This window comes from uncultured Capnocytophaga sp. (assembly GCF_937936315.1).
Taxonomy (GTDB): Bacteria; Bacteroidota; Bacteroidia; order Flavobacteriales; family Flavobacteriaceae; genus Capnocytophaga.
Genome location: NZ_CALGWU010000002.1, coordinates 1 through 81394, shown reverse-complemented (window position 1 = coordinate 81394; position 81394 = coordinate 1). Strand labels below are relative to the sequence as shown.

Here is an 81394-nt window from a genome sequence, read left to right as displayed (position 1 = left end):
CGGCGGTATTTTGAACAGATTGTTACACAAAAGTCGGTAGTTTTTACATTTTTTTTCTTATCTTTGCCGCACTATGAGTGAAAATAACGGAAATATCATTATTGAAGATAATCTTCACCGTTTGGGTAGTGAGGAGTTGCGGCATTGTATAGCCCACGTGCTGTGCCAGGCGGGCAGGTATACTTTTGAGTACAACGGAGAAAATTTTGTGCTCGAAGCTGGACAAACAATGATTATTCCTTATCAGGAGTTTATAGAGGTTGTTGTGCCCTCACCCTACTTGCAAGCTACTTGTATCTACCTCACCCCTAAATATGCCGAATACTGCACCCCGCGTAGCAATTACGGCATACGGGGGGCTTTGGCACTGTTTGCAAACCCTATTATGCTCCTTACCGAAAAGCAGTTTGCCCAATTGCAATACGATTTCGAGCAAATAAAACGCCGACTGACCGATACCACTCACGCTTTCCAAGAGGAAGTGCTACACAGTGCGGTACAAATGCTTTTTTTAGATTATTTTGATATTCATACCTCGTTGTTTGGTCAGCAGAAAATAACCTTTCAGGACAACGATCTTATGGTGCGTTTTATGGCATTGTTAGAACAAGAAGAGTATGTGCAACATCGCGAAGTGGGCTATTATGCCGATAAGCTTTTTGTCTCGCCTAAGCACCTATCGGAAGTATGCAAGCAGGTGAGCGGGCGCAATGCCCTCTTTTGGATTAACCGCTTTACTATTATACATATACGTAAACTATTGCAACAGAAAACACACTCTATCACCGAGCTCACCGACCTTTTTGGTTTTTCTTCTACCGCCTATTTCTCTCGCTTTGTACAACAGCACTTAGGAGTAAGTCCGAGTGCATTTTATCAGTAATTAGCCAATTACTTCATTGCTTCAATTATATTATCTACTTGTAGTTTTTCGAGGATATTTTGGCGGTGGCGGTTTACGGTATGTATGCTGATGTTCAGTTTTTCAGAGATTTCTTTGCTGAACATTCCTTCTTTGGCAAGGGCGAGTATCTCTCTTTCGCGCGGAGTGAGCAGGACATCGGTAGCACTTTCGATAACAAAAGGTACAATCTCATCGGTAAGGCAGTTTTTTATTTGAAAACGGACAGAAGTATTGGCTGATTGCTCGGGAGCGAGGTCTATGATGCCCATTCCCAAAAAATTATCGTCTTTAAAGGCTAATATACGCATTTGGTAAATCATTCGTACATACTTTCTTCTATCCAAAACTCTCATTTCATAGATGTATTTGTAAGTTAGCTTTTCTTCCTCGGGGAGTGTATCTAAAAACTCCCATACTTTTTTATCAATTCTTCTTACCACCTCTAAATCATCGGGATGTACTAATTTTTCAATATTGAGCTCTTGAGATGCTTCAATATATTCGGTTACATAATAGTAATGCCCGAATTTATCCGATAGAAAAACGGCAAAACTACCTGCTTGTTCCAAGATTTTCATATAAGAAATGTATTCTTGGGCTATTTCCTCTATGCTTTTATCGGTTGTCATCTTAAAAAATGGTTATTATTCAGTATTGTGTAGTGATGTGCACCGGCGTAATTTTGCGCCAAAGATAATTAAATATTTTTAAAAGATGAAGCATCAAGCACGAACTATTAGAAATTTATGTATTTTTATTCTCGTAGCCCTCAGTTGTGGCTGGGTGGGCGTATGGGTGGATGCTCTTACGGGCGAAACAATAGGCGATTTCAGTGATACCAGTAATGGTACTAGCGGAATGGGTATTTTTATAGTGGCTCCCCTGCTTACTTGGCTCTTGTTGCGCACTTTTATGGGTGATGGTTGGCGCGATGCAGGATTGCGTCCGCTTATTAAGAAAAACCTGCGTTGGTATGGGGTGGCAACCCTTATTTACCCTGCGGTGATTGCCGTTACCCTGCTTATAGGCGAGTTGTTAGGCTGGCTGGACGTGCAAATCCGGTGGACAGACTATTTTGCGGGCTTTGGTATTTTTGTAGTAGCCGAATTTGTAAAGAATTTCTTTGAAGAATCGTCGTGGCGGGGGTATCTTACGGCTCGTTTGCTCAGTTTGAAAATTAAAGACGTGTGGCTCTATCTCATTGTGGGGGTAGTGTGGTGCTCGTGGCATTTGCCTTACTTTTTCTACTTCCTAAAACCTGAACAGCTATTTGCCGTATTCCCTTACGATAAGGTTACTTTTTGCGTAATGGCATTAGTGTGCTGCATCTCGTGGACGGTGATGTATACCGAACTTTTCCGTCTTACAAAGTCGATATGGGCTGGGGTGTGGATGCACGCTATTGAGGATACCACTATCAACAGCCTGATATACGACAAGCATATTTTTATAGAAACAGGTAGAGAGATACTCATTTCGCCAGTTTCGGGGATAATCCCTTGTCTGTTGTATCTCGGTGTAGGTTTATGGCTGAGGAAGTTACGAATGACGAGAGACGAATGACGAGAGACGAAAACTCCCCGTGATGCGAGCCGCACAGGCAGTTTGCATTATGGGGAGTTTTATTTATTGTGTGTCGTGCTACGACTTCTTAATTTTAAGGTAGTCTTTTGCTTTTGTAGGCGATATGACACTGCGCCCCAATTGAGCTTCCAATTGCTTGCGCGCTACTTTGGCTACACTACCACCTTCTTTAGCTACCTTTTTCTGTTCTTCTACTCCTTGTGGATCGCGTTGTTTGGAAAGTTCGGTAGCTGAGGCTTCGGCTAATATGTTAAAAGCCATTTCCAAGTTAGTCATATTGTCGCGTAAGTTCTCTTTTTTGAGTCCTTTGTACTGCTTGTATTCTTTGGTAGTAAAGCCACTCCATTGTTGGGTGATAATATCAGTGAGAGTAGCGTACTCTACACCTTCCTTTACTCCCGTACGTTTCCACTCATCGGTAAGCTCTTTTCGTACTTCAATAGATTTGATACGTTGGTTTATCCACGCCTCCGAATATCCCAAGCGGCGATAATCGGCTACGGCTTGTTCTATAGAGCGTTCAGGGTCTTGCAATTGGTCAATACGAGTGCTAGCAACTTCTGCCATCCATAGTTTGAAAGGTTCTGCCTTAGGAGAAGGTATAGACTGTATCAAGCGGAAAAGTTGTTCAGTATCAGCAACATCAGTAAGTCGCATTTTACCATCAGCAGCTTCTAATTTCAACTGGTGACAATTTGACACCGTTTCATTTCCCTCTTTTTTGAGTCGTTCTTTTAGTTTGTTCCAATACTTTCGAGCAGTAAGAAAATCTTTACTATCCGCAAGTATAGCCACTACATCTACAATAGAGAAATACCATTTCTCGTGAGTGTCGTCCCAAATGGTTCGCACCTTGCGTTCTTCAAATAATTTGATAGCTTCTTTTTTCATTTCAGATGATGAAATATTTTCGAGTTACAAAGGTACAAAACAATTAGCAATTAACAATTAATAATTAACAAAAACTCCCCGTGATGCGAGCCGCATAGGCAGTTTGCATTACGGGGAGTTGTTTTATTGAGTGTGGTGCTACGACTTGCGTGTCGTGCTACGACCTAATTTGCTTATTTCCCAATTACTAATTTAATCAGCTGTTGCATGGCGCTATCTATCTTTTCTGCTGTAGCGAAGTTTTGCTTGATATGGTATTTTTCGCCCATAGCAGCAATTTTCTCGTAGCGTATGTTTACTGTTTTATTTTCCTCATAGATGAGGATTTTCAAAGGGAGTTCAATAGCAAAGCGAGGGTTTTCCTGCATTAGGGCAGTCCCTACTTTGGGGTTGCCTACTATAAGCACAGTGGCAGGCGGCATACTTTCGCCTACAGCCTCGGCAGCCTTTTTATGGTCGATAGTAGCAAAAATGGTAATGCCCCTACTATTTAGCTCTTTTTGAAGGGCTACCACAGTCTCTTCAAAAGCCAATGGACTCTGAAAGTCAGCATAAGGTTTTATTACATCAGTACAACTAATAATAGGTTGTGCCGCTGCTAAGAACGGGAATAATAACAAGATAATTAAGTGTTTCATATAGTTTATTATAAGTATTCTTTTAAAGAAAGTAAGGGTAAGTTCGTTTAGTTTGTGGTGGATTTCCAGCTTTCCACTGTTGATACAGATGAGTTATTTTATCCATAATGTATTCTTTTTTGCACTTAAAGGTAGCCACAGGCTACCTTTAAACGGTATAATATGCAAAAGTACATATTATTTTTTACTTAACCTACTAAATTTGTGCCTTTTATAAAAAACTCCTCGTGTAGTACCATACCACACGGGGAGTTTATTACAGCTTGTCGTGCTACGACTTGCTTGTCGTGCTACGACTAAAAACTAACTACTACTTTTCCTTTGGCTCTTCCTTTGCCCATATAGTCAAAGGCTTCAGCTATTTGGTTAAAAGGGAAAACTTTATCAGTTATAGGGCGAAGACTTCCGTTTTCTATTAAGTGACTTATTTGGGTAAGCTGTGCGCCATTGGCTCGCATAAATAGAAAGTCGTATTGCAATTGCTTTTGGGCGCATACTTTTCGCACTTTCCTACTGATGAAGTGCATTACTTGCTGCAGTATCCATCCTAATTTTGCTTCTTTAGCGTATGCTTTGGTAGGAGGTCCTGAAATAGAGATGAGATGACCGCCTGCCTTGAGTATCTTTGTTGATTTGAGCAAAGTAGCCTCGTCTAAACTATTGAGTACCACATCATAGTCGGTTAGTTTTTCAGAAAAATCTTCCTTGCGATAATCGATAACCTCATCGGATCCTAAATCCTTTACAAAGGCGATATTATCGGTACTGGTAGTGGTAGCTACATAGGCTCCCAAATGTTTAGCCAACTGAATAGCGATAGTGCCTACTCCACCTGAACCCGCGTGTATAAACACTTTTTGTCCTTTCTGCACGTTGGCTTTCTCAACCAAGGCTTGCCAAGCAGTAAGGGCTACCAAAGGCACACCAGCGGCTTCTTCCATTGTAATGTTTTTAGGCTTAGGAGCTACATCGGCTTCATAAACGGCTATTTGCTGGGCAAAAGCACCTATATGCCCATCGCGGGGGCGTGCCATTACTTCATCGCCTACTTGGTACTGGGTAACCTTGCTGCCTACTGCGCGCACTACCCCCGATAGGTCGTGCCCTAAGATAAGAGGAAAAGTATTGCGCACTAATAGCTTAAACTCACCGCTTTTGATGCGTAGGTCTAAGTGGTTAAGTCCAGCGGCTTTTACTTCGATAAGCACTTGGTTTTCATTGATAGTAGGGGAGGGTTGCTCGCCAAGAGTAGCGGGCGTTTTCTGATATTTGTTGATAAAATAGGCTTTCATTGTTGTTATTTTAAAAAGTTAAGTACTTCATTAGCAAAAGAGGTATATTCTTGAAAAGCAGCACCGTGTCCTGCATCGGGGTAGATGATGAGCTTGCTATTAGGGATATTTTTAGCGAGTGTGTACGAATGCTCGGTGCGCACCATCACATCATTATCGCCATTGACTACTAAGGTAGGTTGCTTGATAGCTGAAAGGTCGGCTTGAGGAGCTTTGCCCCATAGAGTAATAGCCTTGAGCTGTCGTCTGTAACTTTTCCAGCTAATAGACCTATCTTTGCCTTCTTTGCGCTGTTTGAGGCTTTGCAGGAACTCATTAGCCTTCCGTTTCCCGTTTTCATTCTGATTGAAGAACATATAATACTTAGGGTCTTTGAAGGTGAGAATAGCTTTGAGTGTATGTTTATCGGCTATAGGGGTGATGCGATCGATGTCTTTCCCACCTCTGAGTCCTGTACCTGCTAAAACAATTTTATCAAAACGCTCGGGAGCAAGCGGAATTAGTTCCTGCACTACAAAACCACCCATCGAGAAGCCTAACAAATGCACTTTGTCTAACTGCAAAGCATCGATAAACAGCAAGCTATCTTTAGCCATTTGGGCAATGCTAAGTGATTGTTTGCCTTCTGAAAGCCCTACGCCGCGATAATCAAAAGTGATAATGCGGTGTTTTTCAGCCAAGAGGTCTAATAATTCGGGGCGCCAATTATCTAAGTTGGCAGCCAAATGCACAAAGAGTAGGAGGGTATCGCCATTGGGGTTTCCATAATCGCGATAAGCGATTTGTACGCCATCGGCAGTGGTGATGAATTTATTAGGGATATTGGAGTAACTGTTCATAAAGTTTATTTTTAAATCGGGTGCAAAGGTAGGTTAAAAACTTTAAACACGATAAAAGTTTCCTATAATAAATATTGATAATGGTATATAAAAACCCCGTGATGCGAGCCACATAGACAGTTTGCATCACGGGGAATTTTTTACAGTTTGTCGTGCTACGACTTGCGTGTCGTGCTACGGACCTAATCTGCTACTCGGCAAATTACTTTCTTATCGCCAAACTTCTCAGCGAGCCATTGTTGCAATCGCGCGGCATCTATTTCTTTAACCACTTCTTTGCCCTTTATAGTATCTTTTTTCAGGGTGTAGAGCAGTACAGTAGCCGTTTGTAGAGAATCTTTATTAGACAAGTGGTTCAGCTTGCCAAAATAAAAATCGTCTATGCTTGGGAATAATACCTGCATTTCTTTAGCAAAAATAGCATCAGTAGGCTTGTATTTTTCCAGTTCGTCAGTTAGGTTCTTTATCATCACATCTTTACTAGAGAGCGACGACTTGTTTTTGTTGATTTCCAATAGTATTTCTTTATCAATTTCCGATTCTTTTTGTCGTACAATAAGCTCAGTATTGAGTAGATTGAAGTTTTTAAGGTTGCTTTGCAGCATTTTTAACTCTTCATCGCTAAATTTCTTATCCAAAAACGCTAATTCAATGCTTTTAGGGTTCGTGTTGTAGCGTATTTTCTTATAAATGATAGTATAACCGCTGTTTTCGAACTCGGCAGTGATATAATGAGCTACATTCTCGTGGAATTCCTTTTCTTTCAAAAGGCTATATGCCAAATACAAACTGGGGGTAACAATGAGGATGACCAATGTGGTGATAACAACGCGCAAACGCTTGTTGAGCGCTTCGTTACCCGTGTTTTTAGGAGTGTATTTCAGGTATTTGATGATGAGGAAAGTGGCAATCCCAATGAAGAAACAGTTGATGCTATAGAGGTAGAAAGCTCCTAAAAAAAAACTAATATTGCCCGTAGCCAAGCCAAATCCAGCTGTACAAAGCGGTGGCATCAAAGCGGTAGCAATTGCCACCCCTGGGATAGGGTTCCCTCTGTCTTGACGGGTGAGGGAGATAGCTCCTACCAACCCACCTACAAAGGCGATAAGCACATCGTAAATGGTAGGCGAAGTACGTGCCAGAAGCTCTGACTGTACATCTTTAAACGGACTGATATAGAAGTAGATAAACGATACTGTGAGGCTCACTATCGTAGCGATAAGCAAACTGCGCCCCGTTTTTTTCAATAGGTCGAAATCGTAAGTAGCCAATGCAAATCCTGCCCCTACGATAGGTCCCATCAAAGGTGAAATAAGCATCGCCCCAATGATAACAGCGGTAGAATTGACATTCAGCCCAATAGAAGCAATGAGGATAGCACACGATAAAATCCACAAGTTAGCGCCACGAAAAGAGATATTGCTAAGGATATCTTCAATTACTTTTTCCTTTTTCTCTTCTCCTTGATGTAAATTAAAAAGTTTTTTCAAAAAACTCATAATGTTAAGTATTTATGATGTTAGTTTAAATATTAGGGGCAAAGATAGTAATAATTTGCTAATTAGCAAATTAGCTTTAATGGTAGTGTGTATATTTTCTTATATCTATTTTTTTTAGATTTGGTATTTCTTCCAAAAATGAAATCTTTCCATCAATAATTTTGGTTTGCTCCCAAATGTTGAGGGTGGTTAGATGTTCTAATTTAAAAATCCAGACCAATCATCCTCGGCATTGTCATAGCCTATAATTTTTTCCTTGTACTTACTGCCAAAGATGTATTCGCTTATAAAAGTATTGAAATCAACATCAATCTCCTCAATACCTTCATAGCTATCGGCAGGGAAAATTACGTGTTGGGTATCTTTGTCAAGAAAAAGTGGTTCATACAATAGTTGCCCTATTTCATACCACGAAGTTTGATTGGCGGGGACGCGATATTGGTTATCTAATAGTTCCTCTGTACTCCACAGAATGATATCGCCAAAAGAGCCACCATTGCAAAGTTTTAAAAAAGCACAATGTGCAGGGGCTATGAGTTGTAACACCTCTGAGGAAATATTTTCAGCTCCTTCGGGGATTTCGCCTATAAGTATGGCATCGGGCAATGCCACTAAGCGATTTCTGTAATGGGTAATGATCGTTTCTAAGGTCATTTTCAATTAATTATTCTAACCAAACATTTGGGCATCATTAAAATTCTCACCGTCAAACTCTGAGGCGATAAGCGAGTGCCCTAAGAACATATCGTTGTCATCAAAGAAGACTTCTACGTCTTCGCTGTAAAACAAGAGACTTCGCAAGCTAAGGGCTTCCATAAATTCCTTTTTAGTAAGCTCAGGTTTATCGGGATCATCCTCGTCATCATCGCCAAAACGCCAATTGGTATTGTACAGGTTTAAATATTTCTCGGCAATACATTCTTTGGCTTTGGGCAATAGGGTGTTTATCTCACTGAAAAAAGAGTTCATCTGCTGTTCTATCTTTTCAGTTTCGCCTTCATCTTCAAGGATGATGTCCACACTTAATTCTTTTCCATTGATAACCACCGTCCCTTCATAAGAAGTAGGGTCATCAGTGTGCTGTGTAAAATCTGTAATTTTATATTGTTTCATAGATTCTTGTTTAAAACTATCTCCTAATTATAAGGAATTACTTTTATTTGTGCACTTTCGTATTCAGCTAAAAATACCTCTGACGGACTGTTATAGCCTAATTCTTGTAGCTTCGCAAGCAACCATTCTTCGGTTTTATCTACATCTTCCAATACGCTTTTTTGGATAATACCATCGGTGATGATAGGGTATTTAGGGTTTTCTTCACCTGATAATACAATAATGAGCTCGCCATTCTGTTCAAGTACGGCTCTTTTTACATCCCTGATGTAGTAAACCCCTTCTTTGCGGAGCTTGAAAGCGAGTTCGTGTGCTGTAATTTTAGCTTTTTTGCAAGCCGCAATGTCTATCTTGCCACGATTGATAACAATCACGGGGGTTACCATCTATAAACTTCTTAAAAGCGTGGTTTTTAGTTTTCAGCTGGCGTAACCCTATGATGAGTGATGCCCAAATAATCAATACAATGGCAAACTGAAAAAGCGTAACCGACGGACTGTAAATCACGCCCCCGATGATACCCCCAAGTACGTAGTTTTGTACTTGATCCATAGCTGAAGTGGGCGCTAAATTACCCTTGCCCGATTTGTTGATAATTAAGGCAATAGCCAATAATCCTAAAAGCAGTTTTAGGAATACATCTAAGTAGAAAAACTCCTCAGATTCAATATAAGGAATTGTAAACATAAAGTTGATTTATTGATGAGACAATTTGTTAATTGACAAATTGATAATTAGAATGAAATATTAAGCCCAACTTCAAGTGAATGATAATCTTTTTTTATAGGTACAATAGGGGCAGTGTCGTAGATAAGTCGGTAAGTGCCCACAATACCTATGGTAGGGGTGATGTTATAAGTGAGGTCGAGTGCCCCGCCAAAACGCGCTTCTTTGAAGTAAGTGCTATCAGGTTTCCCTTGATGTATAGCAGTGGTGATAAGTTCCCATTTTTCATTTAATCGAAGTTTGTAGCTGAGCGATAAATGGGTTTTGATACTACGACTATAAGCGTGGTCAGGGGTATTGGCATCAGGGGCTGGGTGTTGCCATTTTTCATACTCAAAGAACAAACCCGCAGCAGCAAACATCAGTGAGGAATTAGTGTTTACTAATCGATAGCGCGACTGCAAACCCGTAGAAATTTTGTGGCTCATCCCCCTGCTCTCTGCCCATTGTGATTCGGCATAAGGGTACACCTCAAAAGCGTGGTCTAACAAGTAGCGATATTCCAAATGTATATATCCACCACTTAAGATTATTTGACTACCATAAGTAGAAAGCTCAAATTTGTTGATTACATTGATAACCCTATTGCGATTGATGAGCAGGTTGAGGTTAGCGGTATTTTTAATTGTGAAAATATTCTCTTTTTCGGTTTTGAAGTTCAAGATAGGCATCAAGCTACCTTGTAAGGTTTTGGTACTGTCTATCGTCATCGTGAGATTTTCCGAAAAAAGCATCTGTGAGTAGGCAGAAGCCGAAGATAACAGTGTTAATAACACATAAAGTAATTTTCTCATTGTACTTAAGTTTTCTTTTCAAGGCGCAAAAGTAAGAATAATTAGATAATTAACAAGTTAGCTAAATAAAAATTTCCCTTGCAGAGTGCCTAGTGCCTGCAAGGGAAATTTTTTAGTTATTGGTTACTTCTGTAGTTACCTCTATATTTCCACGAGTAGAGTTAGAATACGGACAAACTTGATGCGCTTTTGCGGCAAGTTCTTCAGCTTGTTCAAGTGATACCTCGGGTATATTTACTTGTAAGGTTACTGCAAAAATAAACCCGCCATTATCGAGCTTCCCTATAGATACGTGTGCCGTTACAGAGGTCTCGCCAGTGGTTATTTTAGCTTGCCTGATAACCAAATTCAGGGCAGTGTCAAAACAAGCAGCATAGCCCGCTGCGAAAATCTGCTCAGGATTGGTATAATCGTCATTAGCTCCACCTAAGGCTTTAGGAGAGCGTAGTTCAAGGCTTAACACTCCATTATCGGAAGTTACTTTTCTTTTTTGACCACCGGTAGCGGTAGCCACTGCTGTGTACAATGCTTTCATAATAATTCTTATTTATTTTTTTGACTTACTTTCAAAAGACAAAGATACGACAAATATTTTGAATAATGTTTTTTTAAAATAGATTTTGTACTTGCATTACTATGAGAGGGTGTTTGTAGATGTTTTAAAATAAGTTATGTATCATTGTTGTTTTTCATATTTGCCCTCGTGAAAGTATTCATAAGCACTGGCTTCCAATTCCCCACAATCGGAAATAAGGTTGTTGTCTTCATCATATATTTTGTAAGTCTGCTGGATGTTGCCTATGCTATGTTCGCCGTCTAACCCTAATAGAACGCTGTAAAACACATCTGTTAAGAGGGTATCTATTACATCTTTAAGCTGCTCTTGCTGGGAGTTACTAAGTGCCATTTCTTTTATTTTGGCATTTACAGCACTGGGGCATTGGGGCTGCTCTTCAAAGCAGGATTTTAAAAAATTTAGTTTTTCGAGATAAAAGTTCTTTGCAAATTCATCTGAGGTCATAATAATCCGTTTATAAGTTTCTTAAAATTCTCTCGCCTGGTCAAACCACTGAGTTATTTTCTCTTCCTCAATAGCTAAAGGCGCTACTTCAGCTAGCTGACATACAGCCTCGTAGGCGTCCTCTCGCTCAGTGGTTTCTATATTGGGCAACCCGTTGATAACAGCGATAAGCGCTTCTAATAGGCTCCTGACTTCTTTTTCCTCTTTAGCTTTTTTTATGGCTTTTAGGGTTTCCTTATAGGCTTTCATTGCCTCTCTGCCATTCTTGCCTTCCCATGAAGCAAAAGGAATGTTGAACTCTGTAACGAACCAACTCTTAGGATGCAAGTTGGAGACTGAAGCATATTCACTCAACCCTCGCGTTTTCTCCAATTCTTTCAGTTCTTTTCTAAGTACCTTACCTCTTACCTCTTCCACATTCCAGAAAATACAATAGCTGAGGTCTGCCCAAGTACTCAAGGGGGGTAATCCAGTCATATCAGGGCAATAACGCACCTCAATACCGCTAAGGTTTAATTTACTCAAAGCCTCCATATTACACATATTTCCATCCAATCTCACTGTCTTCAGTTTTTTGAACTGCAACAAGCTTCCGCAGTCAAAGGGTTGTCCCCCTACCGGCGTACTTATATTGATAGTGGTAATATCTTTTAGAGCTTCAAATTCAGGCAAGAACACAGGGGTATTATTCTTCTTTTCAGTACTGATACGAAACGAGATATCTTCCAAAGGAACTGCCGATTCAAGCGTTATCTTATGCGGATTTCCTTGCAAACTAAGCCCCTTCAGCCACTTGTTACCGAGTTTAATATCAAGAGGATAATCATTATTATCTACCGATAAATATTCAATCTTTGCTTTAGAGAAATCTACTGTTGCAGGAGCCATTAGTGTCCAGTCAAAGCTCTCCATTTCGCGCTGCTCAGTCCATTTTATAAAGCGGGTGTCATTCCCCATATAGTCCATCACACGCGGCCAGTTGCCTCCTGCGGGTACTTTAAAATCGTTGAAAACTTCCCATTGTATAGGGGTGTCTGCCTCTACATAAGCATCAGCTTTCTCTCCCGAGGCCTTAGGAGCTATAGTAAAGCGTCCTTGTCCTGGGGTAATATTCACTTTATGACTGTCCTTTCCTGTGAGAGATAGTGTAAATTTTCCGTAAGTTTTTGGTATTTGTTTATCTGTATTTAGGGTAATAATAAAGAAATAAAAGCAAAGATAATACTTTCTAATAACAAAAACAAATAGATTCGTAATTCGCCATTAGGTGAAAATTCGTGGAGGTGTGATAATCAATTACTTTTTTAGTATGTTATGTAGGAAAGTCAGCGATAGCTGAATATGTACTGTAAACGCCCATATAAATAAAACTTTTCGGATACCCTCCCCACAAACGCCCCCACAAATGCTCCTCACAAACAAAACATTTTAAACACCTTACATTTTCTTACCTCTTACCTAAAAAAATAACTTTTTTGTGATATTTGTAACAAAATTAAAAATATATAACTCCTTATAATATAATCACTTCTACAAAGAATTGTAGTATAAGGTATTGATAATCAAACACAGTGACTGGCTATTACTTCCTAACCCCTAACCCCTAACCCCTAATCCCTCTTACCTCTTATCTTTCAGATAGTTTTGTAGTTTTAAAAAATAATTGTACTTTTGCACCCGCTTTGAATAATTAAAGCCTAAAACTCAAGTAAACAAATAAATAAATATATAGTATTGTAAATTATGCCAACAATTTCACAATTAGTACGAAAAGGAAGAACCAGAATTACCAAGAAGAGTAAATCGGTTGCTTTGGATTCGTGCCCACAACGCCGCGGTGTATGTACACGTGTGTACACCACTACGCCTAAAAAACCGAACTCTGCTATGCGTAAAGTAGCTCGTGTTCGTTTAACTAATGGCAATGAGGTGAACGCTTACATCCCAGGTGAAGGTCACAACCTCCAAGAGCACTCGATAGTATTGGTACGAGGCGGAAGGGTAAAAGATTTACCAGGTGTTAGATATCACATCGTGCGTGGTGCACTTGATACTGCCGGTGTTGCCGGTAGAACGCAACGTCGCTCTAAATACGGTGCTAAACGCCCTAAACCAGGACAAGCCGCTGCCGCACCAGCTAAAGGTAAGAAAAAGTAATTTAACACACAAAATCTTTTAACTGAAAAGAAATGAGAAAAAGACAGGCTAAAAAACGCCCCCTTTTACCGGATCCTAAGTTCAACGACCAATTGGTTACGCGCTTCGTGAATAACCTTATGTGGGACGGTAAAAAATCAGTGGCTTTTAAAGTATTCTACGACGCTATCGATATCGTAGAACAAAAGAAAAATAACGACGAAAAGTCGGCATTAGAAGTTTGGAAAGACGCTCTTAGCAACGTAATGCCTCACGTAGAAGTTCGCTCTCGCCGTGTAGGGGGTGCTACCTTCCAAATCCCTATGCAAATTCGCCCAGACCGTAAAGTCTCTATGGCTATGAAATGGCTCATCGGGTACGCTCGTAAACGCAACGAGAAATCTATGGCTCAGAAATTGGCTGCCGAAATTATCGCTGCCTCTAAAGAAGAAGGTGCTGCCGTGAAGAAAAAAATGGATACGCACCGTATGGCTGAAGCTAACAAAGCATTCTCACACTTTAGATTTTAATTAACACGATGAGTAGAGATTTAAAATATACAAGAAACATAGGTATTGCCGCTCACATCGATGCTGGTAAAACCACCACTACCGAACGTATACTTTTCTATACCGGTAAAACTCACAAAATCGGTGAAGTTCACGATGGTGCATCTACTATGGACTGGATGGAACAAGAAGCTGAACGCGGTATCACTATCCAATCTGCTGCAACCACTTGTAAATGGAACTTCCCTACCGAAAATGGTAAACCTACTGCCGACGCTAAAGAGTATCACTTCAATATTATCGATACTCCCGGTCACGTGGATTTTACCGTTGAGGTAAACCGCTCTCTCCGTGTACTCGACGGATTAGTATTCCTCTTCTCTGCTGTAGACGGTGTGGAACCTCAATCTGAAACTAACTGGCGCTTGGCTGATAACTACAAAGTACCTCGTATAGGCTTCGTTAATAAAATGGACCGTCAAGGGGCTAACTTCCTCAATGTTTGCAACCAAGTAAAAGATATGCTCAAATCTAACGCTGTGCCTATCGTATTGCCTATCGGTGACGAAGCTGATTTCAAAGGCGTTGTAGATTTGATTAAAAACCGCGCCATCGTATGGCACGAAGAAAACTCAGGTTCTACTTTCGACGTTGTTGAAATCCCTGCAGATATGAAAGAAGATGTAGCCAAATACCGTGCCCAATTGATCGAAGAAGTAGCTGGTTATGACGAAGGTCTTCTTGAAAAATTTATGGAAGATGAACATTCTATCACCGAGGAAGAAATCCACAAAGCATTGCGCGCTGCAGTAATGGATATGGCTATCATCCCTATGGTATGTGGTTCATCATTCAAAAACAAAGGAGTACAATTTATGCTCGACGCTGTTTGCCGTTACTTGCCTTCACCACTTGATAAAGAAGCTATCGAAGGTACTAACCCCGATACCGGTGAAGTAGCACTCCGCAAACCAGCTGTTGATGCTCCTTTCTCAGCCTTGGCATTCAAAATCGCAACCGACCCTTATGTAGGTCGTTTAGCATTCTTCCGTGCTTATTCTGGTCACCTCGATGCAGGTTCTTACGTGTTGAACACCCGTTCAAACAGCAAAGAACGTATCTCTCGTATCTACCAAATGCACGCTAATAAACAAAATCCTATCGAATACATCGAAGCTGGTGATATAGGCGCTGCTGTAGGTTTTAAAGATATCAAAACAGGTGATACTCTTTGCGATGAAAAATATCCTATCGTTCTCGAAAGTATGGTATTCCCCGATCCAGTAATCGGTATCGCTGTAGAACCTAAAACAAAAGCTGACGTTGATAAATTAGGTATGGCTTTAGCTAAACTCGCTGAAGAAGACCCTACCTTCCAAGTAAAAACCGACCAAGCCTCTGGTCAAACTATCATCTCTGGTATGGGTGAGTTACACTTGGATATCATTGTCGATCGTCTCAAACGTGAGTTCAAAGTGGAAGTAAACCAAGGTGAACCTCAAGTTGAATACAAAGAGGCTATCACTGGTAAAGCAGATCACCGCGAAGTCTACAAAAAACAAACAGGTGGTCGTGGTAAGTTTGCCGACATCGTATTCCGTATGGAACCAGCTGAAGAAGGTAAAGTAGGTCTCGAATTTGTAAACGAAATCAAAGGTGGTAACATCCCTAAAGAATATGTACCATCAGTAGAAAAAGGTTTCAAAGAAGCAATGAAAAACGGACCTTTAGCTGGATTCGAAATGGACGCAATGAAAATTACCCTTATCGATGGTTCATTCCACCCTGTCGATTCAGATTCATTGTCATTCGAGTTGGCTGCCAAATTAGGTTACAAAGAAGCTGCTCGTGCCGCAAAAGCCGTATTGATGGAGCCTATTATGAAATTGGAAGTTATTACTCCAGAAGAAAATATGGGTGATATCGTAGGCGACTTGAACCGCCGCCGTGGTCAAGTAAACGATATGAGCGACCGTAATGGTGCTAAAGTAGTAAAAGCATTCGTGCCTCTATCCGAAATGTTCGGTTATGTAACTACCCTTAGAACCCTTTCATCTGGTCGTGCAACTTCTACAATGGAGTTCTCTCACTACGCCGAAGCTCCATCTAACATTGCAGACGAAGTAATTAAAAAAGCCAAAGGCAACTAAATTATTAAGCAAATGAGTAATCAACAAAAAATAAGAATAAAGTTAAAATCTTACGACCACAACTTGGTAGATAAATCTGCTGAGAAAATCGTAAAAACAGTAAAAGCAGCCGGTGCTGTAGTAGTAGGACCTATTCCTCTACCTACCCACAAAAAAATATTTACTGTATTGCGCTCTCCTCACGTAAACAAAAAAGCTCGTGAGCAATTCCAATTGAGCTCTCACAAACGTCTCCTCGACATCTACAGCTCTTCATCTAAAACTATCGACGCTTTGATGAAATTGGAATTACCAAGTGGTGTAGACGTAGATATCAAAGTTTGATAACTTTACTAAAATGTCCCGAAACTGCGGGTTAGGGAAAAACGGATAAAAATGATTCAGGGTTAAAAAGCCTAAGGCATTTTTTGACCCTGAAACATTATAATAATTGGCAAAACTTAATTGTCGATTCAAAAAAAAACTAATAACTAATTTAATATTTAATTTTATGTCTGGGTTAATCGGAAAAAAAGTAGGAATGACCAGCATTTTTGATGAGAACGGAAAAAATATTCCTTGTACCATCATCGAAGCAGGTCCTTGCGTAGTTACCCAAGTCAGAACCAAAGAGGTTGATGGCTATGATGCTCTTCAACTTGGTTTCGATGACAAAGCAGAAAAACGTGCTACCAAAGCAGAGCTTGGTCACTTCAAAAAAGCAGGTACTTCTGTAAAGAAAAAAGTTGTTGAATTCCAAGGTTTTGAAGACAATTACAAATTAGGTGATACTATCACCGTAGATTTCTTCACCGAAGGAGAGTTTGTGGATATCACAGGCGTTTCTAAAGGTAAAGGTTTCCAAGGGGTGGTACGTCGCCACGGTTTTGGCGGAGTAGGTCAAACTACTCACGGTCAGCACAACCGCCTAAGAGCACCAGGTTCAGTAGGTGCTTCGTCTTACCCTTCTCGCGTATTCAAAGGTATGCGTATGGCTGGACGTATGGGAGCTGAAAAGGTAACAGTACAAAACTTGAAAGTATTGAAAGTGGTTGCTGAGAAAAATCTTTTAGTAGTAAAAGGTTGTATTCCAGGTCACAAAAATGCTTACGTAACTATTCACAAATAATGGAAGTAGCAGTATTAAACATACAAGGAAAAGAAACAGGTAGAAAGGTAACCCTTTCTGATGCTGTGTTCGGTATCGAGCCTAACAATCACGTAGTATACTTAGATGTTAAACGCTATTTAGCTAACAAACGTCAAGGTACTCACAAGGCTAAAGAAAGAAACGAAGTGGCTGGAAGTACTCGCAAAATCAAAAAACAAAAAGGTACTGGTACAGCTCGTGCAGGTAGCGTAAAATCTCCTGTATTTGTGGGTGGCGGACGCATATTCGGTCCTCGTCCTAAAGACTATACACAAAAACTTACTAAAAACGTAAAACGCTTGGCTCGCCGTTCTGCCCTCAGCGCTAAAGTGCAAAACCAAGCCCTCGTTGTAGTTGAAGATTTAAATTTCGACGCTCCAAAAACTAAAGATTTCACAGCTGTTGTAAAATCTTTGGGCTTAGAAAATAAAAAATCAATTTTTGTGTTGCCAAATACAAATAATAACGTATATTTGTCCTCTCGTAATGTGCCTACTTCAAGCGTAGTAACTGCTTCAGAATTAAACACTTATCAATTAGTGAACGCTTCAAATGTAGTACTTACTGAGAGCTCAGTAGCAGTTTTAGAGTCAATTTTAACAAAATAAGAAGAAAATGAGCGTATTAATTAAACCTGTAAATACAGAAAAAGCAAACGAAAATAGCGAGTTGAGAAACTGCTATACATTCGTAGTAGCTAAGGACGCTAACAAGATTCAAATCAAAAATGAAGTTGAAGCTACTTATGGCGTTAAAGTAAAATCCGTACGTACTCTTAACTACGGTCCTAAACGATCTACTCGTTATACAAAAACAGGCTTGCAAATCGCTAAAACTAACGCAGTGAAAAAAGCAGTTGTGCAAGTAGAAGATGGAACTATAGATTTTTATAGTAATATATAAGTATTTAACAAATAGACAAAAATGTCAGTTAGAAAATTAAAACCGATTACCCCTGGTCAGCGTTTTAGAGTAGTAAACGAATTCGACACCATTACTACTGATAAGCCGGAAAAGAGCTTGCTCGTTCCGTTGAAAAAGACCGGTGGTAGAAACAATCAAGGAAAAATGACCATGCGTTACATTGGTGGTGGTCATAAGAAAAAGTACCGTATCATCGACTTCAAACGAAACAAATTCGGCGTAGACGCCAAAGTAGTTTCTATCGAGTACGACCCTAACAGAACAGCGTTTATTGCTCTCGTTCAATACACCGACGGTGAAAAGCGTTACATCATCGCTCCCGCTGGTTTGAAAGTAGATCAAGTAATCGTTTCAGGTCAAGAAAATATCGCTCCTGAAATCGGTAACGCAATGCCGCTCTCTCAAATCCCTCTCGGTACTGTAATTTCTTGTATTGAATTGCGCCCTGGACAAGGAGCTAACATCGCTCGTTCTGCAGGAACTTTTGCACAACTAATGGCAAAAGATGGTAAGTATGCTACTGTAAAGCTACCTTCAGGTGAAACCCGTATGATCCTCCTCACTTGCCTCGCAACCATAGGAGCCGTATCAAACTCTGATCACCAATTGGTACTTTCAGGTAAAGCAGGTCGCTCACGCTGGTTAGGACGCCGTCCTCGTACTCGTGCTGTAGTTATGAACCCTGTCGATCACCCAATGGGTGGTGGTGAAGGTCGTGCTACCGGTGGTCACCCACGCTCACGTAAAGGCATTCCAGCGAAAGGTTATAGAACTCGTTCTAAAACCAAAGCAAGTAATAAGTATATTGTAGAACGCAGAAAAAAATAAGAGACTAACAAATGGCACGTTCATTAAAAAAAGGACCTTACGTTCACTATAGCTTGGAAAAGAAAATCCAACAAAATATACAGTCTGGTAAGAAAAACGTTATCAAAACTTGGTCACGCGCTTCTATGATTACTCCAGACTTCGTTGGCCAAACTATTGCAGTTCACAACGGTCGTCAGTTTGTCCCTGTATACATCACTGAAAATATGGTGGGACATAAATTAGGAGAATTTTCACCTACCCGTTCCTTCCGTGGACACGCAGGTGCAAAAAATAAAGGTAAAAAATAATTAAGGCTATGGGAGTTAGAAAAAAATTAAAAGCAGACGAAATAAAAGAAGCTAAAAAAAGCTTGGCTTTCGCGAAGTTAAATAACTGCCCTACTTCTCCCCGAAAAATGCGCCTAGTAGCGGATTTAGTACGTGGACAGCAAGTAGATAAAGCCTTGGCTATTTTGAAATTCAACCAAAAAGAAGCAGCAGCTCGTTTAGAAAAATTGTTGCGTTCAGCTATCGCTAACTGGCAAGCTAAAAACGAGGACGCTAACTTGGAAGAAGCAGGAGTATTCATCAAAGAAATCCGTGTGGATGGTGGCGCTATCCTTAAACGCTTACGCCCAGCTCCACAAGGAAGAGCACACAGAATTAGAAAACGCTCTAACCACATAACTTTGGTGCTTGGAGCTAAAAATTTTAACACAGAAAGCTAAGATAAACTATGGGACAAAAGACAAATCCAATCGGAAATCGCCTAGGAATTATCAGAGGATGGGAGTCTAACTGGTATGGAGGCAATGATTACGGAGATAAACTCGCTGAAGACGATAAAATCAGAAAATATGTTCTCGCTCGTTTATCTAAAGCTAGTGTTGCTCACGTGATTATCGAGCGTACTTTCAAACTTGTAACCGTTACTATCACCACCGCTCGCCCCGGTATCATCATCGGTAAAGGCGGTCAGGAGGTAGACAAGTTGAAAGAAGAACTTAAGAAAATCACCGGTAAAGACATCCAAATTAACATTTTTGAAATCAAACGCCCTGAACTCGACGCAGCTCTCGTTGCAGCAAGCATCGCCCGCCAAATCGAAGGACGTGTTTCTTACAAACGCGCTATCAAAATGGCTATCGCTTCAGCTATGCGTATGAACGCCGAAGGTATCAAGGTAATGATTTCAGGTCGTTTGAATGGAGCCGAAATGGCTCGTTCCGAAAGCTTTAAAGAAGGTCGTATCCCTCTTTCAACCTTTAGAGCTGATATCGATTACGCTATTGACGAAGCTCACACTACTTATGGCCGTATGGGCATCAAAGTGTGGATTATGAAAGGCGAAATCTATGGTAAAAGAGAACTATCACCACTCGTAGGTATGACTAAAAAAGCCACTGGTGGAAACTTCTCTGGTAAATCAACTGACAAGCCTGCTGGTGCACCCAAAAGAGCGCGTCGCAAAAAGTAATTTTTTAAAGAACAAGAAAGATGTTACAGCCAAAAAGAACGAAATATCGTAAACAACAAAAAGGCAGAATGAAAGGCGTAGCTCACCGTGGTGCGCTCCTTTCTAATGGTACTTTCGGAATTAAATCGTTAGATTCAGCATTCATCACTTCACGCCAAATAGAGTCAGCTCGTGTAGCAGCGACTCGTTATATGAAACGTGAAGGTCAACTTTGGATCAAAATCTTCCCAGATAAACCTATTACCAAAAAGCCTTTGGAAGTACGTATGGGTAAAGGTAAAGGTGCCGTAGAATACTGGGCAGCCGTAGTAAAACCAGGAAGAATAATGTTTGAGGTAGGCGGCGTGCCGCTCGACGTAGCAAAAGAAGCGCTACGCCTCGCAGCTCAAAAGCTACCCGTGAAAACAAAATTCGTTGTAGCAAGAGATTATCAAAATTAATTAAAGAACAATGAAACAGTCTGAAATTAACAAATTGACAATAACTGAGCTACAAGAAAAGCTTGGTGAGTTTAAGAAATCGTATGCAGATTTGAAAATGGCACACGCAATTTCGTCATTGGAAAAACCAATTCAATTACGTAACGTAAGAAGAACTATCGCGAGATTGGCTTGTGAGCTAACTAAACGAGAATTACAATAATTCGAACCTGCCTTATGGAAAAAAGAAATTTAAGAAAAGAAAGAATAGGGGTTGTTACAAGCAACAAAATGGATAAATCTATCGTAGTTTCAGAAGTGAAACGTGTAAAACACCCTATGTACGGTAAGTTCGTGTTGCGCACTAAAAAATATGTTGCGCACGACGAAAAAAACGATTGCAACATTGGTGATACTGTGCGTATAATGGAAACACGTCCATTGAGCAAAACCAAATGCTGGAGATTAGTAGAAATCATTGAAAGAGCTAAGTAATTATGGTACAACAAGAATCAAGACTAAAAGTAGCCGATAATACTGGCGCTAAAGAAGTGCTTACTATCCGTGTACTCGGTGGTACCAAGCGCAGATATGCCTCTGTAGGCGATAAGATTGTAGTTACCGTTAAAGAAGCTACTCCTAACGGAAACGTGAAAAAAGGACAAGTTTCTACAGCGGTGGTAGTAAGAACTAAAAAAGAAGTACGCCGTGCCGATGGTTCTTATATCCGATTTGATGAAAACGCTTGCGTTCTCTTGAACGCAGCTGGTGAAATGAGAGGTACCCGTGTATTCGGACCTGTAGCGAGAGAACTTCGTGATAAACAATTTATGAAGATCGTTTCATTAGCACCAGAAGTGCTTTAATTTTTAATAAAGTAAATGATGAAACTAAAAATTAAAACTGGAGATACCGTAAAAATAATTGCTGGAGAAGAAAAAGGTAAAGAAGGCAAAGTATTACGTGTAGATCGCGAGAAGAACAGAGCGATTGTTGAGGGGCTAAACTTGGTGAAAAAACACACCAAACCTAACGCTCAAAACCCTCAAGGTGGAATCGTAGAAAAAGAAGCATCTATTCACATTTCTAACCTCGCACTCATCGACCCTAAAACGAAAAAAACTACTCGTGTAGGTATCGAAGAACGTGACGGTAAAAAAGTGCGAATTTCTAAAAAATCTAATGTAGTAATATAATATGGCTTACGTACCTAGATTAAAACAAGAATACAAAGAGCGCATCGTTGCGGCTCTAAAAGAAGAATTTGGCTATAAAAATGTAATGCAGGTTCCTAAACTTGAAAAAATAGTTGTGAGCCGCGGTGTTGGTTCTGCAGTAGCCGATAAAAAACAAATCGACTATGCTGTAGACGAACTTACCAAAATTACTGGTCAGAAAGCTGTTGCCACTTATTCTAAAAAGGACGTAGCTTCTTTCAAACTCCGTAAAGGTATGGCTATCGGTGCCAAAGTTACCCTTCGTGGAGAAAGAATGTATGAGTTCTTAGACCGCCTTATCACTACAGCTCTTCCACGTGTAAGAGACTTCCAAGGCGTGAAAGCAAATGGCTTCGATGGTAGAGGTAACTACAATTTAGGCGTTACCGAACAAATCATATTCCCTGAAATCGACATTGATAAAATCAACAAGATCGCAGGTATGGATATTACCTTCGTTACTTCAGCTCACACTGATAAAGAAGCTAAATCATTATTAAGCGAATTAGGATTACCTTTTAAAAAGAACTAAGTATATGGCTAAAGAATCAATGAAAGCCCGCGAGGTGAAACGTCAAAAGTTAGTAGCTAAATACGCTGCTAAACGCAAAGCTCTAAAAGAAGCTGGTGATTATGAAGCACTTCAGCTAATCCCTAAAAATGCTTCTCCAGTGCGTCTGCACAACCGTTGCAAACTTACTGGTCGCCCTAAAGGGTATATGCGCACTTTTGGAATTTCACGTGTGTTATTCCGCGAAATGGCAAACAAAGGATTAATTCCTGGTGTAAAAAAAGCAAGTTGGTAATAATTTAAAAGGACAAAATTATGTATACAGATCCTATCGCAGATTATTTAACAAGAATTAGAAATGCGAATAGCGCAGGTCATAGAGTCGTAGAAATCCCTGCATCTAAACTCAAAAAGGAAATTACTAAAATCCTTTTCGACCAAGGTTTCATCCTTAGCTATAAATTTGATGACTCTACCGTACAAGGTACCATCAAAATAGCTTTGAAATACGACAAAGTGACCAAAGAGCCCGTTATTAGGCATATTGAAAGAGCCAGCCGACCAGGTCTGAGAAAGTACGCTGGAGCTGATAACCTACCTCGAGTATTAAACGGATTGGGTATCGCTATTATCTCTACATCACAAGGCGTGATGACAGGTAAAAAAGCTAGAGAACTCAATATCGGTGGAGAGGTAATTTGTTACGTTTACTAATCAATAAAAAGACAATAAACAATGTCAAGAATAGGTAAAGCACCCATCAATATTCCCGCAGGAGTTACCGTTACCATCAAAGATAACGTAGTAACCGTAAAGGGGAAATTAGGCGAATTAACCCAAGAGGTTAAAGACATTGCTGTAAAGCAAGAAGATGGACATTTAGTGTTTGAAACTACAGATACTACCAAAGACCAAAACGCTAAACACGGATTATACCGTGCATTAGTACACAATATGGTCGTAGGTGTCTCTGAAGGTTTCACTAAAGAATTAGAGTTAGTAGGGGTTGGATACCGTGCAGCTAACCAAGGACAAAAGCTAGACTTAGCCCTCGGTTTCTCTCACAATATCATTCTCGAATTGCCAAGCGAAATTAAACTTGAGACAATCAACGAGAAAGGTAAAAACCCTATCATTAAATTAACTTCTCACGACAAACAACTACTCGGTCAAGTAGCGGCTAAAATCCGTAGCTTCCGCAAACCTGAACCTTACAAAGGTAAAGGCGTTAAATTTGTAGGCGAAGTGTTGAGAAGAAAAGCAGGTAAATCAGCTTAATAGTTAGAACAATGGCATTATCAAGAATAGAAAGAAGACAACGTATTAAAAGCAGAATCAGAAAAGTAGTAAAAGGTACTGCTGAACAACCTCGTTTGGCTGTTTTCAGAAGTAATAACGAAATCTATGTACAAATCATAGACGACACTAAAGGAACTACTCTGTTGGCTGCATCTTCACGTGATAAAGAAATTAGTGCCGCCAAAGGTACTAAAACTGAAAAAGCAGCATTGGTCGGTAAAGCTATTGCTGAAAAAGCTTTGAAACAAGGTATCGAAAAAGTATCCTTCGATCGCGGAGGATACCTTTACCACGGACGTGTAAAATCATTAGCCGACGGTGCTAGAGAAGGCGGACTTAAATTCTAATAACTATGTATCAGAAATATAAAAATGTAGAATATGTAAAACCAAGTGGTTTGGAATTGAAAGACCGTTTGGTAGGAGTACAACGTGTTACTAAAGTAACTAAAGGTGGTCGCGCTTTCGGTTTCTCTGCTATCGTTGTAGTAGGCGACGAAAACGGCGTGGTTGGTCACGGTTTAGGAAAATCTAAAGAGGTTTCTGAAGCTATTGCTAAAGCAGTAGAAGACGCTAAGAAAAACTTAGTACGCATCCCTCTTAACGGTACTACCTTGCCCCACGAACAAAAAGGAAAATACGGCGGTGCTCGTGTTTTCTTACAACCAGCTACCGAAGGTACTGGAGTAATCGCAGGGGGTACTGTACGTGCCGTATTGGAATCCGTAGGTATCCACAACGTACTTTCTAAATCTCAAGGTTCTTCTAACCCTCACAACGTGGTAAAAGCTACTTTCGATGCTTTATTGCAGTTGCGTAGCGCTAAAACTGTTGCTGCTCAACGTGGCATCTCTTTAGAAAAATTGTTTAAAGGTTAATTTTTATAGCAATGGCAAAACTTAGAGTAACACAAATTAAAAGTAGCATCAAACGTCCAAAAGACCAAAAACTTACCCTCGAGGCTTTAGGACTTACCAAAATCGGTAGAACCGTGGAACACGAAGCTACACCAAGTATCCTTGGTATGATAAATAAGGTAAAACACTTAATTTCTGTAGAAGAAGTTAAATAATATTTTTATACAAAGTTATGAACTTGAGTAATTTACAACCCGCACAGGGTTCAATTCACAGAGAAGGGAAGCGCGTAGGCCGCGGTCAAGGTTCCGGTAAAGGTGGAACCGCTACCCGTGGTCACAAAGGAGCTAAATCTCGTTCAGGCTTTTCTAATAAGATTGGCTTCGAAGGTGGACAAATGCCCCTCCAAAGACGCGTACCAAAATTCGGTTTCAAAAACTTTAACCGTAAAGAATACGTAGGTATCAACTTGGGTAGACTACAAGAACTCGTTGATAATGGTAAAATTACCGATAAAGTAGACCTTGAAACCTTAGTTCAACTACACCTCGTTAAAAAAACCGACTTGGTGAAAATACTAGGTGGTGGAGAACTAAAATCTAAGCTAAAAATATCTGTTCATAAGTTTACAGCAAGTGCTAAAGCTGCTATCGAAGCTGCTGGTGGTGAAGCTGTAACCTTGTAATATTCAATTTATGAAGAAGTTTATCGAGAACCTGACCAACATTTGGAAAATTGAAGAGTTAAAAAATAGAATCATTTTAACTCTCGGAATTTTGTTAGTTTATCGCTTTGGAGCTCACATCGTCCTCCCTGGTATCGACTCCGCTCAACTCCACGAGTTAGCAACGAAAACATCAGGCGGCGGATTGCTCGACATCCTCAATGCCTTTACAGGGGGCGCTTTCTCTAACGCCTCAGTATTCGCACTAGGGATTATGCCCTACATCTCGGCTTCTATCGTAGTTCAGTTGATGGGAATCGCTATCCCTTATCTCCAAAAACTACAAAAAGAAGGTGAAAGTGGGCGAAGAAAGATAAACCAAATCACTCGATGGCTTACTATTGCAATATGTATTGTTCAAGCACCCGTATACTTATACGGTATCAATAGATTAGGAGTCCCTGATTCTGCCTTCCTTTTAGGTAAGGGACTCAATTTTATTGTTCCAGCAGTGCTTATCTTAGTAACAGGAACTATTTTCGCAATGTGGTTAGGTGAGAAAATCACCGATAAAGGAATAGGTAATGGTATCTCCCTCCTTATTATGGTAGGTATCATCGCCCGCTTGCCTCGCGCATTCTTGTCTGAAACTGCCTCTCGCCTTACTGGTAACGGAGGTCCCCTATTGATTCTTATCGAGATTATCCTCTGGTTCGTAATCATCCTGCTTTGTATCTATCTAATCAAAGCAGTACGTCAAATCCCAGTACAATATGCACGCAGAACAGCCGAAGGCGGAACCGCTAACGAGAGAAACATCTTCGGAGCCCGCCAATACATTCCTTTAAAACTCAACGCTGCAGGGGTAATGCCTATCATCTTCGCACAAGCCTTGATGTTTATCCCAGCCACTGTAGCCGGATTATCACAATCAGAATTTGCAAAAAGCGTTCAAGCAGCCTTCTCAAACGTCTTCGGATTTTGGTACAACCTACTATTTGCAGCTATGATTATACTATTCACGTATTTCTATACTGCAATCACAGTGCCTACAAACAAAATGGCCGATGACCTAAAACGCAGCGGAGGTTTCATCCCAGGCATACGCCCAGGTAAAGAAACAGGCGACTATTTAGATAAAATTATGTCGCTCATCACTCTCCCAGGATCTATATTTATAGCCTTGGTAGCAATATTCCCTTCTCTGCTCAAAATCATCGGAATGCAAGACCAATGGGCATTGTTCTACGGTGGTACATCACTACTCATCTTAGTAGGGGTTGCTATTGATACTATGCAACAAGTAAATTCATATCTGCTCAATCGCCATTATGATGGTTTGATGAAAACAGGTAAAAACAGAAAAGTATCTTAATTAAAATATATGGCTAAACAAGCAGCAATAGAACAAGACGGAACCATTGTAGAAGCACTATCTAATGCAATGTTCAGAGTGGAGTTAGATAATGGTCACGTAGTAATCGCACACATCTCAGGAAAAATGCGTATGCACTACATCAAGCTACTCCCAGGTGATAAAGTAAAACTCGAAATGAGTCCTTACGACCTAAGTAAAGCTCGAATCACCTACCGTTACTAGTTTTAATTAAGAGAATTCTTCCAATATCTTGGTTGATAATTTCTCACAGATATAGCAATTTTTAGTTGTATCTGTGAGAAATTACAATCATAAAATAAGAATTTTTTATTTGTGATATTTTTAGTGTAAAATATTTATATTCAAGCTGTTGAATGTGAATTTTACGCTTAAAAACGAGTGAGCTAAACACAAAATTAAATTTTTGTGCGCTAAAAATGTGGCTATTACAAAAAAAAATTGTAGTTTTGCGCACTCTATTGATATAAACAAAACGAAATGAAAGTTAGAGCATCAATTAAAAAAAGAAGTTCCGAGTGCATCATTGTGCGCAGGAAAGGACGATTGTACGTAATTAACAAGAAAAATCCTAAATTTAAACAACGACAAGGATAATTATGGCACGAATTGCAGGTATTGACTTACCAAAAAACAAAAGAGGGGTTATTGGTTTAACCTACATTTTTGGTATTGGAAAAAGTAGAGCTAAAGAAATCTTAAGTAGAGCTCAAGTAAACGAAGACACAAAAGTAAACGAATGGAATGATGACGAAATCAGCCGCATTCGCGAAATTGTTGCGTCTTATAAAATTGAAGGAGAATTGCGCTCCGAAATCCAATTAAACATCAAACGTTTGATGGACATCGGTTGCTACCGCGGTATCCGCCACCGTAACGGATTACCTTTGCGCGGACAAAAAACTAAAAACAATTCTCGTACAAGAAAAGGTAAAAGAAAAACTGTTGCGAACAAGAAAAAAGCAACTAAATAATAAGTAGTAGAGTATGGCAAAACAAAATGCAAAAAATGCAAAAGTCTCTAAAAAGAGAAAAGTAGTCGTTGAGTCCGTAGGCGAAGCTCACGTTTCAGCTACTTTCAACAACGTTATCATTTCTCTTACCAACAAAAAAGGAGATGTAATTGCTTGGTCGTCAGCAGGTAAAATGGGCTTTAGAGGTTCTAAGAAAAATACTCCTTATGCAGCCCAAGTAGCAGCAGAAGATGCAGCAAAAGTAGCTTTCGACGCAGGTCTTAAAAAAGTAAAAGTATACGTAAAAGGACCAGGTAACGGTAGAGAATCTGCTATCCGCACCATCCATAACGCAGGTATAGAAGTAACCGAAATCATCGACGTTACTCCACTACCTCACAACGGATGCCGCCCTCCTAAAAAACGTAGAGTCTAATTTCAATACTAACAAGTAAGAAAGGTGAGTTGTTATCGAAGGAATGCCTTAATTCATAACTACCTTTCATTTAAACAATTTAAAATGGCAAGATATACAGGACCAAAAACTAAAATAGCTCGTAAATTTGGTGAAGCTATCTTCGGAGATGATAAATCTTTTGAAAGAAAAAACTATCCTCCCGGACAACACGGTTTGGCACGCCGTAGAGCAAAACGCTCTGAATATGCCATCCAGCTACATGAAAAACAAAAAGCTAAATATACTTATGGTATTTTAGAAAAACAATTCCATAATCTATATGAAAAAGCAAAAAGAAGTAAAAGTATTACCGGTGAGGTGCTTCTTCAACTTTGCGAATCTCGTTTGGACAACGTAGTATACCGTATGGGTATCGCTCCTACTCGTAGCGCAGCCCGTCAATTGGTATCTCACCGTCACATCACTATAAATGGAAATATCGTAAATATTCCATCTTACTCCCTTAAACCAGGTGATGTAGTAGGCGTTCGCGAAAAATCAAAATCTTTAAGCGTGATCGAAAATTCATTGGCTGCTCACAGCACCGTATACGAATGGATCACTTGGAACCCTGAAAAATTAGAAGGTACTTTCGTAGCTGTACCTCAACGTATTCAGATTCCTGAAAATATTAAAGAACAGTTAATCGTAGAGTTGTACTCTAAATAATAAATAAAAAAGACAGCAGTCAAAATATGGCATTATTTAACTTTCAAAAACCAGATAAAGTTATAATGATTGAATCATCTGATTTCGAAGGGCGATTTGAATTTCGCCCTTTGGAACCAGGATATGGTTTAACTATAGGTAACGCATTGCGCAGAGTTATGCTCTCTTCCCTCGAAGGGTTCGCTATTACCTCTGTGAAATTTGATAAAGTAGACCACGAATTTTCTACTATACCAGGCGTGAGAGAAGACGTAACCGAAATCATTCTCAACTTGAAACAAGTTCGCTTCAAACGCCAAGTGGAAGACGTAGAAGATGAAACAGCTACCATTACTGTTTCTGGTAAAAAACAATTGACTGCCGGTGATTTTCAAAAAACTCTTTCAGGTTTTCAAGTGCTAAACCCTGATTTGGTAATTTGCAATATGGAAACTTCAGCAGCCTTCACAATGGAAATTACCATTGAAAAAGGACGCGGTTACGTATCTGCCGAAGAAAACGCAAAACCAAACGCCGCTATTGGAGTGATTGCTACCGATTCAATCTTTACTCCTATCAAAAACGTGAAATACGCCGTTGAAAATTATCGTGTTGAACAAAAAACTGACTATGAAAAATTAGTCTTCGAAATTAAAACCGACGGTTCCATACACCCTAAACAAGCACTTACTGAAGCCGCTAAAACACTTATCCACCACTTTATGCTATTCTCCGATGAGAGAATTACTCTCGAAGCCGATGAAGTAGCTCAAACCGATGCTTACGATGAAGAATCATTGCACATGCGTCAGTTACTCAAAACTAAATTGGTAGATATGGACCTTTCAGTGCGCGCTCTCAACTGCTTGAAAGCCGCTGAAGTAGAAACATTAGGCGACTTAGTATCATTCAACAAAGCCGATTTGATGAAATTTAGAAACTTCGGTAAAAAATCTCTCATCGAGCTCGACGAATTAGTAGTTAACAAAGGTTTGGTGTTCGGTATGGATACCTCAAAGTATAAATTGGATAAAGATTAACTCGCTCTTGCGATATTTTAACTAAGGAAAAATGAGACACGGAAATAAAATTAATAATTTAGGAAGAAAATCTGCTCATAGAAATTCAATGCTCGCCAATATGGCTTGCTCTCTTATCGAGCATAAACGCATCAATACTACCTTGGCAAAAGCAAAAGCTCTCAAACTTTTTGTAGAGCCATTGGTAACTAAATCTAAAGAAGATACTACTCACAATCGTCGTATCACTTTTAGTAAATTGCGCAACAAATACGCTGTAACCGAACTCTTCAAAGGAGTAGCAGTGAAAGTAGGCGACCGCCCAGGTGGATATACTCGTATCATCAAATTGGGAAATCGTTTAGGCGATAACGCCGAAATGGCTATGATTGAGTTTGTAGACTACAACACTACTTACAACGTAGCTAAAACAGCTAAAAAGAAAACTACTCGTCGTGGTAGAAAAAAAGCAACTGAAGAAGTAAAAGCAGAGGTTAAAGCTGAAGTAAAATCTGAAGCTAAAGCTGAAGCAGCTGAATAATCACGGTTACTTAGATTTATAAATACAAAGAGGTTTGCACAAAGCAAGCCTCTTTCATTTTGTAAATAAATTTGGCAAACTAAGATATATTTCTTACTTTTGCCCAATTAATAACTTAAAAATGAAAATCACTAATGAAAAAAATCATTTTGAGCTTAGCTGTTATAGCGAGCGTTGCACTTGTGAGTTGCAATAACACAAACACTCAGCAAAATGCTGAAACAACTACCCCTACTACCGAGCAAGCTACAGCTCCTGAAGCTGTTCAAGCTCCTGCTTTTGCTTACTCAGTTAATCCTACTTCAGTAGTAGAATGGGTAGGTAGTAAACCTGCAGGAAAACACAATGGTACTGTAAATGTTACTAAAGGTGGTGTAAATGTAGAGAATGGTGCTATTACCAAAGCCGAATTTGTATTGGATATGAATACCATTACAGTGCTTGACCTTCAAACTGGCAAAGGTAAAGAAGACCTCGAAGCTCACCTTAAAGGTACTGATCCTGAAAAGGTAGACCACTTCTTCAATGTGAAAGATTTCCCTACAGCTTCTTTCGTATTCAAAAAATTTGATGGTAAAAACCTTACTGGCGACCTTACTATCAAAGGTAAAACTAAAGAAGTGTCTTTCCCTGCTACTGTTACTATTACCGATAACGAAGTGAGCATCGTTTCTCAACCCTTCAAAATCAATCGTGTAGATTTTGGAGTAAACTACGGTTCTAAATCAGTGTTTGATGATTTGAAAGATAAATTCATCAATGATGATGTAAAGTTAGTAGTAAAAGCTAAAGCTACCAAGTAAAAATTCTTTTCATAAATAAAAGGCAGTTGGTAGCAACTGCCTTTTTCTATTATTCTTATGGTTGAACCTATTTCTATAATTATTATCCTTACTACGCTGGTACTTTCAGCCTTTTTTTCGGGCTTTGAAATAGCATACGTATCATCTAACAAAGTACACTTAGAAATCCTCAAAAAACAAGAGGGTGTGATAGCCAATGTGCTTACAAAACTCACCCGAAAACCTTCCAAACTATTGGCTACTATGCTCGTGGGTAACAATGTAGCCTTAGTAGTCTACGGGTTTGAGATGGGCAAAGTAATGACTGCTCTGCTGCCCGATTTCTTCCAAAATGTGCTTTGGCATACTATCATTTCCACTCTTATTATCCTCATCACGGCAGAGTTTATGCCTAAAGTATTCTTCCAGATTTACGCCAATCAGTTGTTGAAACTGTTTGCTATTCCTGCTTACTTTTTCTACTTGTTGTTCTACCCGCTTTCAAGTTTGGTGATGTGGATTTCCGATTTTGTATTGCGAGTATTCTTCAAAACAAAAGGGGATTACATGCCTCTTTCGTTCACTAAAGTAGAATTAGTAGACTACATCTCCGAACAGCTCGAAAATGTGCCTAAAAAAGAGGAAATGGATAGTGAAGTGCAGATGTTCCAGAACGCTTTAGAGTTTTCGGGAGTAAAAGCGCGTGAGATAATGATACCACGTACCGAAATAGTAGCTGTAGAACTCAATGAATCTATAGAAAATCTCATTGCTACTTTTGTCTCTTCAGGATTCTCCAAAATATTGATATACAACGAAAATATTGATGATATTTTGGGTTATGTCCACTCATTTGATATGTTCAAGAAACCCAAAAATATCAAAGAGGTGCTTATTCCTATTGTAAATATTCCTGAAACTATTCAAATAAACGAAGTGTTGAATATTCTTACCCGCAAACGCAAAAGTATGGCGGTAGTACTCGATGAGTATGGCGGTACCTCGGGGATTGTAACCTTAGAGGATATTGTAGAAGAACTCTTTGGCGAAATTGAAGACGAACACGACAAAGATAACTTTATAGAAGAACAACTATCAGAAACTGAATACCTATTTTCAGCTCGTTTGGAGGTGGAATACCTCAATGAAACCTATCACTTAGAAATTCCTGAAAGTGAAGAATACGAGACTTTAGGCGGCTTTATAGTACTTCACAACGAGGGTATCCCCACCCAAGGTGAACTCATACAAATTCCCCCATTTTCTTTTGTTATAGAGGCTTGTTCTCAAACTAAAATAGAGACCGTAAGACTTGTAGTGAACAACGAATAATTGTTAATCAATTTGAACCAATTGTACTAATGAAAAAAAGACCCTTCCTTTCGGAAGAGCCTTTTTTCACAATGCATATAAATACTACTACTAACTCCAAAATTAATACTTTTAAGCTTATAAAAAATTTTATGAACTTAAAAGTATTTGTTTTTTTCATAAAATTTTGTCCTATAAATAGCTTAATAAATGATTTTTTCTAGTAATTTAATTTTTTTCAAATTTTACTTTAATGATGATATCTTATAGTGATTTTGATTAGCAATATTTGTTTCTCAAAATCTTGTTTCAATGAAATAATCTTTATCTAACAATGTTTCTTATAGCAATTTTCAGTAATTTGTTTAATTCAGTTTTTTCAAGCAATTTTCAGTATAATCATTTATTATGATTTATGATGCACTTGCAAGTTTTACTAACATCCCGTCTGTTAAACTTACATTAACTATATAGAAAATAGCGTGCCAAAAATAGAATATGAGTGAATTACTTACTTAAGTGTTTAATTATCAGTGATAAATAAAGATTGAATATTTTGTGCTAAAAACTGATTTTAACGTTTTTTGTATATACGCTACACAGAAATTTTGTATAACTTTCTCATTTTACACGTTGTTAGCTCATACTTCTTCTCTTAAAAATCTACGGTTACGCCTAATTTTTCAGCAATAATAGCATTGATATAGGCTGAAAGATCAGGGATTTTTACGCTTTCTAATACAGTATTAGCAAAAGCATAAGTGAGTAGGGCAGCCGCTTCTTTTTTGCCTATCCCACGTGTTTGTAAATAGAATAAGGAGTCTGCACTGAGAGAGCCTACAGTACAACCGTGGGAACACTTCACATCATCGGCGAAGATTTCGAGTTGGGGCTTGGTGTATACTGTTGCCTTATCGGAGAGGAGGATATTGTCATTCTGCTGATAAGCATTCGTTTTCTGGGCGATTTGTTCTACCATTATCTTACCATTGAACACATTGGTAGCTTCATCGCTTACGATACTCTTATAATCCTGATGACTCTCACAGTTAGGATATGCGTGGTTCACCAGCGTATAATGGTCGGTGTGTTGTGAGCCTTTGAGGATACTCAACCCTTTGAGGGTAGATTCTAAATGCTCGCCTTGGTGATAGAAATTGAGGTTGTTGCGAGTGAGTGTGCCCCCAAATGAGAAGGTATGCACGCTGGCGTGGCTATTTGCTTCTTGCGAAATATAGGTGTTATCAATAAGAGAAGCAGTAAGACTATCGTTTTGCAATTTGTAATAGTCGAGGAAAGCTTCTTTGGCTACAAAAGCCTCAGTTACTGCATTGGTAAGGATAGCCGTAGCAGTATCCGATAGGTTTTGGTGTACTTCAATGACTTTGAGCTGTGCATTCTCTCCCACTGCAATAATATTGCGCGGCTGGTAGCAAGTGGTTTCTCTTCTATCATTGAAATACAATAATTGTATAGGTTTTTCTACTACTTTCCCTTTAGGCACTTCTATATATACACCTTCTGAGGCAAAAGCCGTATTGAGGGCTGTGAATATATCGCCTTTTTCGGTATTGGTGTTGAAGTATTTTTTGATAAAGGCTTCTCCGCCCTTGTGTAGTGCCTCTAATAGGGGCGTAATGGTAACGCCTGCTATTTCTTTACTTGACATTTCGGGGCAGTAATAGCCGTTTACAAACACAAGCTGATAGCAATCTGCGATAGCGTACTTGTACAACACTTCGGGAGAGAGGGTTGTTTTATTGTGAATAGGTTGCCACAAACTGTAATCAGTAGCTTGGAGGTTAGAGAGTGAAGTGTATTTCCACGCTTCTACTTTTTTATGTGGGAAACCTTTTTCGGCAAAGAAACTAAGGGCTTCTTTGCGAATGTCATTTAATATATCGTCTTTATGAGGGAATGCCTCGAAGGCAGTAACCCATTTTTCTTTTAAATTCATCTTCTTAATCTTTTAATTCACTTGGTAAGGGTATTGTGTATAACTTCTTGCAATTTGCGGCATAGCTTGCTGTAGGGTCAAGACCGAAAATTGTAAGGATTTCATCTTTGATAGCTTTGTTGAAAGGAGCGCGCAAATCTCTATCACACCAGCATAAGTCCTCGCCACTGAGCATTTGCGCTAAACGATGTTTTCTATACATCTGTGGTGAAATACCATTTCCTCTATTGTTATAATCCAAATTATCGGTGAGGGTTTTGAGTTTTTCGGCTCTTTCATCAAAGGCGGCTTCACTCATTCCTAATTGTATCAATCCCCATTGCAAAAAATATTTAGGACCGCCGTATAACATAAATCCATCGTCTTCAAAGTTGATAGGGAAGTCGTATTCTTCATCGAGGATAGGAACGTTGACTATAATTTCGTATTCGCCATAGAACAAATTGTTGTCCATCATCACGTTAGAGGGCATTGTTTTCTGCTGTTGCAATACTTCTATAGCTACATTTTTAGTATCGGAAGCATATACAAAGAACTGTATCATTACAGGTCGACCAAAAAGAAATCTCCAAAAATGGTTTTTAGGAATCATATTTTCTTTTTGAATCTTATAGATATCTAAAACCACTCTGCCAAATCCGTATTGGGTGCGATTGAGTTTAAAACAGAAAATATCGCCTTTTTTGAATTTTACGTGCTTGCGTTTCTGTTGTTTAAAGTCGGCTATTTCCTCTAAATGATTTGCTGGTGATTGAGCGATAAAATCAGCTATTTGCTGTGGGATAGAGGTTTGCTTTCTATCGGAAGGCTTTTCCCAAAAAGTATCGTAAAAAGTGATTTCGGAAGTGTAGCTCGTTATTGCCAACCGGTCATTTTTGATTTCTACCCACACGCCAATAGGGGTGCGTTTTTCAAAATGATTGGCTTGCAAAGGCACTTCTTTACCTTTTGAGGTTTTAGGTAACAATGTTTTGCGGTTGCGTGTTGCTTCCTCGTACTGTTTTTCAATATAATTTTCCTTTGTGGAGATGATTTGCCTTTTGATGATATCGCCGTCAAAATACAATATGCTCTCTGGGCGGTGTTTGTCGCCTGCCAATAAAACCCTATCCCAATGAGGTAATATAGGGTCTAAGCCTACGTATTTGCGTTGTTCGTTGTTGAGTTCAAACATACCGATTTGTCAATTTCTCGATTTGCCAATGAGCCAATGGTATATGGCGTTACGATCGCTATCTACTTCCATATAGGAGGCTATCAGCTCTCCGTTGTGATAGTGGAGTTCGTCGATATCGCTTACTAAAAACTCTTCTACTTCATCTTGATAAGGTTCAAAACCTTTGAAAATGATTTCGTCTTCCACCGTGAGGGTACTGATATCAAAAATGTAATGTCGATTGCAATACATATCAGTAACCAGTATTTTGTCACCTTTGAAAGGTTGTGCTACGGCTCCCCAATCCTCGGAGAAATGGTGCTTTTTGAGTGTTTTTAGCGATGGATAACTCATTACATAAAGCTCTGCCTCGTAGAAATTGGTGAATACAGCTTCTTTTTCACTGAGCATACAGCAGAAATCTACATCATTAGGCAATTGTTTGGCTACTTTTAGTTTTTCGTTTTCAAAAGATAGCAGATAGCTCATACAACCATCTTGTCCGCCATAGAAAGTGATAACCACCTTGTTGTTAGGCAATGCTTTCAGCTCTATATTAGCATCGTAGATTTCGTCGTCCATAGACATAGAAGCCAATGCCTTCCCTTGCAGGTCATACACCCATACGGTGATATGCTCAGCATCGTGGCGCTGGGCAAGCCAAATTTGCTGGCGATCTATCGCTAATAAAGCCCCAACAATAGGTTTATTGATTTCCCAAAGCAGTTCTTTTTCAAAAGTGTAGAGCGAAAATCCTTCCGACTTATTGCATACGCCTATTTGCTGATGTTCATAGTTGATAGCAAAGATGTCTTTTCTTTTTAAGAACTGAAACGCCTCAGGTAACAAAGGGTTTGTTAAGGTTTCTGTGTATTTTTCAATGAGCATAACCGTAATTAATCATTAATCATTAATAATTAACCATTATCCTTTCAGCCAATCATAACCTTTAGCTTCCAATTCTAAGGCGAGGTTTTTGTCGCCTGTTTTTACGATTTTACCATCGGAAAGCACGTGAACATAATCGGGGACGATGTAGTCTAAGAGGCGTTGGTAGTGGGTGATAACGAGCACTGCGTTGTTTTCGTTTTTGAGTTTGTTCACGCCATTAGCGACAATGCGGAGGGCATCGATATCGAGACCAGAGTCGGTTTCGTCGAGGATAGCGACTTTGGGTTCGAGCATTGCCATTTGGAAGATTTCGTTGCGTTTCTTCTCACCGCCAGAGAATCCTTGGTTGAGGGAGCGAGATAGGAAATCGGGGTTTATTTCTAAAAGGGCTGCTTTTTCGCGTATTTTCTTGAGGAGTTCGGCAGCAGGCATATCGGGGAGTCCTTTTGCTTTGCGACTCTCGTTGATAGCTGTTTTGATGAAGTTTGTTACAGATATACCAGGGATTTCCACTGGGTATTGGAAAGACATAAAGATACCTTTGTGAGCGCGCTCTTCGGGGGCATCTTCTAACAGACTTTCGCCTTCTAAGAGGATATCACCCTCGGTTACCTCGAAGTTTTCGTTGCCTGAAATTACCGAAGAGAGGGTAGATTTTCCGGCTCCGTTAGGTCCCATAATAGCGTGTACTTCACCTGCTTTTATTTCTAAGTCAATCCCCTTGAGGATTTCTTTGCCGTCCACACCTGCGTGGAGATTTTTTATTATTAACATTTTAATTGAGTTTAGCGTTAAGGGCGCAAAGTTCCGATATTATTTTGAATTATGCAAAATTAGGTATTTATTTCTCATTGTGTATTGCGTCACAAAGGCGGAATATCAGTAGTTGTTTTATAGATAGGAATGAAGCTTCGTCTTGCCAAGTTTGGGCGTATTGGCGCAGGCGTTCTGCTCCTTCGTTCCAATCTTCATTGTTTAACAAACACTCGGTTACATATCCGCTTTTTGTACGTGCTACAAAACATTTTAGCGACTGTATACGGTATTCGGTAGTGAATTTTTGAGGCAGAATGTCTATCAAAAGGTTGTAGAAATCTCTTTCATTGCGAGGCGTTTGCCATTTTCCTAACAAATATAGATTGCCTATAGAGGTATGCCAATGATAATTGTCCCGATAAATATCGCAACCTTTATCAAAAAGGCAACCCAAACTATTGATGATGGTTTGGAATGTAGTAGAAAGGTAATTTTCTATGAATGAATCTATCTTTTCCTCATCGGTATCACCAAAACCTGCTATATTATCCAAAATTCCTTGTGGAAAAAAACCGTCCTCTAAATAAGTGCCTATATGCATTGGCAACACACTTTTATGAATATCGGGGGTGATAGGGATAGGATCGAGCTCAATACGCATTTTGTCGCCTATTCGTATCATAAGATTAGGCAAATCGGGAGTGGCGTCATAGCCTTGATCTCTTATCTGTTTAGAAAGTTCTAAAAGTATTATTTCTTCCATAATATATATAATTCATTAGCTTAGTTTCTCTAAAAACTCTAAAAAACTACTTGCTACTTTGCGCCATTTCCACTGACCTGCTCCGTGGGGAGCTTTGTAGATAGGTGCATCGTTGCCATCACTTTTGGAAAGGTCGAGTATATAGGGTTCGGCATCTTTATCGGCGATTACGAGCCAATGGGCTTTCCAATCAGGGAAGAGTTCATCATCGGGACTACTGAAAGCATAACCGCATTGATGCTTTATTAAAGTATTAGCACCATACAGATTGATGCCCTTGAGGAAAGCATCATCGGCAGGCGAAAAACGCTCTAAGAAAGTGAGGTAGACAGTAGGTAGCTGCCAACGCGTTTTAATATTGTCGATAACTTGCTTTTCGGGTACTTCCAAAATAGCGCGGTTGTATTGATATGATTTCACGTGCCAAAAATCTCTCTCTTTTGCTAAAGCCTGCTCTATTTTAGCCATTGCCTTTTCTAAGTCGGTTTGTGGATTTTGTAGCAAAAAAGGAAACTCGCTGTGTGCTTGTTTTCTTGGGTAGCCTTGCGCCTGCCATTCAAGCACTTTTTCCATAGGCAAGGCTTGCCAATAAGCAGGGTCGGAGGGGAGGTCGTTATTAAAAGGCTGTCCGCTATGTTCGGCTAAGGCGATGATAGCGCTCCCTTTATTTTCTTTGCTATCTTCCTTTTGCAAGTAATCTACCAAAAAAGGATAGCACTTGTCTCCCTCTACTTTCAGCAGTCCGCTAAAAGCCCAATAGGGTAAGCCTTTGGTTATCATTTCGTAGAAGAAAGGTGCGAGCGCAGTGTCGTTTTCGGTCACAAGTTCCGAGATACGTGCGATTACAAAGTTGCGAGCGTGGGTAATTTTGCTTTCTTTTACTGCTCGTACTAAGGTTTGTAAGGTTTCTTGACGCATTTTCTCGCCGTACTTCTTCACTATTTTTCTTACCAATTCGTGATACTCACTGCCATCGGTAGTGGTGAGGAGTTTTTGAGAGAGGTCGCTGAAATCTTTTTCTTGTTTACTCATTGTTTGCTTGTTCAAAAGTTACAGTTACATTGGGGAATTGCTTCAGCGCCTCAATACGCTCTTTGAAAGCGCCTAAAATATACTCTTCCCACGGGATACCATACTGGTCGTTGTAGTACAATTGCATTTTCTTGCTGTACTCTAAGCGGTCGGTAACGGCTTTGTTTTGTCGCCAATTCAGCGCTTTGAGGGCATCATACACTTTGTCGTTTTTGGCAGGAATAGGACTTACTCTTACATAGAGCGTTCCGTCTATATATCGCGGAGGGGTGCTTTCTGTCTCATTTTCAGTTGTATATACAAAGGTCTTTTCGCCTGCTATGGGGATATACTGTTGCAGAAGTTGCACCAATTCTTCATCGGATAATAATCCTTGATAGGTTTGGGTAGAACGTGGCAACACACGTGTGAAATCGGTGAGTTTCCGGCTGTAAACATCTTGTATTACTTGCCGTTGCGCCTCGTTGCTTATGTAAGGCAGGTGGCTTTGTAGCAGGCGGGTGATATTTTCGTAGAAATCACCTTCACTGCGTACGAGCGACCCCTCGTATATATCGTTCACTGAGTTGAGCATCTCATAGAAAAAGAAGTCTTCGAGGGTGTTTGCTAATAGTTCAGCCTCGTCAGAATCGTGTTGTAACAAGGCAATAGGAGGTGTGGGTTTAGGGTGATTTTGGTTGTACAAAAAGCAATAATAATCACCGCCGCCCGTTTGTCCGAATGGAATAAAAAGGTAATCGGGGTTGATACTGAACCAACTGTCCTCGCCGTTGAGTTCTTCGATAGTTTCGGCAATATTAGCAAGTGGAATCAACTCAAACTCACCGCTGTACAAAAAGAGTGGTGGGTGGTTTTTCAAGCGGGGATATACTTCTTTACTCCAAAGTGAAGAATATTCGCCTATATCGAGCATTTGCTCAGCATAAAGCCGATGATATAGTTCAGGATATTGAAATTGTTGTTCTAAGGTTTTTAAGATGTTCATTGTTTCTTAAGCTTTATACTTTTATTCTTCTTATTTTCTAAGGTTTTAAATTATATATGTTACTTTTTAACCTTTAAAATTCATCAATAATCTTGCCTTATCAACAAAATTATAAAACTCTTCAATTTGATTTTCTGAAAAACCTTTTCCTTCTAAAGCTCTAGGACAAATAGAAAAAATATTCAAATCTCGTTTTTCATTGTTCTTTAGAATAGATATGTCCTTGTCAAGAATTTGATATATAAAGTCTTCTTTTTCATAGTTAGCTAATATATCATTAATATATTCCTCTTGCGAAGAATATTTTTTGTTTTTAGGAAAAATACTTTCTAACTGCCAAAAAGGAATCTTTTCAATTTTATTTTTGAATTTCTTTCGCATTGAGTCCATTTCCTTTTCAATAAGATTTATTAATTCATTATCAAAGTCTAAGGTTTTTAACATAAGAGAATAATTAGCAAATTGGCAAATTAGCAAATTGACTAATCTGTTAATTTGTGTACGTGAATAGCATCCGATTGGTGGAGTGGGGTGACGGTAATATCAGTAATTTGGATTTTATCAGGCAGATTGACGATATAGGCGATAGTGTCGGCAATATCTTCGGCATATAGGGGCGTGATGCCTTTGTATACATTATCTGCTTTCTGCTGGTCGCCTTTGAAACGCACCTTGCTGAAATTGGTCTCAACCAACCCTGGTTTTACGTTGGTTACCTTTATATTTTTGTCCATTAGCTCTATGCGCATCGCATCGCTGAGGGCTCTTACGGCAAACTTGGTCGCGCAATAAATACTGCCATTGGGGTAGGCTATTTCTCCCGCTACCGAGCCGACATTCACTATCGTTCCCACCTTGCCTGTGCCAATCATTAGCGGAATCACACTGTTGGCGATATAGGTAAATCCTTTGATATTAGTGTCAATCATCTGGTCTATATCTTCCATAGCGTAAGTGTGAAGGGGTTGCAATCCTATTGCCAAACCCGCATTGTTAATGAGGATATCTATTTGTCGCCATTTTTCGGGTAAGGACTGGATATTTTTCGCCACCTCTTGATAGTTTCTCACATCGAAAGCTAAGGTAATGACCTCTATAGCGTGTTCTTTTTCAAGTTGGTTTTTCAATTCAGCCAACACCTCAGCACGGCGCGCACAAAGAATGAGGTTTACGCCCATTTGCGCTAATTTTTCGGCTACAGCTTTACCTATCCCACTGCTGGCGCCCGAGATAAAAGCGATTTTTCCTTTGATACGATTTAGTTCCATTTGTATAGATTTTTTTAAGATTAATTGTCAATTCTATTTCCTAACACCTGATACCTGACACCTACCTCCATATTTTCTTCATTACCTCCTCCACAGTAGGCTCGTGATACTTACCCTCTTTATCCTTAGTGGTATTGAACACAGTAGGGTCGAAATGCGGACAGTTGAGTTCTAAAAACTGAAAGAAGTAGCCATCGCTGTAAAACATATAAGGCATAAACTCCTCCTGAAAGTCGTTTTCGCACTCAAATTCATTGTCTATGATGATACGTACAAAAGCAGCGATATCTTCACGAGTAAGGTTGTTATGCTTTACAGGGTCGGGCATAGCCAAATCAAAGGCAAAAACCTCAATACCATTGCCTTCCCACCATTCCCATAGCCAAGTATCGGAAAGGTCTTTGCCCGTGAGTTTACTGAGGTATTGCTCCATTGCCTTGTATTCTTTATCAAATACTTCCTCGGGAGTATCTTCACTTTGGGCATCCCAAAAGGCTTCGTAGTCTTGTAAGCGTTTTAGTATAAGTGGGTACAGCTTTTCTGCTGTTGCAAAATCGGGGCGTAGTTCTTTTCGTAGGGTGTTCATTTAATTTGATTTATGCTACAAAGGTACTAATAATTTGTAAATTATTACTATTTTTGCAATGAAAATCAGTATAGGAGATTTATAAATGAAGAATTTAGAACTTAAAATCCCACCTGCTGCAGTATGGTTTATCTGTGCTTTGATAATGTGGGTACTTGCTCGTTTATTGCCTTTTGGCGCATTGCCTCACTTGCCTGTAGTGGCTATGGTTGTTGCAGGGATAGGTATAGGAGTTGGATTAGCTAGTCTTTGGAGTTTTCACAAAGTCCGCACTACTATCAATCCTCTTGAGCCATCGCAGGCTACTCATTTTGTTTCAAAAGGGGTATACCAACTGAGTCGCAACCCTATGTACGTAGGCTTGGCTTGCTGTTTGCTCGCTTGGGCGATATGGCTCTCTTATCTTTTAACTTGGATAGGGATACCTCTATTTATGGTCTATATGACGTGTTTTCAAATCATTCCAGAAGAGCGCGCTCTCAGACTGAAATTTGGCAAAGAATACGAAAACTATTGCCTAAAAGTACGCCGTTGGCTATAAAAATTTAATTAGCAAACTATCTAATTATAGCTTCTTCTTCCTTCTCTGATATAAAATATTTCGTGGTAAGCGGTATTGAACCAACCATCTTCTATCATATAAATAAATTGCTCCCAAAGACTTCCTTCCTCTAATAATTCAGGATGAAGTTCGTGGATAGCCTTGGTTACTTGCTGAGCAACTTTATCCAGTGCTGCAAAAAGTTTTTCTTGGGTAGAAGTATCGGTACCTTTAAGCTGAAATACCCCTGATAACAACCAACTATAACTTTTGATAAACTCGTCCAGCGAATGATTCACCCATACCACTGGGGCGTTGGTATAATCGTTATTGGTAGAGAGTAAGCATACATTCCCCTTAGCATTCAATGCAAAATAACCATAACAACATTTTCCAAAACACTGGAAGTGTTCCCCTTCTAGTTGCATAGAGACAAGCTCATCGGGAAAACGAATGAAGTAAAACTGCATTTGTGGATAGTCGTTCAGGAGGGCAAACTTGTTTTGCAGTATCTCATCAAGGCTCATTAGCTGGGGTTGAGGAGGGTGTAACTCAGCGGTAATGCCCGCTTGGTGTAGGGTTTCTATATCGTCTTTTGTAAAACTAAGCATATTTCTTCTCTATTCTTTTGGCAATAGTTTTTCCTGTGTTTTTGTAATAGGCTTCTGTAAAGGAGAGAGCTTTGAGGTAGGGTATATCGCTCTTGTCGCCAAACGCTTGAAAGCATACAGTAGCACTACACATTAGCACTTCGTTCTTTTTTGTTTGAGCAAAGCCTATGATTTTCTTTAAGACAGGTACAAAAGCCTCGTGAAGGTCTTGGCTTGCCTTCTCGCCTTTGAGTTGGTGTGAAATACAACAAAGTGAATAGACATATTTTTTCACAAAAGCCTCCTGCTCATCAGTGATTTTGTCAGAGAAATTTTGGGCAATTTCCAAAAAAGAAGGAAGCGCTTCCTCAACGGGCAACTCTTCTAGCACTCCAAAGACGATGCTGAAAAAGTCTTTACGCTCATTAAGAACTTTTACAAGACCCTGCGTACCTTCTTCTAAATAAATGCAAAGGGCATCTACCCACGAGGCGAAAGGCACAATAAGCTCATCGTTCAGTGGTTGCCAATGGTATTGCGCTACCATTTCCTGCAAGGGAGTAATATATTCCTTATTAGGCGTTTTGAGAATTTTTAGGAGGTGTTCTACCTCCAAATTGCCTTTTTTCTCCAACTGATGGAGCTTTTTGATGTGTTTTGCTACTGCTTCGGTCATATTGTTAATTTAGTTAATTTAGTTAATTTAGTAGCTATATAATTTTAACTTTACCAAAATTTCTAATTGCCTGTCGTGCTACGACTCATCGTCGTAGGAAGTGTAATCCCATTCCAAGCCAAAGTTTTCGATAGCATTTAAAAGAGTATCAAATAACTCTTTTTGAGCGCTGCCTATAAAAATAGCAGTGGCTCGGTTTGTGTCTCGATGTATGGCAAGGGTAATGACTATTTGAAAATTGGCATCGGTAAAGGTGCGTTGCCCTTTCCAGCTGAGGGAGGTAAGCTCAGTATATTGTTTTTCTATATGGGCAACAGCTTGCTTGGGTACTTCAAAGTTTTCCATATCCAAACCGCCCATTGCATTGGCATTGTAGGGCAAACCTCCCATCACACCATTGTAAATGGCGAGGTAGAGCCAAAAGTCGGATAGGTTTTGGGTTTCTTGTATCCAATTGGGGTCGGTTTCGGAGCCGTAATTACCCCAAACGGGTGGATTAGAGTTGTTTAAATCTTCTTTGCGAATTGCCCACATTACCACTCCTTGGTTTTCTTCACAAAAGCATAAGTAATCCCCTGCAAAATACAATTGCTGAGGTGTAGCCAAAGAGTTATAGGATTGGTTTACACTTTTGGTTGCCCCTAATTGTAGGTAATACGCTCGGAACTCCTCAGGCAAGGTGATGTGTAAGCGTTTTTCAGCTTTTAACAACTGTGCTTCCGAGAAGCCTTTGCTGTCCTTGGGCGTGAGATTGTATAGTTTTTTGATATATTTTTCTACTACTTCAGTCATATTCTTAATTGTATTTCATTTTTTTGTTTTATCTTTGCAAAGGTAAATAAAAAATATCATTATGGCATCTATTATACACCCTTATTTTGGTACTCTTGATACCAGCATTATACAAGAAGATTTTGACCCAGATGTGCTATGGGAACAAAAAGTAACTTTTCAAGAATTAAACGATCCTGTTGAGTTTAGTCTTTGGTTGGCTAAAAAAGAGGAAATCAGTAAGGAAAGATTAGATTTGTTTGAGCAATTTATCAAGCATTTTCCAGAAAGAGACCAACAAGCGCGCAAAGCACTCAAAAGCTATTTAGAACAAGATAGCGAGTATATGGATTTTCATATAGACGAATTAGAGTTAGAGGTACCTATCTCTATTGATGATTTTGTGGCAGCTATGAAAATTAATAATGTAGGGCTTTGGTATTGTCTTTCAAAGGAAGAAATTATTGTCGATTATATGATAGACCCTGACCAAAGTGACGAGATTCTTGCTGTTCGTTTTAACTTAGACGGCAGCTTTAGTTCTATTGCTTGGGAAAGCTAACTTGAGTCCTTAGTTGTTAGGTAATCACTAATGGCTAAGGACTAATAGCTATTTTTAATATTTCAATAAATAAAATCCCCATATCATATTGCTAAACTCTCCTGCTACAAAGCTGTGTGTCTCGCCATTTATCACTACTTTATAAAGGCAAAAAGACCTTTCGGCGTGATAGAGAGGGTCTGTTACTTTTACATATTCTCCCGTTTCTTGCCACTGATAGTCAAAGATATTTACGCCAAAGAGTTTTACCTCGCCTTCTACTCCTGAGGTTTCAAACTGCCAAGTTTTTTCTTTAAATAATTTCATCCGTTAATGATTAGTTCTAAAAACTTCGGTGGTACTTCATCTGTAAGCCAAACCCCATTGGCAGAGAGATAAAAAACATACCCTGCCTTATGCATTGCCTTTGTATTTACTTTAAAAATGACGGGTTTGCCGTGTCGTGCACCTACTTTGGTTGCGGTTGCTATATCAATGCTGAGGTGTACGTGTTGGCGGGTTTGCTTTTGGAGTCCACTTTTGAGAATGCTCTCTACAAATCTGCTGGCAGTGCCGTGATACAAATATTCAGGAGGTGTTTGGGGCTGTAATTCTAATGTTACGGCAAGCGAATGCCCTTGATTGGCGCGTATTTTTGTGTTATCCTCGCTAAAAGCATATCGCTGTTTGCTATCGGTAGCGACGATTTCTTCCAATATTTTAAGGCTGAACACTGGGAATTTACGCTTCATATTCTTAATGAGCACATTCACCTCAGCCCAACCGTGTGTGTCGAGGCTAATACCAATCGCCTCAGGGTGGTGTCGCAGTACCAAACTGAGAAACTTGCTCTCTTTTTTATGTTTTTCAATCATTTTTGTGAGGGGTAGCGAGTAAAATATTGCGGTAAAATATAAATTGGTTATTTAAGGTTGCATCTATTTCTTTAGAAGAATGTAGCGTTTCTTTCTTATCGATGTGAGTTTCTAAATTCTCTTCAGCAAGATAAAAAGGTACATTATAAGAATACAAGATGTGTTCTGCATTTTTTAGCTGCTTGTTAAAAATAAAACGATAAGTTTCTTTACCCATTTCGCCTAAAATTTCACTCTCTATAATAGTATCAGTCGTGATTTTATTTATATACAAACGAATTTCCTCTCCCTCTGTTGAAGAGTCTAACATAATAGTATCTTTCAGCATTTGCAATGAATCTATAGATGCTTCCACAGAAGAAACTTCTGTATGCTGACTATTGTTTTGATGATTGCAGCCTATTATCCATACGGGGAACAAAATAGTTGCACATTTTAGTAAGAATTTTGTCATATTGATTGTTTTTGATCTATTTCAAATATTTTTACGAGCCTATAACCTTGTAAAGACACAATAACTAACTCCAAAAACTTCGGTAGTATTTTATCTATGATCCATACTCTATTGACAGAGAGGTAGAAGGAATATTCTACTTCATACTTTGCGCGCTTTTTGCACGCTTTCTTAACTATATTTTAACATATAAGATGTGTTTACACTAGCTCCTATTATTTCTTTAAACAAACACCAATCCCGTTTGTTGTAAGTAATAGTTCTTCCCTACTTGTTCTTTTGCCTTGTCGGAAATCCAAAAATCGGGTTTGAGCAATTGCTCTCCTTTCATCATCTTTGCTTTATGGCTGATTTTCTTAATCTGCTTGATGATATCCTTGAAAACTATATACTTCTTGAAAATCGAAGGTTTAGTAAAAAAAATCAAAGGTTGAAAAATGGTTTTGCTTTCCTTTACACCACCTTCAACCCTTGATTATTATTTAAAACCTATTGTTTAAACACGTTGTTTTCTCTATTGATATCCACACTTCTGTTGTTAGGGTCTAGCACTATGCTTTGGATATCACTCAGTGGCATATCAAGCTCAAAAGTGTAAGTGAGGTTACCCCAACCCCAAGCAGGGAGCACAAGGCGAGAGTAAACAGGATAAGTATTAGGTTTTTCGCCGTAAGTCATTCGAGAAGGCACATATAAGTATTGAGTTTTACCAGCTTTATCAGTTACAAAAAGGTCAATAGAGAGGGGTAATCTGCCCAAACGCTTGAGGGTAACGGTCGTTTTATTACCTTTGGCAGTCACCTTTTCGATAGCGTAATCAGCTACGTGGTCAGTTTGCATAAACTCGTTGAGGAACCACTGCAATTGCAAACCTGATACTTTTTCGGCAATGCGAATAAAATCGTTAGGAGTAGGGTTCTTGAAAGCAAATTCGCGGTAATAACGTTTGAGAGTTTTTAGTAGCGCCTCATTGCCCATTAGGTAATCTAACTGGGTGAGAAACAACTGACCTTTGTAATAAGCGGCAATGCTATAGGCGTAGTTGGTCGCATAACGATCGGAATGAGTGATAGTAGGCTCTTGCAATCTCGATTTCACCAAATTGAAGTAGCCCTCATAAGCATCTTCAAAAGGGTATTCGTTTTGAGGGATAAGTCCTAAAACTTGTTGTTCGGCAAGGGTTTGTATATACGAAGTAAAGCCCTCGTCCATCCACGGATAAGCAGCTTCATCAGTAGCTAAAAGGTGTTGAAACCAAGCGTGAGCCAATTCGTGAGTGGCTGTGCCTACTAATTTTTCATATTTTTCACCACCTACCATAAGGGTACACATTGCGTATTCCATACCGCCGTCACCACCTTGGATAAAAGAGTATTGAGGCCAAGGGTAAGCACCGATGAGCTTGTTGAAATAATCAAATACTTTTAGCATATCAGGCTGAATGCGTTTCCAAGTTTCAGGATATTTTTTGTAGAAGAAGTGCATAGTTTTACCATCGGCAAGTTGGTGTTTGTCGTGTACATACTGAGGGTCGGCAGCCCAAGTGAAATCGTGTACGCGTTCGGCAACAAAGTGCCAAGTTCTGGTTTTAGCTTTTTTAGGTAGCGCAGGAACTTTTACCCCTGCATCTTCATAGCCAAAACCTATTTCGTTAGCGTTTTGGAGTATACCTGAACCTGCTACCATATAGGTTTTGTCGAGGGTGATTTTCACATCAAAATTGCCCCAAACGCCATAGAACTCACGTCCTAAGTACTCGGTGGTGTGCCAACCTTGGTGATCGTAAGCCACCATTTTAGGGTACCATTGCGACATTGAAAGAGCTACCCCATCGGGGTTGTTGCGCCCTGCACGGCGTATCATTACGGGCAACTGACCTTCAAAAGTCATATCCAGTACTGTTTTGCTATGAGGGAGGATAGGGGAGGGGAGGGTAACTTTCAAGATAGTACTCTCGTGAGTGAAAGTTGCTTTTTGTCCATCTTGAGACATAGCTGTAATGCGCAAAGAGCCTATTTCCGAAGGTGATAGTTTGGCAATTCTACTCTCGTAGACAGGTTTTTGTTTAGTGCCTACGTTGTTAGCCATACGTCTATCGGGGTCGGGGAGAGCTTGCAAGTTGCTGTCCATCTCGCTATTAGGTTGGAAAGCATTGTAGTAGAGGTGGTAGAATACCACGCGGAGGGTATCGGGGGAATTGTTCGTATACGTGAGTTTTTGAGTGCCTTTGTACTGAAAGGTTTTCACGTCCATTGTCACGTCCATTTGGTAATCAGCTTGTTGTTGCCAAGGATTGTCTTGCGCACTTACATTCAGCGCAAAAGCGAAGCCACAAAGGGCTAAAAGCATTTTTTTCATCAGATGAATTGTTTTAGTTTTTTAGAAAGCGCAAAGATAAAGGTTAATTTGCTCATTTCCAAATTTGCTCATTAGCAAATTCTTTACTACCTTTGTCGCCTCAATTATTGTTAATTATTCATTGTCAATTGTTAATTGAAATATTATGGATTTTTTATTTTCTGTTGATGCCCTTGTGGCACTCCTTACCCTTACTTTCCTCGAAATCGTTTTGGGGATTGATAATGTGATATTTATCTCTATCGTTACAGGTAAATTACCCGAAAACCAACGCAAACGTGCTACTCGCTTGGGACTCTTCTTGGCAATGTTTATGCGTATAGGTTTGCTATTGGGAATTTCCTTCCTCATTCGCCTCAAAGACCCGCTTATCAGTTTTGATTGGGGTTGGTTCTCAGCACATTTCAACGGACAAGCACTGATACTTCTCGCGGGAGGTATTTTCTTACTCTACAAATCAACTAAAGAAATTCACGCTAAAGTAAATCATATAGAACACGTTACCGAATCGGAGCAGCCTCAAGCGCGACAACAGGCTTCATTTAGCGGAGTTATCGTGCAAATCTTACTGATAGACATCATCTTTTCAATAGATAGTATCCTCACAGCTGTGGGAATGACCAATGGATTGGAAGGTGCAATTTACCTAATGATTATTGCTGTAATCCTTTCAGTGGCAATAATGATGCTCTTTGCTAACCCTGTAGGTAACTTTGTGAACCGCAATCCGTCAATTCAAATATTAGCCCTTTCCTTTCTGATACTCATTGGCTTTATGCTTATCACCGAGAGTATGCACCTTTCGGAAGCAGTACTCGCTGGACAAACAGTAGGGGCAGTGCCTAAGGGCTATTTGTACTTTGCAATAGCCTTTTCATTGGGTGTTGAGTTTTTGAATATGAAAATGAGGAAGAAGACTAATAACTAAAAAAATAAAAAGATATGAATGCAATTTTAACCACTCCTCCACAAGGTATTTCTTTGGAAAATGCTATGAATATCCTTAAAAGTCTTAACTTTAATATTGTTGATGTTAAAAAATTAAAGAAGGAAGAGAAAGAGATTCCTAATCAAGAAACCAAAGAAGCTATGGTTGAAGCAGAAAGGTTGATAAAGGACAAAGATACACCTTTCTTTGATGATGTTGATGCGTTTTTATCGTTCTTAAAAAACTAAGATTATGGAGTCTACAGAAACTAAAAAAGAAGATGAGTATAAGTATCAGTTATTCTCTTCTACAAGTTTTAAGAAGGATTATAAGAAGTTTTTGAATGATAAGGTAAGAATAGCTAAGATAGATGATACTATCAAACAGTTAAGAATTGGAGGTGTAGAACAGTTACCTCTAAAAATGAAAGCTCATTTTTTAACAGGAAAATACAAAGGTCATTTAGAATGTCATATAGAGCCAGATTTACTCATTATTTGGCTACAATATGATGAAGAACAAAAGAGAATTGTTCTTACCCGTTTAGGCTCACATTCAGAACTTTTTAAAAAGTAAGAAAATGAAAGTATACACCAAATGCAAACATTGCGCTGAAGAACTATTTTGCGCTACAGAAGCTACTGACCGTGTGGAGTTTGCGATGCGAGAGGGGGAAGAAAAATCACTCGTCTGCCCTAACTGTAACCGCCGTTTTACTTATGAACCCAACGATTTCCGCGCCAAACCCTCAAAAATAGGGCAAATAGTAGCCTTAGCAATTCTCATTTTGGGAGTGCCTGCTCTTATCTATGCTTTTGCGGGAAAGAACTACATAGTATTAGGAGGTTATTTGCTGATTCCGTGGGCTGTTTATGCGATTATCACCCAACAAGACCGCAGTAGAGTAAGCAGTTTTAACCAAGTGCTTTTTAGAAGAAAGTCGCAACGAGAATAACAAGCAATTTCTTTAACTAAATAAAATTAAAACGATGAATACAACAACACTTAAAATAACTTTCGACAATGCCGATTTATTGTTGTTTCAACCTTTGTTTGATAGATTTAAAATAAAGACAACAGTTGTAGAAAACGATGATTTCTACTACGATTTGTCGGCAGAAGATATAGAAAATATAGAGAAATCTAAAGAACAAAAAAGATTAGGTCTTTACAAGCATACTTCAGAAGTTCACAAATTAATACAAGAAAAACATGGAATTGTTTTGGACAGATAATGCTATTGATAATCTTGATGAGACACTTACTTATTGGATAAGAAGAAATAAATCAAATGCTTATTCTGAAAAAATAGCAGTAGCAGTAGCAAAAGCTGAAAAAGAAATAAAAGAAAATCCCTATCGCTCTGATGAATATAGTGAAAGGCTAAAAACACATAGAAAAGCGCTCCTTGATAGGAAATTTTCTATATTTTATGAAATAGATGAGGAAAGGAATATGATACTAATTACCTATTTTAGAAGTGCCAAACAAAAACCTTTGTTTTAACAGCTTTGCCAATCGCGGAATTATCCAAATCCTCAATATGCAAGTAATCTATTATTTTGTAGCAGTAGCAATAGTTTGTTTTTGTTTTGGGCAATACGTTTGGTACAACAATATATATTTTTTGCAAAAAATAGTTTTGTAATTTACTTTTTGGCAATTCTATTTTTGTTAGGAGCCGTACTATTTTTCTTGCCCTTGTTTTACTACTAACCTCCTGAAACCTGAAACCTAACCCCTGACCCCTTCTTAAACAATGAACAATATTTTAGGATATGATACTATAAAGAACTATTTAAAAGCCAGTGTGGAAGCAGGTCGCATTCCACACGCTCAGTTATTTGTCGCTGGCGAAGGACAAGGAGGACTGCTAATGGCAATTGCCTACGCAACTCTCATCCTCTCACACGACAACCCCAAAGCAAAAAAACAATGCGCCCAACTAGCTCACCCCGACCTTCATTTTGCTTTCCCCACAGCTACTAACAATAAGGTGAAAAAAGACCCTATTAGTTCACTTTTTATGGACGAATGGCGCACTTTTGTAAAAGAACAACCTTATGGTTCTCTCTTTGATTGGTTTGTGTTCCTTGATATTGATAAAAAACAAGCTAACATAGGGGTAAACGAGGCTAAAGAAATTACCAATAAATTAGCCCTGAAATCGTTTGAAGGAGGTTATAAGATAATGATTATCTGGATGGCAGAGAAAATGAATCCCGAAGCCTCTAACAAGCTCCTCAAACTCCTAGAAGAACCTGCCGATAAAACAGTCTTTCTCTTAGTTGTAGAAGATGAAAATGCCTTGTTAGACACTATCAAATCGCGTTGCCAAATTCTGCGCTTTCCGCCACTGAGTGAGAAAGCTATCAAGGAAGCGCTCATCGCACGTGGTTTAGCTGATGCCGAAGCAACCAAAATAGCCCTCCGCGCTCAAGGAAACTTTAACAAAGCCCTCCAACTGATGGACAACAAAGAAAGTGAAGAAGCAACCTTTGAACGTTGGTTTATTGCGTGGGTGCGTACTGCCTATCGTGCGCGTGGCAACAAAGCCTCTATACAAGGACTCTTGCAGTGGAGTGACGAAATCAATACCGTTGGGTATGAAACACAAAAACAGTTTTTGCAGTACTGCGCTGAGGTATTTAGGCAAGCACTTCTGTTGAACTACAAAGCTAATAGTTTAGTGTATATGCAATTTGCCGACCCTACTTTTCAGCTTGCCAAATTTGCCCCTTTTATTCACGGCAACAATATCGAGGCAATACACAACCTCCTCGAAGAAGCTCAGTTACATGTAGAGCGCAATGGTAGTGGGAAAATTATTTTCACCGATTTAGCGATTAAACTCACCCGACTATTACACTCCCCTAATAACTGAAATCTGACCCCTAACACCTAACAAATTATGCTCAAAGCAATTTCCCCCATCGATGGTCGTTATGCTGATAAAACGACCTCACTTGTGCCTTTCTTTTCCGAAATGGCACTTATTCGTTATCGCGTGCAAGTGGAAGTAGAGTACTTCATCGCTCTATGCCAACTACCCTTGCCTCAACTTGCCGATTTCCCTAAGGAAAGATATGCCGACCTTAGAAAACTCTACCAAAATTTCACCCAAGAGGAGGCTCTAAAAGTAAAAGAAATAGAACGAACTACTAATCACGATGTGAAAGCGGTAGAATATTTCATTAAAGAGGCTTTTGATTATCTACAATTGCAAGACTATAAGGAGTTTATCCACTTTGGTCTTACCTCCCAAGATATTAATAATACCGCTATTCCGCTTAGCATCAAAGAAGCTGTACAACAAGTGTATTTGCCCGATTTAGAGCAATTGCTCAGCAAACTGAGAAATTTAGTAGTTCAATGGAAAGATGTACCATTATTAGCACGAACCCACGGTCAGCCGGCATCTCCTACGCGTTTGGGCAAGGAATTCGAGGTGTTTGTCGTTCGTATGGAACAGCAGTTACAAAACCTTATCGCAGTGCCTTATGCTGCCAAATTTGGGGGAGCTACCGGTAACTACAACGCTCATAAAGTAGCCTATCCTAATATCGATTGGAAGGCTTTCGGCACCCGCTTTGTTGAGGAAATATTGGTCTTACACCACTCATTCCCTACTACCCAAATTGAACATTACGACCATTTAGCCGCTCTTTTCGATGCTCTCAAACGCATCAATACCATCCTCATCGATTTGAATCGCGATATTTGGACGTATATCTCTATGGATTACTTCAAACAACAGATAAAAGCAGGCGAGGTAGGTTCTTCGGCTATGCCTCATAAAGTAAATCCTATTGATTTTGAAAATTCTGAAGGTAATTTAGGTATTGCCAACGCTCTTTTAGAGCATCTATCGGCGAAATTGCCTATTTCCCGCCTGCAGCGCGACCTCACCGATAGTACAGTATTGCGCAATGTAGGGGTGCCTTTTGGTCATATACTCATCGCCCTGCAATCTACCCTCAAAGGACTCAACAAACTCCTTTTAAACGAAGATAAAATCCGCGAAGATTTGCAAGACCATTGGGCAGTAGTAGCCGAGGCTATCCAAACGATTTTGCGTCGTGAAGGCTATCCTAATCCGTATGAAGCCCTCAAAGCCCTTACCCGCACTAATACCGCTATTACAGCCGAGACTATCAGCAACTTCATTGATACTTTGGAAGTAAGCGAAGATGTAAAGGCAGAACTAAAAGTTATCACCCCCGAGAACTATACAGGAGTTTAGTTTAGGCAAGAGATAAGAAGTAATAAAAAATGCTCAGGTAAATCCCTGAGCATTTTTTTATTGGAATAGTTGTATCAAATTTTCTATGACCCCGAAGTTGGTTTGCTTAGCAAGGGTGCGCAAGCGCTCTTTTAAGGTCAAACGCTTGCTCAACTCTCCTTTTTTACAGCACTTCAAATCAATGAGAAGTTGCTGAATTTCTTCATATACCCTCGTTTTCCAATGCGGCTGACGCTTAGAAACAAGCTCAGGAATAGAAGGGTCAAACAAACGCAACATATCTACTGTTTGGGCAGCAAATTGAGTGTCCCGCTCATATACAAAATGCTGCGACATATTTTCTACAGGATCTTTCGTTAGAAAAAGTTCTTCGCTAAAAGTACTATAGATCTCTATTGCAAAATCCACTTTCCCCATCCATACAAGAGCATTACACAGTTTAGAAATGAGAATATCAGGAGTGTTAAATTCTTCATTAAATACGTGTAAGGGTTTGGCGCGTAGGTTGCGATGTAAAGCAGCTTCAGCCACGCGAATCGCTTCTTGTTCATTGTTGTTCAAGTAAGCCAATACTACTTTGGCTATGGTATAGCGCGTTTCGGGGTAATGAAAGAAACTATCAGGATAATCTTGCCATACCGATTCAATGTATTTATCAGCTTCCGTAGTATATTTTTCTATAAAACCTCCCCCCCCCCCATTTTGTACTACAGAACACCCCATAAGAAAGAAAAGAATTCTGACACACTCTCAAGTGTTCTAAAGGCTGAGTAGCGAGATAGGTTTCGATGAGATGTACATAACTCGCTTGAGCCATACAATCGTAGTACGGGAACCAAGGGTAAAGTGACTGAGTGATTTTTGGGGTGTTCTTATAGCGTTCCAAGAACGAATAAGCATAAGGTAAATCGTTCAAAATGATAGGAGCGTAAGCCTCGTGAGTGTCACGCAGTTTAACGTCGAAAAAACTCGCGCCCGAGAAAGCAATAGTGTCGTAGAAAGAGTTGATAACCTCGCGCAGTTGTGTAGGGGTAGCAGGGGTTGTGTTGTTGCAAAAGCTCTGCCAGTCAGCAAAACCAATGTAGTTACACAACAGGTTTAAACTTGTAATACTTAGTTGTTTCTCCTTGTCAATTTTTCCAAAGAAGCGGCGCAAGGTTTGGGTAGATAGACGCGTTTTTTCCGATAATTCTTCAAAGTCAGCTATAGAAGTAACTGTTTTTCCAAAGGAGAGGTTTACTTCTGTTTGTAAGCGGTTAATGTGTTGTTTATAAGTGTTTTCAGTAGTTAAATCATTTGTCATTTTCCACGTCAAGTATTTATAATTGGGGAGCAAATATACATAAAAATACCAAACTGTACAAAATTGTACAATAATTTTGTTTCTAAATGTACAATTTTGGATAGGAAATTTACACACAATTGAACACAATTGGACTTTCGTATTTTTTGGAGTGATTATACTTTTGCCCCTGAAAAAAGATAACAACAGAAACCAAAAAAACAATAAATAATGTCAGTAGAATATTACAGAAAACAAATCATCGACCTCAGAGCGCGATTAGACAAAGAGAAAGAAAATAAGAAAAAGGACAATGCCTATTATGGCGATATGGCAAAAAAAGCTTCTTCTCCAAGTAGTAAAGCCGCTTATAAAAAGACTAAAGTAGATAAAGCCGCTTCTCACGACCGTGCTATCGAAAGTCTCAAAAAACAAATAGAGCGTTCTAAAGAAAGTCTTGCTCGCGAAAAGGCAAGAAAAAAATAAACAAGTAAACAATTTAAAATTTTTATAATATGATTAAGCAATACAAAGAATTGGTAGCTACTGATTTGTATATCGTGGCTATCTACGACAACAAGTCTATCGATGTGTACAACCGCTACGAAAACGCTAAAGGTGCTTTGCGTCAAATCGCTGATGAAAACAACTTTAAGTATGACGAATCTTGGAATACTCGTCAGTTTGGCAAAAAATTAATTGATGCCCTTGGAGGTGGAGCTCCTGCTATTGCCGATGAAACTTACTGTGTGTATACCGATGCCAAAGGTACCGTTATCTGTGGAAGCAAATTTGAAGGCAGTACTAAAGAAGGTTTGCGCACCGTAGCTGCTAAGTACAAAATTAATTATGACGAGGCTTGGAACACTCAACAGTTCGGGAAAAAAGTAATTGAAGCTTTGCGATAAGAACTGATTTTTAAGAGAGTGTCTATTTTTAGGCACTCTCTAAAAAAAACACTAAAACATACTAACACTAAATAAAAAAATAAAATGGCAAAAAAAGCTCTTGTAACAGGAAGAACACAGAACAGAACAGCCCTTGGTATTATTGCTGCTTATTTAGAAATGTACCCTAGTACAACCCTAAGTGAGCTAAAACAAATATTCGCAAAAAGTAGTGTATGCCCCGATGCAGGGATAGGTGAACTATTCTACACTACTAAAGACCTTGAGGCTGAGAAAAAAGCGGGAAATGAATGGTTTGAAAAAGACCAAGCTTGCTTTACCCAAGATGGTGAATGGTTAAAAGTAAAAGGCAATAAAATTGCTTTCTGCAAAATGTGGACAGCTCCTAGCCTTGCTAAACTACAACAAAAAGCCGAACAATATGGCATCACAGCTCAAGTAGGCGACCTTCCTAAAACCGACCCTAACTACAAAGTAGGGTATGCAATCACTTATGAAGGTGGTAAAAAAGGAATTCCTTTTTGGGTGTGGATTGTATTGTTAGTACTCTTAGCAGGAATCGCCTATTTTTTATTAACCAATAAATAAGAAAAACCTGCTGCTACTCAAACCATTTCTCTTACTGAAGAAGTACAAAAAGTAGAGTCGCCTCAGCTATGAAGTTTTGGAAGTAGCAAACAAAAAACACTAATAACCCCCAACTCCGATGAAAATAGACGTATGGAGTTTATCGTACTTAAATAAAACATTTTTTTAACACTTAAAAATTCTAATATTATGGGAATTAAATCAAAAACTATAGCTCCTTTCATCGCTGCTGCTGCAACTGCACAAGGAGCTTACGATGAAATTGCACAAGAATGCGTAGCCGATTTGGCTGAAGAACTCGAACTCAAAGACCTAGAAAAAGAAGTAGAAGCCGCTTTCAAAAAAATAGAAAAACTCAGTGATGATGATTTCGATACTTATCTTGAGGAAGCTGCTAAAGCTGTGAAAGCTGGTGAAAAAGAAGCTACATTGCTTATTAGCTTGCAAGTATTAGCATCCGATGGTGTGATTACTGCCGACGAGATGGAAAACTATTTTGCTTTTGCTGAACTACTTGGCATAGACGATGAAAAAGCAAGCGAATTGTTTGACGATTTTGTGGAAGAAGCTGATGATTTAGAAATCGAAGCCTAATGTATAACCTTAAATTTTTTAACTATGGCACTTAAAAAAACAGCAACTGGAAAAGTAGATAAAAGAACTACTGAATACAAAGAAATGGTAGAAAGAGCAAAGAAAGCTCGTGAAGCTGCTAAAAAAGAAAAAGAAAAGGCAGCTAAAAAATCCGACAAGAAAACTACAGCTTCAAGCGGTGTAAAAAGAAAGGCTGACGGCAAAGTAGACCTTCGTACCAAAGAAGGAAAAGCTATAGCCGAAAGAATGGAAAAAGCCCGTAAAGCCAAAGAAAAAAATAAAAAGAAAGGCGGCGTATTGTCACGACTCATTAAGAAATTAGTATAATAGCAATACACACTTTTTTTCAACTTTGCCTGAGTTCTAAACTTAGGCAAAGTTAATATTAAATAATCAACTTATGGGACTATTTAGCAGTATCTTAAAAGGAACAGGCTTCTCTTTTTCGTGGAAACGTGTAGTAGGACTTACAGCACTCCGCAGTAAAGCTTCTCGCAGAATAGGAGTGCCTACTTCTCGCCAAGGGGTAGAACGCAAAATAGGAGCAACCTTATTGGGAGTCCTATTTGGCACAAGCAAAAAGAAAGGAAGAAAGAAAAAATAAATATTTGTACAATGAAAAAATATAAAGAAATAGCAGCTAAAGGAAAGTATGTAGTCGTTTTGTATGACAATAATGCTGTAGAAGTATATGTAAAACAAAAAGTAACTACCGCAATTTTGCATAAAATAGCAGGTGAAAACGGGCTTAAATTTCATCAAGATACAGCCGTTGAAAATGGCATAGAATGGTTCGCTAAAAAGATACTTGATACATTGGGAGACCCTAAAGCCATCGTGGGAGGAGAAGATTGTTTGTATATAAACAAAAATAATACTCTTATTTGTGGACATCACTACGAGGGAACAGTTAAGGAAGTTTTAAGAAAAATCGCTGAGGAATTTGAAATAGATTATCAAGATACTTGGAATACTCAGCAATTTGGTCGTAAAATTATAAATGAGTTAAAGTAATAGATACTATTAGGTTATGAAAAAAATAGTACTAATCTCTTGTGTTTCAAAGAAAGCTCCTCAGCCTATCCAAGCAGAGGAACTATACCAAAGCCCTTTATTTGTAAAAAGTTTAGCTTATGCTAAAAAACTAAAACCCGATGCAATTTACATATTATCGGCACTACATCATCTGCTCCCTCTTGATAAAGTAACCGCCCCATATAACCTTACTCTCAATACAATGAGTAAAAAGGAAAAAACAGAATGGGGTAAAAAAGTAGTGGAGCAACTTAAACAAGTGGCAAATTTAGAAAAAGATACTTTTGTGATTTTGGCAGGGGAGAACTATCTCACGCCTATCCAATCTCAGCTTAAACATCTCGAACTTCCCTTAAAAGGAATGAAAATAGGTGAACGACTACAGTTTCTAACGAATAAAACAGCTTAAAATGAACTCATTAGCAGTACAATTACATCAGTTATTTAACGCGCAAAAGCGTTTTACTTTTCCTTTTGAAGCAAATAAGAACGAAATTCCTACTAATGGTATTTATATCATCTTTGAGAAAGGTGAAAAATTTAATGATTGTGATAGAATCATCAGAGTAGGTACTCATACAGGAGATAACCAACTCTATTCTCGCTTGAAACAACATTTTGTAAAAGAAAATAAGAATAGAAGTATTTTTAGAAAAAATATAGGGCGTAGTTTATTGCGCAAAGATGACCCTCATCATCCTTATGCTGAAAAATGGGAATACGATACTACCTCAAGGGAAGGTAAACAAAAGTATGCACACTTGCTGGATGTAAATTTTGAAAAGGCTTTAGAAAAGCGAATTAGTGAATATATACAGCAAAATCTCTCTTTTGTAGTTTTTGAAGTAAAAACTAAAGACGACCGACTTTTTTGGGAGAGCAGAATCATTTCTACTCTTTCCAATGCTGCAAAAGCAGGTGAAATAACACCTTCTGAAAATTGGTTAGGTAGTTATTCTCCTAATGAAAAGATTAGAGAAAGCGGACTTTGGTTAGTGAATGAATTGTATAAACAAAGTCTCAACAACGAAGAATTTGAAAAACTAAAAGACTTAGTATAAGGTAAAAAGCTAATTGTCTTTACCCTCCAACCCTAACACGTTATTTTCTCTCACAATTTTTTATACAAAAACCACCGCTGTGCATTTACCCGCTCAGCGGTGGTTCTTTATTTGCAATATTTCTATTAACTATACTTAATAATTGATAATTAAATACTTACACCCTAGCTTCTATCCCCTAATTCCTATATCCTAACCCCTCTCTTACTTCTTACTTCTTACCTCTATCCCCTGAGTACTGTCTTCTAATCTTCTCCTCTGGTCGTAAGCAAAAGGTGTATAGACAAAGTAGGAATCCCCATTCTAAAGGCTTCATCAGTATATAAGTGAGGTTGGAAGCCCAGCGACTTTTGATTTTTTTAGAGAGGTCGTAACCATAGCGGTCATAGTTCTTGCGTATAAAGCGGTGTAGGGTAGGGGAGAGGTCGGCGATGAGTTCTTCAAAAGCGTTGGCAATTTGCAACTGTCGGTTTACGATAATGCGCTGCTTGCCTCGTATCCCCCAGCGCAAAGGTTTTACTAATTGCGGACTCCCGCAGGCAGCTACCGTGCAAAGGTAATGCCCTTGGTGGGGTAAATGCGGTGGGTGGTCGTGTTGTGAGAACCCCCAAGTAGTAGTCTCGGTTAGTGCTTTGCTCACAGCATCATAATCATCTCCAAAGAGCATCAGTACTAAGGTAATGAGCACAAACACAGGCAATATAGCTATTACCGAGGAGCAAAACAGAGCGCTTTTTGTAGAGAGTTTTTCGTTTATTTTATTGAGCCATTGGTATTTAGAAGTACTAAAAGATAGATTTTTAGGCAAATCGTAGAGCGTGCGAATGATGATGCTTAAACCTACTAACAGACTGAAAATAGGGAAGCAAACTAAAATTTCATTACCTTCTTGTGAGCCTAAAAGTTGCAAGATGAGTATCCCGTTAAAAAATAACCCTATATAGAGCACACACAATCCCAATGCTAAAATAAGTGGTGGCAAAGCTGATTTGCGAAGCCAAAGTAGTAGCAGGGAAATATGATACAACACAAAAAATATCATATATATCAGTTCGTGTTTGCTAGCAATAAACTCATAACTTTCAAGTCCAGCAGGGTCAATTGCTTCGTAATAAGGGTGTTCCTCTCCTGAAAATAAAAGGAACAGTAAAAATGTAACAAAATAAAATTCTGCTATGATAATCTGCCATATAGGTACAAATTTGCGCAATAGTAGTATAAAGCATATCGCAAATACAACTAAAAATAGTAATTCTATCATATTTCTTACCTGTTAATTGTTAATTGTTAACTCTTACCTCTTACCTGCCCTAAAACAATCGCTCCTGCCATTGCCACATTTAGGCTTTCTGTTTGTTGGTGTTTGCTAAAACGCGGAATAGTGATTGCCTTATTCGCTAAGGCGCGCACTTCGGGGCTTATCCCATTGGCTTCATTGCCCAAGATAAGTACGCAATTTTTGGGAAATTCGGTAGTGTAGAGGTTTTCACCTTCCAAATCCATTACATATACGGGCAGACTACAAGTAGCCAAAAATCCCGCTAAATCTACATAATGCACCGCTACACGGGTAAGTGAGCCCATAGTGGCTTGCACTACTTTGGGGTTATAGCAATCTACGGTTTGGGTGTTGCAGAGCAAAGTTTCGATGCCAAACCAGTCGCAGAGGCGTATCAGTGTCCCTAAATTACCAGGGTCTTGTACGTTGTCCAAAGCGAGAATTATCCCCTCTTGCAGTATGCCCTTGTGTTTGCGTTGGTGAAAAATTGCCAAACCTTCATCAGGGTTTTTCAGAGCACTCACTTTCCTCAATTCTTCTTTGCTCACCAGCGTGATAGGGTGATGGCTAAGAACTTCGGCAAACATTTCGGTGGCGATGAGCAGTTCCAATCGGTAGCCTGCTTGCAGAAATTCCACAATGCTCTTTTTTCCCTCTACTATAAAGAGATTCAGCTCGTTGCGATATTTTTTCTGTTGTAGTTTCTGAATTAATTTGAGTTGATTTTTGCTAAGCATAAAATAATTGTGTATTTTTGAGCCCTAAAAAACAAAAACTTGTGAGAAATACGCGTTCCCCACTAAGCCTTATCGGTATGCTACTCGTTTTAGTGGTTGCACTTTCGGCGTGCGATGCTACCAAGCGTGTGCCTAAAGACCGCCATTTGCTCAGAGAAAATCTCGTGTACGTAAATGGCGCTAAAACCGACGATGCAAAGATAAACAATTTTGTGTTACAAAAGCCTAATTCGTATATTTTAGGAATGCCCATCAGTTTGTATATCTACAATTTGGGCAATCCTAATGCCGAAAAAGATTTCGCTCAATGGATTGACACACACCCAGGTTGGCATCGTTTTCTCAAAGGACTCTTGTCTGAAAAACAGGTGGGCAGACTCCAGAAATCGTTTTTAGTATCGGGTATTGACCACCAATTGCAACGCATAGGCGAAGCTCCTGCCGTGCTCGATACAGCCCGTGTGCATAAATCTACCAAACAATTGGCGGCTTACTTCCGGAGTATAGGCTATTTTAACAACAAAGTAACCGATAGTATTTTTACCCTTCCTAAAGAGGAAAAACAACAAGCCAAAGTGAGCTATAACATCACTACGGGCGAGCGTTACTATTTGGATAGCCTCAAAACCAAAATCACTTCCCCCGAAATTGATTCGGTTTACCAATTGTACAAATCAAAAACTTTCCTCAAATCGGGGGCGCCTTATCAGCTTAGCGATTTTAGCAATGAGCGTTCACGCCTATACGAACTCTTCCGCAACAATGGTTTTTATACCTTCCAGCAGAGTTCCATCAACTTCCAAATTGTACGTGATACAGTTACAGCTAAAAAAGATACTAAACTACAAGTAACCACTGATATAGGAGACCTTATAGAACGCGATGGCGATGTGATTACTAGTAAAAAATACAAAATACATCACATCAATAAAGTACGCCTCTACACCGATTACGACAACAAAGTAGATAAGAGTACTTTAGACTCTTTGCAGTACCGCGATATGCTTATTTACTATAAGGATAAACTCCGCTATCGTCCGCGAGTGTTGTACCACGCAACAGGGCTTAAAAAAGGAGCTATCTACACCGATATAGAGCGAGGTAATACCTATCGGCAATTCAACAACTTACGTGTGTTTCGCTATCCTAATATGGAGTTTAAATACCCCGCCAATGATACCTTGCAAAACAAACTTGATGCAAATATATATCTATCGTCTATGGATAAATTTTCATTGCGCCTTACTAATGAGATCAAGCGTTCGGAAATTGAAGCTATTGGTTTTGGAATAGGAACTTCGTTTGTAGCGCGCAATGTGTTTAGAGGGGCTGAAACTTTAGAACTGAATTTCCAAGGCACTTTTGCTTCACAGCCTACACTTAAGGATACACGATTTTTTAACACTTCGGAAGTGAGTGGTGATATCCGTCTGATTTTCCCCTCTATCGTTTTCCCTCTGAATACCCGTAAGCTCATTCCTCACTATATGACCCCTCAAACTATTTTGCAGGGAGGTACGAGTTACCAAACTAATATAGGACTCGACAAACGCACTACTTCGGGCTTATTGCGCTATGTGTGGAACCCACGTAACCAAAAGAATAAGGTGGTTTTTGATTTGATAAACGTACAATACGTGAACAATATCAACCCTGGTAACTTTTTCAATATTTATCAAAGTACGTATGAAAAACTGAACGATATTGCTCGCAAATATAGCTTAGGCGGCCAATATGTAGATGGTAGAGGAAATCTTACCCCGAGCGAAGGTACATTCAAATTCTTAGAAGATATTTTTAATCGAACAATAACTGTCCAACCTGATGATGTATTGCCTTTATTTGGTATTTTGGAGCGATATAACCGTATTACTAACAACGACTTTATCGTGGCAAGTAGCTTTACGTATATCCTCAATAGCAAATCACAGTTTTTTGAACGCGATTTCTCTCAACTCCGTTTCAAAATAGAAGGAGCAGGTAGTTTGCTCAATGCTATTACAGCAACTTATAAGGTGGTAAATACCGATGGTAGTACTAAAAATAAACTCTTCGGGGTGGAATACGCCCAATATGCCAAAGCTGAAGTAGATTTTATCAAGCATTTTCCTATTGGCAAACAGAGTTCTTTAGCGTTTCGTTCGTTTTTAGGGATAGCAATTCCGTATGGGAATTCCGATAATATACCCTTCTCACAGAGTTATTTTGCGGGAGGTACTACCGATAATCGTGGATGGAAAGCCTATCGTTTGGGTCCAGGGTCAAGTCAGTCGATTTTGGATTACAACGAGGCAAATATGAAGATTACCCTCAATTTGGAATATCGTTTTCCTATCTTAGGAGCTCTCAAAGGGGCACTCTTCACCGATGCAGGGAATATTTGGAATGTAGCTGATAACACACCTTTTGAAGAAAATAAATTTAAGAATTTTTCATCGCTGAAAGATATAGGGTTAAGTACAGGTTTAGGGTTGCGCTACGATTTCAACTTCTTTGTTATCCGCCTTGATATGGGGATTCCTACCTACGATCCTGCTGAGTCTGAAGGTAGCCGCTGGATAAAGAAATTCAAAATCAAGGAAACTGTATTTAATTTTGGTATTAACTATCCTTTCTAAACGAATATGCAACTGCTTACGTGTATTATAGTAGATGATGAGCCTATGGCGCTCTGTCTTTTAGAGAGTTATGTGAAGAAAACTCCTTCCTTGCAACTTATAGGGAAGTTTAGCAATGCCATAGAGGTATTGCAATTTCTGCACAACCACCCAGCTCCCGAGCTTATCTATATGGATATACAGATGCCAGAACTCAATGGCTTGCAACTCTCTAAAAAGCTCCCTACAGCTTCTAAAATCGTTTTCACCACAGCTTTTGATCAGTATGCCCTAGAAGGGTATAAAGTAAATGCGATAGGCTATTTGCTCAAACCTTTTGATTACTCCGAGTTTTTGGAAACGGTAGAAAAAGCCTTACTTCTCGCCGAAACTACTGCCCCTCAACTCACCGAAGTACCTGATTATATGTTTGTAAAAACCGATTACAAACAAGTGAAAGTGCTTTATAGTGATATTCTTTATATAGAAAGCCTAAAAGATTATGTGAGAATATACCTCATTGGCGATACGCCCCCTATCACCACTCTGATGAGTTTAAAGAAATTAGAAGAAGAATTACCCCCTGAGCAGTTTATGCGCGTACACCGATCGTTTATTGTAGCCTTAGATAAAGTGGAAGTGGTAGAGCGCAACCAAGTAGTATTTGGCAAACAGCGCATCACTATTGCCGAACACTGCAAAGAGGCGTTTTTCGAGAAGATTAAGTTATAAAAAAAGCTGTTTAAACATCGTTTAAACAGCTTTTTATTTGTTATTTATGATTCTATTATTTAAGAGTCTTTTTAACGGCAACCTCTTGGAAGGCTTCTATTACATCACCTTCGTGAATATCGTTGTAGTTCTTAATTTGCAAACCACAATCGTAACCTTTGCTCACTTCTTTTACGTCGTCTTTGAAACGCTTGAGTGAAGAAAGTTCGCCGGTATAAATCACCACATTCTCGCGCAATAGGCGTACCTTAGAGTTGCGGTAGATTTTACCATCGGTTACCATACAGCCCGCAATGGTTCCTACTTTAGAAATCTTGAAGAGTTCGCGTATCTCTACTGTACCAGTAACCTCTTCCTTGAACACTGGTGAAAGCATACCTTCCATCGCATCTTTCAAATCGTTGATAGCATCGTAGATAATAGAGTAGGTACGGATATCGATAGATTCTTTTTCTGCCAAAGCACGTGCATTGGTCATTGGTCGAACGTTGAAACCAATAATAATAGCATCAGAGGCTGAAGCCAACAATACATCCGATTCGGTGATAGCACCCACACCTTTGTGAATGATAGATACTTGAATTTCTTCGGTAGAGAGTTTTTGGAATGAATCGGTGAGCGCTTCTACCGAGCCATCTACGTCCCCTTTGAGGATGATGTTCAACTGTTTGAAATCGCCAAGGGCAATGCGTCGTCCAATCTCGTCGAGGGTGATGTGGCGCTGTGTACGCACCGATTGTTCGCGTTGTAACTGAGCGCGTTTGGCTACTATTTGTTTAGCTTCTTTCTCGTCTTCAAATACATAGAACTTATCACCCGCTTGAGGAGCTCCGTCGAGACCTAAGATAGAAATAGGAGTAGAAGGACCAGCTTCTTTCACCTTTCTACCGCGCTCGTCGTGCATAGCGCGTATTTTACCAGAGTTAGTACCTGCAAGTACATAATCACCTACGCGCAAAGTTCCTGATTCTACCAATATAGTAGATACATAACCACGACCTTTGTCGAGAGCAGCTTCTACTACAGTACCTACAGCAGGCTTGTTAGGGTTTGCTTTTAGTTCGAGGATTTCAGCTTCTAAGAGTACTTTTTCCAATAGTTCAGGAACACCAATACCTTGTTTAGCTGAGATGTCCTGTGATTGTATTTTACCACCCCATTCTTCCACAAGTAGGTTCATACCTGCCAAGCGTTCTTTAATTTTATCGGGGTTAGCATTAGGTTTGTCAATCTTGTTGATTGCAAAGATGATAGGTACTCCTGCCGCTTGAGCGTGGCTAATTGCCTCTTTAGTTTGTGGCATCACATCATCATCGGCAGCTACCACAATAATAGCGATGTCGGTTACTTTAGTACCACGAGCACGCATAGCGGTAAAGGCTTCGTGACCAGGGGTATCGAGGAATGTGATGCGCTCACCGCTTTCGAGTTTCACCCCGTAAGCTCCAATGTGCTGGGTAATTCCCCCACTTTCACCTGCAATCACATTTTCTTTACGAATGTAGTCGAGGAGTGATGTTTTACCGTGGTCTACGTGACCCATTACGGTTACAATAGGCGCACGAGGCACTAAATCTTCAGGTTGATCTTCTTCAGTATGGATAGCCTCCTCAATGTTGGCAGTTGCAAATTCCACTTCATAACCAAATTCATCGGCTACGATAGAGAGGGTTTCAGCATCAAGACGCTGGTTCATAGTAACCATAATGCCGAGTGACATACAAGCTCCAATAACTTTGTTGATAGGCACATCCATCATTGTAGCCAATTCGTTTACGGTAACAAACTCGGTTACTTTTAAGATTTTTTCTTGTTGTTCTTGTTCTGCGAGTTCTTGTTCCGCTTTTTGGCGGTGAGTTTCGCGTTTTTCTTTGCGGTATTTAGCTCCTTTAGATTTGGTACCTTTTCCTTGCAAGCGTTCGAGGGTTTCGCGCACTTGTTTTTGTACCTCTTCTTCAGTAGGTTCTATTTTGGTAATAATCTTGTTTTTCTTTTCTTTTTTCGCAGTGTCGCCACCTTTGGTTACATTCACTTCATCTTTGCGAATGCGTTTGCGTTTGCGTTTTTCGCTGTCGGCAGTAGCTCCAATAGTACTATTAGTAGTTTGAGCCTCTTTTTCTTTGTCTTTATGACGGTTGCGTTTGCGTTTTTTCTTCTTTTTCTCGAATTGGCTGAGGTCGATTTTCTCACCTACCACTTTAGGCCCAGTGAGTTTTTGGTATTGAGTTTCAATCACACCAATAGGAATTTCAGGAGTAGGTTCCTCTTTAGGTTTAGTGTATTGTTGTTCCTTTTTCTTAGGCGGGGTAGTGGTTTGCGTCAAAGGGTTTTGATAAACAGTTTTATTTTTTTGAGCGTCGGGTTTAGGGGATTCTTTCTTTTTGATGTCTTTGTGGTCTTTATGGTTGTGATCTTTATTTTCTTTGGTTTTAGCAGGTTCAGCAGGAGTAGTTTTGTTTACTTCTACATCTTTTACTACTACGGGTTCCATAGGAGTAGGAGGAGTGCTCACAACTTCGGTTTTAGGAGTAGTTTCAGCAGGGAGTATTTTTTCCTCTTTTTTACCCCCGTCGAGGTCAATTTTGCCTACAGGTTTGAGTCCTGCCAATTGTGTTTTGGCACGAATCACTTCTTGTTCTTGTTGCTTGCGTTTTTCTTGATTTTCCTTCTCTTGTTCCATACGGATAGCTTCACGCTCTTTGCGTTTATCTTCTACAATTTCTTTAGAAACCGCACGCTTATTTTTGTCAGCTTTAAATTTGTTTGAAAGGAACTCAAAAGCCTCTTCGGTAATTTTAGTGTTCAAATTCTCCTCAATTTCTATATTTTTGTATTTTTTGAGTTCTTCCACTGCTGTTGCCAAAGAGATGTTTAAATCCTTTAAAACTTTGTTAATTCTTATTGTTTTTCCCTCGCTCATATATATGTTTTTAATTATCAATTAGCAATTGACAATTACTAATTGTCAATTGCCTTTTTTTTGTTACCACTACCTAAATTACTCAAATTCTGCAGAAAGCACTTGTAATACCTCTTTTATAGTTTCCTCTTCAAGGTCGGTGCGTTGCATTAATTCTTCGGTCGAAAGTTCGAGTACACTTTTAGCAGTGTCTAGACCTGCTTTTTGGAGTTCTTCAATTACCCATTGCTCGATTTCGTCGTTGAACTCAGTGAGTTCTATATCTTCTTCGGTTATTCCTTCGCGATATACATCGATTTCATAACCTGAAAGCTGACTTGCCAAACGGATATTGTACCCTGATTTACCAATAGCTTTAGATACTTCTTCGTTAGCCAAATATACATCGGCACGTTTTTCTTCTTCGTTGATAATTACTGAAGATACACGTGCAGGTGCTAAGGCACGGGTGATAAGCAGCTGTGGGTTGTTAGTGAATGGCAATACATCGATATTCTCGTTGCCTAACTCACGTACAATCCCGTGGATACGGGCACCACGTACTCCTACGCAAGCCCCTACTGCATCGATGCGCTCATCAAATGAATCTACCGCTACTTTGGCTTTTTCACCTGGAATGCGCACTACTTTGCTAATAGTGATGAGACCATCGGCAATCTCTGGAATTTCTTGTTCAAACAAGCGCTCTAAGAACACCGGAGAGGTACGCGACATAATAATGGTAGGTTTAGTGCTTTTTAGTTCTACCGATTCGATGATACCGCGCACGTGTTCGCCTTTCTTAAAAAAGTCGGAAGGGATTTGTTTTTCCTTAGGAAGGATAATTTCGTTGCCTTCGTCGTCAAGCAAGATAATGGCTTTGTGGCGGATATGGTGAATTTCGGCTACGTATAGCTGACCTATCAAGTCTTTGAAACGCTGATAGATAGTCATACTATCGTATTCGTGAATTTTAGAGATGAGGTTTTGGCGCAATGCCAAGATAGCACGGCGACCTAAGTCATTAATTTTAATTTCTTCAGAAACGTCTTCCCCTACTTCAAAGTCGGGTTCGATTTTGCGAGCTGCCGAAAGGGCGATTTGCTGGTTGTCGTTAGTAACCGCATTGTCTTCCACTACCACGCGGTTGCGGAAAATTTGTAGGTCGCCTTTATCGGGGTTGATAATGATATCGAAATTATCGTCAGAGCCGTATTTCTTTTTAAGGGTATTGCGGAAAACTTCTTCCAAAATAGCCATCAAGGTTTCGCGGTTGATGAGTTTATCATCTTTAAACTCCGAGAATGATTCGATTAATTCAAGACTATTCATATACGTTCAATTAAAATTTAATGATTACTTTAGTTTCTTTTATATCGGTGAGCGCAAAAAGCTGCTCTTTTTTTACAGTGATTTTTCCCTTGCCTACGGGTTTAGGTTCGCGGGTTTCGGTTTCGAGAACGGCTTTGCCTTCTTGCAATCCTTTGAGTACCCCCTCGTGAGTTTTGCCGTCGAGGGTAGTGATTTGCACAGTTCTGCCAGCGTTTTTAGTGTATTGGCGTTCCATTACAAAGGGTTCGGTAGCGCCAAAAGAGGTTACTTCTAAAGCGAAATCCACAGTTTCACGATCTAAAGCACCTTCTACAGCACGGCTGAGTTCTATACAATCATCTATACATACGCCTTTATCGCCGTCGATAGTTACGCGTATATTGTTATCAGCCCCCACGGTTAAATCGGTGAGGAAGAGTTCGGGGTGATTGCTTAAAGCCTTATCTACTAACTCTTTAACTTGGTCTTTAAAATTCATTTTCTATAAAAAGAGGGGACTTAAATGTCCCCTCTGATGTTGTTTTTCGGGGCAAAGATACAACGATTTTTCTAAATAACAAGAAAAAAAGTAAAAAAGTTTTGGAAATTAGATAAATAGGTGGTAGTTTTGGAGTTCTATAAAGCAATATAAATAATGAAAAAACTTCTAGTTTTATTAGTATTGATGCTTGCAACAGGCTGTATGGCGGGGATAGGTATAATAATGCGGTTGAAATAACAGGGGGGACTATATTTTTTACTGCTTTTATAGTGTCGCCTATATTTCTCATATATCAAACAGTGTTGAGGTTAATGCAAAAGTCTCATTATAAAGTTTTTAAAATTGTAAAGATTATTTATTTCTTTTTGTTGTTGAATGTAGTTTTTTATAGCTTTATATACTATATTTTGAGTAATGCAACAAAATAAAGTTTAGGAATTAACGTAATAAAAGACTGATTTCACAAAGGAATGAAAAGTTAAATGAAAAAAAAGGAAATATTTTCTTGCAAATAAAAAATAAAAGTTATATATTTGCCTCATCAAAATGAATAAAATATATAAAAATGAAATATATACTTAACATAGTGATAGGAGTTTTTATGTTAGTTCTTTTGGGATGCAATGCTAAAGAAGAACCTGCTAATCCTCACGAAGACCCTAAAAAAGAAAAAACCAGGGAAGAGTTTATAAAAGAGAAACTTGGTATTCCTGCTGAAGCTCAAATAACGTATGAAGCTTTTGGTGTAGTGGGCTATCCATCTTATCTACTTGCTAAAAATAAAAAAACTTTTTACTTCTATAAATATGATGGTGATTACAAAGTTCTTACTAAACATATTGAAACACTTCCTGAAGATATAGAATTTAGAGGTGAAAAAGTAGGTCAGATAAATACACAGCGTATAGAACCTATTCTATATCAAAAAAATAACATTGCAATCGGAGGTATTAGAGTATCATTTGCTATTGTAGAAAATCCTTCTCATACCAGCTTTCAGTATGAATATTATTCAAAAAAGTTTGTTTTGAGTGATGAAGCCGTAAAAGTAGTAGATATTCCTTATGAAATACAAGAAATAGAATATATGGAAGGAATAGGTTGTTTTATTACTATGGCAGATAATTATCAATGGCGACTATTATACGATACCAATTGGAATTTGTGGGGAAAAGTGCCTTTGTATTTTTATAAATATCCCTATTCTGGTAAAAAATCATTTGCTGTATTGAATAATGATAAGGAAGTAATCTTCTTTGAATTTAAAAATAATAAATTAGTAAAAAAATACACTGCAGCACTTCCTGAGAAAACTGATTGTATTGCTGAAATAAAATTTGAAAAGAATGAAATTTTAATCTATCTTTATAAAAATGGTAATAAAAAGAATTACTATTTCAAATTTACTGGAGAGGAACTAATGTTAGTCAATACATAATGCTATGAAAAAAATATATATACTTATTGTAGGATTTTCTATATTGGCACTCTCAGGGTGTAATACCAAGGACAATAATGATATTATTGGAGAAAAAGAAGAACCTAAAAAAGAAAAGACAAAAGATGAATTGTTAAAGGAAAAACTTAATATTCCTATAGAAGCTGAGATAATAGAGCAAACAATTCCTCGAATAGGTTTTCCTTCCGATGTGCTTGCGAAACACAATAATACGTTTTATTTTTATAAATATGATTCTCAAACCTATAAAGTGCTTTCTAAACACATAGAAATTCTTCCCGATAGTTTAACGTTTAGAGGTGAAAAAGTAGCCCAAATGGATACAAAACGCTTACAACCCACTTTTGTGTATGTCAATGGATATGTGAGCGTAGCAACTATAAAAGTACAGTTCGAAGATGACGGCGATTTTGAATATGAACTATACAACAAAAAGGTTATCTTAAACGACGAAAATGTAAAAGTAGTAGATATGCCTTATAAAGTAGCCTCCATAAAATACCAAGAAGGCTTAGGGTATTTTGTAACTATAGAAGGAAATAGGGATAAACAATTGCTGTATGATGCTAATTGGGATTTCTGGGGTGAAATACCTATGCAAATCTATACCTATGATTGTTATCATATTAATAAAAAATATGCTGTCCTAAAAAATGAACACGAGATACTTCTCTTGGAATATCAAGGTAATGCTTTTGTAAAGAAATACATAGGAGTTCTCCCCGAACTAATAACAGGTTATTATCCTAGCTTAAAAGTGGAAAAAGATATTGTCCAAATATATTTCTATAAAGAAGATAATATTAGTCATCAAAAGAATTACTATTTCAAATTCACAGGGAAAGAATTAATTTTGGTTAATATATAATACTATGAGAATACTTGTAACCTATTTGGTTTTAATAGTAATGATAGCTTGTACAAAAGAAGAGGCTACTTCTAAGGTAGAGAAAAATAACTCCAACCAACAAAATATGGTGATAAAAGCTGAATATACTGATTATTACCATCCTTATATGACGTATGTTGCTGAAGTAAAAGGAAAAACTACTCTCTGTTGTTATACTGTTAAAAAAGGGAAAATCATCGCACAAGGAGAAAAAACGATGCCCCAGAAACTGAAAATACGAGAAAAATGGTTTGATTTCAATGAAGCAAAAATAGCAGTAAGGCATTGTGGTAGTGTAGTGCTAGCATCTTTAAAAGTAGACTATCCTACAGTGGAGTCACCTGGATTTAGAATTTCTAAACCGGCTTGTTACAAAGAGCATCTTGTAATGGGAAGTGATAAGATATCAGCTATAGAAGTGGATAGTATCGATACTATTAAGGCTTATGAAGGAATGGGATACCTTGTAAGTTCACCTGGACTTACTAGTGATCCATATCGTTACTACGATCCTCAATGGTCGTATGTAGGTCTCTTCTATCCATATACACAAATTGAAAATGATAGTAGAAACGGTTGGGATTACTTTGTAGTTGATATACAGAATGAAGTAGTACTTTTTAGAGTTGAAGGACAGCGGGTGATAGCTAAATATACTAAAAAACTACCATTTTCTCCTAAAGAAGAAATTATCCCCGAGTTTTCTAACACTAATAAAACAATCATTTTTAGAGATAAGGATGGACATCTGAAAAATTATATATTAGTGCTCAAAAATGAACAACTTGTAGAAAAAAATAATTGAAACAATGAGAAAAATACTAATATACACTATATTTCTATTCCCCTTTATAGCTTGTCATCTAAAAGAGGAAGAACCCTCCAAACCTAAGGAAGAAATAACTGATAAAAATGACCCCTTTCAAGAATTTAAAAAAGAATTAGGTATTCCTCAAGAGGTAGAAATACAAGGTCAAGAATCAGGTTATCCCGATCCTGAAAATACTTATACTATAGGTAAATATAAAAATACTTTCTATTTTTATTTGATTAGAAACAAGAAGATTATAGCGCAACATCAAGAAACACTTCCTGAAAAAGTGATTATAGATGGACGTAACTTCAATACCGAGGAACTAAAAGTAAATTTCTATAGAGATAATGAGGTGCGAGTAGGTCGTATAGTTGCACAACAACCTTTGGTAGAACCACAAGGATTTAGAGAAGATAAAGATAGATATTATCACAAAAAATTTGTCTTTTCCAATGATAAAATCTATGAAGTATCTCTTGAAAAACTATATGGTATTAGTAAAGAAGGAGACTTAGGTTTCTTTGTTCAAATTTATTCTAGAACCGATAGACCGCGATTGGCTTACAATAAAGAGTGGCAGCTATTAGGTAAAGTAGCAGGGTGGGGGCAAAGTAATTATTGGGAAAATGATACGTTCTATGCTATAAAAAACAAGAACACTCTTACCCTTTTTAGAATGAACAATAAGCAGGTTATAGCTAAGTATACCTATATACTTCCTTTCAGCGATGAAGATGTAGTGCCTATAATAGAATCTCGCGAAAAATTCGAGATTTTCTTTGAAGATAATGAAGGTAATAAAAAAACATATAGTCTGAAATTCGAGAATGATAAAATTATTCCTAACACATAAAATTTAATTAATAACTAAAAAAAATAAAGTCTTATGAAAAACATCTTAGTAACCACCGATTTTTCTGAGAAGTCTATCGCTTCTCTTCACGTAGCAATAGAATTGGCTAAGAAACACAAAGCTAAAATCTATTTGCTTCACGCGATAGAATTGCCAGTGCGCTTAATGACCGAGAGTCAAGTGTCTGTGCCTGAGGCTATGTATTTTCTCAACCTCACCAAACAGCGCTTTAACGATCTCCACAAAACTCTCAATACCGATGTAGAAATTCTTGATTTGGTAGAAACTTCGCCTTTGCCTGAAGCTGTGGAAAATGTAGTGAAAAAATACCATATCGACCTTGTGTTTATGGGTTCCAACGGTGCTTCAGGAGCAAAAGAACTCTTTATCGGTTCTAATGCCGAAAAAGTGATTCGCTCTGCCTCTGTACCTGTATTAGTAATTAAAAATCCACACGAAAAACTCAAAATCAAACATATAATGTTTGGTTGCGACTTCTCTAAACGATTTTTAAAACCTTTTGAAAAAGCGTTGAAATTAGCCAAACTTTTTGAAGCTAAAGTGGATCTAGTGTATGTGAATACGCCTTATCAATTCCTTACTACTCACGAAATCAACCATCGTATGGAAGAGTTTCTTAAAGAAGCAGAGAGTGTTCGTCAGCATTACGAAACTCATGTGTATAACGATATTCGTGTAGAAACTGGTATTCTAAACTATGTAAAGGAAAATGATATAGATCTCATTTGTATGTTCCCTAATGGACGTAAAGGTATAGCTCATTTCTTCAATGGTAGTATTAGTAGCGACCTTGTAAATCACTCAAGTACTCCAGTGCTTACTATTAAGTTAGAGAAATAGTAGTTTTATAATATAAACTTTGCCAAAGTCTTCAATTGCTTATTGCGCTGCGAACTCTGGCAAAGTTTGTTATAACTACAAATTTACTAATCGATAAATTTGCTAATTTACAAATTATTCGTATCTTTGCACCCAAATTACATAAATGAACACTTGGGGTCGACCGGTTTTGACAGTAAGTGACATTGAACAGTAAGCATACCGAGCTGTGAAATGAATGCTCGTTAATCTCTATTTCAAAATTTTAAATGGCGAGAATAACTACGCTCTTGCTGCCTAATCTGAAGTTTAGTAAGATTGCTGGCTAAGTCTCTACAAGGTAGGGAAGCGAGATGTCTCTGAAAAGCCCTTGTTGACGGCGTTTCGTAAAGAGGCACCATAAAAGTCAACATTGAACCTGCAGTACGCTTCTGCTAAGGGTTCTTAATTTTAGGAAGCTAAGCGCAAAATGGGCGGTGCTCGGTCAGTTTTGCGATGAAAATCAAACGAGTACTAAGTATGTAGAAAGCTCTTTGATGACTTATTTGGACGAGAGTTCGATTCTCTCCGACTCCACTAAACAAGTAACAGGCAATAGATAACACGTAACAATTAAAAGTTGATAGGTTATTGATTGCCTTTTTCTGTTTTTTTAAATCATTTGCTAATTTTCTAATTTGCTAATCATACCGTGTGGATCGTAATTCGTGAAAATATCAAAATAGCTCTCGACAGCATTCGCGCACAGCTATTGCGCACTATTCTCACCGTGCTCATTATTGCTATTGGTATTACTGCATTGGTGGGCATCCTCAGTGTGATTACCGCTTTGCGCAATACCCTCGAAGGTAACTTCTCTTCTATGGGAGCAAATACCTTTTCTATAACTCGTTATCAGTATACTCAGCGTGCTGAAGGTAGCGGAACTACCCAAAAACCTCATCCTTATATCACTTATCAAGAGGCAACTGCTTTCAAAGAACAGTTCAATAGTCCGTTTGCCAAAACAAGCATTTCTATAAATGTCGCTTCAGCAGCCGAAGTGAAGTACGAAAACAAAAAAACCGACCCGTTAGCGGTGGTAATAGGGGCAGATGAGTACTATATTGGCAATTCAGGATTAGAAATAGAAGAAGGACACAATTTTAGTGATTTTGATATCCAAAACAACAGCAAAGTATGTGTCATAGGTCCCGATTTTAAGAAAACTCTCTTCAAAGATGTAAATCCTATCGGAAAAACCATTTCTATACGAGGGTATAAATTCAAAGTAATAGGGGTACTCAAAGAGCAGAGTTCTTCTTTTGGCAACTACGAAAATTTTCAAGTGTTCATTCCCTTAAATATTGCACGTGCCGCTTTTCCTGTAGATAATCCTAATTTCCAATTAAAAATAAGCGCCCAAAGTAAAGATCAACTCGACGGACTGGTAGATGATGCTATCGTCGTGATGCGCAACCTTCGTCAGTTAGCGCCTTTACAAGACAATAATTTTGGTATAGAACGCAGCGACGACCTTTTGCAACGTATAGGTAATATCACAGGCACACTCACTATTGCAGGTTTTGTAATTGGGCTCATCACCATTTTAGGTTCCTCCATAGCCTTGCTGAATATTATGCTCGTTTCAGTAACCGAACGTACCAAGGAAATAGGCATTCGCAAAGCATTAGGAGCAAAACGCAAATCCATAACCTTACAATTTTTTACTGAAACGTTACTCATCGCACAAATGGGGGCAGTAACAGGCATCGTTTTGGGTATCAGTTTAGGATTTGTAATAGCCAAAGCCGTAAAATTCCAATTTACGATTCCTTGGGGCGTGATAGCAATAGCCATTATTATTGCAGTAGTAGTATCTGTAATTTCTGGCTTATACCCCGCGATGAAAGCCTCAAAATTAGACCCCGTTGAAGCATTGAGATATGAATAAAATAGTACATAACATCGTTTTAGCTTGCGTAGCTTTGCTAACTTTCCAAAGCTGTTCACAACCCACCCCCGTAAATCAAAATCCAAACATCACCGCCGACAATCTCGTAGAAGAGATTGCAAAACAAGTAAAACACTATCCATCTGAACCCCAATATGTGATGCATTACTTTAATGGGGTATGCAATTTTGAGATTTACATTAATGATTTCAAAGTTGTTAAAAGCTTTAATAATGAGTCTTTTAAAACATCTGAAAGAATTAATCCTTTTCTTCTTTCAAAAAATAATCAATTAAAAATCATTCTCTACCCAAGAGATAGTGTTAATAAGTTGAATCTGCAAGCTGGATTAGATTTAAAAGTAAATTCGTATGAGAATACTGATAGATTCTCAATAGAAAAACAACAAAGTAATTTATTTATATATCAGACTCCAGAGGACGAAAACGGTTTTTTTAAATATGCAGGTAAAGAATATTTTGAACAAACAGTAGCCTTTACGCTCCCCGATGTGCCTTATAAAATAGAAGGCTGGAAAGATAGTCAAGATTTAAGAAATTTTGATAAGAAACTCTTGGAGCAAAAAGTATTACAAGCTTATCAAATGATTCAAAAATCATTTAAAGAGCGTGATTTAGACAAAATAGCTCAATTCTCATATAATAAAATGAAAGACCAAGCCATTGCCCAATATTTTGATGAAGAAGAAGTGCAAGAGGGATGGGAAGAACTTATTTCCATTGCAGGTGCTGATAATTTAGAATTCTTTCCATTAGAAAATTATGAGTTAGTTTTTTATGGAGAGGGTAGATTAGTAGGCTTAAAAAGCAAAAAGAAAGACAAAAGTTTTCGAGGAGCTTCTGCATTGTTGTGTAAGTTTAAAAGAGAAGGAAAATGGGTAGGAGCTGAATTGGACTACTTATTACATATCCCTCAAGGCGAAACAGAATTTAAAGTGTATTGATATGAATGTGCCTCTTATGTTCAATAACCTCCATATAGAAAATGAACCAGTAAACATTCCATTGCCCAGTGGTATTACCCTCACTATAAAACGTGAGGACAAGAACCACCCTTTTGTGTCGGGTAACAAGCTCCGCAAACTCAAGTATAACATTGCCAAAGCACAAGAGGAAGGCAAAGATACCATCCTCACTTTTGGAGGGGCTTATTCTAATCACATTGCTGCTACAGCTGCTGCGGGACAAATTGTAGGTTTGAAAACTATAGGTGTGATTCGTGGTGATGAATTAGCTTCTAAAATAGATGTTAATCCAACGTTAAAGTTTGCTAAATCTTGCGGAATGAATTTTCTATTTGTCAGCCGTGAAGATTACCGACAAAAGCATACACCCGAATTCTTGGAGAATCTCCTGAAACGCTATGGTAACAATATTTATATAGCCCCCGAAGGTGGTACTAACGCGCTGGCTGTGAGGGGATGTGAAGAAATTCTTACCCCCGAAGATAGTGCTTTTGATGTGATATGTAGCGCTGTGGGTACTGGTGGTACGATTTCTGGGCTTATCAATGCAAGCGCTAATCATCAGAAAGTCATAGGATTTCCTGCTCTCAAAGGTAAATTTCTTAGTGAGGTAATCAAGCAATATACTACCAAAACAAATTGGGAGTTGATACACGATTATCACTTCGGTGGGTATGCCAAAGTGAACGACGAATTGGTAGATTTTTTAAATGATTTTAACAGTCAAACAAAAATTTTATTGGACCCTATATATGTAGGTAAAATGATTTTTGCTATCTTTGCCCTCTCAAAGCAAGGGTATTTTGCGCCCAATACCCGCATTTTAGCCATCCATACTGGTGGTTTACAAGGAATTAAGGGCTTTAACAACGAACGAATTAAAAAACATAAAAGTATATTGAATTATGATGAAAAGATTTAGTTTGCTATTACTATTTCTCTTTATAATATCATCTTGCTCTGAACAGAATTATAGAAATGGAAAAAATTCTAATGCTGTAATTTATCGTGGGCAACGACCTACACCCCGTGTGGAGGTAAAAAAACCTACCCATTCTGAGCTTGCACAAAGGAACAAAGCCTTGGCAGATTCAAAACTCAATCGTAGAGATTTCGTGGAAGATGATTTCCACGAGGTGCCTCCTGCTTTGCAAGTAACAGGGGCGGTTACTCAAAAGTATATAGAGGATTACAAGGATATTGCTATGGTGGAAATGCAACGCTATAACATTCCCGCAAGTATCACCTTGGCACAAGGTATCTTAGAAAGTGGTTCAGGGCAAGGTCGCTTGGCTCGTTATGGCAATAACCACTTCGGTATCAAATGCCACGCTACTTGGAATGGCAAAACTATTACCCACGACGACGACGAGAAAAGCGAGTGCTTCCGCCGTTATAAATATGCTTACGAATCCTTTGAAGATCACTCTCAATTCTTGGTAAAACGCGGTAGATATAGCTCTTTGTTTGAGTTAGACCCTACCGATTACGAAGCGTGGGCTCACGGACTCAAAAAAGCGGGCTATGCTACCGATCCTGCCTATGCTAAAAAATTGATTGCTCTTATCAAGAAATTCAACTTACATCTGTACGACAATCAGGTAATTGCAATGAAGGGCGCAGAACTCAAAATACCCAATACTGATGTCATTTCAACACCTACACCTAAAATTGCAGCAAAAGAAACTACACAACCAGCAGCGCAGCCAGTAGTTAAGGAAATAGCTAAACCAGTAGTCAAAGAAACACCAAAATCGGTAGTCAAAGAAACACCTAAAGTTATAGCTAAAGCCGAAACACCTAAAGCTCCTGCGGCTAAACCTGCTTCAGCACCTGCTAAAGAGAGTCCTGTTAAAAAAGAGGCAATTGCTCAAGTGTTTTATCAAGTGCAAACAGGCGATACTTTGTATAAAATAGCACGTGAACAGCAAGTGCCTGTACAACAACTGATGAAACTTAATAATTTTGACGACGTAGCTAGTAGCAACCTAAAAGTAGGACAACAAATCCGTGTGAACTAATGACTTTTGCTGAGCTAAAAGTACTTATTCACAACCGCCTACAACTGTTGTATCCTAAGAGTGAAATCAATTCTTTTTATTTCATTCTGTTACAACACTATGCTAACTGCTCAACAGCCGATGTATTAGCCGATGAAAATACATTGCTCCTAGATAATATAACACAATCTATACAACAAGCGATTACAGAATTACAAACAGCTAAACCCATACAATACATTTTGGGCGAAACTGAGTTCTTCTCTAATCGTTTTTTTGTAGATGAGAATGTCCTCATACCACGACCCGAAACCGAAGAATTAGTAGATTGGGTATTGCATACCTATCCCGATAAAACCCTTCCATTACACATTTTAGATATAGGTACCGGCAGCGGTTGTATTGCTGTTTCATTAGCTAAAGCCTTGCCTGAGGCACAGGTAACTGCTATAGATGTTTCGCCTAAAGCCATAGCAGTGGCACAGCGCAATGCCAAGCGCAACGGAACAAAAATTGAGTTTTTGCAATGTGATATTTTGCAAACTAAAACACTTCCTCAAAAATATGATGTGATCATTTCCAATCCTCCTTATGTAAGAGAATTAGAAAAATCTGAAATGCACAACAATGTCCTTAGTTACGAACCTCATTTAGCCCTTTTTGTCCCCAATGAGCACCCCCTATTGTTCTATGAACAAATAGCCACTCTCGCTCAACAATATCTAACCCCTAAAGGCACCTTATTTTTTGAAATCAATCAGTATTTAGCAACTGAAATGCAAGAGATGCTAACCAAAAAAAACTTTACCCAAATCACAATCCGACAAGACCTTTCTGGCAACGATCGCATGCTTTGCGCCCGCTATCCATCATAAACCTTAAAAAGTCCTTATTGCTATCTTGCAACGACCTCTGTCAAGCTCTATTAGTTTGTAATTAACTTTAGTTCTATATAACAAAACATTGGTTTACAACAATGTATTACAACATACTTACATCAACTAAAAGGCCGTGAAATAATGTCCTAATACAGCCTCAATATCCTGTAAATTAGTGAAATTCACCAATAATTTATGAACGTGAACACCCTATGAGCCCAAACTGAAAATTTGGTATTTCAAAAAAAAGTATTACCTTTGCAAAAATTACTGAGTGGGTCTTGTAGTTCAACGGATAGAATAGAAGTTTCCTAAACTTTTGATCCAAGTTCGATTCTTGGCAGGACCACTTGTTTTAATCAGTAAAGATTATGAAAGATTTAAACGTATACATCGAAGAATTGCTCTACAAACATCAATGTGTAATCATACCTAAGTTTGGAGCATTTATATCTAATAGAAAATCAGCCAAAATGGCTGACGATAGAACTTTCGACCCTCCTAAACGCGAGATCACTTTCAACGCAAGCCTCAATTCTAACGACGGCCTGCTAATGAAATATGTCTCAGAACAATCCGGCATCGACTATAAACTTGTAGAAGACTACGTGAATCTTGCCGTAGAAGGATGGAAACGAATATTGCAGCAAGAACAACCCTTAGTCCTAGATAAAATAGGTACTTTGCGACAAACTCGTGAAGGACGAGTTTCATTTGAACCCGCTAACGAAGTTAACTACCTTACCGACTCTTTCGGTATGGGACCTTTCGTACCTCATGAAGTCCCTACTTCCGACCTCCAAATAGCCGAAAATCAAATCAAACCTACAATAGACCCTCAATCAATCCTTCCTCCAGAAGAAAAATCTCTCGCTGCAATAGAAAGCCCTATTTCTCAGCCTGCACCTGCAGAACCTATCACTCAACCCGAAGTTGAAAAAGTAACTCCCCCTGAACCAACTAAAAATAAAAAGATTTTTAAACTGCGACCATATATCAAATATACCGCTGTCGCAATGTTAGGATTGGCAATTTTAGCTTATGGTGCTTACGCTCTCTTTAGCGAAAAACTCGCTAATGGAACCCCTGATGAACAACAATATGTAGTTACCGATAGCTTGGTGCAAGAGCGTTTGAATCAGCAACTTAGTGAAGCAGCGGTGTTTACCCCTCCTATCACTATGCCGGTAATTACACTCACCCCAGAAAAAGGTAAGGCAAAGCCTAAAACTAATAATATAGTTGCCGAATCACCTAAACCTATAAAACCAGAGTCTGCCCCAACACAAGCTACTGCAGCCGCTAAACCTGCACAAGCTACTGCAGCCGCTAAACCTGC

At 38.8% G+C, this 81394-nt stretch carries 105 protein-coding genes, 1 tRNA gene, 1 other RNA gene and 1 pseudogene; 70 read left to right on the top strand and 38 right to left on the bottom strand.

Annotated elements, in window-relative coordinates; all coding sequences use genetic code 11:
- Positions 1–73: 73 nt before the first annotated feature.
- On the top strand, positions 74–883 hold the full coding sequence (locus Q0162_RS00635) for a helix-turn-helix domain-containing protein (protein ID WP_297887492.1): 810 nt from the start codon (positions 74–76) through the stop codon (positions 881–883).
- 8 nt (positions 884–891) lie between these two features.
- On the opposite strand, the gene Q0162_RS00630 is transcribed toward Q0162_RS00635, so the two are convergent.
- Entirely contained in the window at positions 892–1533 is a 642-nt protein-coding gene (locus Q0162_RS00630; RefSeq protein ID WP_297887485.1) for a LuxR C-terminal-related transcriptional regulator, read from the bottom strand.
- Between the two features lie 85 nt (positions 1534–1618).
- Between Q0162_RS00630 and Q0162_RS00625 the strand changes: the two genes are divergently transcribed.
- Positions 1619–2467, top strand: a complete 849-nt coding sequence (locus Q0162_RS00625; protein ID WP_297887483.1) for a CPBP family intramembrane glutamic endopeptidase — start codon at positions 1619–1621, stop codon at positions 2465–2467.
- A 78-nt stretch (positions 2468–2545) separates the two neighbouring features.
- Here the strand turns inward: Q0162_RS00625 and Q0162_RS00620 are convergent, their stop codons facing one another.
- From Q0162_RS00620 to Q0162_RS00560, 12 genes and pseudogenes are all read right to left on the bottom strand, one after another.
- Positions 2546–3379, bottom strand: a complete 834-nt coding sequence (locus Q0162_RS00620) for a Bro-N domain-containing protein (protein ID WP_297887481.1) — start codon at positions 3377–3379, stop codon at positions 2546–2548.
- Between the two features lie 173 nt (positions 3380–3552).
- Positions 3553–4017 (bottom strand): DUF302 domain-containing protein, encoded by a 465-nt coding sequence (locus tag Q0162_RS00615; protein WP_297887478.1) that lies wholly within the window; start codon positions 4015–4017, stop codon positions 3553–3555.
- Between the two features lie 296 nt (positions 4018–4313).
- Positions 4314–5309, bottom strand: coding sequence for an NADP-dependent oxidoreductase (locus Q0162_RS00610; RefSeq protein ID WP_297887475.1), 996 nt, complete (start codon positions 5307–5309; stop codon positions 4314–4316).
- A 5-nt stretch (positions 5310–5314) separates the two neighbouring features.
- Positions 5315–6148 (bottom strand): alpha/beta hydrolase, encoded by an 834-nt coding sequence (locus Q0162_RS00605; protein ID WP_297887472.1) that lies wholly within the window; start codon positions 6146–6148, stop codon positions 5315–5317.
- Between the two features lie 182 nt (positions 6149–6330).
- Positions 6331–7647 carry a DUF389 domain-containing protein gene (locus Q0162_RS00600; RefSeq protein WP_297887469.1) on the bottom strand — a complete coding sequence of 439 codons (1317 nt, stop codon included), beginning with the start codon at positions 7645–7647 and terminating at the stop codon, positions 6331–6333.
- A 198-nt stretch (positions 7648–7845) separates the two neighbouring features.
- Positions 7846–8301, bottom strand: a complete 456-nt coding sequence (locus tag Q0162_RS00595; RefSeq protein ID WP_297887466.1) for a hypothetical protein — start codon at positions 8299–8301, stop codon at positions 7846–7848.
- Positions 8302–8316: 15 nt separating this feature from the next.
- Positions 8317–8760, bottom strand: a complete 444-nt coding sequence (locus Q0162_RS00590; protein WP_297887463.1) for a DUF2262 domain-containing protein — start codon at positions 8758–8760, stop codon at positions 8317–8319.
- A 23-nt stretch (positions 8761–8783) separates the two neighbouring features.
- Positions 8784–9447, bottom strand: a pseudogene (locus Q0162_RS13215) (DUF421 domain-containing protein).
- A 47-nt stretch (positions 9448–9494) separates the two neighbouring features.
- Positions 9495–10280, bottom strand: coding sequence for a hypothetical protein (locus Q0162_RS00575; RefSeq protein WP_297887455.1), 786 nt, complete (start codon positions 10278–10280; stop codon positions 9495–9497).
- A gap of 112 nt (positions 10281–10392) precedes the next feature.
- Positions 10393–10815 carry an organic hydroperoxide resistance protein gene (locus Q0162_RS00570; RefSeq protein WP_297887453.1) on the bottom strand — a complete coding sequence of 141 codons (423 nt, stop codon included), beginning with the start codon at positions 10813–10815 and terminating at the stop codon, positions 10393–10395.
- 141 nt (positions 10816–10956) lie between these two features.
- Positions 10957–11301, bottom strand: coding sequence for a hypothetical protein (locus Q0162_RS00565; protein ID WP_297887450.1), 345 nt, complete (start codon positions 11299–11301; stop codon positions 10957–10959).
- A gap of 21 nt (positions 11302–11322) precedes the next feature.
- Complete coding sequence (locus Q0162_RS00560) at positions 11323–12417, bottom strand: hypothetical protein (protein WP_297887447.1); 1095 nt, start codon at positions 12415–12417, stop codon at positions 11323–11325.
- A 627-nt stretch (positions 12418–13044) separates the two neighbouring features.
- Here Q0162_RS00560 and rpsL point away from each other — a divergent pair.
- From rpsL to Q0162_RS00390, 34 genes are all read left to right on the top strand, one after another.
- Positions 13045–13458: a 30S ribosomal protein S12 gene (gene rpsL, locus Q0162_RS00555; RefSeq protein ID WP_002679283.1), complete on the top strand. Its 414-nt coding sequence runs from the start codon at positions 13045–13047 to the stop codon at positions 13456–13458.
- 32 nt (positions 13459–13490) lie between these two features.
- Complete coding sequence (rpsG, locus tag Q0162_RS00550; RefSeq protein WP_002679527.1) at positions 13491–13967, top strand: 30S ribosomal protein S7; 477 nt, start codon at positions 13491–13493, stop codon at positions 13965–13967.
- An 8-nt stretch (positions 13968–13975) separates the two neighbouring features.
- Positions 13976–16096: an elongation factor G gene (fusA, locus tag Q0162_RS00545; protein WP_002679399.1), complete on the top strand. Its 2121-nt coding sequence runs from the start codon at positions 13976–13978 to the stop codon at positions 16094–16096.
- Positions 16097–16108: 12 nt separating this feature from the next.
- Positions 16109–16420 (top strand): 30S ribosomal protein S10, encoded by a 312-nt coding sequence (gene rpsJ, locus Q0162_RS00540; RefSeq protein WP_002679460.1) that lies wholly within the window; start codon positions 16109–16111, stop codon positions 16418–16420.
- A gap of 166 nt (positions 16421–16586) precedes the next feature.
- On the top strand, positions 16587–17204 hold the full coding sequence (gene rplC, locus Q0162_RS00535) for a 50S ribosomal protein L3 (RefSeq protein WP_002675012.1): 618 nt from the start codon (positions 16587–16589) through the stop codon (positions 17202–17204).
- Entirely contained in the window at positions 17204–17833 is a 630-nt protein-coding gene (gene rplD, locus Q0162_RS00530; RefSeq protein ID WP_002679296.1) for a 50S ribosomal protein L4, read from the top strand. The genes rplC and rplD overlap by 1 nt, the downstream gene beginning before the upstream one ends.
- A gap of 7 nt (positions 17834–17840) precedes the next feature.
- A complete protein-coding gene (gene rplW, locus Q0162_RS00525; RefSeq protein ID WP_009417396.1) occupies positions 17841–18128 on the top strand; it encodes a 50S ribosomal protein L23 in 288 nt (95 codons plus the stop codon).
- Positions 18129–18149: 21 nt separating this feature from the next.
- Positions 18150–18977 carry a 50S ribosomal protein L2 gene (gene rplB / locus Q0162_RS00520; RefSeq protein WP_002675016.1) on the top strand — a complete coding sequence of 276 codons (828 nt, stop codon included), beginning with the start codon at positions 18150–18152 and terminating at the stop codon, positions 18975–18977.
- A gap of 11 nt (positions 18978–18988) precedes the next feature.
- On the top strand, positions 18989–19267 hold the full coding sequence (rpsS, locus tag Q0162_RS00515; protein ID WP_002675018.1) for a 30S ribosomal protein S19: 279 nt from the start codon (positions 18989–18991) through the stop codon (positions 19265–19267).
- An 8-nt stretch (positions 19268–19275) separates the two neighbouring features.
- Positions 19276–19686 (top strand): 50S ribosomal protein L22, encoded by a 411-nt coding sequence (gene rplV, locus Q0162_RS00510; protein WP_002679352.1) that lies wholly within the window; start codon positions 19276–19278, stop codon positions 19684–19686.
- An 8-nt stretch (positions 19687–19694) separates the two neighbouring features.
- Positions 19695–20435: a 30S ribosomal protein S3 gene (gene rpsC, locus Q0162_RS00505; protein WP_002679516.1), complete on the top strand. Its 741-nt coding sequence runs from the start codon at positions 19695–19697 to the stop codon at positions 20433–20435.
- Positions 20436–20455: 20 nt separating this feature from the next.
- The gene (rplP, locus tag Q0162_RS00500; RefSeq protein ID WP_002679503.1) at positions 20456–20875 is read left to right on the top strand and encodes a 50S ribosomal protein L16; all 420 of its coding nucleotides are present in this window, start codon (positions 20456–20458) and stop codon (positions 20873–20875) included.
- A gap of 10 nt (positions 20876–20885) precedes the next feature.
- Positions 20886–21077 carry a 50S ribosomal protein L29 gene (rpmC, locus tag Q0162_RS00495; RefSeq protein WP_002675028.1) on the top strand — a complete coding sequence of 64 codons (192 nt, stop codon included), beginning with the start codon at positions 20886–20888 and terminating at the stop codon, positions 21075–21077.
- 14 nt (positions 21078–21091) lie between these two features.
- The gene (gene rpsQ, locus Q0162_RS00490) at positions 21092–21349 is read left to right on the top strand and encodes a 30S ribosomal protein S17 (protein WP_002675041.1); all 258 of its coding nucleotides are present in this window, start codon (positions 21092–21094) and stop codon (positions 21347–21349) included.
- A gap of 2 nt (positions 21350–21351) precedes the next feature.
- A complete protein-coding gene (rplN, locus tag Q0162_RS00485) occupies positions 21352–21720 on the top strand; it encodes a 50S ribosomal protein L14 (protein WP_002675043.1) in 369 nt (122 codons plus the stop codon).
- Between the two features lie 15 nt (positions 21721–21735).
- Positions 21736–22050: a 50S ribosomal protein L24 gene (gene rplX / locus Q0162_RS00480; protein WP_015782341.1), complete on the top strand. Its 315-nt coding sequence runs from the start codon at positions 21736–21738 to the stop codon at positions 22048–22050.
- Position 22051: 1 nt separating this feature from the next.
- Positions 22052–22603 carry a 50S ribosomal protein L5 gene (gene rplE, locus Q0162_RS00475; protein ID WP_002679281.1) on the top strand — a complete coding sequence of 184 codons (552 nt, stop codon included), beginning with the start codon at positions 22052–22054 and terminating at the stop codon, positions 22601–22603.
- Positions 22604–22607: 4 nt separating this feature from the next.
- On the top strand, positions 22608–22877 hold the full coding sequence (gene rpsN, locus Q0162_RS00470; protein ID WP_002675050.1) for a 30S ribosomal protein S14: 270 nt from the start codon (positions 22608–22610) through the stop codon (positions 22875–22877).
- 20 nt (positions 22878–22897) lie between these two features.
- Positions 22898–23296, top strand: coding sequence for a 30S ribosomal protein S8 (rpsH, locus tag Q0162_RS00465; RefSeq protein WP_002675052.1), 399 nt, complete (start codon positions 22898–22900; stop codon positions 23294–23296).
- 21 nt (positions 23297–23317) lie between these two features.
- On the top strand, positions 23318–23860 hold the full coding sequence (gene rplF, locus Q0162_RS00460; RefSeq protein ID WP_002679470.1) for a 50S ribosomal protein L6: 543 nt from the start codon (positions 23318–23320) through the stop codon (positions 23858–23860).
- Positions 23861–23871: 11 nt separating this feature from the next.
- Entirely contained in the window at positions 23872–24228 is a 357-nt protein-coding gene (gene rplR, locus Q0162_RS00455) for a 50S ribosomal protein L18 (protein WP_002679484.1), read from the top strand.
- A gap of 5 nt (positions 24229–24233) precedes the next feature.
- Positions 24234–24758 (top strand): 30S ribosomal protein S5, encoded by a 525-nt coding sequence (gene rpsE / locus Q0162_RS00450; RefSeq protein WP_002675058.1) that lies wholly within the window; start codon positions 24234–24236, stop codon positions 24756–24758.
- 11 nt (positions 24759–24769) lie between these two features.
- The gene (gene rpmD, locus Q0162_RS00445) at positions 24770–24952 is read left to right on the top strand and encodes a 50S ribosomal protein L30 (RefSeq protein ID WP_002675060.1); all 183 of its coding nucleotides are present in this window, start codon (positions 24770–24772) and stop codon (positions 24950–24952) included.
- A gap of 17 nt (positions 24953–24969) precedes the next feature.
- Positions 24970–25422, top strand: a complete 453-nt coding sequence (gene rplO, locus Q0162_RS00440; RefSeq protein ID WP_297887399.1) for a 50S ribosomal protein L15 — start codon at positions 24970–24972, stop codon at positions 25420–25422.
- A gap of 10 nt (positions 25423–25432) precedes the next feature.
- Positions 25433–26776: a preprotein translocase subunit SecY gene (secY, locus tag Q0162_RS00435; RefSeq protein ID WP_297887397.1), complete on the top strand. Its 1344-nt coding sequence runs from the start codon at positions 25433–25435 to the stop codon at positions 26774–26776.
- Between the two features lie 9 nt (positions 26777–26785).
- Positions 26786–27001, top strand: a complete 216-nt coding sequence (infA, locus tag Q0162_RS00430; protein WP_002675066.1) for a translation initiation factor IF-1 — start codon at positions 26786–26788, stop codon at positions 26999–27001.
- 276 nt (positions 27002–27277) lie between these two features.
- Complete coding sequence (gene ykgO / locus Q0162_RS00425) at positions 27278–27394, top strand: type B 50S ribosomal protein L36 (protein WP_002676536.1); 117 nt, start codon at positions 27278–27280, stop codon at positions 27392–27394.
- A gap of 2 nt (positions 27395–27396) precedes the next feature.
- Positions 27397–27771 carry a 30S ribosomal protein S13 gene (rpsM, locus tag Q0162_RS00420; RefSeq protein ID WP_009750922.1) on the top strand — a complete coding sequence of 125 codons (375 nt, stop codon included), beginning with the start codon at positions 27397–27399 and terminating at the stop codon, positions 27769–27771.
- Between the two features lie 13 nt (positions 27772–27784).
- Entirely contained in the window at positions 27785–28186 is a 402-nt protein-coding gene (rpsK, locus tag Q0162_RS00415; RefSeq protein ID WP_002679512.1) for a 30S ribosomal protein S11, read from the top strand.
- Between the two features lie 84 nt (positions 28187–28270).
- Positions 28271–28876 carry a 30S ribosomal protein S4 gene (gene rpsD, locus Q0162_RS00410; protein WP_297887344.1) on the top strand — a complete coding sequence of 202 codons (606 nt, stop codon included), beginning with the start codon at positions 28271–28273 and terminating at the stop codon, positions 28874–28876.
- A 26-nt stretch (positions 28877–28902) separates the two neighbouring features.
- Positions 28903–29895: a DNA-directed RNA polymerase subunit alpha gene (locus Q0162_RS00405; protein ID WP_297887341.1), complete on the top strand. Its 993-nt coding sequence runs from the start codon at positions 28903–28905 to the stop codon at positions 29893–29895.
- A gap of 31 nt (positions 29896–29926) precedes the next feature.
- The gene (rplQ, locus tag Q0162_RS00400) at positions 29927–30415 is read left to right on the top strand and encodes a 50S ribosomal protein L17 (RefSeq protein ID WP_297887338.1); all 489 of its coding nucleotides are present in this window, start codon (positions 29927–29929) and stop codon (positions 30413–30415) included.
- 134 nt (positions 30416–30549) lie between these two features.
- The gene (locus Q0162_RS00395; protein WP_297887334.1) at positions 30550–31218 is read left to right on the top strand and encodes a YceI family protein; all 669 of its coding nucleotides are present in this window, start codon (positions 30550–30552) and stop codon (positions 31216–31218) included.
- 57 nt (positions 31219–31275) lie between these two features.
- Positions 31276–32529, top strand: coding sequence for a hemolysin family protein (locus Q0162_RS00390; RefSeq protein WP_297887332.1), 1254 nt, complete (start codon positions 31276–31278; stop codon positions 32527–32529).
- Positions 32530–33163: 634 nt separating this feature from the next.
- Here Q0162_RS00390 and sufD read toward each other — a convergent pair.
- The 10 genes from sufD to Q0162_RS00340 all read right to left on the bottom strand — a co-directional run bounded on the left by sufD (position 33164) and on the right by Q0162_RS00340 (position 41902).
- A complete protein-coding gene (sufD, locus tag Q0162_RS00385) occupies positions 33164–34465 on the bottom strand; it encodes a Fe-S cluster assembly protein SufD (protein WP_297887330.1) in 1302 nt (433 codons plus the stop codon).
- Positions 34466–34469: 4 nt separating this feature from the next.
- Entirely contained in the window at positions 34470–35639 is a 1170-nt protein-coding gene (locus Q0162_RS00380) for an immunity 26/phosphotriesterase HocA family protein (RefSeq protein ID WP_297887328.1), read from the bottom strand.
- 9 nt (positions 35640–35648) lie between these two features.
- Positions 35649–36509: a hypothetical protein gene (locus tag Q0162_RS00375; protein WP_297887325.1), complete on the bottom strand. Its 861-nt coding sequence runs from the start codon at positions 36507–36509 to the stop codon at positions 35649–35651.
- A gap of 36 nt (positions 36510–36545) precedes the next feature.
- A complete protein-coding gene (sufC, locus tag Q0162_RS00370; RefSeq protein ID WP_002679493.1) occupies positions 36546–37286 on the bottom strand; it encodes a Fe-S cluster assembly ATPase SufC in 741 nt (246 codons plus the stop codon).
- A gap of 67 nt (positions 37287–37353) precedes the next feature.
- Positions 37354–38031 carry a DUF6348 family protein gene (locus tag Q0162_RS00365; RefSeq protein WP_297887313.1) on the bottom strand — a complete coding sequence of 226 codons (678 nt, stop codon included), beginning with the start codon at positions 38029–38031 and terminating at the stop codon, positions 37354–37356.
- A 15-nt stretch (positions 38032–38046) separates the two neighbouring features.
- Positions 38047–39063 carry an SMI1/KNR4 family protein gene (locus Q0162_RS00360; protein WP_297887310.1) on the bottom strand — a complete coding sequence of 339 codons (1017 nt, stop codon included), beginning with the start codon at positions 39061–39063 and terminating at the stop codon, positions 38047–38049.
- Entirely contained in the window at positions 39056–40048 is a 993-nt protein-coding gene (locus Q0162_RS00355; protein WP_297887308.1) for an SMI1/KNR4 family protein, read from the bottom strand. Before Q0162_RS00355 ends, Q0162_RS00360 begins: the two co-directional genes overlap by 8 nt.
- A gap of 66 nt (positions 40049–40114) precedes the next feature.
- Positions 40115–40492: a hypothetical protein gene (locus Q0162_RS00350; protein WP_126371650.1), complete on the bottom strand. Its 378-nt coding sequence runs from the start codon at positions 40490–40492 to the stop codon at positions 40115–40117.
- A gap of 38 nt (positions 40493–40530) precedes the next feature.
- On the bottom strand, positions 40531–41316 hold the full coding sequence (locus Q0162_RS00345; RefSeq protein WP_297887299.1) for an SDR family NAD(P)-dependent oxidoreductase: 786 nt from the start codon (positions 41314–41316) through the stop codon (positions 40531–40533).
- 61 nt (positions 41317–41377) lie between these two features.
- The gene (locus tag Q0162_RS00340) at positions 41378–41902 is read right to left on the bottom strand and encodes a hypothetical protein (protein ID WP_297887296.1); all 525 of its coding nucleotides are present in this window, start codon (positions 41900–41902) and stop codon (positions 41378–41380) included.
- 85 nt (positions 41903–41987) lie between these two features.
- Between Q0162_RS00340 and Q0162_RS00335 the strand changes: the two genes are divergently transcribed.
- A complete protein-coding gene (locus tag Q0162_RS00335; RefSeq protein ID WP_297887293.1) occupies positions 41988–42443 on the top strand; it encodes an isoprenylcysteine carboxylmethyltransferase family protein in 456 nt (151 codons plus the stop codon).
- Positions 42444–42463: 20 nt separating this feature from the next.
- Here Q0162_RS00335 and Q0162_RS00330 read toward each other — a convergent pair whose 3' ends face one another.
- The 3 genes from Q0162_RS00330 to Q0162_RS00320 form a co-directional block, all read right to left on the bottom strand.
- Positions 42464–43054 carry an SUKH-4 family immunity protein gene (locus Q0162_RS00330; RefSeq protein ID WP_297887289.1) on the bottom strand — a complete coding sequence of 197 codons (591 nt, stop codon included), beginning with the start codon at positions 43052–43054 and terminating at the stop codon, positions 42464–42466.
- Positions 43047–43709 (bottom strand): hypothetical protein, encoded by a 663-nt coding sequence (locus Q0162_RS00325; protein WP_297887286.1) that lies wholly within the window; start codon positions 43707–43709, stop codon positions 43047–43049. The genes Q0162_RS00330 and Q0162_RS00325 overlap by 8 nt, the downstream gene beginning before the upstream one ends.
- A 78-nt stretch (positions 43710–43787) precedes the next feature.
- Positions 43788–44501: an SMI1/KNR4 family protein gene (locus Q0162_RS00320; protein WP_297887282.1), complete on the bottom strand. Its 714-nt coding sequence runs from the start codon at positions 44499–44501 to the stop codon at positions 43788–43790.
- A 61-nt stretch (positions 44502–44562) separates the two neighbouring features.
- Here Q0162_RS00320 and Q0162_RS00315 point away from each other — a divergent pair, with 61 nt between their 5' ends.
- Positions 44563–45042 (top strand): DUF2004 domain-containing protein, encoded by a 480-nt coding sequence (locus tag Q0162_RS00315; RefSeq protein ID WP_297887277.1) that lies wholly within the window; start codon positions 44563–44565, stop codon positions 45040–45042.
- Between the two features lie 54 nt (positions 45043–45096).
- Here Q0162_RS00315 and Q0162_RS00310 read toward each other — a convergent pair whose 3' ends face one another.
- The 5 genes from Q0162_RS00310 to Q0162_RS00290 form a co-directional block, all read right to left on the bottom strand.
- Positions 45097–45348 (bottom strand): hypothetical protein, encoded by a 252-nt coding sequence (locus Q0162_RS00310; protein WP_273085588.1) that lies wholly within the window; start codon positions 45346–45348, stop codon positions 45097–45099.
- A complete protein-coding gene (locus Q0162_RS00305) occupies positions 45345–45896 on the bottom strand; it encodes an RNA 2'-phosphotransferase (RefSeq protein WP_297887268.1) in 552 nt (183 codons plus the stop codon). The genes Q0162_RS00310 and Q0162_RS00305 overlap by 4 nt, the downstream gene beginning before the upstream one ends.
- Positions 45889–46350, bottom strand: a complete 462-nt coding sequence (locus tag Q0162_RS00300) for a hypothetical protein (RefSeq protein ID WP_297887266.1) — start codon at positions 46348–46350, stop codon at positions 45889–45891. Before Q0162_RS00300 ends, Q0162_RS00305 begins: the two co-directional genes overlap by 8 nt.
- 223 nt (positions 46351–46573) lie before the next feature.
- Entirely contained in the window at positions 46574–46777 is a 204-nt protein-coding gene (locus Q0162_RS00295) for a hypothetical protein (RefSeq protein ID WP_297887264.1), read from the bottom strand.
- Positions 46778–46839: 62 nt separating this feature from the next.
- Positions 46840–48708, bottom strand: coding sequence for a M1 family metallopeptidase (locus Q0162_RS00290; RefSeq protein ID WP_297887261.1), 1869 nt, complete (start codon positions 48706–48708; stop codon positions 46840–46842).
- Positions 48709–48853: 145 nt separating this feature from the next.
- Here Q0162_RS00290 and Q0162_RS00285 point away from each other — a divergent pair, with 145 nt between their 5' ends.
- The 8 genes from Q0162_RS00285 (at position 48854) to purB (ending at position 53879) form a co-directional block, all read left to right on the top strand.
- Positions 48854–49636 (top strand): TerC family protein, encoded by a 783-nt coding sequence (locus Q0162_RS00285; protein WP_297887258.1) that lies wholly within the window; start codon positions 48854–48856, stop codon positions 49634–49636.
- 14 nt (positions 49637–49650) lie between these two features.
- Positions 49651–49884: a toxin-antitoxin system, antitoxin component gene (locus Q0162_RS00280; RefSeq protein ID WP_297887255.1), complete on the top strand. Its 234-nt coding sequence runs from the start codon at positions 49651–49653 to the stop codon at positions 49882–49884.
- 4 nt (positions 49885–49888) lie between these two features.
- On the top strand, positions 49889–50212 hold the full coding sequence (locus Q0162_RS00275) for a type II toxin-antitoxin system YafQ family toxin (RefSeq protein WP_095898920.1): 324 nt from the start codon (positions 49889–49891) through the stop codon (positions 50210–50212).
- Positions 50213–50216: 4 nt separating this feature from the next.
- On the top strand, positions 50217–50591 hold the full coding sequence (locus tag Q0162_RS00270; RefSeq protein WP_297887246.1) for a hypothetical protein: 375 nt from the start codon (positions 50217–50219) through the stop codon (positions 50589–50591).
- A 34-nt stretch (positions 50592–50625) separates the two neighbouring features.
- A complete protein-coding gene (locus tag Q0162_RS00265) occupies positions 50626–50871 on the top strand; it encodes a hypothetical protein (RefSeq protein ID WP_297887243.1) in 246 nt (81 codons plus the stop codon).
- Positions 50849–51142: a type II toxin-antitoxin system RelE/ParE family toxin gene (locus tag Q0162_RS00260; protein ID WP_297887240.1), complete on the top strand. Its 294-nt coding sequence runs from the start codon at positions 50849–50851 to the stop codon at positions 51140–51142. Before Q0162_RS00265 ends, Q0162_RS00260 begins: the two co-directional genes overlap by 23 nt.
- Before the next feature lie 253 nt (positions 51143–51395).
- Positions 51396–52520 (top strand): DNA polymerase III subunit delta', encoded by a 1125-nt coding sequence (locus Q0162_RS00255; RefSeq protein ID WP_297887237.1) that lies wholly within the window; start codon positions 51396–51398, stop codon positions 52518–52520.
- Between the two features lie 27 nt (positions 52521–52547).
- Complete coding sequence (gene purB / locus Q0162_RS00250) at positions 52548–53879, top strand: adenylosuccinate lyase (protein WP_297887234.1); 1332 nt, start codon at positions 52548–52550, stop codon at positions 53877–53879.
- 57 nt (positions 53880–53936) lie between these two features.
- Here the strand turns inward: purB and Q0162_RS00245 are convergent, their stop codons facing one another.
- Both Q0162_RS00245 and Q0162_RS00240 read right to left on the bottom strand, forming a co-directional pair.
- Entirely contained in the window at positions 53937–54602 is a 666-nt protein-coding gene (locus tag Q0162_RS00245; protein ID WP_297887231.1) for a hypothetical protein, read from the bottom strand.
- Positions 54535–55182 (bottom strand): hypothetical protein, encoded by a 648-nt coding sequence (locus Q0162_RS00240; RefSeq protein WP_297887229.1) that lies wholly within the window; start codon positions 55180–55182, stop codon positions 54535–54537. Before Q0162_RS00240 ends, Q0162_RS00245 begins: the two co-directional genes overlap by 68 nt.
- 210 nt (positions 55183–55392) lie before the next feature.
- Between Q0162_RS00240 and Q0162_RS00235 the strand changes: the two genes are divergently transcribed.
- The 9 genes from Q0162_RS00235 (at position 55393) to Q0162_RS00195 (ending at position 59347) form a co-directional block, all read left to right on the top strand.
- A complete protein-coding gene (locus Q0162_RS00235; RefSeq protein ID WP_095901890.1) occupies positions 55393–55647 on the top strand; it encodes a hypothetical protein in 255 nt (84 codons plus the stop codon).
- Between the two features lie 29 nt (positions 55648–55676).
- Positions 55677–56069 carry a hypothetical protein gene (locus Q0162_RS00230; protein ID WP_201260642.1) on the top strand — a complete coding sequence of 131 codons (393 nt, stop codon included), beginning with the start codon at positions 55677–55679 and terminating at the stop codon, positions 56067–56069.
- 84 nt (positions 56070–56153) lie between these two features.
- Positions 56154–56657, top strand: coding sequence for a hypothetical protein (locus tag Q0162_RS00225; protein ID WP_203084437.1), 504 nt, complete (start codon positions 56154–56156; stop codon positions 56655–56657).
- Between the two features lie 189 nt (positions 56658–56846).
- Positions 56847–57251: a hypothetical protein gene (locus Q0162_RS00220; protein ID WP_297887217.1), complete on the top strand. Its 405-nt coding sequence runs from the start codon at positions 56847–56849 to the stop codon at positions 57249–57251.
- 24 nt (positions 57252–57275) lie between these two features.
- Complete coding sequence (locus Q0162_RS00215) at positions 57276–57578, top strand: hypothetical protein (RefSeq protein ID WP_095901894.1); 303 nt, start codon at positions 57276–57278, stop codon at positions 57576–57578.
- A 73-nt stretch (positions 57579–57651) separates the two neighbouring features.
- Entirely contained in the window at positions 57652–57855 is a 204-nt protein-coding gene (locus Q0162_RS00210; RefSeq protein WP_278636518.1) for a hypothetical protein, read from the top strand.
- 11 nt (positions 57856–57866) lie between these two features.
- On the top strand, positions 57867–58265 hold the full coding sequence (locus tag Q0162_RS00205) for a hypothetical protein (RefSeq protein WP_297887206.1): 399 nt from the start codon (positions 57867–57869) through the stop codon (positions 58263–58265).
- 16 nt (positions 58266–58281) lie between these two features.
- Entirely contained in the window at positions 58282–58695 is a 414-nt protein-coding gene (locus Q0162_RS00200; RefSeq protein WP_297887195.1) for a DUF6884 domain-containing protein, read from the top strand.
- Between the two features lies 1 nt (position 58696).
- A complete protein-coding gene (locus Q0162_RS00195) occupies positions 58697–59347 on the top strand; it encodes a hypothetical protein (protein WP_297887192.1) in 651 nt (216 codons plus the stop codon).
- Positions 59348–59558: 211 nt separating this feature from the next.
- Here the strand turns inward: Q0162_RS00195 and Q0162_RS00190 are convergent, their stop codons facing one another.
- On the bottom strand, positions 59559–60608 hold the full coding sequence (locus Q0162_RS00190; protein WP_297887190.1) for a DUF6688 family protein: 1050 nt from the start codon (positions 60606–60608) through the stop codon (positions 59559–59561).
- A 26-nt stretch (positions 60609–60634) separates the two neighbouring features.
- Positions 60635–61363 (bottom strand): RNA methyltransferase, encoded by a 729-nt coding sequence (locus tag Q0162_RS00185; RefSeq protein WP_297887187.1) that lies wholly within the window; start codon positions 61361–61363, stop codon positions 60635–60637.
- Positions 61364–61404: 41 nt separating this feature from the next.
- Here Q0162_RS00185 and Q0162_RS00180 point away from each other — a divergent pair, with 41 nt between their 5' ends.
- Both Q0162_RS00180 and Q0162_RS00175 read left to right on the top strand, forming a co-directional pair.
- Positions 61405–63981, top strand: a complete 2577-nt coding sequence (locus Q0162_RS00180; RefSeq protein WP_297887185.1) for a BamA/TamA family outer membrane protein — start codon at positions 61405–61407, stop codon at positions 63979–63981.
- 6 nt (positions 63982–63987) lie between these two features.
- Positions 63988–64692 (top strand): LytTR family DNA-binding domain-containing protein, encoded by a 705-nt coding sequence (locus Q0162_RS00175; RefSeq protein WP_297887183.1) that lies wholly within the window; start codon positions 63988–63990, stop codon positions 64690–64692.
- Positions 64693–64747: 55 nt separating this feature from the next.
- On the opposite strand, the gene infB is transcribed toward Q0162_RS00175, so the two are convergent.
- From infB to rimP, 3 genes are all read right to left on the bottom strand, one after another.
- Positions 64748–67612 (bottom strand): translation initiation factor IF-2, encoded by a 2865-nt coding sequence (gene infB / locus Q0162_RS00170; protein WP_297887180.1) that lies wholly within the window; start codon positions 67610–67612, stop codon positions 64748–64750.
- Between the two features lie 78 nt (positions 67613–67690).
- Positions 67691–68923: a transcription termination factor NusA gene (gene nusA / locus Q0162_RS00165; protein ID WP_297887177.1), complete on the bottom strand. Its 1233-nt coding sequence runs from the start codon at positions 68921–68923 to the stop codon at positions 67691–67693.
- A gap of 10 nt (positions 68924–68933) precedes the next feature.
- Entirely contained in the window at positions 68934–69401 is a 468-nt protein-coding gene (gene rimP / locus Q0162_RS00160; RefSeq protein ID WP_297887175.1) for a ribosome assembly cofactor RimP, read from the bottom strand.
- 568 nt (positions 69402–69969) lie between these two features.
- Between rimP and Q0162_RS00155 the strand changes: the two genes are divergently transcribed.
- The 13 genes from Q0162_RS00155 to Q0162_RS00095 all read left to right on the top strand — a co-directional run.
- Complete coding sequence (locus Q0162_RS00155) at positions 69970–70842, top strand: hypothetical protein (protein WP_297887172.1); 873 nt, start codon at positions 69970–69972, stop codon at positions 70840–70842.
- Between the two features lie 4 nt (positions 70843–70846).
- Positions 70847–71731 carry a hypothetical protein gene (locus tag Q0162_RS00150; protein WP_297887168.1) on the top strand — a complete coding sequence of 295 codons (885 nt, stop codon included), beginning with the start codon at positions 70847–70849 and terminating at the stop codon, positions 71729–71731.
- A 4-nt stretch (positions 71732–71735) separates the two neighbouring features.
- A complete protein-coding gene (locus Q0162_RS00145) occupies positions 71736–72557 on the top strand; it encodes a hypothetical protein (RefSeq protein WP_297887165.1) in 822 nt (273 codons plus the stop codon).
- Between the two features lie 4 nt (positions 72558–72561).
- The gene (locus tag Q0162_RS00140) at positions 72562–73419 is read left to right on the top strand and encodes a hypothetical protein (RefSeq protein ID WP_297887163.1); all 858 of its coding nucleotides are present in this window, start codon (positions 72562–72564) and stop codon (positions 73417–73419) included.
- Between the two features lie 33 nt (positions 73420–73452).
- Positions 73453–74280, top strand: coding sequence for a universal stress protein (locus Q0162_RS00135; RefSeq protein ID WP_297887161.1), 828 nt, complete (start codon positions 73453–73455; stop codon positions 74278–74280).
- A 155-nt stretch (positions 74281–74435) separates the two neighbouring features.
- Positions 74436–74838, top strand: a transfer-messenger RNA (tmRNA) gene (ssrA, locus tag Q0162_RS00130).
- Between the two features lie 112 nt (positions 74839–74950).
- Positions 74951–76192, top strand: coding sequence for an ABC transporter permease (locus Q0162_RS00125; RefSeq protein WP_297887158.1), 1242 nt, complete (start codon positions 74951–74953; stop codon positions 76190–76192).
- A complete protein-coding gene (locus tag Q0162_RS00120; protein ID WP_297887156.1) occupies positions 76185–77156 on the top strand; it encodes a hypothetical protein in 972 nt (323 codons plus the stop codon). Before Q0162_RS00125 ends, Q0162_RS00120 begins: the two co-directional genes overlap by 8 nt.
- Before the next feature lies 1 nt (position 77157).
- Positions 77158–78099 (top strand): 1-aminocyclopropane-1-carboxylate deaminase/D-cysteine desulfhydrase, encoded by a 942-nt coding sequence (locus Q0162_RS00115; protein WP_297887154.1) that lies wholly within the window; start codon positions 77158–77160, stop codon positions 78097–78099.
- Positions 78083–79198, top strand: a complete 1116-nt coding sequence (locus tag Q0162_RS00110) for a glucosaminidase domain-containing protein (RefSeq protein WP_297887152.1) — start codon at positions 78083–78085, stop codon at positions 79196–79198. Before Q0162_RS00115 ends, Q0162_RS00110 begins: the two co-directional genes overlap by 17 nt.
- Positions 79198–80052, top strand: a complete 855-nt coding sequence (prmC, locus tag Q0162_RS00105) for a peptide chain release factor N(5)-glutamine methyltransferase (RefSeq protein WP_297887150.1) — start codon at positions 79198–79200, stop codon at positions 80050–80052. The genes Q0162_RS00110 and prmC overlap by 1 nt, the downstream gene beginning before the upstream one ends.
- A gap of 280 nt (positions 80053–80332) precedes the next feature.
- Positions 80333–80404 (top strand) — tRNA-Arg (locus Q0162_RS00100).
- 22 nt (positions 80405–80426) lie between these two features.
- A partial coding sequence (locus Q0162_RS00095; RefSeq protein ID WP_297887147.1) for an SPOR domain-containing protein occupies positions 80427–81394 on the top strand: 968 nt, incomplete at its 3' end.

Excerpts from the sequence above, each read along its gene's own strand:
- rpsE (WP_002675058.1), top strand. The coding sequence starts at position 24,234 with ATGTATCAGAAATATAAAAATGTAGAATATGTAAAACCAAGTGGTTTG.
- rpmC (WP_002675028.1), top strand. The coding sequence starts at position 20,886 with ATGAAACAGTCTGAAATTAACAAATTGACAATAACTGAGCTACAAGAA.
- Q0162_RS00270 (WP_297887246.1), top strand. The coding sequence starts at position 50,217 with ATGAAAGTATACACCAAATGCAAACATTGCGCTGAAGAACTATTTTGC.
- Q0162_RS00625 (WP_297887483.1), top strand. The coding sequence starts at position 1,619 with ATGAAGCATCAAGCACGAACTATTAGAAATTTATGTATTTTTATTCTC.
- Q0162_RS00290 (WP_297887261.1), bottom strand. The coding sequence starts at position 48,708 with ATGAAAAAAATGCTTTTAGCCCTTTGTGGCTTCGCTTTTGCGCTGAAT.
- Q0162_RS00310 (WP_273085588.1), bottom strand. The coding sequence starts at position 45,348 with ATGAAATTATTTAAAGAAAAAACTTGGCAGTTTGAAACCTCAGGAGTA.
- Q0162_RS00565 (WP_297887450.1), bottom strand. The coding sequence starts at position 11,301 with ATGACCTCAGATGAATTTGCAAAGAACTTTTATCTCGAAAAACTAAAT.
- Q0162_RS00145 (WP_297887165.1), top strand. The coding sequence starts at position 71,736 with ATGAGAATACTTGTAACCTATTTGGTTTTAATAGTAATGATAGCTTGT.
- Q0162_RS00615 (WP_297887478.1), bottom strand. The coding sequence starts at position 4,017 with ATGAAACACTTAATTATCTTGTTATTATTCCCGTTCTTAGCAGCGGCA.
- Q0162_RS00185 (WP_297887187.1), bottom strand. The coding sequence starts at position 61,363 with ATGCTTAGCAAAAATCAACTCAAATTAATTCAGAAACTACAACAGAAA.
- Q0162_RS00610 (WP_297887475.1), bottom strand. The coding sequence starts at position 5,309 with ATGAAAGCCTATTTTATCAACAAATATCAGAAAACGCCCGCTACTCTT.
- Q0162_RS00205 (WP_297887206.1), top strand. The coding sequence starts at position 57,867 with ATGAAAAAATATAAAGAAATAGCAGCTAAAGGAAAGTATGTAGTCGTT.
- rpsS (WP_002675018.1), top strand. The coding sequence starts at position 18,989 with ATGGCACGTTCATTAAAAAAAGGACCTTACGTTCACTATAGCTTGGAA.
- Q0162_RS00345 (WP_297887299.1), bottom strand. The coding sequence starts at position 41,316 with ATGGAACTAAATCGTATCAAAGGAAAAATCGCTTTTATCTCGGGCGCC.
- rpsL (WP_002679283.1), top strand. The coding sequence starts at position 13,045 with ATGCCAACAATTTCACAATTAGTACGAAAAGGAAGAACCAGAATTACC.
- Q0162_RS00325 (WP_297887286.1), bottom strand. The coding sequence starts at position 43,709 with ATGACCGAAGCAGTAGCAAAACACATCAAAAAGCTCCATCAGTTGGAG.
- Q0162_RS00285 (WP_297887258.1), top strand. The coding sequence starts at position 48,854 with ATGGATTTTTTATTTTCTGTTGATGCCCTTGTGGCACTCCTTACCCTT.
- Q0162_RS00265 (WP_297887243.1), top strand. The coding sequence starts at position 50,626 with ATGAATACAACAACACTTAAAATAACTTTCGACAATGCCGATTTATTG.
- Q0162_RS00375 (WP_297887325.1), bottom strand. The coding sequence starts at position 36,509 with ATGCTCATTGAAAAATACACAGAAACCTTAACAAACCCTTTGTTACCT.
- Q0162_RS00235 (WP_095901890.1), top strand. The coding sequence starts at position 55,393 with ATGTCAGTAGAATATTACAGAAAACAAATCATCGACCTCAGAGCGCGA.
- rplQ (WP_297887338.1), top strand. The coding sequence starts at position 29,927 with ATGAGACACGGAAATAAAATTAATAATTTAGGAAGAAAATCTGCTCAT.
- Q0162_RS00305 (WP_297887268.1), bottom strand. The coding sequence starts at position 45,896 with ATGATTGAAAAACATAAAAAAGAGAGCAAGTTTCTCAGTTTGGTACTG.
- Q0162_RS00335 (WP_297887293.1), top strand. The coding sequence starts at position 41,988 with ATGAAGAATTTAGAACTTAAAATCCCACCTGCTGCAGTATGGTTTATC.
- Q0162_RS00230 (WP_201260642.1), top strand. The coding sequence starts at position 55,677 with ATGATTAAGCAATACAAAGAATTGGTAGCTACTGATTTGTATATCGTG.
- rplO (WP_297887399.1), top strand. The coding sequence starts at position 24,970 with ATGAACTTGAGTAATTTACAACCCGCACAGGGTTCAATTCACAGAGAA.
- rpsN (WP_002675050.1), top strand. The coding sequence starts at position 22,608 with ATGGCTAAAGAATCAATGAAAGCCCGCGAGGTGAAACGTCAAAAGTTA.
- Q0162_RS00155 (WP_297887172.1), top strand. The coding sequence starts at position 69,970 with ATGAAATATATACTTAACATAGTGATAGGAGTTTTTATGTTAGTTCTT.
- fusA (WP_002679399.1), top strand. The coding sequence starts at position 13,976 with ATGAGTAGAGATTTAAAATATACAAGAAACATAGGTATTGCCGCTCAC.
- purB (WP_297887234.1), top strand. The coding sequence starts at position 52,548 with ATGCTCAAAGCAATTTCCCCCATCGATGGTCGTTATGCTGATAAAACG.
- Q0162_RS00275 (WP_095898920.1), top strand. The coding sequence starts at position 49,889 with ATGGAGTCTACAGAAACTAAAAAAGAAGATGAGTATAAGTATCAGTTA.
- rpsD (WP_297887344.1), top strand. The coding sequence starts at position 28,271 with ATGGCAAGATATACAGGACCAAAAACTAAAATAGCTCGTAAATTTGGT.
- rpsK (WP_002679512.1), top strand. The coding sequence starts at position 27,785 with ATGGCAAAACAAAATGCAAAAAATGCAAAAGTCTCTAAAAAGAGAAAA.
- rplX (WP_015782341.1), top strand. The coding sequence starts at position 21,736 with ATGATGAAACTAAAAATTAAAACTGGAGATACCGTAAAAATAATTGCT.
- rpsM (WP_009750922.1), top strand. The coding sequence starts at position 27,397 with ATGGCACGAATTGCAGGTATTGACTTACCAAAAAACAAAAGAGGGGTT.
- prmC (WP_297887150.1), top strand. The coding sequence starts at position 79,198 with ATGACTTTTGCTGAGCTAAAAGTACTTATTCACAACCGCCTACAACTG.
- sufC (WP_002679493.1), bottom strand. The coding sequence starts at position 37,286 with ATGTTAATAATAAAAAATCTCCACGCAGGTGTGGACGGCAAAGAAATC.
- Q0162_RS00135 (WP_297887161.1), top strand. The coding sequence starts at position 73,453 with ATGAAAAACATCTTAGTAACCACCGATTTTTCTGAGAAGTCTATCGCT.
- Q0162_RS00175 (WP_297887183.1), top strand. The coding sequence starts at position 63,988 with ATGCAACTGCTTACGTGTATTATAGTAGATGATGAGCCTATGGCGCTC.
- rplF (WP_002679470.1), top strand. The coding sequence starts at position 23,318 with ATGTCAAGAATAGGTAAAGCACCCATCAATATTCCCGCAGGAGTTACC.
- Q0162_RS00620 (WP_297887481.1), bottom strand. The coding sequence starts at position 3,379 with ATGAAAAAAGAAGCTATCAAATTATTTGAAGAACGCAAGGTGCGAACC.
- Q0162_RS00315 (WP_297887277.1), top strand. The coding sequence starts at position 44,563 with ATGGCATCTATTATACACCCTTATTTTGGTACTCTTGATACCAGCATT.
- Q0162_RS00390 (WP_297887332.1), top strand. The coding sequence starts at position 31,276 with ATGGTTGAACCTATTTCTATAATTATTATCCTTACTACGCTGGTACTT.
- Q0162_RS00150 (WP_297887168.1), top strand. The coding sequence starts at position 70,847 with ATGAAAAAAATATATATACTTATTGTAGGATTTTCTATATTGGCACTC.
- Q0162_RS00300 (WP_297887266.1), bottom strand. The coding sequence starts at position 46,350 with ATGACAAAATTCTTACTAAAATGTGCAACTATTTTGTTCCCCGTATGG.
- Q0162_RS00120 (WP_297887156.1), top strand. The coding sequence starts at position 76,185 with ATGAATAAAATAGTACATAACATCGTTTTAGCTTGCGTAGCTTTGCTA.
- rpsQ (WP_002675041.1), top strand. The coding sequence starts at position 21,092 with ATGGAAAAAAGAAATTTAAGAAAAGAAAGAATAGGGGTTGTTACAAGC.
- rplP (WP_002679503.1), top strand. The coding sequence starts at position 20,456 with ATGTTACAGCCAAAAAGAACGAAATATCGTAAACAACAAAAAGGCAGA.
- rplV (WP_002679352.1), top strand. The coding sequence starts at position 19,276 with ATGGGAGTTAGAAAAAAATTAAAAGCAGACGAAATAAAAGAAGCTAAA.
- Q0162_RS00225 (WP_203084437.1), top strand. The coding sequence starts at position 56,154 with ATGGCAAAAAAAGCTCTTGTAACAGGAAGAACACAGAACAGAACAGCC.
- rplB (WP_002675016.1), top strand. The coding sequence starts at position 18,150 with ATGTCAGTTAGAAAATTAAAACCGATTACCCCTGGTCAGCGTTTTAGA.
- rplW (WP_009417396.1), top strand. The coding sequence starts at position 17,841 with ATGAGCGTATTAATTAAACCTGTAAATACAGAAAAAGCAAACGAAAAT.
- sufD (WP_297887330.1), bottom strand. The coding sequence starts at position 34,465 with ATGAATTTAAAAGAAAAATGGGTTACTGCCTTCGAGGCATTCCCTCAT.
- Q0162_RS00215 (WP_095901894.1), top strand. The coding sequence starts at position 57,276 with ATGGCACTTAAAAAAACAGCAACTGGAAAAGTAGATAAAAGAACTACT.
- rplE (WP_002679281.1), top strand. The coding sequence starts at position 22,052 with ATGGCTTACGTACCTAGATTAAAACAAGAATACAAAGAGCGCATCGTT.
- Q0162_RS00320 (WP_297887282.1), bottom strand. The coding sequence starts at position 44,501 with ATGACTGAAGTAGTAGAAAAATATATCAAAAAACTATACAATCTCACG.
- Q0162_RS00190 (WP_297887190.1), bottom strand. The coding sequence starts at position 60,608 with ATGATAGAATTACTATTTTTAGTTGTATTTGCGATATGCTTTATACTA.
- Q0162_RS00605 (WP_297887472.1), bottom strand. The coding sequence starts at position 6,148 with ATGAACAGTTACTCCAATATCCCTAATAAATTCATCACCACTGCCGAT.
- Q0162_RS00140 (WP_297887163.1), top strand. The coding sequence starts at position 72,562 with ATGAGAAAAATACTAATATACACTATATTTCTATTCCCCTTTATAGCT.
- rplD (WP_002679296.1), top strand. The coding sequence starts at position 17,204 with ATGGAAGTAGCAGTATTAAACATACAAGGAAAAGAAACAGGTAGAAAG.
- Q0162_RS00355 (WP_297887308.1), bottom strand. The coding sequence starts at position 40,048 with ATGAACATCTTAAAAACCTTAGAACAACAATTTCAATATCCTGAACTA.
- Q0162_RS00220 (WP_297887217.1), top strand. The coding sequence starts at position 56,847 with ATGGGAATTAAATCAAAAACTATAGCTCCTTTCATCGCTGCTGCTGCA.
- Q0162_RS00590 (WP_297887463.1), bottom strand. The coding sequence starts at position 8,760 with ATGAAACAATATAAAATTACAGATTTTACACAGCACACTGATGACCCT.
- rimP (WP_297887175.1), bottom strand. The coding sequence starts at position 69,401 with ATGAATTTTAAAGACCAAGTTAAAGAGTTAGTAGATAAGGCTTTAAGC.
- Q0162_RS00245 (WP_297887231.1), bottom strand. The coding sequence starts at position 54,602 with ATGGGGTGTTCTGTAGTACAAAATGGGGGGGGGGGAGGTTTTATAGAA.
- Q0162_RS00395 (WP_297887334.1), top strand. The coding sequence starts at position 30,550 with ATGAAAAAAATCATTTTGAGCTTAGCTGTTATAGCGAGCGTTGCACTT.
- rplN (WP_002675043.1), top strand. The coding sequence starts at position 21,352 with ATGGTACAACAAGAATCAAGACTAAAAGTAGCCGATAATACTGGCGCT.
- infB (WP_297887180.1), bottom strand. The coding sequence starts at position 67,612 with ATGAGCGAGGGAAAAACAATAAGAATTAACAAAGTTTTAAAGGATTTA.
- Q0162_RS00575 (WP_297887455.1), bottom strand. The coding sequence starts at position 10,280 with ATGAGAAAATTACTTTATGTGTTATTAACACTGTTATCTTCGGCTTCT.
- Q0162_RS00380 (WP_297887328.1), bottom strand. The coding sequence starts at position 35,639 with ATGTTTGAACTCAACAACGAACAACGCAAATACGTAGGCTTAGACCCT.
- secY (WP_297887397.1), top strand. The coding sequence starts at position 25,433 with ATGAAGAAGTTTATCGAGAACCTGACCAACATTTGGAAAATTGAAGAG.
- Q0162_RS00200 (WP_297887195.1), top strand. The coding sequence starts at position 58,282 with ATGAAAAAAATAGTACTAATCTCTTGTGTTTCAAAGAAAGCTCCTCAG.
- Q0162_RS00260 (WP_297887240.1), top strand. The coding sequence starts at position 50,849 with ATGGAATTGTTTTGGACAGATAATGCTATTGATAATCTTGATGAGACA.
- Q0162_RS00280 (WP_297887255.1), top strand. The coding sequence starts at position 49,651 with ATGAATGCAATTTTAACCACTCCTCCACAAGGTATTTCTTTGGAAAAT.
- Q0162_RS00115 (WP_297887154.1), top strand. The coding sequence starts at position 77,158 with ATGAATGTGCCTCTTATGTTCAATAACCTCCATATAGAAAATGAACCA.
- infA (WP_002675066.1), top strand. The coding sequence starts at position 26,786 with ATGGCTAAACAAGCAGCAATAGAACAAGACGGAACCATTGTAGAAGCA.
- Q0162_RS00110 (WP_297887152.1), top strand. The coding sequence starts at position 78,083 with ATGATGAAAAGATTTAGTTTGCTATTACTATTTCTCTTTATAATATCA.
- rpsC (WP_002679516.1), top strand. The coding sequence starts at position 19,695 with ATGGGACAAAAGACAAATCCAATCGGAAATCGCCTAGGAATTATCAGA.
- Q0162_RS00360 (WP_297887310.1), bottom strand. The coding sequence starts at position 39,063 with ATGAGTAAACAAGAAAAAGATTTCAGCGACCTCTCTCAAAAACTCCTC.
- rpmD (WP_002675060.1), top strand. The coding sequence starts at position 24,770 with ATGGCAAAACTTAGAGTAACACAAATTAAAAGTAGCATCAAACGTCCA.
- ykgO (WP_002676536.1), top strand. The coding sequence starts at position 27,278 with ATGAAAGTTAGAGCATCAATTAAAAAAAGAAGTTCCGAGTGCATCATT.
- rpsG (WP_002679527.1), top strand. The coding sequence starts at position 13,491 with ATGAGAAAAAGACAGGCTAAAAAACGCCCCCTTTTACCGGATCCTAAG.
- Q0162_RS00330 (WP_297887289.1), bottom strand. The coding sequence starts at position 43,054 with ATGCTTAGTTTTACAAAAGACGATATAGAAACCCTACACCAAGCGGGC.
- Q0162_RS00340 (WP_297887296.1), bottom strand. The coding sequence starts at position 41,902 with ATGAACACCCTACGAAAAGAACTACGCCCCGATTTTGCAACAGCAGAA.
- Q0162_RS00630 (WP_297887485.1), bottom strand. The coding sequence starts at position 1,533 with ATGACAACCGATAAAAGCATAGAGGAAATAGCCCAAGAATACATTTCT.
- Q0162_RS00405 (WP_297887341.1), top strand. The coding sequence starts at position 28,903 with ATGGCATTATTTAACTTTCAAAAACCAGATAAAGTTATAATGATTGAA.
- Q0162_RS00365 (WP_297887313.1), bottom strand. The coding sequence starts at position 38,031 with ATGGAAGAAATAATACTTTTAGAACTTTCTAAACAGATAAGAGATCAA.
- rpsH (WP_002675052.1), top strand. The coding sequence starts at position 22,898 with ATGTATACAGATCCTATCGCAGATTATTTAACAAGAATTAGAAATGCG.
- Q0162_RS00635 (WP_297887492.1), top strand. The coding sequence starts at position 74 with ATGAGTGAAAATAACGGAAATATCATTATTGAAGATAATCTTCACCGT.
- rplR (WP_002679484.1), top strand. The coding sequence starts at position 23,872 with ATGGCATTATCAAGAATAGAAAGAAGACAACGTATTAAAAGCAGAATC.
- nusA (WP_297887177.1), bottom strand. The coding sequence starts at position 68,923 with ATGAATAGTCTTGAATTAATCGAATCATTCTCGGAGTTTAAAGATGAT.
- Q0162_RS00600 (WP_297887469.1), bottom strand. The coding sequence starts at position 7,647 with ATGAGTTTTTTGAAAAAACTTTTTAATTTACATCAAGGAGAAGAGAAA.
- Q0162_RS00195 (WP_297887192.1), top strand. The coding sequence starts at position 58,697 with ATGAACTCATTAGCAGTACAATTACATCAGTTATTTAACGCGCAAAAG.
- Q0162_RS00210 (WP_278636518.1), top strand. The coding sequence starts at position 57,652 with ATGGGACTATTTAGCAGTATCTTAAAAGGAACAGGCTTCTCTTTTTCG.
- Q0162_RS00595 (WP_297887466.1), bottom strand. The coding sequence starts at position 8,301 with ATGACCTTAGAAACGATCATTACCCATTACAGAAATCGCTTAGTGGCA.
- Q0162_RS00350 (WP_126371650.1), bottom strand. The coding sequence starts at position 40,492 with ATGTTAAAAACCTTAGACTTTGATAATGAATTAATAAATCTTATTGAA.
- rplC (WP_002675012.1), top strand. The coding sequence starts at position 16,587 with ATGTCTGGGTTAATCGGAAAAAAAGTAGGAATGACCAGCATTTTTGAT.
- Q0162_RS00570 (WP_297887453.1), bottom strand. The coding sequence starts at position 10,815 with ATGAAAGCATTGTACACAGCAGTGGCTACCGCTACCGGTGGTCAAAAA.
- Q0162_RS00240 (WP_297887229.1), bottom strand. The coding sequence starts at position 55,182 with ATGACAAATGATTTAACTACTGAAAACACTTATAAACAACACATTAAC.
- Q0162_RS00255 (WP_297887237.1), top strand. The coding sequence starts at position 51,396 with ATGAACAATATTTTAGGATATGATACTATAAAGAACTATTTAAAAGCC.
- rpsJ (WP_002679460.1), top strand. The coding sequence starts at position 16,109 with ATGAGTAATCAACAAAAAATAAGAATAAAGTTAAAATCTTACGACCAC.